Origin of the sequence: Ralstonia sp. 25mfcol4.1, from assembly GCF_900104095.1 — a bacterium.
Classification (GTDB): Bacteria; Pseudomonadota; Gammaproteobacteria; order Burkholderiales; family Burkholderiaceae; genus Cupriavidus.
The window spans coordinates 451,184-541,355 of record NZ_FNJO01000003.1 but is presented as its reverse complement, the minus strand read 5'-3'; the positions used below and the strand labels follow the sequence as shown (position 1 = coordinate 541,355).

84 protein-coding genes (1 of these 84 only partly in view) are annotated in these 90,172 nt (G+C 66.6%); 47 read left to right on the top strand and 37 right to left on the bottom strand.

Annotation, left to right across the window (positions count from 1 at the left end; all coding sequences use genetic code 11):
- Positions 1–980, bottom strand: a 980-nt coding sequence (locus BLQ58_RS08590) for a 3-hydroxyacyl-CoA dehydrogenase (protein WP_139186081.1), incomplete at its 3' end; no start/stop codon positions are given.
- Between the two features lie 176 nt (positions 981–1,156).
- On the opposite strand from BLQ58_RS08590, the gene BLQ58_RS08585 reads away from it, so the two are divergent.
- Entirely contained in the window at positions 1,157–1,798 is a 642-nt protein-coding gene (locus BLQ58_RS08585) for a glutathione S-transferase (RefSeq protein WP_092596419.1), read from the top strand.
- A 116-nt stretch (positions 1,799–1,914) separates the two neighbouring features.
- On the opposite strand, the gene BLQ58_RS08580 is transcribed toward BLQ58_RS08585, so the two are convergent.
- The gene (locus tag BLQ58_RS08580) at positions 1,915–3,093 is read right to left on the bottom strand and encodes a pyridoxal phosphate-dependent aminotransferase (protein WP_092596416.1); all 1,179 of its coding nucleotides are present in this window, start codon (positions 3,091–3,093) and stop codon (positions 1,915–1,917) included.
- A gap of 48 nt (positions 3,094–3,141) precedes the next feature.
- Entirely contained in the window at positions 3,142–3,681 is a 540-nt protein-coding gene (locus BLQ58_RS08575) for a putative toxin-antitoxin system toxin component, PIN family (protein WP_092596414.1), read from the bottom strand.
- Between the two features lie 40 nt (positions 3,682–3,721).
- Between BLQ58_RS08575 and yaaA the strand changes: the two genes are divergently transcribed.
- Both yaaA and BLQ58_RS08565 read left to right on the top strand, forming a co-directional pair.
- Positions 3,722–4,507 carry a peroxide stress protein YaaA gene (gene yaaA, locus BLQ58_RS08570; protein WP_092596523.1) on the top strand — a complete coding sequence of 262 codons (786 nt, stop codon included), beginning with the start codon at positions 3,722–3,724 and terminating at the stop codon, positions 4,505–4,507.
- 132 nt (positions 4,508–4,639) lie between these two features.
- On the top strand, positions 4,640–5,797 hold the full coding sequence (locus BLQ58_RS08565; protein ID WP_049815928.1) for a M14 family metallopeptidase: 1,158 nt from the start codon (positions 4,640–4,642) through the stop codon (positions 5,795–5,797).
- A 69-nt stretch (positions 5,798–5,866) separates the two neighbouring features.
- On the opposite strand, the gene BLQ58_RS08560 is transcribed toward BLQ58_RS08565, so the two are convergent.
- The 3 genes from BLQ58_RS08560 to BLQ58_RS08550 form a co-directional block, all read right to left on the bottom strand.
- A complete protein-coding gene (locus BLQ58_RS08560; RefSeq protein ID WP_029051362.1) occupies positions 5,867–6,601 on the bottom strand; it encodes a BspC domain-containing protein in 735 nt (244 codons plus the stop codon).
- A gap of 294 nt (positions 6,602–6,895) precedes the next feature.
- Positions 6,896–7,768 carry an N-formylglutamate amidohydrolase gene (locus BLQ58_RS08555; protein WP_029051363.1) on the bottom strand — a complete coding sequence of 291 codons (873 nt, stop codon included), beginning with the start codon at positions 7,766–7,768 and terminating at the stop codon, positions 6,896–6,898.
- Between the two features lie 18 nt (positions 7,769–7,786).
- Entirely contained in the window at positions 7,787–8,773 is a 987-nt protein-coding gene (locus BLQ58_RS08550; RefSeq protein ID WP_029051364.1) for a Bug family tripartite tricarboxylate transporter substrate binding protein, read from the bottom strand.
- Positions 8,774–8,986: 213 nt separating this feature from the next.
- On the opposite strand from BLQ58_RS08550, the gene BLQ58_RS08545 reads away from it, so the two are divergent.
- Positions 8,987–9,889, top strand: coding sequence for a LysR family transcriptional regulator (locus BLQ58_RS08545; RefSeq protein ID WP_029051365.1), 903 nt, complete (start codon positions 8,987–8,989; stop codon positions 9,887–9,889).
- Between the two features lie 29 nt (positions 9,890–9,918).
- On the opposite strand, the gene BLQ58_RS08540 is transcribed toward BLQ58_RS08545, so the two are convergent.
- The 3 genes from BLQ58_RS08540 to BLQ58_RS08530 are packed head-to-tail and all read right to left on the bottom strand — an operon-like array spanning position 9,919 to position 12,599.
- Positions 9,919–11,094 (bottom strand): vWA domain-containing protein, encoded by a 1,176-nt coding sequence (locus tag BLQ58_RS08540; protein WP_029051366.1) that lies wholly within the window; start codon positions 11,092–11,094, stop codon positions 9,919–9,921.
- A gap of 13 nt (positions 11,095–11,107) precedes the next feature.
- Positions 11,108–11,701 (bottom strand): GNAT family N-acetyltransferase, encoded by a 594-nt coding sequence (locus tag BLQ58_RS08535; protein ID WP_029051367.1) that lies wholly within the window; start codon positions 11,699–11,701, stop codon positions 11,108–11,110.
- Between the two features lie 19 nt (positions 11,702–11,720).
- Positions 11,721–12,599, bottom strand: coding sequence for an AAA family ATPase (locus BLQ58_RS08530; RefSeq protein ID WP_029051368.1), 879 nt, complete (start codon positions 12,597–12,599; stop codon positions 11,721–11,723).
- A 505-nt stretch (positions 12,600–13,104) separates the two neighbouring features.
- On the opposite strand from BLQ58_RS08530, the gene BLQ58_RS08525 reads away from it, so the two are divergent.
- Positions 13,105–13,449, top strand: a complete 345-nt coding sequence (locus BLQ58_RS08525; protein ID WP_029051369.1) for a c-type cytochrome — start codon at positions 13,105–13,107, stop codon at positions 13,447–13,449.
- Between the two features lie 13 nt (positions 13,450–13,462).
- Entirely contained in the window at positions 13,463–13,861 is a 399-nt protein-coding gene (locus tag BLQ58_RS08520) for a c-type cytochrome (protein ID WP_029051370.1), read from the top strand.
- 124 nt (positions 13,862–13,985) lie between these two features.
- On the opposite strand, the gene aroG is transcribed toward BLQ58_RS08520, so the two are convergent.
- Positions 13,986–15,068: a 3-deoxy-7-phosphoheptulonate synthase AroG gene (aroG, locus tag BLQ58_RS08515; protein ID WP_092596411.1), complete on the bottom strand. Its 1,083-nt coding sequence runs from the start codon at positions 15,066–15,068 to the stop codon at positions 13,986–13,988.
- 469 nt (positions 15,069–15,537) lie between these two features.
- Between aroG and BLQ58_RS08510 the strand changes: the two genes are divergently transcribed.
- Positions 15,538–16,593, top strand: coding sequence for a class I SAM-dependent methyltransferase (locus BLQ58_RS08510; RefSeq protein WP_029051372.1), 1,056 nt, complete (start codon positions 15,538–15,540; stop codon positions 16,591–16,593).
- Positions 16,594–16,656: 63 nt separating this feature from the next.
- Here the strand turns inward: BLQ58_RS08510 and tldD are convergent, their stop codons facing one another.
- From tldD to BLQ58_RS08495, 3 genes are all read right to left on the bottom strand, one after another.
- The gene (tldD, locus tag BLQ58_RS08505) at positions 16,657–18,117 is read right to left on the bottom strand and encodes a metalloprotease TldD (RefSeq protein WP_092596409.1); all 1,461 of its coding nucleotides are present in this window, start codon (positions 18,115–18,117) and stop codon (positions 16,657–16,659) included.
- 69 nt (positions 18,118–18,186) lie between these two features.
- Positions 18,187–19,011 carry a carbon-nitrogen hydrolase family protein gene (locus tag BLQ58_RS08500; protein WP_029051467.1) on the bottom strand — a complete coding sequence of 275 codons (825 nt, stop codon included), beginning with the start codon at positions 19,009–19,011 and terminating at the stop codon, positions 18,187–18,189.
- 69 nt (positions 19,012–19,080) lie between these two features.
- Positions 19,081–23,394, bottom strand: coding sequence for a YhdP family protein (locus tag BLQ58_RS08495; protein ID WP_092596406.1), 4,314 nt, complete (start codon positions 23,392–23,394; stop codon positions 19,081–19,083).
- A gap of 99 nt (positions 23,395–23,493) precedes the next feature.
- Between BLQ58_RS08495 and glnE the strand changes: the two genes are divergently transcribed.
- Together glnE and rrtA are read left to right on the top strand one after the other, a co-directional pair.
- Entirely contained in the window at positions 23,494–26,496 is a 3,003-nt protein-coding gene (gene glnE / locus BLQ58_RS08490; protein ID WP_029051469.1) for a bifunctional [glutamate--ammonia ligase]-adenylyl-L-tyrosine phosphorylase/[glutamate--ammonia-ligase] adenylyltransferase, read from the top strand.
- Between the two features lie 85 nt (positions 26,497–26,581).
- Entirely contained in the window at positions 26,582–27,166 is a 585-nt protein-coding gene (gene rrtA / locus BLQ58_RS08485) for a rhombosortase (RefSeq protein WP_092596520.1), read from the top strand.
- Between the two features lie 28 nt (positions 27,167–27,194).
- Here rrtA and mprA read toward each other — a convergent pair whose 3' ends face one another.
- The 4 genes from mprA to BLQ58_RS08465 all read right to left on the bottom strand — a co-directional run bounded on the left by mprA (position 27,195) and on the right by BLQ58_RS08465 (position 32,279).
- A complete protein-coding gene (mprA, locus tag BLQ58_RS08480; RefSeq protein WP_254775843.1) occupies positions 27,195–28,943 on the bottom strand; it encodes an MprA protease, GlyGly-CTERM protein-sorting domain-containing form in 1,749 nt (582 codons plus the stop codon).
- A 98-nt stretch (positions 28,944–29,041) separates the two neighbouring features.
- Positions 29,042–29,524 (bottom strand): hypothetical protein, encoded by a 483-nt coding sequence (locus BLQ58_RS08475; protein ID WP_254775842.1) that lies wholly within the window; start codon positions 29,522–29,524, stop codon positions 29,042–29,044.
- A gap of 56 nt (positions 29,525–29,580) precedes the next feature.
- On the bottom strand, positions 29,581–31,317 hold the full coding sequence (gene recN, locus BLQ58_RS08470; protein ID WP_092596403.1) for a DNA repair protein RecN: 1,737 nt from the start codon (positions 31,315–31,317) through the stop codon (positions 29,581–29,583).
- A gap of 44 nt (positions 31,318–31,361) precedes the next feature.
- Positions 31,362–32,279, bottom strand: a complete 918-nt coding sequence (locus BLQ58_RS08465; protein WP_029051745.1) for an NAD kinase — start codon at positions 32,277–32,279, stop codon at positions 31,362–31,364.
- Positions 32,280–32,433: 154 nt separating this feature from the next.
- Between BLQ58_RS08465 and hrcA the strand changes: the two genes are divergently transcribed.
- Both hrcA and hemH read left to right on the top strand, forming a co-directional pair.
- The gene (hrcA, locus tag BLQ58_RS08460) at positions 32,434–33,486 is read left to right on the top strand and encodes a heat-inducible transcriptional repressor HrcA (protein WP_092596511.1); all 1,053 of its coding nucleotides are present in this window, start codon (positions 32,434–32,436) and stop codon (positions 33,484–33,486) included.
- Between the two features lie 110 nt (positions 33,487–33,596).
- Positions 33,597–34,712 (top strand): ferrochelatase, encoded by a 1,116-nt coding sequence (gene hemH / locus BLQ58_RS08455; protein ID WP_092596400.1) that lies wholly within the window; start codon positions 33,597–33,599, stop codon positions 34,710–34,712.
- Between the two features lie 310 nt (positions 34,713–35,022).
- On the opposite strand, the gene BLQ58_RS28735 is transcribed toward hemH, so the two are convergent.
- On the bottom strand, positions 35,023–35,214 hold the full coding sequence (locus tag BLQ58_RS28735) for a hypothetical protein (RefSeq protein ID WP_139186080.1): 192 nt from the start codon (positions 35,212–35,214) through the stop codon (positions 35,023–35,025).
- A gap of 252 nt (positions 35,215–35,466) precedes the next feature.
- On the opposite strand from BLQ58_RS28735, the gene grpE reads away from it, so the two are divergent.
- The gene (grpE, locus tag BLQ58_RS08445; RefSeq protein WP_092596397.1) at positions 35,467–36,024 is read left to right on the top strand and encodes a nucleotide exchange factor GrpE; all 558 of its coding nucleotides are present in this window, start codon (positions 35,467–35,469) and stop codon (positions 36,022–36,024) included.
- Between the two features lie 80 nt (positions 36,025–36,104).
- A complete protein-coding gene (locus tag BLQ58_RS08440) occupies positions 36,105–36,521 on the top strand; it encodes a thioredoxin family protein (RefSeq protein ID WP_092596395.1) in 417 nt (138 codons plus the stop codon).
- Positions 36,522–36,550: 29 nt separating this feature from the next.
- On the opposite strand, the gene BLQ58_RS08435 is transcribed toward BLQ58_RS08440, so the two are convergent.
- Together BLQ58_RS08435 and BLQ58_RS08430 are read right to left on the bottom strand one after the other, a co-directional pair.
- Positions 36,551–37,855, bottom strand: a complete 1,305-nt coding sequence (locus BLQ58_RS08435) for a phospholipase A (RefSeq protein ID WP_092596392.1) — start codon at positions 37,853–37,855, stop codon at positions 36,551–36,553.
- A 129-nt stretch (positions 37,856–37,984) separates the two neighbouring features.
- A complete protein-coding gene (locus tag BLQ58_RS08430) occupies positions 37,985–38,416 on the bottom strand; it encodes a DUF1841 family protein (RefSeq protein WP_092596389.1) in 432 nt (143 codons plus the stop codon).
- Positions 38,417–38,507: 91 nt separating this feature from the next.
- On the opposite strand from BLQ58_RS08430, the gene BLQ58_RS08425 reads away from it, so the two are divergent.
- A complete protein-coding gene (locus BLQ58_RS08425; RefSeq protein ID WP_092596386.1) occupies positions 38,508–39,446 on the top strand; it encodes a DMT family transporter in 939 nt (312 codons plus the stop codon).
- Between the two features lie 87 nt (positions 39,447–39,533).
- Entirely contained in the window at positions 39,534–40,121 is a 588-nt protein-coding gene (locus tag BLQ58_RS08420) for a malonic semialdehyde reductase (protein ID WP_092596383.1), read from the top strand.
- 91 nt (positions 40,122–40,212) lie between these two features.
- Here the strand turns inward: BLQ58_RS08420 and BLQ58_RS08415 are convergent, their stop codons facing one another.
- The 3 genes from BLQ58_RS08415 to BLQ58_RS08405 are packed head-to-tail and all read right to left on the bottom strand — an operon-like array spanning position 40,213 to position 43,446.
- Complete coding sequence (locus BLQ58_RS08415) at positions 40,213–40,938, bottom strand: Coq4 family protein (RefSeq protein ID WP_092596380.1); 726 nt, start codon at positions 40,936–40,938, stop codon at positions 40,213–40,215.
- Between the two features lie 28 nt (positions 40,939–40,966).
- Positions 40,967–41,935 (bottom strand): alpha/beta fold hydrolase, encoded by a 969-nt coding sequence (locus BLQ58_RS08410; protein WP_092596377.1) that lies wholly within the window; start codon positions 41,933–41,935, stop codon positions 40,967–40,969.
- Positions 41,932–43,446, bottom strand: a complete 1,515-nt coding sequence (locus tag BLQ58_RS08405) for a flavin-containing monooxygenase (RefSeq protein ID WP_092596374.1) — start codon at positions 43,444–43,446, stop codon at positions 41,932–41,934. Before BLQ58_RS08405 ends, BLQ58_RS08410 begins: the two co-directional genes overlap by 4 nt.
- A gap of 75 nt (positions 43,447–43,521) precedes the next feature.
- Between BLQ58_RS08405 and BLQ58_RS08400 the strand changes: the two genes are divergently transcribed.
- Complete coding sequence (locus BLQ58_RS08400; RefSeq protein ID WP_092596371.1) at positions 43,522–44,151, top strand: TetR/AcrR family transcriptional regulator; 630 nt, start codon at positions 43,522–43,524, stop codon at positions 44,149–44,151.
- Here the strand turns inward: BLQ58_RS08400 and nth are convergent.
- Both nth and rsxB read right to left on the bottom strand, forming a co-directional pair.
- Positions 44,148–44,792, bottom strand: a complete 645-nt coding sequence (gene nth / locus BLQ58_RS08395) for an endonuclease III (RefSeq protein WP_092596368.1) — start codon at positions 44,790–44,792, stop codon at positions 44,148–44,150. The genes BLQ58_RS08400 and nth overlap by 4 nt on opposite strands.
- A complete protein-coding gene (gene rsxB / locus BLQ58_RS08390) occupies positions 44,789–45,649 on the bottom strand; it encodes an electron transport complex subunit RsxB (protein ID WP_092596365.1) in 861 nt (286 codons plus the stop codon). Before rsxB ends, nth begins: the two co-directional genes overlap by 4 nt.
- A gap of 190 nt (positions 45,650–45,839) precedes the next feature.
- Here rsxB and BLQ58_RS08385 point away from each other — a divergent pair, with 190 nt between their 5' ends.
- A complete protein-coding gene (locus BLQ58_RS08385; protein ID WP_092596362.1) occupies positions 45,840–46,475 on the top strand; it encodes a TetR/AcrR family transcriptional regulator in 636 nt (211 codons plus the stop codon).
- Positions 46,476–46,577: 102 nt separating this feature from the next.
- Here BLQ58_RS08385 and BLQ58_RS08380 read toward each other — a convergent pair whose 3' ends face one another.
- Both BLQ58_RS08380 and BLQ58_RS08375 read right to left on the bottom strand, forming a co-directional pair.
- Positions 46,578–47,816 carry a polyhydroxyalkanoate depolymerase gene (locus BLQ58_RS08380; RefSeq protein WP_092596359.1) on the bottom strand — a complete coding sequence of 413 codons (1,239 nt, stop codon included), beginning with the start codon at positions 47,814–47,816 and terminating at the stop codon, positions 46,578–46,580.
- 232 nt (positions 47,817–48,048) lie between these two features.
- Positions 48,049–49,245: an amino acid aminotransferase gene (locus tag BLQ58_RS08375; protein ID WP_092596356.1), complete on the bottom strand. Its 1,197-nt coding sequence runs from the start codon at positions 49,243–49,245 to the stop codon at positions 48,049–48,051.
- A 230-nt stretch (positions 49,246–49,475) separates the two neighbouring features.
- Between BLQ58_RS08375 and uvrB the strand changes: the two genes are divergently transcribed.
- The 12 genes from uvrB (at position 49,476) to iscX (ending at position 58,752) form a co-directional block, all read left to right on the top strand.
- A complete protein-coding gene (uvrB, locus tag BLQ58_RS08370; protein WP_092596353.1) occupies positions 49,476–51,569 on the top strand; it encodes an excinuclease ABC subunit UvrB in 2,094 nt (697 codons plus the stop codon).
- 107 nt (positions 51,570–51,676) lie between these two features.
- The gene (locus BLQ58_RS08365) at positions 51,677–51,898 is read left to right on the top strand and encodes a hypothetical protein (protein WP_092596350.1); all 222 of its coding nucleotides are present in this window, start codon (positions 51,677–51,679) and stop codon (positions 51,896–51,898) included.
- Between the two features lie 56 nt (positions 51,899–51,954).
- The gene (locus BLQ58_RS08360; protein ID WP_092596347.1) at positions 51,955–52,194 is read left to right on the top strand and encodes a hypothetical protein; all 240 of its coding nucleotides are present in this window, start codon (positions 51,955–51,957) and stop codon (positions 52,192–52,194) included.
- A 94-nt stretch (positions 52,195–52,288) separates the two neighbouring features.
- A complete protein-coding gene (locus BLQ58_RS08355) occupies positions 52,289–52,747 on the top strand; it encodes a low molecular weight protein-tyrosine-phosphatase (protein WP_092596344.1) in 459 nt (152 codons plus the stop codon).
- 198 nt (positions 52,748–52,945) lie between these two features.
- On the top strand, positions 52,946–53,500 hold the full coding sequence (gene iscR, locus BLQ58_RS08350; protein WP_092596341.1) for a Fe-S cluster assembly transcriptional regulator IscR: 555 nt from the start codon (positions 52,946–52,948) through the stop codon (positions 53,498–53,500).
- A 74-nt stretch (positions 53,501–53,574) separates the two neighbouring features.
- Positions 53,575–54,795 carry an IscS subfamily cysteine desulfurase gene (locus BLQ58_RS08345; RefSeq protein WP_092596338.1) on the top strand — a complete coding sequence of 407 codons (1,221 nt, stop codon included), beginning with the start codon at positions 53,575–53,577 and terminating at the stop codon, positions 54,793–54,795.
- 55 nt (positions 54,796–54,850) lie between these two features.
- Positions 54,851–55,252 (top strand): Fe-S cluster assembly scaffold IscU, encoded by a 402-nt coding sequence (gene iscU, locus BLQ58_RS08340; protein WP_066738828.1) that lies wholly within the window; start codon positions 54,851–54,853, stop codon positions 55,250–55,252.
- A gap of 81 nt (positions 55,253–55,333) precedes the next feature.
- Positions 55,334–55,654 carry an iron-sulfur cluster assembly protein IscA gene (gene iscA / locus BLQ58_RS08335; protein WP_066738950.1) on the top strand — a complete coding sequence of 107 codons (321 nt, stop codon included), beginning with the start codon at positions 55,334–55,336 and terminating at the stop codon, positions 55,652–55,654.
- 104 nt (positions 55,655–55,758) lie between these two features.
- A complete protein-coding gene (gene hscB, locus BLQ58_RS08330; protein ID WP_092596335.1) occupies positions 55,759–56,277 on the top strand; it encodes a Fe-S protein assembly co-chaperone HscB in 519 nt (172 codons plus the stop codon).
- Positions 56,278–56,286: 9 nt separating this feature from the next.
- Entirely contained in the window at positions 56,287–58,152 is a 1,866-nt protein-coding gene (gene hscA / locus BLQ58_RS08325; RefSeq protein WP_092596332.1) for a Fe-S protein assembly chaperone HscA, read from the top strand.
- 44 nt (positions 58,153–58,196) lie between these two features.
- Positions 58,197–58,535, top strand: coding sequence for an ISC system 2Fe-2S type ferredoxin (fdx, locus tag BLQ58_RS08320; protein WP_092596329.1), 339 nt, complete (start codon positions 58,197–58,199; stop codon positions 58,533–58,535).
- Positions 58,536–58,557: 22 nt separating this feature from the next.
- Complete coding sequence (iscX, locus tag BLQ58_RS08315) at positions 58,558–58,752, top strand: Fe-S cluster assembly protein IscX (protein ID WP_066738820.1); 195 nt, start codon at positions 58,558–58,560, stop codon at positions 58,750–58,752.
- 108 nt (positions 58,753–58,860) lie between these two features.
- On the opposite strand, the gene BLQ58_RS08310 is transcribed toward iscX, so the two are convergent.
- From BLQ58_RS08310 to prfB, 4 genes are all read right to left on the bottom strand, one after another.
- The gene (locus tag BLQ58_RS08310; RefSeq protein ID WP_092596326.1) at positions 58,861–59,583 is read right to left on the bottom strand and encodes a glycine zipper 2TM domain-containing protein; all 723 of its coding nucleotides are present in this window, start codon (positions 59,581–59,583) and stop codon (positions 58,861–58,863) included.
- A gap of 247 nt (positions 59,584–59,830) precedes the next feature.
- Positions 59,831–61,375 carry a lysine--tRNA ligase gene (gene lysS, locus BLQ58_RS08305; RefSeq protein ID WP_092596324.1) on the bottom strand — a complete coding sequence of 515 codons (1,545 nt, stop codon included), beginning with the start codon at positions 61,373–61,375 and terminating at the stop codon, positions 59,831–59,833.
- Between the two features lie 50 nt (positions 61,376–61,425).
- Positions 61,426–62,196, bottom strand: a complete 771-nt coding sequence (locus BLQ58_RS08300) for an SDR family oxidoreductase (RefSeq protein WP_092596322.1) — start codon at positions 62,194–62,196, stop codon at positions 61,426–61,428.
- 121 nt (positions 62,197–62,317) lie between these two features.
- Positions 62,318–63,422, bottom strand: a protein-coding gene (gene prfB, locus BLQ58_RS08295) for a peptide chain release factor 2 (protein ID WP_139186079.1) whose coding sequence is annotated in 2 segments (ribosomal slippage) — positions 62,318–63,340 and positions 63,342–63,422 — 1,104 coding nt in all. Because the reading frame shifts where the segments join, the coding sequence is not laid out codon by codon here.
- Between the two features lie 234 nt (positions 63,423–63,656).
- On the opposite strand from prfB, the gene BLQ58_RS08290 reads away from it, so the two are divergent.
- Complete coding sequence (locus tag BLQ58_RS08290) at positions 63,657–64,400, top strand: peptidoglycan DD-metalloendopeptidase family protein (RefSeq protein ID WP_092596320.1); 744 nt, start codon at positions 63,657–63,659, stop codon at positions 64,398–64,400.
- Between the two features lie 55 nt (positions 64,401–64,455).
- On the opposite strand, the gene recJ is transcribed toward BLQ58_RS08290, so the two are convergent.
- The gene (gene recJ / locus BLQ58_RS08285; protein WP_092596318.1) at positions 64,456–66,156 is read right to left on the bottom strand and encodes a single-stranded-DNA-specific exonuclease RecJ; all 1,701 of its coding nucleotides are present in this window, start codon (positions 66,154–66,156) and stop codon (positions 64,456–64,458) included.
- Positions 66,157–66,184: 28 nt separating this feature from the next.
- A complete protein-coding gene (locus BLQ58_RS08280; protein ID WP_092596316.1) occupies positions 66,185–67,306 on the bottom strand; it encodes a hypothetical protein in 1,122 nt (373 codons plus the stop codon).
- A gap of 102 nt (positions 67,307–67,408) precedes the next feature.
- Between BLQ58_RS08280 and BLQ58_RS08275 the strand changes: the two genes are divergently transcribed.
- The 4 genes from BLQ58_RS08275 to BLQ58_RS08260 all read left to right on the top strand — a co-directional run bounded on the left by BLQ58_RS08275 (position 67,409) and on the right by BLQ58_RS08260 (position 72,929).
- Positions 67,409–68,659 (top strand): lipoprotein-releasing ABC transporter permease subunit, encoded by a 1,251-nt coding sequence (locus BLQ58_RS08275; RefSeq protein ID WP_092596313.1) that lies wholly within the window; start codon positions 67,409–67,411, stop codon positions 68,657–68,659.
- Positions 68,652–69,395 carry a lipoprotein-releasing ABC transporter ATP-binding protein LolD gene (gene lolD / locus BLQ58_RS08270; protein WP_254775841.1) on the top strand — a complete coding sequence of 248 codons (744 nt, stop codon included), beginning with the start codon at positions 68,652–68,654 and terminating at the stop codon, positions 69,393–69,395. Before BLQ58_RS08275 ends, lolD begins: the two co-directional genes overlap by 8 nt.
- 13 nt (positions 69,396–69,408) lie before the next feature.
- On the top strand, positions 69,409–70,236 hold the full coding sequence (locus BLQ58_RS08265) for a TatD family hydrolase (RefSeq protein WP_092596310.1): 828 nt from the start codon (positions 69,409–69,411) through the stop codon (positions 70,234–70,236).
- Between the two features lie 146 nt (positions 70,237–70,382).
- Positions 70,383–72,929 carry a DNA internalization-related competence protein ComEC/Rec2 gene (locus BLQ58_RS08260; protein ID WP_092596307.1) on the top strand — a complete coding sequence of 849 codons (2,547 nt, stop codon included), beginning with the start codon at positions 70,383–70,385 and terminating at the stop codon, positions 72,927–72,929.
- Positions 72,930–72,935: 6 nt separating this feature from the next.
- Here the strand turns inward: BLQ58_RS08260 and BLQ58_RS08255 are convergent, their stop codons facing one another.
- Positions 72,936–73,973 (bottom strand): MurR/RpiR family transcriptional regulator, encoded by a 1,038-nt coding sequence (locus BLQ58_RS08255; protein ID WP_092596304.1) that lies wholly within the window; start codon positions 73,971–73,973, stop codon positions 72,936–72,938.
- Between the two features lie 305 nt (positions 73,974–74,278).
- On the opposite strand from BLQ58_RS08255, the gene edd reads away from it, so the two are divergent.
- The 12 genes from edd to ftsB all read left to right on the top strand — a co-directional run bounded on the left by edd (position 74,279) and on the right by ftsB (position 87,354).
- Positions 74,279–76,195, top strand: coding sequence for a phosphogluconate dehydratase (gene edd / locus BLQ58_RS08250; RefSeq protein WP_092596300.1), 1,917 nt, complete (start codon positions 74,279–74,281; stop codon positions 76,193–76,195).
- Positions 76,196–76,359: 164 nt separating this feature from the next.
- Entirely contained in the window at positions 76,360–76,884 is a 525-nt protein-coding gene (locus BLQ58_RS08245; protein ID WP_092596296.1) for a gluconokinase, read from the top strand.
- A gap of 241 nt (positions 76,885–77,125) precedes the next feature.
- Positions 77,126–78,601, top strand: coding sequence for a circularly permuted type 2 ATP-grasp protein (locus tag BLQ58_RS08240; RefSeq protein ID WP_092596291.1), 1,476 nt, complete (start codon positions 77,126–77,128; stop codon positions 78,599–78,601).
- Positions 78,602–78,634: 33 nt separating this feature from the next.
- Positions 78,635–79,588, top strand: a complete 954-nt coding sequence (locus BLQ58_RS08235; protein ID WP_092596290.1) for an alpha-E domain-containing protein — start codon at positions 78,635–78,637, stop codon at positions 79,586–79,588.
- Positions 79,589–79,670: 82 nt separating this feature from the next.
- Positions 79,671–80,483, top strand: coding sequence for a transglutaminase family protein (locus BLQ58_RS08230; RefSeq protein WP_217635968.1), 813 nt, complete (start codon positions 79,671–79,673; stop codon positions 80,481–80,483).
- A gap of 102 nt (positions 80,484–80,585) precedes the next feature.
- Positions 80,586–81,389: a proteasome-type protease gene (locus BLQ58_RS08225; protein ID WP_092596288.1), complete on the top strand. Its 804-nt coding sequence runs from the start codon at positions 80,586–80,588 to the stop codon at positions 81,387–81,389.
- A 99-nt stretch (positions 81,390–81,488) separates the two neighbouring features.
- Positions 81,489–82,310, top strand: a complete 822-nt coding sequence (locus BLQ58_RS08220; RefSeq protein ID WP_092596284.1) for an alpha/beta fold hydrolase — start codon at positions 81,489–81,491, stop codon at positions 82,308–82,310.
- A gap of 137 nt (positions 82,311–82,447) precedes the next feature.
- Positions 82,448–84,100 carry a CTP synthase gene (locus BLQ58_RS08215; protein ID WP_092596280.1) on the top strand — a complete coding sequence of 551 codons (1,653 nt, stop codon included), beginning with the start codon at positions 82,448–82,450 and terminating at the stop codon, positions 84,098–84,100.
- Between the two features lie 23 nt (positions 84,101–84,123).
- The gene (gene kdsA / locus BLQ58_RS08210; protein WP_066738786.1) at positions 84,124–84,993 is read left to right on the top strand and encodes a 3-deoxy-8-phosphooctulonate synthase; all 870 of its coding nucleotides are present in this window, start codon (positions 84,124–84,126) and stop codon (positions 84,991–84,993) included.
- 134 nt (positions 84,994–85,127) lie between these two features.
- On the top strand, positions 85,128–85,418 hold the full coding sequence (locus tag BLQ58_RS08205) for a DUF1330 domain-containing protein (protein WP_092596273.1): 291 nt from the start codon (positions 85,128–85,130) through the stop codon (positions 85,416–85,418).
- 63 nt (positions 85,419–85,481) lie between these two features.
- On the top strand, positions 85,482–86,771 hold the full coding sequence (eno, locus tag BLQ58_RS08200) for a phosphopyruvate hydratase (RefSeq protein WP_092596270.1): 1,290 nt from the start codon (positions 85,482–85,484) through the stop codon (positions 86,769–86,771).
- A gap of 241 nt (positions 86,772–87,012) precedes the next feature.
- Positions 87,013–87,354 carry a cell division protein FtsB gene (gene ftsB, locus BLQ58_RS08195; RefSeq protein WP_092596267.1) on the top strand — a complete coding sequence of 114 codons (342 nt, stop codon included), beginning with the start codon at positions 87,013–87,015 and terminating at the stop codon, positions 87,352–87,354.
- 71 nt (positions 87,355–87,425) lie between these two features.
- On the opposite strand, the gene BLQ58_RS08190 is transcribed toward ftsB, so the two are convergent.
- The 3 genes from BLQ58_RS08190 to BLQ58_RS08180 form a co-directional block, all read right to left on the bottom strand.
- Entirely contained in the window at positions 87,426–87,836 is a 411-nt protein-coding gene (locus BLQ58_RS08190) for a hypothetical protein (RefSeq protein WP_092596250.1), read from the bottom strand.
- A gap of 153 nt (positions 87,837–87,989) precedes the next feature.
- Positions 87,990–88,994, bottom strand: coding sequence for an Hsp33 family molecular chaperone HslO (locus BLQ58_RS08185; RefSeq protein ID WP_092596249.1), 1,005 nt, complete (start codon positions 88,992–88,994; stop codon positions 87,990–87,992).
- Between the two features lie 44 nt (positions 88,995–89,038).
- Entirely contained in the window at positions 89,039–89,563 is a 525-nt protein-coding gene (locus BLQ58_RS08180) for a gamma carbonic anhydrase family protein (RefSeq protein ID WP_066738778.1), read from the bottom strand.
- A 129-nt stretch (positions 89,564–89,692) separates the two neighbouring features.
- On the opposite strand from BLQ58_RS08180, the gene BLQ58_RS08175 reads away from it, so the two are divergent.
- Positions 89,693–90,172: the 5' portion of a ferritin-like domain-containing protein gene (locus BLQ58_RS08175; protein WP_092596248.1), read on the top strand. It continues 405 nt past the right edge of the window; 480 of the gene's 885 nt are visible here — the first part of the coding sequence; it begins with the start codon at positions 89,693–89,695; its stop codon lies beyond the right edge, outside the window.

Sequence of the window (90,172 nt, the reverse complement as noted above, 5' to 3'; positions counted from 1 at the left end):
AGTGCGGTCATCAGCTTCACGGTCATGGCATGGCCGCGTTCGTTGGCGCGGCTTACCCACACGCTGGCCGGGCGCGCATCGGGCACCGGCCTTGCGGCGGGCAACTGCTTCTGGCCTTCCGGGTACGCATAGAAGCCGGCGCCGGTCTTGCGGCCCAGCAGGCCGCCTACCGAGCGCAGTGCCGTGATCGGCGACGGGCGATAGCGCGGCTCCTGGTAGAACTGGTTGTAGATCGACTCCATCACCGGATGCGACACGTCGAGCCCGGTCAGGTCCATCAGCTCGAACGGGCCCATGCGGAAACCAGCCTGCTCGCGCATGATGTTGTCGATGTCGACGAACTCGGCCACGCCTTCCTGCGCGGCCTTCAGGCCCTCGATGTTCATGCCGCGGCCGGCATGGTTCACGATGAAGCCCGGCATGTCCTTGCAGCGCACCGGCGTATGGCCCATGCGGCGCGACAGCTCCATCAGGCGGTCGCCCACGGCGGGATCGCCCGACAGGCCATCGATCACTTCCACGACCTTCATCAGCGGCACCGGGTTGAAGAAGTGGTAGCCGACCACACGGCCCGGCTTCTTCGCGCCCACGGCGATGGCCGTGATCGACAGCGACGAGGTGTTCGACGCGATCACCGCATCGTCACGCAGGATGGCTTCGAGCTTGGCCACCAGCTCGCGCTTGACGTCCAGGCGTTCGACGATGGCTTCCACCACCATGTCGCAGCCGGCCAGGTCTTCCAGCGCGCTGGCGGCCTTCACGCGGGCCAGCGCGGCGTCGCTGTCGGCGGCGCTGATCTTGCCCTTGTCGGCCAGCTTGGCAAAGGTATCCTGCAGGTACTGGCGCGCGGCGGCCACGGCCTGGGCGTTGGTATCGAACAGGTGTACGGTCAGGCCTGCCTGCGCGGCGATCTGGGCGATGCCGCGGCCCATGGCGCCAGTGCCAACGATGCCGAGCGTCTGGATAGTGGAATTGCTCATTGTTGGTCCAAAAAAGTTGTGGCTAAATTAGCACGATCGTACGTTTTCTGCACCTTTCGCGACAGAGGCGCCGCGCATGCGGCGTGCGCTGATCGGCCATGTCTGGCAGGGCAGACGGCGACGGTGCGGCCCCGGGTCGACACCGGCGATTCCATCCCAATTCGGAGAGAGACGACATGCTGAAGCTCTGCGGTTTTGCCGCCAGCAACTACTACAACAAGGTCAAGCTGGCGCTGCTGGAAAAGAACCTGCCGTTCGAGGAAGTGCTGGCCTGGATCGGTGAGACCGACCTGGCGGCATCGCCGCTGGGCAAGGTCCCCTACATCATCACCGATGCCGGCCCGCTGTGCGAGTCCGAAACCATCGTCGAGTACCTGGAAGCCAGCTACATCCAGGCGCCGCTGCTGCCGCAGGACCCGTTCCAGGCCGGCAAGGTGCGCGAAATCATCACGTTCCTGGAGCTTTACCTGGAACTCACCGCCCGCGAGCTGTACGCGGAAGCGTTCTTCGGCGGCAAGGTCAGCGACCGCGTCAAGGAACGCCAGCGCAACCTGCTGGACAAGTACATCCCGGCGTTCGGCCGTCTGGCGAAGTTCTCGCCATATATCGCCGGCGACACGTTCACGCTGGCCGACTGCGCCGCCGTGTGCCATCTGCCGCTGATCTCGTCCTGCACGAAGATCATCTACGGCGAAGACCTGCTCGCGGGCTTGCCGGTCAAGGATTATCTGAAGGCAATGGCGGAGCGGCCAAGCGTGCAGAGGGTCAACGCCGAGCGCAAGGCCAACACCGAGCTGATGCTGAGCCGGAACAAGTAAGGCGGACAGGGCTTTAGCGCACCACGCGCCAAATTAAGCAAAAAGCCCCGCGGCGGGAAGCCAGCGGGGCTTTTCTTCATGGCGGGGATGCGCGGCGCTTATAGCCGGTCGGCAGGTTATAGCCTGGCCAGCCGCTCCAGCGCCAGCTTGAGCGTTTCTTCCTTCTTGGCGAAGCAGAAGCGCACCACGCCCGATTCGCGCGGCTCGGAATAGAACGCCGATACCGGAATGGCCGCAACGCCAATTTCCCGCGTCAGCCACATCGAGAAATCGGCCTCGCTCATATCGGAAATGGCCGAATAGTCGACGCACTGGAAGTACGTGCCATCCGACGGCAGCAGCCTGAAGCGCGTATTGGCCAGCCCGGCGCGGAAGTAGTCGCGCTTGGCCTGGTAGAAGCCGGCGAGGTCCAGGTACGGCGCCGGGTCGGCCATGTAGTCGGCCAGGCCGTGTTGCACCGGCGTGTTCACGGTGAACACGTTGAACTGGTGCACCTTGCGGAATTCGTTCATCAGCGCGGCCGGCGCGGCCACGTAGCCCACCTTCCAGCCCGTGACGTGGTAGGTCTTGCCGAAGCTGGATACCACGAAGCTGCGGCGAGCCAGTTCCGGGTGGCGCGACACCGATGCGTGCTGCTGGCCGTCGTAGACCATGTGCTCGTAGACCTCGTCGGACAGCAGCAGGATGTCGGTGCCGGCCAGCAGGTCGGCCAGTTGCTGCATGTCTTCTGCGCGCCAGATCGTGCCGGTGGGGTTGTGCGGCGTGTTGATCATGATCATGCGCGTCTTCGGCGTGATCGCGGCAGCCAGCTTGTCGAACGGAATGCGGAACAGCGGGGCTTCCAGCCGCACGGGCACGGCCCTCCCGCCGGCCAGTTCGATCGACGGCAGGTAGCTGTCGTAGCACGGCTCCAGCACGATGACTTCGTCGCCGGGGTGCACCGCGCACAGGATGGCTGTCAACAGGCCCTGCGTGGCGCCGGCCGTGATCGTGATCTCGGTGTTCCAGTCGTACTGATGGCCGTACAGGCGGGCGATCTTGCCGGCGATGGCCTGGCGCAGCTTCGGCACGCCGGCCATCGGCGGGTACTGGTTGTGGCCCGCCCGCATGGCGCCCGTCACGGCGTCGACGATGCGCGGGTCGCAATCGAAGTCCGGAAAGCCCTGGCCCAGGTTCACGGCGTTCTTTTCGGCGGCCAGCGCCGACATGACGGTGAAGATCGTGGTCCCCACGTTGGGCAGGCGCGACAGCGGCGGATTCAGCGGATTCAGCGGGGCGAGGGTCGATTCGGACATGACTGGACGGAAACGGAATAGGACCGGGCAAGAAACCAGAGCGACATTCTAGCGGGGATCGCCGGCCGGGGCGGGCTCGACGGCTTCGACGGCTTCGGCGGCGGCCCGCTCAGCCAGCCAGCCCGTGAAGGCCAGCGGCGTCAGCACGTCCACGCCGCTGGTGCGGCGCAGGCGGCTCCTGAGCTTGAGTACGGCCTTGTCCTTGGACACCAGCAGCACGGCCCGCGCAAAGTGCGCCAGCTCGATGAACTTCTGGTCGTCGGTGTCGCGGCACTTGGGCAGGCGGATGGCGCCGGCATCGGCCGGTTCGGGCGCCGCGGACAGCGTGGTCAGGCGGTCCACCTCGGCGAGTGCGGCGTCGATATCGACCGCGAACCGGGCAAATTGCGGATAGGCCAGCACCCGCCGCAGTTCCTCGCGGCAGTCGGCCCGGATGACGGGCGCGATGGCACCCGACGCCAGCGCGGCGCGGATCGGCTCGACGTGCGGATCGCGGAAGACCAGCAGGTCGACCCAGACGTTGGAATCGAGTACGACTCGGGGGGCGGAGGTGCCGGGCAGGGCGCCGGCGGTGATCTCTGTGGGCATTCGCTACAATCTCAGCTTTGTTTCTGCCCGCGATTTTGCCATGCTCATCGTCCTGTCTCCCGCCAAGTCCCTGGACTACGAGACGCCGCCGCGCGTCAAGACCCATACGATGCCGCGTTTTATCGACCGTTCCGCCGAGCTGATCGAGCGCCTGCGCATGCTGGCACCTCAGGACGTGGCGTCGTTGATGGATATCTCCGACAAGCTGGCAGTGCTGAACGTGACCCGCTATGGGGACTGGTCGCCCGAGTTCACGGCCGCCAACAGCAAGCAGGCCGTGCTGGCCTTCAATGGCGACGTCTACGACGGCCTGGACGCCAAATCGCTGTCCACGGACGACCTGGCGTTCGCCCAGAAGCACATTCGCATCCTGTCAGGCCTCTACGGCGTGCTGCGCCCGATGGACTGGATGCAGCCGTACCGCCTGGAAATGGGCACCCGCCTGGATAACGCCGCCGGCCGCGACCTGTACGCGTTCTGGGGCGACGATGTCACGAAGCTGCTCAACAAGGACATGGCGGACCTCAGGCACGAGGGCGCGCCCACGCTGGTGAACCTGGCGTCCGAGGAGTATTTCAAGGTGGTGCGCCCCAAGGTGCTCGACGCCCGCGTGATCACGCCCGTGTTCGAGGACTGGAAGGGCGGCCGCTACAAGATCATTTCGTTCCACGCCAAGCGCGCGCGCGGTACGATGGCCCGCTACGCGGTCACGCACCGGGTCATCGACCCGGCGCAGCTCAAGCGATTCAAGGAAGACGGCTACGCGTTCGACAAGGCGGCTTCCGACGATATCCGCTGGGTTTTCCGCCGCCGCCTGGAAGACTAGGAAGCCGCTCAAGAATGATTTTGGCGTCGATGCGCGACCTTGCCGTACGACTTGTACTGTCTGCGGTCGCGCGACTGGCCGGAACGCTTCGCTTCATTCTGAAGCAGCTCCCAAGAACAAAGGATAAATTTGATGACCTCGGCACTCCCTACCTCGTCACTCCACATTTCCTCGATGTTCGATTCGGGCGCGATTGAAGTCGAAGCCATCGATCGCGCCGACGACATCCGCCTGCGCATCCGCGCCGATTCCCACGCCGATTTCCGCCAGTGGTTCCACTTCCGCCTGCAGGGCGCGGCGGGGCAGGCGTGTCGGCTGAAGTTCCTGAACGCTGGCGAGTGTACGTATCCCGACGGGTGGCGCGACTACCGCGCCGTGGCGTCGTACGACCGCGCGCACTGGTTCCGGGTGCCCACGCAGTACGACGGCACCACGATGACCGTCGACTTCACGCCCGAGCACGACAGCGTGTGGCTGGCGTACTTCGAGCCGTATTCCGACGAACGCCACCTGTCGCTGCTGGCCACGTGCCAGCGGTCGCCGCTGGCGAAGCTGTCGCACCTGGGCAGCACCGTGGATGGCCGTGACCTGACCTGCGTGACGCTGGGCCAGCCCGGCCCGGGCAAGAAGACGATCTGGATGATCGCGCGCCAGCATCCGGGCGAAAGCATGGCCGAGTGGTTCTGCGAGGGCGTGCTGCAGCGCCTGACCGGCACCGGCGCTTGGCAGGGCGATCCGGTCGCGCGCAAGCTGCTGGACCGCGCCGTGTTCCATATCGTGCCGAACATGAATCCGGACGGTTCGTCGCGCGGCAACCTGCGCACCAACGCGGCCGGTGCGAACCTGAATCGCGAGTGGATGCAGCCGAGCGAGGAAACGAGCCCCGAGGTCTACCACGTGCGCCGCGCGATCGAGCGCACTGGCGTGGACCTCTTCTTCGACATCCACGGCGACGAGGCGCTGCCGTACAACTTCGTGGCCGGCAGCGAGATGCTGCCCGGCTTCACCGAAGCCCAGCGCGAGCAGCAGTCACGCTTTATCGAAGCGTTCAAGCGCGCCACGCCCGACTTCCAGGACGTGCACGGCTACGCCGCCAGCAAGTACAACGCCGACGCGCTGAAGCTGGCCTCGAAGTACATCGGCCACACGTTTGGCTGCCTGGCGCTGACGCTGGAAATGCCGTTCAAGGACAACGCCGACCTGCCCGATCCGGTCGTGGGCTGGAACGGTGCAAAAAGCGCGCTGCTGGGCACGGCGATGCTGCAGGCGATCCTGGAGTACCTGGGCTGAGGCAAAACCGTCTTCCCCATCCCTCTCCCGCAATGGGAGAGGGATGGGGAGATCAACAGGGCAACGGCCTCAGTTCTTCTTTTTCGTCTTGGATGAGGAGGACGTGCTCTTGGCGCTCGACGTCGATTTGGTTGTCGACTTCGACCCGGACGATGTCTTGGCGCTGCTCTTGCCCTTCTTCTTGCTGTGCGACGCCGTGGACACGGCCGGGGCCGCTGCCGGCTCGGTGATCGTGTCGCCGTTGCTGTCGAGCAGTTCGTAGGCCAGCATCATGCCCTCGTTGTAACCGCAGCGCACCTTGACCGGCTGCCACTGGGCCTCGCCCTTGCGCTTGTGCGCCGTGGCGTTGAACGTCACCACCGAACTCACGGGCACGGCCTGTTTGCCGGGCGAGAAGCGGCCTTCCCAGCGTTCCTCGGTGGCCTGGCTGGCCGACAGCGCGCCGGTGGGGATCTTCAATGCGTCGTAGGACGCCGAACGCGGCACCACCCAACTGGCATGTGCGGCGCAGTCCGCCACGTCGGCCGTGGCATTCTCCGACTTCATCAGCTGCTCGCGCATCTGCGCGCGATACTCGGCCAGGCTCACGCGGCCCTTGTCGGGCAGCGTGACCGTGGTGGTCGGCGGGTTCTTGTTGACGACGGGGGGCGGCTTGACGCTGGGCGTGCCGGTCGGGGCGGTCGATGCGGTGGCGGGCATGCCGGCCGGCGTGGCCGGGGCGGCGGCAGCCTGGGCGGTGTCGTCGGTCGGCGCGGTGGCGCAGCCGGCCAGCGCAATCGCGCCTGCCACTGCGGCAGTCAGCATGCGAAGCTGGCTGCCAAACAGTCTGGAAATTCGTTTGATCACGGGATCGTCTTTGCCTGATTCAGCAAGGAGGGTTGGTGAAGGATTGCCATGATAGAGGAAAGCCTGCCGGCGAAGTTCCTAAATCTTGTTACCCTTCGTTCTAACTGCTTACAACTTGCACGCATCCGGCGCTATTACCTGCGCGCGATAGCAGATGTCCCAGTGTTCATGCAACTCAGGCGATCCCCGAGACACGCAAGTTACGTGTCCCGGGGCGCCGGGCACCATTGCAGCGCCCATTCCGGACCATACTCAGAACGTGCTGGCGAATCGCAGCAGGTCGTCCATCAGCGCGTTGAGGTCGCGCTTGAGCTTGTCGAAGCCGGCCGAGTGGGTCAGGCCCACTTCGTCCATATAGAGCTTGCGGTTGACTTCGAGCTGCAGGCTGTGGCGGTTGGCTTGCGGCTGGCCCACCACGCGCACGATCTCCACCCCCTTGTAAGGGTGATTGCGCCACACGTCGTAGCCCATCTCCTTGAGCACCGCCTCCACGCGATCGGTGAAGCGCGTGTCGCACGTGGTGCCGTCGCGGTCGCCGACGACGAAGTCCGGATGCTGCAGGCCCGGATGTTCGGTCGCGAACCTGGCGGCCTCGCTGGGCATCGAGTGACAGTTGATGTGGAACACGCGGCCATGGCGCGCCACGGCCGCGTCCGACAACTTCTGCAGTTGCGCGTAGTACGGCACGTAGTAGTTGTCGATCCGCGCCTGCAGCTCTGCCACGCTCAGCTTGCGGTCGTAGATCGGCTCGCCGGTGTCCAGCACGCGCCAGACCAGGCCCTTGCCCAGGCGCGTCTTGGACGTTTCCTTCTTCAGGCCCGGCCAGGGCGCGTCCAGCAGCGCCTCGTCGATTTCCTCCAGGCCGCGGTTGGCGTCGAGGTAGCTGCGCGGGCATCCCGCGGCCAGCAACGGGATGCCACGTGCCGGGGCATCGGCGTAGAGCTGTTCCACGAACGTGTCTTCCGCCTGCCGCAGCAGCGGCAGGGGCAGGTTGCCGGCGTAGCGGAAGTCCGCCGGGTACGTGGTGCAGCTATGCGGTGAGTCAAGAAAGAGCGGGCCGCTCTCGCCTTCCGGCATCTGCAGGAAGTAAGGGCTTTCCGCGGTCTTTCGTTCTGCGTCGGTCATGCGAACTGCCGGTGAGGTTTAGTCCAGGGAAATCTTGGCGGCGGCTGCCACCTTCTTGTTCTTGGCCACTTCGGTGGCGATCTGCTGCGCGAAGTGCTGCGGCGTGTCGCCCACCGGGGTGGCGCCCAGCTTTTCGAGCTTGGCCTTCACTTCGGGCATGGCCAGCACCTTGATGGCTGCGGCGTTCAGCTTGGCCTGGATGTCGGCCGGCAGCTTGGCCGGGGCGATCAGGCCGAACCAGGCGGCGTCGTTCACTTCGGGCAGGCCCAGTTCGGCGAAGGTCGGCACGTTCGGCAGGGCGGCCACGCGCTTGGGCGCGGCCACGGCCAGCGCACGCAGCTTGCCGCCTTCGATGAACGGCAGCGACGACGGCAGGTTGTCGAACAGGATCTGCACCTGGCCGGCCAGCGCGTCGTTCAGGGCCGGGCCCACGCCCTTGTACGGCACGTGCAGCAGTTCGGTCTTGCTGCTCATCTTGAACAGCTCGCCCATCATGTGCGACACGCTGCCATTGCCGGCCGAGCCATAGGCCAGCTTGTTCGGCTCGGACTTGGCCAGCGCGATGAACGACTTCATGTCGGTGGCCTTCACGCCCGGGTGGATGCTCATCACGTTCGGCACCGACGCCAGGTTCGTGATCGTCGTGAAGTCCTTGGTGGCGTCGTACGACAGGCGCGGGTACACGGCCGGGTTGATGCCGTGCGTCGAAGCGGTGGCAATGCCCAGCGTGTAGCCGTCCGGCGCGGCCTTGGCCAGGTAGCCGGTGCCGATGCTGCCGCCGGCGCCGCCGCGGTTATCCACGACCACGGCCTGGCCCAGTTGCTGGCCCAGCTTGTCGGCGACGATACGCGCGACGATATCGGTGGTGCCGCCGGCCGGGAACGGCACGACGAGCGTAATCGGCTTGGTCGGATACGTGCCCTGGGCAAAGGCGGGCAGGGTCAGGCCGGCAGCAGCAAAGGCAGTGGCGGCGGCCAGGATCTTGAGCAGGGGACGGCGTTGCATCGAAAGGATTCCGGTCAAAAGATAAGGGAAAGGAGAGAGAGGCCGGTCTCTGCGGACCTGATTTGAAACCTCGAGTGCGTGCAAACCAATGCGTGCAAACCAAGGGGCAATGCAAAAATCGTGCGTCCTGATTCTGCGCGCCAATGCAACTTCGTAGCAAACGATTTAAAATCCCTAGCTCATTCCATTTGGTATTGAAGTAAGGGGTGCGGTATGCGGCGCTTGTGTCCGTCGATGACCGAGTTGATGGCCTTCGAGGCGGCGGCTCGCCATAGCAGTTTCACGGTGGCGGCGCGCGAACTGCATGTGACGCAGGGTGCGGTCAGCAAGCAGGTACGGAGCCTGGAGGCGTTCCTGGGCGTGGAGCTGTTCGAGCGGGTGCGCCAGCGGCTATTGCTGACCGCAGCGGGCACGCGCTATCTGGAGCGCATCGGGCCCAGTCTGGGGGAGATCGAAGCCGCCAGCGTGGAACTGATCGCACGCCAGGGGCGCGGCGGCATCCTGCATATCGCCAGCATGCCCACGCTCGGTGCGAAGTGGCTGATTCCGAGGCTGCCGCAGTTCTTCGCCAGGCATCCGGAGGTCACGCTCGAATTCGTGCCCCATGCGCAGGGCTACGACTTTTCCCAGCCCGATCTGGACGCGGCCATCCGCTTTGGCGACGGCGTCTGGCCGGGCAGCCTGGCCGATTACATGACCGGCCGCGAGGTGCTGCCGGTCTGCCGGCCCGGGCTGCTCGTACACGAACCCGATGGCGTGGCCAGGACGCCCGCGGCGCTGCTCAAATATCCACTGCTGCACCATACGACCGTGCCGGAGGCATGGCCCGACTGGCTGTCGGAACTCGGTGTATCGACGAGGCAGGCGTGGAGCGGCGCGCGTTTCGACCAGTTCACGCTGCTGACGCAGGCGGCCATGTCCGGACTGGGGATTGCGCTGATCCCGCGTTGCCTGATCGAGGAGGAACTGGCCACCGGCACGCTGATCGTGGCCCATCCGGCGCGCGTGCTGGCCAGGAAAGGCTACTACCTGTGCTATCCGGAGCAGAAGGCCCACCTGCCGGCCTTGCTGACGTTCCGGAAATGGCTGATGGAAGGCGTTGACGTGGTGGCGTGACCGGCCGGCCGCGCCCCGGCACCGGCCAGTTACTTCGACAGCACCTTCATCGCTTCTTCCAGCCCCGCCAGCGTTACCGGATACATGCGGTTCTTCATGATCTGGTTGATGACCGTGATCGACTGGCGGTACTGCCACAGGCCTTCCGGCTCGGGGTTGAGCCAGACGAAGCGCGGAAACTGCTCGATCATGCGATTGAGCCAGACCGCGCCGGCTTCGGGATTGTTGTACTCGACCGAGCCGCCGGGCTGCAGGATTTCGTAAGGGCTCATCGTCGCGTCGCCGACAAAGATCACCTTGTAGTCCGGCGTGTACTTGTGAATCAGATCCCACGTGGCGATCTTTTCCGCGTGGCGGCGCCGGTTGTTCTTCCACACGTAGTCGTACAGGCAGTTGTGGAAGTAGTAGTACTCCAGGTGCTTGAACTCGGTCTTGGTGGCCGAGAACAGCTCTTCCACGCGCTTGATGTGGTCGTCCATCGAGCCGCCCACATCCATCAGCATCAGCACCTTGACCTTGTTGTGGCGCTCGGGCCGCAGCTTGATGTCGAGCATGCCGGCGTTGGCCGCCGTGGAATGGATGGTGTCGTCGAGGTCCAGCTCGGTATCGGCGCCCTCTCGGGCAAACCGGCGCAGGCGGCGCAGCGCCACCTTGATGTTGCGCGTGCCCAGTTCCACCTGGTCGTCGTAGTCCTTGTAGGCGCGCGATTCCCAGACCTTGATCGCGGTGCGGTTGCCCTTGGACGGCCCGCCGATGCGGATGCCCTCCGGGTTGTAGCCGCCATGGCCAAACGGCGATGTGCCGCCGGTGCCGATCCACTTGTTGCCGCCTTCGTGCTTTTCCTTCTGCTCTTCCAGCAGTTGCTTCAGGCGCTCCATCAGCTTGTCGAGCCCGCCCATGGCCTCGATCCTGGCCTTTTCCTCGGCGGACAGCTCCCGCTCCAGCGTCTTCTGCAGCCAGTCCAGCGGGATGTCGCTCTTCCAGTCCACCAGGCTTTCCACGCCCTTGAAGTAGGCGGCGAAGGTCTGGTCGAACTTGTCGAAGTGCTTCTCGTCCTTGACCAGCGTCATGCGGGACAGGTAGTAGAACTCGTCGATCGACGGCGAAATGACCTGCGCGCGCAGGGCTTCGAGCATGGTCAGGTATTCCTTGACCGATACCGGCAGCTTGGCGTGGCGCAGCGAGAAGAAAAAGTCGATCAGCATGGCTTGACTCCGATCAACGCGGGCGTTCGAGCTGGAATTGCAGATGCGCGCGCACCGTGGGCCATTCGCTGGCGATGATCGAGAAGACCACCGTGTCGCGTAACGATCCATCGGGCATGCGCAGATGGTTGCGCAGCACGCCGTCCTGCTTGGCGCCCAGGCGCGCGATGGCCGCGCGGCTCTGGTGGTTCATCCAGTGCGTGCGGAATTCCACGGCGATGCAGTCGAGCGTCTCGAACGCATGGCGCAGCAGCATCAGCTTGCACTCGGTGTTGAGCGCGGTACGTTGCACGCGCTTGGCGTACCACGTGGAGCCGATTTCGACTCGGCGATTCTTGCCGTCGATATTCATGTACGTGGTCATGCCGGCCACGCGGCCATCGGCATCGAGCACGGTGAACGGCTGCATCGAATCCTGTGCCTGCAGGCCCAGGCGGCGCTCGATCTCGGCGGCCATGCCCTCTGGCGTGGGCACGCTGGTGTACCACAGGCGGAACAGTTCGCCGTCGGCGGCGGCCTCGCGCAGGCCGGGCAGGTGTTCGGCCGCCAGCGGCGCCAGCGTGGCGTGTTGCCCGGTCAGCGTGACCGGCTGGACGAACTTCGTCATCGTCATTCGCCTATTTTGATCAGCGGTTGGCGCGGTTCATGAACACCAGGCGCTCGAACAGGTGCACGTCTTGCTCGTTTTTAAGCAAAGCGCCATGCAACGGCGGAATGGAAGCCTTGCGGTCGGGGTTGCGCAGCGCCTCGGCGGGGATGTCCTCGGCCATCAGCAGCTTGAGCCAGTCGATCAGTTCCGACGTGCTGGGTTTCTTCTTCAGGCCCGGCAGGTTGCGCATTTCGTAGAACGCCTCCAGCGCCGCGGCCACCAGCTCGCGCTTGATGCCGGGGTAGTGGACGTCAACGATCTGCTGCATCGTTTCGGCGTCGGGGAACTTGATGTAGTGGAAGAAGCAGCGGCGCAGGAAGGCGTCGGGCAGTTCCTTTTCGTTGTTCGACGTGATGATGACCAGCGGACGATGGCGGGCCTTGATCAGTTCGCGCGTCTCGTAGACGTAGAACTCCATGCGGTCCAGTTCGCGCAGCAGGTCGTTCGGGAATTCGATGTCGGCCTTGTCGATCTCGTCGATCAGCAGCACCACGGGCTGCTCGGCTTCGAAGGCCTGCCACAGCACGCCCTTGACGATGTAGTTCTTGATGTCGTGGACGCGGTCGTCGCCAAGCTGGGAGTCGCGCAGGCGCGACACCGCATCGTATTCGTACAGGCCCTGCTGGGCCTTGGTGGTCGACTTGATGTGCCACTGCAGCAGCGGCATGCCCAGCGCGGCGGCCACTTCCTCGGCCAGCATGGTCTTGCCGGTGCCGGGCTCGCCCTTGATCAGCAGCGGGCGCTGCAGCGTGCGCGCGGCGTTGACGGCCAGCTTCAGGTCGTCGGTGGCCACATACTGGGCGCTACCTTCGAACTTGACCTGCTGGGACGGATTGGCGTTGGCGGAGGTGGACATGAGGCAACCTGGGTGTATCGCTGCCGGCCTGCCAGGCAGGCCGGTCGAATGACAATGGGAAACAACAACCGGCTGGGCCGAAATCCTGCAACAACGGGCGGCAACAACCCGAAATTCGGCCGGAATGGGCCAGTATAAGAGCAGATCGACATTCGCGTTCAGTGGGGCTCACCCCAAGGCGCGCGCCGTGGACTGGCGCGTGCACGCTGCGGTACAATGCGCCGGTTTGACGCGCCCCCAGTCAATATCCTCCTCACGCCCGGCAGTTCTGTCACCAGAGACATGGCAGATCACCGGGAGGCGGCAACAGCGCGAGATGGTTGCAGAATGGTGTTAGAGCACCGCGGCACATCAGCATATCGCCCCGGCTGCGCCTTTGTCTGACCGGCTTCGCCCGTGGCAGATCTCCGGCAATCCGCTCCCCATCCCCATTCGTAGCACGCCGTCTGGCGCCCCAGCAGGGGCAGGTCACACGCGGTTTAACACTTCCCAATCAGCTACGAAAATGAAAAAGCTCCTCACGATGGTAGTGTTGGGCGCGGCCGCAACGGCAGCGCATGCCCAGGACAAGGGCAATGTCGACACCGCCCGCGACAAAGTGGCCATGTGCATCGGCTGCCATGGCATTCCGGGTTATCGTGCGTCGTTCCCCGAGGTCTATCAGGTGCCCATGCTTGGCGGGCAGAGCGCCAAATACATCGAGAATGCGCTGCACGGCTACAAGAAGGGTGATCGCAAGCATCCGACCATGCGGGGGATTGCCGACAGCCTGTCCGACAAGGACATCGCCGCCGTGGCTGCGTACTACTCGCAGCAGAAGGGCGACACGCAGAACAATCCGCTCAAGTAAAAGGCCCCTGATCATGAAGATGCTGAAAGCTGTTTCGTTCGTGCTGGGTGCCATGGCGCTTGGCGTTACTGCCATGTCGGCCTCGGCGGCCGATATCGCGGCCGGCAAGGCGCTGGTGGAAAAGGGCGGCTGCGTGGCCTGCCACGGCAAGGACCTGAACGCGCCGATCTCGCCCGACTATCCGAAGCTGGCTGGCCAGCATCCGGACTACCTCTATCACGCGCTGGCGTCCTACCAGGTCAGCGGCAACCCGCTGGTGGGCCGCACCAATGCCATCATGGCCGGCCAGGTGAACAGCAACCCCGCCGTGACCGGCAAGGACGGCAAGCCGCGTCCGTTCACGCACGCCGAACTGAAGGACATCGCCGCCTATATCGGTTCGCTGAAGGGCGACCTGGTGCTGAAGAAGTAAGCGCCGGCACGTTGCCGTCGCCCCACCGAAAGCCGCCCTCCGGGGCGGTTTTTTGTTGGGTGCGGTGATCAAAAAACAACGCCGACCCGAGGGTCGGCGTTGTTCCTTATCGCATAACAGCCAATCAGTTGCCGCTGCCCGTGGCCAGGCGGCGCTGCTTCACTGCATTGGACAGCGTTTCCAGGATCGACAGCGAATCGTCCCAGCCGATGCAGGCGTCGGTGACCGACTGGCCATAGGTCAGGTTTTCCACCGGCGTGCCCTGGACGTGGTCCTGGCGGCCGGCCACCAGGTGCGATTCCACCATGACGCCGATGATGCGCTGGTCGCCGCCAGCCACCTGGCGGCCGATGTCCTCGCAGACCGGCAACTGGTTTTCATGCTTCTTGCTGCTGTTGGCGTGCGAGGCATCGATCATCAGGCGCGCGGCCAGGCCGGCCTTCGAGATGGCATCGCAGGCTTCCGCCACGCTGGCGGCGTCGTAGTTCGGCGTCTTGCCGCCGCGCAGGATGATGTGGCAGTCCTCATTGCCGGACGTCGACACGATGGCCGAGTGGCCGCCCTTGGTCACCGACAGGAAATGGTGCGGCTGCGAGGCGGCCTTGATCGCATCGACGGCGATCTTCACGTTGCCGTCGGTGCCGTTCTTGAAGCCGACCGGGCAAGACAGACCCGACGCCAGTTCGCGGTGCACCTGCGATTCCGTGGTGCGGGCACCGATGGCGCCCCAGCTGACCAGGTCGGCAATATATTGCGGGCTGATCATGTCCAGGTACTCGGTGCCCGTCGGCACACCCATTTCGCTGATGTTCAGCAGCACTTCGCGTGCGGTGCGCAGGCCGTCGTTGATCTTGAAGCTGCCGTCCATGTGCGGATCGTTGATCAGCCCCTTCCAGCCCACCGTGGTGCGCGGCTTTTCGAAATAGACGCGCATGACGACCTCCAGCTCGCCCGCGAAGCGGTCGCGCTGCACCTTGAGCAGGTTGGCGTATTCCAGGGCCGCGCGCGTGTCATGGATCGAGCACGGTCCAATGATGACGATCAGGCGGTCATCCATGCCATGCAGGATGCGGTGCATGGCCTGACGGGCGCCGTAGATCACGTCGGACGCCGCCTCGGAGCAGGCGAACTCGCGGATCAGGTGCGCGGGCGGCAGCAGTTCCTTGAGTTCTCGAATACGCAGGTCGTCGGTGTTCTTCAGCATGATGGCTCCGGGTCTTGTGAGGTCGTGGGTCTGGTTGGGGTTCTGCGTGGCGACCGGCGGGCATAAAAAAACCGCCAGGTTCGCTGGCGGTCTTTTTGTATTCGGGGTTGCCTACAGCTGTCCCTCTCTATCCGCCAGCGGTGTGAGATGCCAAAAGAAGTAAAAATAAAACTTGGCGGACATGGCGGAAATCGGATCGGCTGTAGCGAGCTTGTGTCGGTTTTACGCGGATGCGTGAAGTTTATGCTGCGGCGCGAGAGAGCTGGGCATTTTATTGCGCCGCAATCCGGAAAACTGCGGGATGCGGTCGCCGCCCGCGCGACAACGAAGCATCTTTATAGCGCGTTTCCACGGCGCTGGCAAGCGACAGGTGCAACAGATTTAAGCATATGCAGAGTGCCCCTGCTGCCTATATTGGTATTGCGTGCTGCCGCGCGCATCGAAGAAAAGCGAAGCAGGGGAGGTGCCGATCATGTCTGTCGATGAAAAAAAGCTGAACGCCTTCATGGAGCGGTTCGTCCATGATCTTGGCGCCGTGATGCACGCGGCGACGGTGGTGGTGGGCGACGAGCTGGGCCTGTACAAGGCCATGGCGGAAAAGCCGATGACGGCGGCCACGCTGGCCGAAAAAACGCGCACCGACCCGCGCTACCTGCGCGAATGGCTGTCGGCGCAGGCCGCCAGCGGCTACGTCGAATACGATGCGGCCACCGACATGTTCTCGCTGACCGAAGAGCAGGCCTTCGCGCTGGCGCAGGAGGGCAGTCCCGCCTTCATTCCGGGGGCGTTCCAGATTGCCGTGGCGCAATTTCGCGCCATCCCGAAGATGATCGATATTTTCCGCAATGGGCGTGGCCTGGGCTGGCACGAGCACGATCCTGCCCTGTTCCATGGCACTGAGCGGTTCTTCCGGCCCGGCTATGCCGCGCACCTGGTCAGCAAGTGGATTCCGTCGATGGCGGGCATGGAAGCCAGGCTGGCGGCCGGGGCCACCGTGGCCGATGTGGGCTGTGGCCATGGCGCTTCGACGATCATCATGGCGCAGGCCTTCCCGCTGGCCAGGTTTCGCGGTTTCGACTACCACGAGCCGTCGATCCGGCATGCCGCCGACGCCGCGCGCCGCGCCGGCGTGGGCGACCGCGTGACCTTCGAGGTGGCGTCGGCCAAGGACTTCCCGGGTACCGGCTACGACCTGGTGACGGTATTCGACTGCCTGCACGACATGGGCGATCCGGTGGGTGCCGCGCGCCATATCCGGGACGCCCTGAAGCCGGACGGCTGCTGGATGATCGTCGAGCCGTTTGCCAACGACACCCTGCAGGACAACCTGAACCCCGTGGGGCGCGTGTTCTATTCGGCGTCGACGTTCATCTGCACGCCGGGGTCGCGTGCGCAGGAAGGGGCGATGTGCCTGGGCGCCCAGGCGGGCGAGGCGCGCATGCGCGGCGTGGCGGAGCAGGGCGGCTTCCATAGCTTCCGGCGCGCGGCGCAGACGCCATTCAACCTCGTGTACGAGGTCAGGCCCTGATCTCGCCGGAAAAAGAAAACGGCCGCTGATGCGGCCGCTTCGTCAAGGTCGGGCAGTCCAGGCTCAGGCCGTGCCGCCCACCGTCATGTTCTCGATGCGCAGCGTCGGCTGGCCCACGCCGACCGGCACGCTCTGGCCTTCCTTGCCGCAGACGCCCACGCCCGAGTCCAGGCGCATGTCGTTGCCGATCATCGTCACGTCCTTCAGCGATTCGGGGCCGTTGCCGACCAGCGTCGCGCCCTTGACCGGGTACGTGATCTTGCCGTCCTCGATCATGTACGCCTCGCTGGCCGAGAACACGAACTTGCCGTTGGTGATGTCCACCTGGCCGCCGCCGAAGTTCACGGCATACAGGCCCCGCTTCACGCTGGCGATGATCTCCTGCGGGTCGCGGTCGCCGTTCAGCATGTAGGTGTTGGTCATGCGCGGCATGGGCAGCGCGGCGTAGCTTTCGCGGCGGGCGTTGCCGGTGACCGGCATCTTCATCAGGCGCGCGTTGAGCGTGTCCTGGATAAAGCCGGTCAGGATGCCGTCCTCGATCAGCGTGGTGCACTGGGTCGGGTTGCCCTCGTCGTCCAGGTTCAGGGATCCGCGGCGGTTCTCGATCGTGCCGTCATCCACCACGGTCACGCCCTTGGCGGCCACGCGCTCGCCCATCCGGCCGGCGAAGGCCGACGAGCCCTTGCGGTTGAAGTCGCCTTCCAGCCCATGGCCAACGGCTTCGTGCAGCAGCACGCCGGGCCAGCCCGGACCCAGGACGACGGTCATCGCGCCGGCCGGGGCCGGGCGCGCATCCAGGTTGACCAGCGCGGACGCCACGGCCTCGTCCACGTACTTGCGCAGCAGGTCGTCGGTAAAGTAGCCGTACGCGTAGCGGCCGCCACCACCGGACGAGCCAATCTCGCGGCGGCCGTTCTGTTCGGCGATGACCGTGACCGATACGCGCACCAGCGGGCGCACGTCGGCGGCGATCACGCCGTCGCTGCGCGCCACCAGCACCACGTCGTATTCACCGGCCAGGCCGGCCATGACCTGCACCACGCGGGGGTCCTTGGCGCGGGCCAGCTTCTCGATCTTTTCCAGCAGCGCCACCTTTTCGGTGGCCGTCATCGAATCGAGCGGGTCGTTGGGCGCGTAGAGGTTGCGGCCGGTATGCGATGCCATGCTGCCGGCCACCTTGACGCGCCCGCTGCCGGCGCGGCCGATCGTGCGCGTGGCCGCGGCGGCCTGCGACAGCGCCGCCAGGCTGATGTCGTCCGAATACGCAAAGGCGGTCTTGTCGCCCGATACGGCGCGCACGCCCACGCCCTGGTCGATGCTGAAGCTGCCCGACTTGACGATGCCTTCCTCCAGGCTCCACGCCTCGTTGCGGGTGTGCTGGAAGTACAGGTCGGCGTAGTCCACCTTGTGCGTGAAGATGTCGGCCAGCACGCGCTGGAGCGTGGCCTCGTCAAGACCGTACGGTGCCAGCAGCAGCTGTTGCGCGGTGGCCAGGTTGCGAATTCCGAGATCTCCGGCGTTCATGATTGTCCTTGTCTTGAACCCCGTGGCGACCCGGGCCACGGGGAAATGCAAACAGTAATGCCCTGAATCCTACAGTACGCGATGGCGCAGTGCCGGCAGGTTCTGACGCACTTCGGCCAGCCTGGCCGGATCCACCACCCCCGACACCACGCCTTCGCCTTCGGGCAGCACGCCCATCAGCTCGCCCCAGGGGTCCACCAGCATCGAATGGCCCCAGGTGCGGCGGCCGTTTTCATGCTTGCCGCCTTGTGCAGCCGCCAGCACATAGCATTGATTTTCGATGGCGCGGGCCCGCAGCAGGATTTCCCAGTGCGCCTGTCCGGTGGTGTAGGTGAAGGCGGCCGGCATCAGAATCAAGCTGACGCCTTCGCCGCCCTTTGCCAGCCCGCGATACAGCTCCGGAAAGCGCAGGTCGTAGCAGATCGACATCGCCACGCGGCCACAGGGGGCGTCGAACGCCACAGGCGTCTTGCCGGCCAGGATCGTGCGCGATTCGTCGAAATTCTCGTCGCCCCTGGTAAAGCCGAACAGGTGGATCTTGTCATAGCGCGCCACGCGTGCGCCGTGCGGGTCGAAGGCCAGCGACGCGTTGTAGACGCGATTGTCGTCTCCGCACCACATCGGCAACGTGCCGCCGACCAGCCAGATCCGGTGCCGGCGCGCGGCATCGGCCAGGAATCGCTGCACCGGGCCGTCGCCGTCGCGCTCGCGGATGGCCACCTTGTCCGATTCATGCCGGCCCATCATGCAGAAGTACTCGGGCAGCAATACCAGGCCCGCACCGCCGTGGGCGGCTTCGGCAATCAGGGCGTCGGCGCGGGCAAGGTTGTCGTCGAGCGACGTGCCCGTCACGGTCTGGATGGCGGCGACGCGGAACGGATTGGCAGCGGTCATCGTGGCTTCCTCTATCGGATCGGGGCGGGGATGGATCGTGTAGCGGGCAGGGATCGGACGGTCGCGGCTTCAGCGGGTAAAGACGCCCGAACGGTCCTGTACCGGCGCCTGGCGCGACTTATTGTCCTCCACTTTGGTGACCTTGGGGTCGGCCCACGATCCGCTCACGTGGTAGTGCTGCGTGAAGACCTTCGAGAACTCGTCCGCGAACAGCAGCTGGGCCGCCAGCGTGCCGATGCCCAGCACCGGGTTGATGAACGCGGCTGCCACCGAAGTGGTGGTGGCGTTGATGCGCGGCACCACGGCCACCTGCAGGTCCTGCGTTTCATGCAGCAGGTCGGCCGTGCCGGTCATCGAGGCCATCACCTGGCTGCCCTTGAAGCGGAATTCGTCGATCTTGCCTACGCCGTTCTCGATGGTGCCCGATCCGGTGATGTCGTCGAACACCAGCCCCTTGCTGGCCAGCGAGCGGAAGTCGAGCGTGGCAAAGCGCAGCAGGCTCTGCAGGCTCAGCACGCCCAGCAGCCGCGCCGCGCCCGGTTCCACGCTGAGGATCTGGCCGTTTTCCAGGCTCAGGTTCAGCCGCCCCGACAGGCTCGGGTAATCGATCGACATCGGCGACCCGCGCCACGCGATGCGGCCTTCGAGCGACCCCTTGCCGTCGCGCACCGTGTGGGCCAGGCCGAAGCGGTCCAGCACGTCGCCGGCGTTGCGGACGTCGAGCTTGAAGTTGAGCAGCGTGCGGCGGCCCTCGGTGGGCGACACATTGCCCTGCGCCGCCGCCTCGCGCAGGCGGCGCGGCAGGCGCCAGCTGCCGCTGCCGGTCAGCGTGGCGCCCGGCTGCTCGATGCTCAGGCTGTCCAGCGTCCAGACCGGCTGGTTGTCGGTGTGGCTGGTATGGGCCTTGACCTCCAGCTTGCCAAAGTCGCGGCCATGCAGCACGAATCGCTCGACGGACAGGTCCAGCGCCGGCATTTCCTCGACGCTGCGCGTGATGGCCTCGGTCATGTGGCCGTCGTCGGTGGCGTCGGGAATGTCCAGGTGCGACAGCCGCACGGTCAGCGACCCGGCCGGATTGGTGCTGTCGCGCCGCCACTGGCCGTTGCCGGTGATCTGGCGCGATGCCATCTGCAGGTTCCAGCCGCCGCCTTCGCGATTGGCGTCGATCGTCACGTCGTTCAGCTCGCGGCCGAAGGCATCGAGCGATTTGGTCCGCACATTGACGCGCTCGGGCAGGAACGGTGACGAGCGGTCCACGTCGCCGGCCGGCTGGCGGTCGTTCGACGCCGGGTCGAGCACGGCACGCCAGGCGTCCACGTCGAGCCGGTCGGTGTTGATCGCCACGGTCACGCCGCTGGCCGGCAGCGGGGCAGGCTGGCCGACCCCGATGCCGCCCGCGATCACCTCGGTCGTGTCGCCCCGCCGCAGCACGTAGCGCGCGGCGGCATTGTTGGCGAACTGGATCGTCATGTCGTCCAGTCCGGCGCGGGTGGCCGACGGGCGCAGGTCGAAGCGCAGCGGCAGTTCCTGTCCCGCCAGCTTGGCCAGCGGGGGCGGCAGGTCGAGCGCCAGCCCGTTGAGATCCGATGCCAGCTGCATCTGCAGGCGCTTGTCCCGCACGCCCACCACGGCGCTGTACGGCGTGCTGCCCTCGATGCGCTTGCCCAGCGCGGCGGCGCCGGCGCCCAGTACATCGCGCAGACCCTGTGCCGTGGCCGTGCCGGCAATGGCCACGTGGGTGGTGCCGTCCGGCTGGGTGCCGCCGGTAATGCGGGTTTCGCCTCCCAGAAAGCGGCCGCGCACGTGGTTCAGCTGGAAGCCGTGCTCGTCGAAGGCGACCGCGCCGGTGGCGCCGAACAGCGTGGGCAGCTCCGGGAACAGCGTCACGTCGTTGCCAGGGAAGCGGAATTCGCCGTTGACCTTCGACCCTGCGGCGTGGCTCAGCGGCAGGTCCAGCTTCAGTTTCAGTTCGCCGTGGCCCGGCGCGCGCGCGCTGTCGGTCACGTTGGCCGTCCAGCCCCTGACCGGCGTGGTCGCCACATAGCGCAGGAAGCCTTGCACCGGCCCGGTGGCGCCACCGTCGATCGTCAGGTGGCCGTGGTCGCCCAGGTCGTCGATCTTGCCGCCGACATCGCGCAGCACGATCCCCGGAATGCCGCGTACGCCAGCCTGTTTGACCTGGAACGACATCGTGCTGCGCTCGAACAGCAGGTCGCCGGAAATGTCGGTGAAATCGGGCCAGGCCATGCCGCCGCTGGCGCCGGCGCCGGTGGTGGCCCCGACGTTGCTGCCGGCGGTGCCGCCGATGTTCGGGCCCGTTTCGTGCGGGGCGATCTGGTAGCTCACGTTGCGTACCGGCACCTCCACGCGGAAGTCGCCGGCCTTGGCGAACGGCGGGTGGAACGGGAAGTGGTACAGGTCGCCCTTGACCAGGAACTTCACGTCGTAGGCCTCGCCGCCGACCAGCGCGCCTTCCAGGTAGTGGCGCGTGGCCGGCATGGTCGACGGCAGGTAGCGCGGCACACGGTTGGCCAGCGCGCGGTCCAGCTCGCCGGACAGGTCGGCGATGCCGCTATGGCCGTCGCCGCCCGCGCGCCAGCTGCCGCGCACGGTGCCGGCGGTGTCGGTGTTGGCAAAGCGGATGCCTTCCGTGGTCACCACGAGCTTGTTGTCGGTGTCGTGGCGCCAGCGCACTTCGCCGCGCAGTTCGTCGAACGGTATGAGCGGGTCGTCGAATACGCCGGGGAAGCTCAGCGTGGCGCCGGTGCTGTCCACGCGCGCGGTGCCCTGTCGGTCGTCGAAGCTGAAGTTGCCGGACAGGCGGCTGAAGCCGGGCGTGCCGGTGTGGGGTTTGCCGTCCGGGCCCACGGCCGGCACCGCCGGCTGGCTGTTGACCGATACGCTGCGCAGCGTGCCCTGCACCGTGTAGTGCGGCACGCCGGGCCCGCGCGACAGCAGGCCGGCCCGCTCGCGCGACCAGGTGACGTCGAGGTTGTCGATATGGCCGGCCGGCTGCAGCGCGCGCAACTGGCGCAGCATCGCCGTATCGATCGGCATCGACGTGGCCAGCGCGCGCACCGTGTTCAGGTCGAAGGTTGGCGCGCGCAGCGCGAACTTGCGCAAGTGGCCGGCGTTGTCGCGGGCCCAGTCGATGGTGACCTTGCGCATGCCGTCGCGCCACGACGCATCGGTGGCGGAAGGCGGCCCAGCCTGCGGTTCGCCCTGCCAGAGCAGCGTGTCGATGGTCAGCGAGTTGTTGCCCCCGCGGTCGCCCTTGTGCAGCAGCAGCGCCTGCGCGTTGGTCAGCTTGAGCGGCTCGGTGGCGCCCGTCAGCAACAGGTCCACGCCCGTCGCGCGCAGCCGCAGCTGGCTGCGCAGCACATGGCCACCGCGGATGTCCACGGTGCCGTCGGTGCTGAAGACGCCGCTGTTGACGTTGTCGAAGATCGCCAGGTATCGCTGCACCACCGGCAGCTGCAGCTGGTTGAAGGCCCAGCTGGCCTGGCCGGCCCAATGCCGCCAGTTGCCGGCGCCATGCAGGTAGTCGTGCCGCAGGTTGGCCTGGAAGACCAGCGGCTGCGGCGCCAGCGATGCGCTGCGTGCCTCCAGGCGAACCGTGTGCTGCACGCCATGGCGGTCTGACGTGAAGTGGATGTCGGCGACATCGAGCTGCGGCAGCTTCGCCTTTTCGTCGAGCCAGCGCAGGTTGCCGCTCTTCAGATCGATATGGCCCTGCGACAGCAGCCAGTTCAGGAATGGATCGTCCTCGCTGGACGACCGGGTGGCCTCGATCGGCACCCCGGCCACCAGCAGCGCGCCCTTGTCGGTACGGCGGATCAGCACGTCGGTGCGGTCTGCCGTCAGGCTGGCGAACTGCAGGGTCAGTGCCGGCACCGATTGCCAGGACAGCTTGCCTTCGAGCGTGCCGGCCGACAGCAGCATCCGGCGATCGTGGTCCATCGCCTGCACATTGCTGGCGCGGAACGCCGGATGCCAGCCGTCCCAGTAGGTGTCGAGCTGGCCGATGGTGAGATTGGCGGTCAGCGCGGCGGACCCTTGCTGCTCCAGCCACTGGCGTGCGGTATGGGCCTGGGGCCAGAGGACAAAACGGATCAGCAGGACGGCGACGATGGCCAGCGCGGCCAGCACGGCCACGATGCGCACCAGCATGCGCCAGAGCCGGCCCCAGGCGGGGTGCCGTGCCAGCGCGCGCAGGCCTTGCCAGACCAGGCCCGGAGCTTTGCGGACGCGCGCCAGCACGCGCCGGCCACGGCCGGGCTCGGCGGTTTGCGAAGCAGGGGAAGCGGCGACCGCGGCGGTACCGTCACCGCCCGCGCGTGGGGATGCGGAACCGTCGTCCGGGGCGGTGGGGCGGCTGGACATGCGCAGATTATCCGACAATACTAGCCGCTCTCCAAAGTGGTGCGTGCAAGCGCCACCGCGGTCTCTACGGCGCCTGCCCGATAAAGCAAAGTAACTGGAATGACTGTCCCTGATCCGACGAGTTCCGCCGCGGGCACCGCCCCGGCATCGACCGGCCCGCAGCACCCGCTGGATGGCGCCGGAACCACTTCGATCCTGGCATCGCCGGGCGCCGCCGGACCGATCGGCAACATGGCCCAGGGGGCCTTTGCCACGATGACGGCGCAGGGACTGACCCCCGCGGATTGCGAGGGTCACGTATTGTACTCGGCGGCGTACTCCCATTACGCGCGGCGCGTGCTGGCCGCGCGCGCGGGGCTGCCGGGTGTGGTCGCGGAGGCGGCGGTCGGCCCGATCACACGCGACTGGATGGAAGCGCGCCTGAAGGCCCTGCACGCGCCATCGGCAGATGCCGAGGCCGCCGCAGGCCAAGCGCTGCGGCGCCTGCGCGCCGAAGTGATGTGCGTGGTGATCGAGCGGGACCTGCGCGGGCTGGCCACGCTGGCCGAGATCACCGGCGCCATGACCGACCTGGCCGAACTGTCGATCCAGTATGGTCTGCGCGTGCTCGGCGACGACCTCGCGGCCACCTTCGGCCAGCCCACCGGCGACCAGAGCGGCGAGGTGCAGGAACTGGTGGTGGTCGGCATGGGCAAGCTGGGCGGGCGCGAGCTGAACGTGTCGTCCGACATCGACCTGATCTTTCTTTACGACGAGGATGGCGACACGCGGGGCGGGACGCGCAGCCTGTCCAACCACGAATACTTCATCCGGCTGGGGCGGCGGCTGATCACGCTGCTGTCGGAAGTCACCGGCGACGGCTACGTGTTCCGCGTGGACATGCGCCTGCGCCCGAACGGCGACGCCGGGCCGCTGGTCTGCAGCTTCGGCATGCTCGAGGAGTACCTGGTGGTGCAGGGCCGCGAGTGGGAACGCTATGCGTGGATCAAGGGCCGGGTGGTGTCGGCCGTCGATACCCCACATGCCGCGCGCGCCGCCGCGCTGCTCGGCCGCATGACCACGCCGTTCGTGTTCCGCCGCTACCTGGACTACGGCGTGATTGCCGCCATCCGCTCGCTGCACGCCCAGATCCGTTCGGAAGCAGCCAAGCGCAGCGGCGGGCTGGCGGGCCATGGCGTGAACCAGCGATCGTTCAACATCAAGCTGGGCCGCGGCGGCATCCGCGAGATCGAGTTCATGGCCCAGGTGTTCCAGCTGATCCGCGGCGGGCAAGATCCCGCGCTGCGCGTGCGGCCCACCCTTGAAGTGCTGGACGTGGCGGTGGCACGCAATCTTTTGCCGGCCGGCCAGGCCGAGCAACTGGCCGATGCCTACCGCTTCCTGCGCCAGCTGGAACACCGGCTCCAGTACCGCGACGATGCCCAGACGCATCACCTGCCCACGTCGGACGACGAACGCGAGGCCGTGGCGCTGATGATGGGCTGCGCCGGCTGGGACGCGCTGGTCGCGCAGATGAACACGCTGATGGACCCGGTGGCGCAGCAGTTCGAAGCCACCTTTGCCGATCCGTTCGCCGACGGCGAGACGGCGCAGAGCGAGCCGCTGTGGCCGGCGCTGGTGCGCGAGGAAATGGCGTCGCGCGCCACGCAGTCGAACCCGGGCGACGATGACGACGAGACCGACCCGGAGTCGTCGCCGTGCCAGGCGCTGCAGGCGGCGGGCTTCAGCGACTGCACCGGGCTTTACGACCGTCTGCGGGCCATCGGCACGTCGATGCGCTATCGCGCGCTGTCGGAAACCAGCCGGGGCCGCTTCGATCTGCTCGTCAACCGTGCGCTGGATCTGGCAGTCAAGCAGGACGATGCCGACGCCACGATCGCGCGCTTCCTGGACTTCCTGGATGCGATCAGCCGCCGGGCCTCTTACCTGTCGCTGCTGTCCGAATACCCGCAGGCGATGGATCGCGTGGCACAGACGCTGCACGCGTCGCGCTGGGCGGCCACCTACCTGACCCGGCATCCGCAACTGCTCGACGAACTGCTGGACAGCGATGCGCTGGCCGGCGCGCCGGACTGGGCCGGTTTCCGCCAGCGCCTGTCGGAGCGGCTGCAGGCATCCGACGGGCAGGTCGAAACGCAGATGGACATCCTGCGCCGCGAGCACCATGCCGAGACCTTCCGCATCCTGCTGCAGGACCTGCAGGGGCTGCTGACCGTCGAGCAGGTGGCCGACCGCCTGTCCGATCTGGCCGATGCCATGCTGGAGGTCACCATGCAGGTGGTGTGGCGCCAGCTGGCCACCCGCCATTGCGAGTCGCCGCGCTTCGCGGTCATCGCCTACGGCCGGCTGGGCGGCAAGGAACTGGGTTATGCGTCGGACCTGGACCTGATCTTCCTGTACGACGACGACCATGAACGCGCGCCCGACGTCTACGCCGCGTACGCGCGCCGGCTGATCACCTGGCTGACCAGTCATACGGCGGCGGGCATGCTGTTCGACGTGGACACGCGGCTGCGGCCGAACGGGGCGGCGGGGCTGCTGGTGACGAGCTTCGACGCGTTCCGGCGCTACCAGTTGCGCGAGGGCGACAACACCGCGTGGGTCTGGGAGCACCAGGCGCTGACGCGGGCCCGCTTCTGCGCCGGCGACCGCGACATCGGCAACCGGTTCGAGGACCTGCGCGACGAGATCCTGCGCCAGCCGCGCGATGCCGTGGCGCTGCGCGAGGAAATCGTGCAGATGCGCGCCAAGGTGGCCGAGGGCCATCCCAACCCGACCGCGCTGTTCGACCTCAAGCACGATCGCGGCGGCATGGTCGATATCGAGTTCACGGTGCAGTACCTGGTGCTGCTGCACAGCGGCGCGCATCCGGAGCTGACGCGCAACGCGGGCAATATCGCGCTGCTGCGCATGGCCGGCGTGCTGAACCTGATCGACGCCGGGCTGGCGCTGGCCGTGGGCGATGCCTACCGGCTGTTCCGTGCGCGCCAGCACAAGCTGCGGCTCGATGGCCAGGACCAGGCGCGCGTGGCGCCCGACAGCGTGGCCGAGCAGACCGCGCCAGTGCGCGCGCTCTGGCAATCGGTGTTCGGCGAACGCTGAGGCGCGGATGAGCGCCGTGCAGCGGTCGCCGGGCGCGCCGCCGCCATTGCAGCCATCGCCGCCGCAGCCGCCGCAGCCGCCTCGCATGCCCGGATGGCCGGCCATGCTGGCCACCGTGGCCGGCGTGGCGGCCCTGTCCGCGCTGTTCACCTTTGTGCCGTGGTGGCACGCGCACGGGCTCTATGTGCGTGACGCCGTACGCCTGGACGGCCAGTGGTGGCGCGTGCTGACGGCGATGTGGGTGCATCTGGACTGGCGCCACTATCTGTCCGACGTGGCCGCCACGGCCGGCCTGCTGCTGCTCGCCGGCCGCGCCGCCCGTGTCCGCGAGATGCTGCTTGTATTGCTGGTCTGCGGTCTGGCCGTGCAGGTGGCGCTGCTGCGCATGCCGGAGGTTGGCTGGTACGGCGGATTGTCGGGCGCCACGCACGGCCTCGCGCTGTGGGCGGCACTGCGGTTGCTGCAGGCGCCCGGGTGGTCGCGCGTGATTGGCGTGGCGACGTGCGTGATCGTGCTGGGCAAGGTGTGGATCGAGCAGTCATGGCTGGCTGCCATCGTGTTCGATCCATCGTGGGGTTTCGGCGTGGTACGCGGTGCGCACGCGGCCGGCGCGGTGGCCGGCCTGGCGTGCTGGCTGCTGCAGGAATGGTGGGGCCAGCGCCGGCGCTGATTGGCAGGCGCTGGCGTCGCGGTGGTGTCTACCGCAGCGCCCGCCGCCGCGTGCCGAAGCCAACCAGTCCGATCACCAGCAGCACCGCCGCACTCCACGGCGAGAACGCACCGCCGCCGCCACCACCACCGCCGCCGCTATCGGCGGCCGTGCTGGTCGATGTGGAGCCGGTGGACGGCGGATTCGGTGCCGCTGCCAGCGCAGCGTCGGCATCGAGCAGGCCCGCGCCACACTTGCCGGTGTTGGCGCTGCGCGTGCAGTACGTACCCGCCGGATGGGCGCGTGCCGTGTTCTTCAGCACCGCGGTGACCTGGGCGGGCGTCAGCGCCGGGTTGACCGCCAGCATCAGCGCCACCACGCCCGACACCATCGGCGCCGAGAAACTGGTGCCCTGCGAGCTGATGATGTTGTAGGTGGTTGGTCCGGCCGTGCCCGCGTTGGACAGCGTGCGGATGAACGACTGGCCACCCGTGCAACCCGTCGCCACATTGTTGGTGACGATGACCTTGGAGTTGCCGCAGCCGCCTCCGGGCGCGCTGATGGTCACTTGCGGGCCCACGTTGGCAAAGCTGGCGTTTTCGCCATCGTTCGCATGTGCCGTGACGGCGATCACGCCCGTGCAGTCGGCGGGAGCCTCGACGGCGCCGGCCGAATTGCCGGCAGCGGCCACCACGATCACCCCCGCGGCGTTCAGGTCGTTCACGGCCTGCTGCTCGATGCTCGAACAGGTGCCGCCGCCCAGGCTCACGTTGACCACCTTGGCCGGCGTGGGGTTGTTCGGCACGCCGGGCACGGTCAGGCCGCCTGCCCACCGCATGCCATCGACCGTATCGGACAGCAGGGCGCCGCAGCGCCCCGACACACGCACCGGCTGGATGCGCGCATTCCAGTCCACCGCTGCAATACCGCTGCCATTGTTGGTCACCGCGCCCAGCACGCTGGCCACGCGCGTGCCGTGCCAGCTGCTGTCGCTGGCGCCGGAGCCGTCGGGGCAGGTGCTGCCGCTGGGTACGTAGTCGCCCGGGTCGTGCGCGTCGGTGTCGCGTCCGTCGCCATCGACCGATACCGAGGTGGTGCTGATGAAGTCATAACCGGCAACCAGTCGGCCCGCCAGGTCGGGGTGATCGAGATAGCCGGTGTCCACCACGGCGATCACCACATTGGCGCTGCCGCGCGAACGGTCCCAGGCGCGCGACAGGTTGGCCGCGCCGGGCGTCACTACCGGCGATCCCATATAGAGCGACTGGGTCGCGAAATCGGGATCGTTCGGTACGGTGTCGTGCAGTTGCAGCCAGCGGTCGGGCACGGCATCGGCCACGCGCGGGTCCTGGCGCAGCCGCCTGGCCACGGTTTCGGGGTCGTCGCCACGGCTGTCCTTGACCGTCAGCAACTGCATGGCGTTGGCCATCGGCCGCCTGACCGACAGCGCGAGGCCGGTATTGGACTCCACGCGGCGCATGCGCGTGGTGTCCGCGCTGGTGCCGATGGTCTGGCTGCCGTCGCGCCAGCGGACGATGTAGTTGCCGGTGTAGCGTGGCGCCGGTCGTCCGATGCGGGCTGCCGCGGCCGAGGCGGGCGCGGCAGCCGATGCCGACGCAGAAGCCGAGGTGGATGCCGAGGTGGATGCCGACGTGGATGCCGACGTGGATGCCGATGTCGCCGGCATGGCGGCGTCGGCCCGGGCGAAGCCCGGCAGGCCGAGCAGGGCGCTGGCCGCCATCGCCAGCATGACCGGCGCGATCGAAGCTTTGCGGAATTTCAGCGTTGCGTACGACATCTGCACTCCTGTGGAGAACGTTTGATGCGGACTGCTGACAGAACTGCTGATAGATCAGTATGGGTTGCTTTTCGCGCCCGATGCCTTGGGCTTTGGGCTTACGGGTTAGGCATGTCGCGGCTGACCGGCTTGCCGCGATGCGGCCGCAGCATCCGGTCGGGCGTGGCCGATGCCACCCGCGGCGCCGCCTGCAGCGTGGCCACGGCCTGATCCAGCGTGACATCGGCCGATGCCGTGATAGCCGTCACCAGCCACACGCCGCCCGACATCGGCCGCTTGACGACGTAGCGCACCGGACCCTGCACCTCGGCCAGCAGCTTGCCGGCATCCTCCGATGCCGTGACCTCCGGCGGTGCGAACTTGACCAGGATGTCGCCGATGGCACGGTCGTCAGTGATGCTGCCGCGCGGCGGCGCGAACGACTTCGATTCCGAAGCGCAGCCCGACACGGCGGTCAGCGCGGTCAGGCCCAGCGCCACCAGTACGGAGGCACCAAGGTGACGGGCGAACCGGCCGGCGGTCGGTACAACAACCGGGCCAACAGTCGTGCGGCGGGTCGATGGCAGCTTGCCATGGGTCATCGGTTTGAAACTCCTGTCCTTGTTTGCGTGGGTGCCGGTTTGCACGGGCGATGGGCTCAGCCCGCCGCGCGGCGTGGCTTCCTGCCGCCGCCTTCGCGCGGCGCATTGGCCGCCTGTGCCGCGGCGCGGGCACCCTGCGCCAGCATCTCTTCGGCATGTTGCACCGTCGTGGCCGTGACCGTGGCGCCGCCCAGCATGCGCGCGGTCTCGTTGACGCGGCCTTCGGCATCCAGCAGGCGGATGCGCGAACGGGTGACGGCGCCGGCCTTGTCGGTCTTGCTTTCCTTGCTGACCAGCAGATGGGCGCCGGCCTGCGCGGCCACCTGCGGCAGGTGCGTGACGCACAGCACCTGGCGCGAGCGGCCCAGTTCCTGCAGGCGACGGCCCACCACCTCGGCCACGGCGCCGCCGATGCCGGTGTCGACCTCGTCGAAGATCAGCGTCGGGGTGGGCGCGGCCTCGCTGGTGATCACCGAGATCGCCAGGCTGATACGGGCCAGTTCGCCGCCCGATGCCACGCGGGCCAGCGGCCGCGCGGTGACGCCCGCATGGCCGGCGACCAGGAATTCCACCTGTTCGAGCCCGTGGCTCTGGCCTTCTTCGAGCGGGTGCAAGGCCACGGCGAACGTGCCGCCGGCCATCGACAGCCCCTGCATGGCATCGGTGACGGCGGCCGACAGTGCGGCGGCGGCCACCGCGCGGGCCGCCGAAAGGTGCTGCGCCAGGGTCAGGTAGGCGGCGCGGGCGGCGGCTTCGCGCGCCAGCACCTTGTTGATGTCCTGGGCGGCCTGCAGGTCGTCCAGTTGCTGCCTGCGGGCCAGCAGTTCGTCGGGCAACTGCTCCGGCGGCAGCCGGTACTTGCGCGCCGTGGTGTGCAGCGCCTGCATCCGTTCTTCCACGGCCTGCAGCCGCTCGGGGTCGAGTTCGAGCCGGTCCACGTAGCGGGTCAGCGAATGGGCGGCCTCATCGACCTGCACCAGCGCGGGTTCCAGCGCGGCCAGCACGTCGCGCAGGCCTGGATCGACATCGGCAAGCTGCTGCAGCCGGTGCACCACGCCATTGAGTACCGACGCCACGGCGCCATCGGATTCGGACAGCGCGTCGAGCGCCGCGCGGCTGCCGTCGATCAGGCCGGCCGCATGCGACAGGCGGTTGTACTCGGCCTGGATCTCTTCCCACTCGCCGGCTTGCGGCGCCAGCTTGTCGAGCTCGCCCACCTGCCATTCGAGCCGCTCGCGTTCGAGCTGCATCTCGCGCGACTGGTGTTCCACGGCTTCGCGCTGCGCCCGCGCGGCACGCCACGCGCGCCAGGCCTCGGCCACCGCGCCGGCCTGCTCGGTCAGCCCGGCGTGGGCATCGAACAGGTGCCGCTGGGCATCCGGACGCAGCAGTTGCTGGTGCGCGTGCTGGCCGTGGATGTCCACGAGCTGGTCGCCCACCTCGCGCAGCTGGGCCAGCGTGGCGGCGGCGCCGTTGATGAACGCCTTGCCGCGGCCCGAGGCGTCGACGGTACGGCGCAGCAGCACGGTGTCGTCATCGCCGGCCAGTTCGCGCTCGGCCAGCCAGGCGTCCAGCGCGGGATGGGTCAGGAACGTGGCGCTGATGCTGGCGCGCGCCGCCCCTTCACGGACCACGCCGGCATCGGCGCGCTCGCCCAGCACCAGCGCCAGCGCATCGATCAGGATCGACTTGCCGGCGCCGGTTTCGCCGGTAAATACGGTGAATCCGGCCGAAAAGTCGAGGTCGAGCGTGTCGACGATGACGAAATCGCGGATGGACAGGCTGCGCAGCATCGTGAGCGGTAGGTGGCGTCAGGCGGAAACGGGGAAGGGCGGGCTCAGAGCCGGTTGTCTTCGGTCGGATACTCGTGCCAGTGCAGCTTCTTGCGCAGCGTGGCGTAGTAGTTGTAGCCCAGCGGATGCAGCAGGTTGACGGTCTTGGCCGAGCGGCGCACGACGATCCGGTCGCCGGGCAGCAGCGACGCCAGCGACTGCATGTCGAAGTTGACGCTGACATCGCGCGCGCTGGCCACCTCGATCGTGACCTCCGCATCGTGCGGCAGCACGATCGGCCGGTTCGACAAGGCGTGCGGGGCGATCGGCACCAGCACCAGGCCCGACAGCGTGGGATGCAGGATCGGTCCCCCGGCGGCCAGCGCATAGGCGGTGGAGCCGGTGGGGGTGGACACGATCAGGCCGTCCGAACGCTGGTTGTACATGAAATAACCGTCCACGGAGACGGCCAGCTCGACCATGCCCGAGATACCGGAGCGGTTCACCACCACGTCATTGAACGCCAGCGCCGAGAAAATGACGGCATCGTCGCGGATCACGCGCGATTCCAGCAGCATGCGGCATTCGGCCTCGTAGCGGCCGGCCAGCATTTCGGGCAGCGTCCGGGTGACGTCCTCGAGCGGGATGTCGGTCATGAAGCCCAGCCGGCCATGATTGACACCGATCACCGGCACCTCGTGGCCGGCCAGCTGGCGGGCCAGGCCCAGCAGCGTGCCATCGCCCCCGAGCACCACGGCGACGTCGGCCTGGCGGCCGATTTCCTCGGGACTCAGCACCGGATAGCCGGTCAGCCCGGTAGCCATGGCGGTCTCGCGCTCGAAGACCACATCCTGGCCGTTGCGCAGGATGCAGGACGCCAGTTCCTCCAGCGGGCCTTCGATACCGGCGGTCGAATGCCTGCCCACCAGGGCGACAGTCTTGAACGGAGCGCGCAAGGCGCTGGGCTTTGAGGGGGCAGACATGGCGGGATTAGAACATACCGGCATGACCATTGCCAGCTTCGGGCCGGCGCCGCCGGAATGGGTGCCGGCGGCACCCGCAGCCCACGCCGGCCGCCCGACCGCCATGCGCGGCCGGCGCCCGAACGGGCCAGTTTTGATTAAAATCCCCAGCATCATGGATGAACGTTCTAAAACGCTGCTCAAGACCCTGATCGAGCGATACATCGCCGAGGGGCAGCCCGTGGGCTCGCGGACCCTGTCGAAGTACTCGGGTCTGGACCTGTCGCCGGCGACCATCCGCAATGTGATGTCGGACCTCGAGGAAATGGGTTTCATTGCCAGCCCGCATACGTCGGCCGGCCGGATTCCCACGCCGCGCGGCTACCGGCTGTTCGTCGACACGATGCTGACGGCGCGCCCGCTGGAAGACCCGCCCGGCCTGAGCGCCGAACTGGCCGGCCTGAAGGACCAGATCCAGGGCCAGATGGCCAGCCAGCAACTGGGCCCGCAGCGGATGATCACGGCGGCGGCCCATACGCTGTCGAACCTGTCGCGCTTTGCCGGCGTGGTGATGACGCCACGGCGCGCGCAGGCGTTCCGGCAGGTGGAATTCATGCGGCTGTCGGACAAGCGCATCCTGCTGATCATCGTCAGCCCCGAGGGCGACGTGCAGAACCGCATCATCCAGACTGAACTGTCGTACACCCCGGCCCAGCTGATCGAGGCCGCCAACTTCTTCAACACCCACTACGCGGGCATGAGCTTCAATGCCGTGCGCGACCATCTGCGCGGTGAACTGCAGGCGTTGCGGCGCGACATGTCGTCGCTGATGCAGGCCGCCGTGGAGGCCGGCAGCAGCGCGATGGCCGAGGACAATACCGAGCAGGTGGTCATCTCGGGCGAGCGCCGGCTGCTGGAGGTGGAAGACCTGTCGTCGAGCATGGACAAGCTGCGCCGGCTCTTCGACGTGTTCGAGCACAAGACCAGCCTGCTGCAGCTGCTGGACGTATCGAGCCACGCGCAGGGCGTGCAGATCTTCATCGGCGGCGAAAGCCAGCTGGTGCCGCTGGAGGACATGGCCGTCATCACGGCGCCCTATGGGGTCGATGGCCAGATCGTCGGCACGCTGGGCGTGATCGGGCCGACGCGAATGGCCTACGAGCGGGTGATCCCGATCGTCGACATCACGGCCAGGCTGCTGTCGAGCGCGCTGAGCCAGAACTCCTGATGCGACGCCGGTGTCTGCCCTTACGGGCCGGACATTGCCGCCGGCTACCATTGCATTTTCCAGACTGAATCCGCGATTGCCAGCGCCCCGGCATCCGAAACGGAAACCCCATGACGTTTTCGCCTGAACCGGCATACCAGCACGGCCAGCCGCCGCGCACCGCGATCCTGCTGATCAACCTCGGCACGCCCGACGCCCCCACGCCCAAGGCGGTGGGCCGCTATTTGAAGGCGTTCCTGTCCGATCCGCGCGTGGTGGAGATCCCGCGCCTGGCCTGGCTGCCCATCCTGCATGGGCTGATCCTGCCGTTCCGTTCGCGGGCGTCGGCTATGAAATATGAATCGATCTGGCTGCGCGAAGCACATATGACCGGATCGCCGCTGCTGGTCCACACCGAGCGCCAGGCGCATGCGCTGCAGCTGCTGATGCAGAAGCTCGGGCATGACGTGACCGTGGCCTGCGCCATGCGCTATGGCAATCCGTCGATCGGCTCGGTCATGGAGGCGCTGCGCCGGCAGGGCACCGAACAGATCCTGGTGCTGCCCCTTTATCCGCAGTTCTCGGGTACCACCACGGCGACCGCCTTCGACGAACTGTTCCGCGTGCTGGCCGGATGGCGCAACCAGCCCGAGGTAAGGCTGATCAAGCACTTTCACGACCATCCCGCCTACATTGCCGCGCTGGACGCGCAAGTCAGGGCGTACTGGACCCGCCACGGCGTGCCCGACTTCTCACGGGGCGACAAGCTGATCCTGTCGTTCCACGGCCTGCCGCGCCGCCTGCTGGACCTGGGCGACCCCTATCACTGCGAATGCCTGAAGACGGGCCGGCTGCTCGGCGAAGCGCTGGGCCTGCACCCGGGCCAGTACCAGGTGACGTTCCAGTCCCGTTTCGGCAAGGCCGAATGGCTGCAGCCCTATACCGCGCCGACGCTCACCGAACTGGGCCGCGTCGGGACGCAACGCGTGGATGTGTTCTGCCCCGGCTTTCCGGCAGACTGTATCGAGACGCTTGAGGAAATTGCGATGGAAGGGCAGAGCGAGTTCCGGGTGGCAGGCGGGCAGGATTTCCATTTCATTCCATGCATGAATGATTCCGGGCCCTGGATCGCCGGTCTTGCCGACATTGCCCTGCAGCATCTGCAGGGTTGGCCGCTGTCGCTGCCCCACCCGCACGAACTGGAAGCGCGCCGAGGCCGTGCCCAGGCCCGCGGCGCGGCGGCCTGAGTGGCGGGCATGGAGGCGGGAAATCAGTCAGGAAGGATTTGACGATGCAAGTGGATTTAGGGCGTGCCGGCGTCGCGCGGCGCGGCCCCGATCGCCCAGAGCACTTATGAGGAAACGCCGGAAAGCCAGGCCCGGCGCCAGTTAGAGTCCGACCGGCGGCGCATGCAGCCGGAGCCGACCGCGGAACTGCAGGGGCGTCCGACCAAGCGCGACCGGCGCAGGATCGACAATTTCAGAGGGTAGAAAATCGGAAATGTCAGCGATCCGGCCACGGCAAGGCTGCCGCAGCCGGGCCGTGTGAAGGAGGACGTTAGCGGACGTACTGCACGAGGTAATGCTTGAATACGGCCTTCCCGCTGCCATACTCGGTGTCGCGCGGCGCCACCGCTTCGGACAAACAGATAAACGCCGTCATCGCCGACAGAACGGCGACCAGGCAGAACGTCACGACTGGTAGCTTGTGCATGGTGAAGCGTCCCAAAGATGCACCAAATTGATCCACCTTTTTGCTCCCGTTATTTTTGTCATTTTTTCCTGCATTGAATCTTAGTGTTTGCGTTGCAGCAAATCAATGAACACGAGATTGCATCAAACAGGCCTTTGTAACGGCGTATTTCGGGGTCCCTGAACCCGCACACTTGAAAAACTGGAAGGGCGGCGCCATGTGCGGCTAGACTTGCCGATTGGCATCCGATCCACCCCACGGTCCGCAAGTATCGCGGGTCGAGGTTTTGCATTTTTGATACGAATCGACATGGAAGAACAGAATCAGACGCCCGATACGAACACGCAGCAGGCGGCCAACGCCGCCGCAGCGCCGGCGCCCGAGGCTGCGGCCGCCGGTGCCGACGAAGTGGCACGCCTGACCCAGCAGGTGGCCGAGCTGGAAGCCAAGGTCAAGGAAACCTATGACCTGTTCATGCGCGCGACGGCCGAGGGCGAGAACATCCGCCGCCGCTCGCAGGAAGAGATCGCCAAGGCGCACAAGTTCGCCATCGAGAACTTCGCCGACAATCTGGTGCCCGTGATGGACAGCCTGCAGGCTGCGCTGGCCGACAACACCGGCGACCTGGCCAAGATGCGCGAAGGTGTGGAGCTTACGGCACGTCAGCTGTCTGCTGCCTTCGAGCGCGGCAAGATCGTCGAGGTGAATCCGGTGGGAGAGAAGTTCGATCCGCATCGCCACCAGGCCATCTCGATGGTGCCGTCCGAACAGGAACCGAACACCGTGGTCGCGGTGCTGCAACGTGGCTATACGATTGCCGACCGCGTGCTGCGTCCCGCGCTGGTGACCGTCTCGGCGCCGCGCTGAGCCGTTTCGATGTAATCGCCTGAAGCACGCCCGGTGGCCGCAAGGTTGCCGGGCGTTGCTGTTTCCGGAGGTCCGCAACGATGTCCGACACGCAAGACCCTCACCACGCACCCCACCTCGATCACCGCGCCTTCGATGCGCTCGGCATGCAGCCGGTAGGCCCCGACACCATCGATGCCGCCATCGCAGGTGCGGGCGACGACCTGGTCTGCGTTTTCTTCTGGGGCGTGGACTGCTTCAATTGCGAGATGGCCAAGAAGGCCATCCTGGCCGACCCCGACAAGCTGCGCGTGCTGAACCTGCGCTGGCTGCACACCAACGTCTACGCGCACCCCGAACTGGGCCGCCGCTTCGGCCTGCACGGCATTCCCGTGTTCATGTTCTTCCACAAGGGCAAGAAGCTCGGGCGCGCCACCGGCTGGCACGGCTATGGCCAGTTCGCGGCGGCGGTCGGCAATGCGCGCCTCAAGGCCGAAGGCAAGCCGCTGGCCGGCTGACTGTCGCCACCCCCGCCGAATCCGCAAGCTCACCGGGACAGCGCGTACCCGATGCGGAACTGCCACGGCGTCTTCTGGTTGTAATAGAGCAGGCTTTCGCCGTAGCCGTAGAAGAACCCGGCCATCAGGAAGCCGGCCGTACCGGGCAGCAGCCGCGCCAGCGGGTAGGTCAGCTGCGTATCGACGCTGCCATAGCCCTTGCGCGTGCCCTTGCGCAGCGTGGCGGCCAGCTCCCAGGAATCGGGTTTGCCGTAGGCGATATTCAGGTCCATGTAGCCGCGATAGTGGGCGATGTCCTCGTTGTCGCTCTTGCCCACGTAGGCGTAGAGCTTGGGCGCCACACGCCAGTGCCAGTCGGTCTGGTCGCCGAAATACATCGTCGGCTTGACGAACAGCGTGTTGACCCCGCGCGATTCGTCGCCAGAGCGGCCGTTCGATTCGTGCTCGAACCCGGCGGCCACCGACAGCCGGCTCAGCACGCTGTTCTTCACGCCGGTATCCGACAGGTAGTAATACAGGCTGGGGCGGTAGTTGGTGTCCTTGAACGGGCGCGAGTCGCCGGCCAGGTCCCAGAGCGAGAACTGGGTGTAGGCGAAGTAAAGGTTGTCCAGTACCGACTTCGAATTCGGGTCCTTGCCTTCGAAGATCCGGTATTTGAAGCTGATCTGGAACTTGGCGTTGGCGCCGTCGTGCGCGCCGAACATGAGGTACATCGGCTCGTTGAACGACAGGCGCTGGGCATCGCGCAGGTCGGCCGGGGCGGGCGCCGGGGCGTTGTTGTCTGCCGTGACGATGGGCGTGACGGGCGGCTTGCCGTCCGGGGCGGAAGCGGCGGGCGTGGTGGCCACCTGGGGCGCTTGCGACGTCGGCGCCGCCGCCGGGCCCGGCACCGGCGCGCGATTGAGCGTCACCAGTACCGGCGCGGCGTCGATGCCGGTGACGTCCAGGCGCACCTGGCCGCGCAGGTCGGCCGGCCATTCGGCGCGGTAACTGATCGTGCGGGATTCGCCGGGACGCAGGTTCAGCACAGCCGGCCCGCCGCCCACGCGCGTCAGTTCGATGCGGATCGGGGCGGCCAGGTCGCCGGAGGCCGTCACCTGCAGCGAATCGGGCACGGCATAGCGGCGGGTGTCGGCATCGGCACTGACCAGCAGCGTCAGCGTCAGCGGCCGGGTGCCGTCGATCTGGCGCGGCGGCTGCAGCAGCGCCACGGCGCCGTGCGCGGCCATCGGCACCATGACGGCACCCGCAATGACCAGCGCGGATACCAGCGCGGCCACTGGCCGGGCAGCGGCACGCCGCCGGGCGGCGCGCGCGGGGAGGATAGAAGGCATGGGACAACGGCACGCCGCACCGGAAGGCTCAACCGATAGGGTCGGGTGGCGCGGACATGGCAGGAAGTTGCGACCGCAAGAGGTTAGCATGCGGCGCCCGGTGCTCTTGTCGGTGTTTGTCGGACGCGCTCAGCCCGCCGCGCGGCGCTTGATGTCGTCCACGTAGGCCTGCCCGTCGGGCGGCATGCCGTTGCGCTGGGCATTCCAGAGCATCTGGCCCAGTGCTTCCATAATCTCGTGCTGGGCGGCGTGGGGCGAATCGAGCCGGCGGCTCAGGGCCTCGTACGCGGCGCGGATGCCGGGCGGCTGGTCGATCGACACCTGTTCGGAAATCGACAGGTGCATCGCCAGGTGCAGGAACGGGTTGGTCTGGCCGCCCTCGGGCGTATAGTCCCGTGCGACGGCGCCTTCGGCATCGTCGAGCTGGTCGTGGTATTCGGGATGCTGGTCGATCCAGTCGACCGCGATGGCCTCGAGCGGCGTGAGGACATTGCCCGCGACGCGCTTCTGCCAGGCTTCGCAGAAGAAACGGCGGACTTCTTCTCTTGAGGGATTGAACATGATGGCCGCTATTGTAGTGCAGCGGTCCGAATGCTGCCGGGGCATCCCGCCGCGTGCGTAGAATGCGAGCTTTCGGATTCATTTCGCCCCCATGACCGCCTCCGCCACCGGCACCCTGGGCCACGCCCGCGACAAACTCGCTGGCGTGCTGCTGATCGCGCTGTCGGCCAGCGCCTTTGGCGCCATGGCCATCTTCGCGCGCTTCGCCTACGCGGCGGGTGCCGATGTCTATGGCCTGCTGGCCGTGCGCTTCGTGGTGGCGGCCATCGCCATGGCGTTCGTCATGCGCGCGCGCGGCATCGCACTGCCGCCATGGCGGCGCGTGCTGGCACTGGCCGCGATGGGCGGCATCGGCTACGTTGGGCAGTCCTACTGCTTCTTCACTGCGCTGAACCACGCGCAGGCCAGCCTGGTGGCGCTGCTGCTCTATCTCTATCCGCTGTTCGTGACGATCCTGGCGGCGGTCTTCCTGAAGGAACGGCTGACCACGCCGGCCGTGATCGCGCTGGTACTGTGCTCGGTCGGGGCGGGCCTGACCGTGGGCGGCGGCGAGGGCGAGCCGCTCGGCATCGCGCTGGGCGTGGCGGCTGCCGTGATCTATTCGGTCTACATCGTGGTGGGCGCGCGCGTGACGGCGGGCGTCAATGCCATCGCCACTACTACGGTGATCTGTTCGGCGGCGGCGCTGGTCTATGTGACGGTGGGCATCCTGCGCACCGGCGCCGGCGTGCCGCCGCAGTTTCCGTCCACGGGCGGCGGCTGGCTGGCGCTGGTGGCCATCGCACTGGTGTCGACGGTGCTGGCCATCCTGACCTTCTTCGCCGGCCTGCAGAAGCTGGGGGCCTCCAAGGCGTCGATGCTGTCGACGTTGGAGCCAGTAGTCACGGTGGCGCTGGCGGCCGCGCTGCTGGGCGAGCATATCGGCGCCACGCAGGCCGTGGGCGGCGGGCTGATCCTGTTGGGTGTCCTTTGGCTCACCCGCCGGGCCAGCGGCACGCCGCCGCTGGATGCCGCCGACGAACGGAATTGAACGGTTTCATCAATCCGCTTGTGGGATGACGGCCCGCGCTTGGGTACAATCGCGCTTCCTTCCTTCACAAAACCCGGAAAACGCGCAATGAAATCCGTCGATCAGGCTGCCATCGCACAATTGTTCACCGAAGCCCGCACCCATAACGTGTGGCAAGACAAGCATGTGGACGATGCGCTGCTGAAGCAGGTCTACGAAGCGATGAAGTTCGGCCCCACGGCGGCGAACAGCTCGCCGGCCCGCATCGTGTTCGTGAAGTCGGCCGAGCAGAAGGCCCGCCTGGTGGAATGCGTGTCCGCCGGCAACCTGGAAAAGACCCGTTCGGCGCCGGTCACCGCGATCATCGCCTTCGACAACGCGTTCCATGACCAGCTGCCGAAGCTGTTCCCGCACGCCGACGCGCGTTCCTGGTACGCCGGCAATGACGAGAAGATTGCCCGCGATGCCCTGATGAACAGCTCGCTGCAGGGCGGCTACTTCATCCTGGCCGCCCGTGCCCTGGGCCTCGACTGCGGCCCGATGGGCGGCTTCGATGCCGACAAGGTCAACGCCGCGTTCTTCCCCGACGGCAAGTGGTCGGTCAACTTCCTGATCAACCTGGGCTATGGCGAGGCTGACAAGCTGCATCCGCGCCTGCCGCGCCTGTCGTTCGACGAAGCTTGCCGCATCGTCTGATCCGGGCTTCCAGCGAGTTTGCCGCAAACGAAAAGCGACCCACCGGGTCGCTTTTTTGTTGCCGGATGTAGTGGGGTGCCGATGGGCGGGCTCAGGCCGACCACTCCTGCACCGGATTGCACGCCTGGTAGCGCACCGGCTCCGTAATGCCCAGCCGGGCGCGTGCCGCGTCGAACGGTTCGTTCAGCAGTTTTTCGTAGTCCTCGCCCAGCAACCAGCCGGCGCGGCGGCCGTGCCGGTAGCCTTCCAGCACCGCGCGGGCGAAGGCCAGGCTCCGCGTTACGCGCCAGCTTTTCAGCGATGCGGCGATGGCGATAAAGGCCCAGCCCTTGCCGCCCGTTTGCGCGTAGCTGAACGCCACCAGCGCCGCTTCGCCCAGGCTCTCGTCGGCGCGATAGCCGGTCAGCACGTGCCAGATGTCGTGGACGTCGCGGGTCCGCCGGCCGAACCACATGTAGGCGTCCTCGACGATGGGCTCCTGGTTCAGGTTCGATACCTTGGCCAGGCCATCGGCGCTGTAGCCGGTTTTTTCAAGGAAAGCGCGATATGCGGCGCCCACCGTGCCCGGTGCGAAGCGCGCCACGTAGTCCGGATCGGATAGTTTTTCCGCCAGTTCGATGCGCTGATAGGCCATGCGCCGCCCCTCGGGCGTCGATAGCAGACGGCTGTAGTTGCGCGGCATCGACGGGCCGTTCAGCGCGCGCATGATCTTGAACACCTGTTCGGTGTCGTTGCCGTCGGCCAGCAGCTTGCGGATGGCCTGGAACGCGGTGCCCAGGTCGCGCCTGTAGGGGTTGAAACCGGTGGAGGAAGCCATGGCGAGTCCTTTCGGTGAAAGCTGCAGGTCAGGCGGTTGCCGGCTCGCGCAGGCGGGCGGCCGCGTTGCGCACGAAATCGACGCTGGCATCGATGGCGGTGACCGGCAGCATATGCCCGCCGGTCACGAGCGTCAGCCGGGCGGCGGGCACCCGGGCGACAAAGGCTTCGCCATTCTTGCGGTAGTCCAGAATCCGGTCTTCGCGGCCGAACAGGATGCTGACCGGCACGCGCAGGTCGCCATATTGCGCCACCAGCGGCGGCAGGCTGTGTGCGGCACCGATCAGGTCTTCGGACGCGCCCAGGAAATGTCCCGGCCGCAGCGCCAGCAGGCCGCCTCCGCGCACGGGGAAGTCGGCCGGCACGGCATCGGGGCCGAAGACGATATCCATGACCTGCTCGCGATTGCGGATCGACATGGGGATCAGCAGCGTCCAGGCGATCAGCTTGCGCACGGCCGCGCTGGGGATCGTCATGGCCTTGAACACGGGCGAGATTTCCTCGGGCGGATGGGTCAGCGGGGCGATCAACGCCAGCCCGCCCACGCGCTCGGGATGGTAGGTGGCCAGCGCCAGCGCAATGGCGCCGCCGAGCGAATGGCCCACTACCAGCGGTTTTTCCAGCCCGAGCCGGTCGATCAGCGCTGCGAGCGTGTCGGCCTGTGCGCGCAGGTCGGCCGGCGCACCGGGCGCGCGTGTGGACCAGCCGGCGGCGGGCCGATCGACGGCCACCACGCGGAAATCGCGCGCCAGCGGTTCGACCATCCCGTAAGCGAAGTTGGCAAGCTGGCCGGACAGCCCGTGAACCAGCAGCACCGGCTGGCCCTGGCCCTGCTCGATCACGTGCAGGCGGGCGCCGGGTACGTCGACGAAGTGGCCGGTGGGCGGCAGTCCGGCTTCGATCTTGCGCACCGTCTGACGGGTGAACAGGAACAGCAGGACGAGCAGGGCGGCGGCCAGCGCCACCACCACGGCGATCAGCGCAAGAAGGATGTTCAAGATTGGGCCTCGGCAATCGGATCGTTGGTCGGCAGCGTGGCCGCCACGCGGTCGAAGCGCAGCACGCCATCGTCGATGCGGCCATGCCGGATGGTCAGCATGTCCATGAGGTAATTCTGATACACGCGCCACGGTTTGCGTTGCCCCTGCCGGGGCAGCACCGACGCGGCACGCTGCACGTAGCCCGACGAGAAGTCCAGGAACGGCACGGTCGGCACCGTCGGATCGACTTCGGGCATCGCCATGCGGTAGCCGCGCCGGTCCATGAACCGCAGCAGACGGCAGACATATTCGGCGGTGAGATCGGCCTTGAGCGTCCATGACGCATTGGTGTAGCCGAACGCCAGCACCAGGTTTGGCACGTTGCCCAGCATCATGCCCTTGTAGGCCAGCGATTCGGACGGCCGGCGCGGCTGGCCATCGACGGTCAGCGCGATATCGCCAAGCATGTTCAGCTTGAGGCCGGTGGCGACGACCACCACATCGGCCGGCAGCGTCTGGCCGGACTTGAGCACGATGCCATCGGCGGTAAAGCGGTCGATCTGGTCGGTAACCACCGAGGCGCGGCCGTTGCGGATTTCTCGGAACAGGTCGCCATCGGGCACCAGGCAGACGCGCTGGTCCCATGGGTTGTAGCGCGGCGTGAAATGGGTGCCGACATCGAAGCCCGGCGTCAGCTGCGCGGCGGCCATGCCGACGATGCGCTCCTTGACCTTGGCCGGCCGGCGGCGCGCCAACTGGAAGAAGAACATGCCCAGCAGCACGTTTTTCCAGCGCGTGGCGCGGTAGGCCAGGCGCTCGGGCAGCATGCGGCGCAGCTTGTGCGCGATGGGGTCTTCGCCCGGTCGCGTCACGATATAGGTGGGCGAACGCTGCAGCATCGTCACATGGGCGGCGGTCTCGGCCATGGCCGGCACCAGCGTGACGGCCGTGGCACCGCTGCCGATCACCACCACGCGCTTGCCCGCATAGTCGATCGACGGGTCCCAGAACTGCGGATGGACCATCTGTCCGCGGAATTCCTGCTCGCCCGGAAACTCGGGCCGGTGACCTTCGGCGTAGCTGTAGTAGCCGGCGCAGACATAGAGCAGGCGGGCGCGCAGGCGCTGGCGGCTGCCATCGGCGCGGCGTTCGGCCTCGATCGTCCAGCAGGCTTCGTCGCTACGCCAGGCGGCGCCCACGACCTTGTGTCCGAACCGGATGTGGCGGGTAATGCCCGTTTCTTCGGCTGTTTCGCGGATATAGGCCAGGATCGACGGGCCGTCCGCAATGGCCTTGGCACCGCGCCAGGGCTTGAAGCGGTAGCCCAGCGTGTACATGTCGGAATCGGAGCGGATGCCGGGATAGCGGAACAGGTCCCAGGTGCCGCCGATGGCGTCGCGGGCTTCCAGGATGGCGAAACGCTTGTCCGGGCACCGGTGCTGCAGTTGGCGGGCGGCGCCGATGCCGGACAAGCCGGCACCAACGATCAGGACATCCAGAACATCGTCATCGGGACTGTGAGGGCGCATGACGGCTACCGGAGGCGAGTGGGTATTCTGACAACATAGGTTGTCAGAAGCCATCTGACAATAGGGAATGTCATAATGGCCGCCATGACCACCGAGCTATCTCCCGCCCGCCGCTACCGCGGCGCCGAAGCCGAAGAGCGCCGCGCCCAGCGGCGCGGGCAGCTGATTGCCGCCGCCGTGCAGGTCTATGGCGAGCGAGGCTACCAGAATGCCACCGTCAAGGCGGTGTGCGAGGCGGCGGGGCTCACGGAACGGTACTTCTACGAATCGTTCGCCAACAGCGAGGCATTGCTGCTGGCATCGTATGAAACGGTCACGCACCGCCTGCTTCAAACGCTGGCAAGGGCCGGGGAAGAGGCCGGTGGCAGCGGCGAACACCGCGTGCTGGCCATGCTGCGCGCCTATTTCGGAGCGCTGCAGTGCGAGCCGCGCTCGGCGCGCGTGTTTCTGGTGGAGATTCGCGGGGTCAGCAAGCTCGTGGACGAGGCGCTGGCGGTATCGCTATGCGATTTCGGCGCCCTGATGGCCCGGACGCTGCTGCCGCCCGGCGCGAAGGTGGATCCGATGCTGGCCGCCGGCGTGGCGGGCGGCATCGTGCATGTGGCGCTGTACTGGATCCGCAACGGCTACACGCCAGACGTGGACACCGTGGCGCGCACCGCCTTGCAGCTGGCGCTGGTCCTGAAGGGGCCGAACCCGGCCTAGACGTTCGGTGCGGGAGTCTTCGGCCTGAACTCGCAGAGGGGCTCGATGGCGCAATGCCAGCATTCGGGCTTGCGAGCCTTGCAGACGTAGCGGCCATGCAGGATCAGCCAGTGGTGGGCGTCGTGCAGGAACTCGGTCGGCGTTACCTTCAACAGCTTCTGTTCCACGGCATCGGGGTTCTTGCCCGGCGCCAGTCCGGTGCGGTTGGCCACGCGGAAGATATGCGTGTCGACCGCAATCGTCGGCTGGCCGAACGCCACGTTCAGTACCACGTTCGCGGTCTTGCGGCCGACGCCCGGCAAGGCCTCCAGCGCCTCTCGCACGGGCGGCACCTTGCCGCCATGCTGCGCGACGAGGATCCGGCAGGTTTCCATCACGTGTTTGGCCTTGGTCTTGTACAGACCGATGGTCTTGATGTACTCGATCAGGCCAGCCTCGCCCAGGTCCAGGATCTGCTGCGGGGTATGGGCCACCGGAAACAGCTTGCGCGTGGCCTTGTTCACGCCGACGTCGGTGGCCTGGGCGGACAGTAGCACCGCGATCAGCAGCTCGAACGGCGAGCTGTATTCGAGTTCCGTTTCCGGGGTGGGATTGACCTCGCGCAGGGTCTCGAAGATGGCAAGGCGCTTGGCGGGATTCATGAGCGGGAATCGTCGTTATGGTCGTTGTCGCCGGTTGCGGTGCTGCCGTCCGGGCTCTGGCGTTCCTGGCCGGGCTGGTCCGTCAGGCCCCGTTTCGCACGGCGCGCTTCGGCGGCATCGATCTGCGCCTGCACGGCCGGCGACACATTGTCGGTGTTGCGGGGCTGCACGGCGGCCGCCTTCTGGCGCGCGCGTTCGATGGCGGCCTGGATGATCGCCTTCTTGCGCGCCTGCGCGGCCTGTTCCGCCTCGCTGGCTGCGGCTTCGGCCTGCAGTGCTTCCAGCTTGGCCGCGGCCTTGGCGGCCAGGCGGGCGTCGTTTTCCTCGCGCTCGCGCACCAGGCGCACCTTGCGCGACTGATAGCGACCGTACGCGGCATCGGCCTGTTCCTGCGACCAGGCGGCCCAGCCCGTATTCGCGCCGGTGACCGGAATCATCGCAATGCAATCGACGGGGCAGGGGGCCACGCAGAGGTCGCAGCCGGTACACCAGTCGGGCAGCACGGTATGCATCTGCTTGGCGGCGCCGACGATGGCGTCCACCGGGCAGGCCTGGATGCACAGCGTGCAGCCGATACATAGTGATTCGTCGATTCGGGCCACGGCACGGGCCTGCTCGACGCCCCGCGCGGGGTCCAGCGGCTGGGGCGCGACCCCAAGCACGGCCGACAGCCGCACGATGCCCTCGGCGCCGCCCGGCGGGCAGCGGTTGCTTGCCGCCTCGCCCGCGGCCATGGCTTCGGCGTAGGGGCGGCAGCCGTCGAACCCACATTTGGTGCATTGGGTTTGCGGCAGCAGGGCTTCAAGGCGGTCAGCCAGGCTGGCGTCGCCGGCAACGGACGAGGGGGAACGGATCACGACGGAAAACGGAATCAGGGGGACGACTGGAATCTTGCACGCCTCTGTGGACGTGTGTGCGGCAAGGATTATCCCCGATTTCGCCGCGGTGCAGAAAAGGCGATGATTCGCCGTCACCCGAACGGGAAGAGGAGCCCGGACGAGGTGACGGGCTGTGCCATAATCCGCGCAACTGACAGATCAGATATTCATGTCGAACGAGCCAAAAACCAAGCGGGACCCCGAAGGCACGCGCCGCCGCATCATGGCCGCCGCCACCGAGGAGTTTGCCAAGGGCGGGCTGGCGGGCGCACGCGTCGACCAGATCGCACGCCGCGCCGAGACCAACGAGCGCATGCTCTATTACTACTACGGCAGCAAGGAAGGCCTGTTCCTGGCCGTGCTCGAAAAACAGTACGCCGAGTTTCGCGCGGCCGAGGAGCAGCTGCATGTCACCGACGAAGACCCCGAGGCGGCGGTGCGCACGCTGGCCCGCTTCGTCTGGGACTGGTACTACGCCCATCCGGAGTTCATCCGGCTCGTGAACAGCGAGAACCTGCATGAGGCGCGCCATCTGAAAAAATCGGCCCAGCTCCATCAGCTGATCAATCCGGTGGTGGACGTGCTGGCCGACATCATCAGGCGCGGGCAGCAGCAGGGCGTGTTCCGCGACAACATCGACGTGCCGCAGTTCTACCTGACCATTTCGGCGCTGGGCTACTACGTGCTGTCGAACCGGTACACGATCAGCGCCGTCATCGGCCGCGACGTGGCCACCGAGGAAGAGCACGCGCGCTTTGCCGACCTGCATACCGACATGCTGCTGTCGTATCTGACCAATCGCTGAGGCATCGCTCAGCGGTATAGTCGATCGGCCATAAAACTAAAACGCCCGCGAGGTCCTCGCGGGCGTTCTGCCATTCCGGCCCTGGGCGGGGCCAGGCCAGGCTCAGTACTTGCGGATGAAGTCGCGCAGTTCCGGATAGATGTTGTCGCGCCAGCGACGGCCCGAGAAGATCCCGTAGTGGCCGCACTTCGGCGCGGTGATGTGTTGCTTGCGCGTTTTCGGAATGCCGGCGCACAGGTCGTGCGCGGCGGCCGTCTGGCCCGCGCCCGAGATGTCGTCGAGCTCGCCTTCGATCGTCAGCAGCGCCGTGCCCTTGATGTCCTGCGGGCGCACCGGGTCGCCGTCGATTTCCCACGTGCCGTTGGCCAGGCGGAATTCCTGGAACACTTCGCGGATCGTGTCGAGGTAGTACTCGGCGGCCATGTCCAGCACCGCGTTGTATTCGTCGTAGAAGCGCACGTGCGCTTCGGCGTCGTCGGCGTCGCCCTCGATCAGGCTCAGGTAATAGTCATAGTGCGACGACAGATGGCGGTCCGGATTCATCGCCACGAAGCCGGCGTGCTGCAGGAAGCCCGGATAGACCTTGCGGCCATGGCCCGGATAGTTCGCCGGCACCGTGTAGATGACGTTGTTCTCGAACCATTCGAACGACTTGTTGGTGGCCAGGGAGTTGACCGAAGTCGGGCTCTTGCGCGCGTCGATCGGGCCGCCCATCATCGTCATCGTGCGCGGCGTCTGTTCGCCGGCCGACGCCATCAGCGAGATGGCGGCGAGCACCGGGACGGTAGGCTGGCAGACCGAGATCACGTGCAGCTTGTCGGCGCCGATATGTCGGATGAATTCCTGGATGTAGTAGATGTAGTCGGCGAGGTGGAACGCGCCTTCCTCGGCCGGCACCATGCGGGCATCGACCCAGTCGGTCACATAGACCTTGTGGTCCTGCAGCAGCGTGCGCACGGTGTCGCGCAGCAGCGTGGCGTGGTGGCCCGACAGCGGCGCGCAGACCAGCACCACGGGCTCGTCCTTGAGCAGCTTGATGGTCTCGGGGTCGTCGGCATACCGCTTGAAGCGCACCAGCTTGCAGAACGGCTTTTCCAGCACGGTCTGTTCGACGATGGGGATCTCGCGGCCATTCGAGCGTACGCTCTTGATGCCGAACTCCGGCTTCTCGTATTCCTTGCCGAGCCGGTACAACAGCTCGTATCCAGCCGCCATCCGGGGCGCGCCCGGAATCAGCGAGAGGGGGCTGAGGGGATTCGTAAATGTCTTGGCGGTCGCCTGGGCCCACGCTGTCAGCGGGTTCAGCATCGAACGCTGGAATTCATGCAGTTGGTAAAGCATGCCGGTACCTGTCTAGCCTTTCTTGTCGCGAGTGCTTGTCGCGCAACTGATTATGCCCGCAATCGAACGATCGTGCTTTGCAGCATACGCTTCCAAATTACGCCGGCAAGCAGGGAAGACAATAGGACATTGGCGCTAAATCTGGATGACACCGCCTGACAATGACAAAAAAGGCGACCTGAGTGGCCTCCAGGTCGCCTTTTGCCGCTGACGCAGGGTCGGGTGTTGCTTTTTAGTACACCGCGGCGATGGCGTTGACCACGGCGTCGATGTTGCGGCTGTTCAGCGCGGCCACGCAGATGCGACCGGTGCCGACGGCGTAGATGCCATGCTCGTTGCGCAGGCGGTCCACCTGGGCCGAGGTCAGGCCCGAGTACGAGAACATGCCGCGCTGGGCCTTCACGAACGAGAAGTCGCCCGGCACGCCCTTGGCGGCCAGCTTGTCGACCAGCGCGTTACGCATCAGCTTGATGCGGTCGCGCATTTCGGCCAGTTCCTGCTCCCACATGGCGCGCAGTTCCGGGCTGTTCAGCACGGTGGCCACCACGGTGCCGCCGTGGGTCGGCGGATTGGAGTAGTTCGTGCGGATCACGCGCTTGATCTGCGACATCACGCGCTGGGCTTCTTCCTTGCCCGTAGTGACGATCGACAGGGCGCCAACGCGCTCGCCGTACAGCGAGAAGCTCTTCGAGAACGAGCTCGACACGAAGAACGGCAGGCCCGATTCGGCAAACAGACGCACGGCGGCGCCGTCCGGCTCGATGCCTTCGGCAAAGCCCTGGTAGGCCATGTCCAGGAACGGAATCAGGTTGCGTTCCTGGACCAGTTCCACTACCTGTTTCCACTGGGCGTCGTTCAGGTCCACGCCGGTCGGGTTGTGGCAGCACGCGTGCAGCACGACGATCGTGTTGGCCGGATACGACTTCAGCGATTCCACCATGCCGGCGAAGTTCAGGCCGTGCGACGGGGCATCGTAGTACGCATAGTTGACCACCGGGAAGCCGGCGGATTCGAACAGCGCGCGGTGGTTTTCCCAGCTCGGATCGCTGATGGCGACCGATGCGTTCGGGTACAGACGCTTCAGGAAGTCGGCGCCGATCTTCAGGGCGCCCGTGCCGCCAAGTGCCTGAGCCGTCACGACGCGGCCTTCGGTAATGAGCGCCGAATCCTTGCCGAACAGCAGGGTCTGCACGGCCTGGTCGTAGGCTGCGATGCCTTCGATCGGCAGGTAGCCGCGCGGGGTGGCGCTGGTCAGGCGGGCCTTTTCGGCTTCCTGGACGGCGCGCAGCAGCGGAATTTTCCCTTCGTCGGTGAAGTACACGCCAACGCCCAGATTCACTTTGGTGGCGCGGGTATCGGCATTGAATGCTTCATTCAGGCCCAGGATCGGGTCGCGCGGGGCCATCTCGACGGCAGAAAACAAACTCATTTGGGATCTCGTGGTCAGCTGTGTAACAAAACGGAGGGCGTAGAATGCTTCGAACTGCGCTGTGGCTGCGGCGGCACCGGTGACGGGCTCCTGACTGACTTCCTGTCACTACTGACAAAACCTGACAGTATCCGTGCGGCAAACTATGGCCAACCGGGCTTGAACCGATCCGCGCAACCCCCAGATTCTAGCGTATCCCGCCAGTTTTCCTCAGGTTTTTCCCTACGTTTATGACGAATCTCGCTGAAGTCGCCCCGCCCCTGGACGAAGACAAATTCGTCACGTTCCCGGGATCCCCATTCCAGCTGTACCAGCCGTATCCGCCCGCGGGCGACCAGCCCGAAGCGATCCGGCAACTGGTGGAGGGCATTGAGGACGGCCTGTCGTTCCAGACGCTGCTGGGCGTGACCGGCTCGGGCAAGACCTTCACGATGGCCAATGTGATTGCCCGGATGGGCCGGCCGGCCATCGTATTTGCGCCAAACAAGACCCTGGCGGCGCAGCTGTATTCGGAATTTCGCGAATTTTTCCCGCGCAATGCGGTGGAATATTTCGTCAGCTACTACGACTACTACCAGCCTGAGGCCTATGTGCCGCAGCGCGACCTGTTCATCGAAAAGGACTCGTCGATCAACGAGCATATCGAGCAGATGCGGCTGTCGGCCACCAAGAGCCTGCTGGAGCGGCGCGACACGATCATCGTGGCGACGGTGTCGGCGATCTACGGTATCGGCAATCCGAGCGAATACCATCAGATGATCCTGACGCTGCGTACCGGCGACAAGCTGAGCCAGCGCGACGTGATCGCGCGGCTGATCGCCATGCAGTACACGCGCAACGAGACCGACTTCCAGCGCGGCACGTTCCGCGTGCGCGGCGACACGCTCGACATCTTCCCGGCCGAGCATGCCGAGATGGCCGTGCGTGTGGAGCTGTTCGACGACGAGGTGGACTCGCTGCAGTTCTTCGACCCGCTGACGGGCCGCGTCCGTCAGAAGATTCCGCGCTTCACCGTCTACCCGTCGAGCCACTACGTGACGCCGCGCGAGACCGTGCTGCGCGCGATCGAGGACATCAAGGTGGAGCTGCGCGAGCGGCTCGACTTCTTCTACAAGGAAAACCGGCTGGTCGAGGCACAGCGGCTGGAGCAGCGCACGCGCTTCGACCTGGAAATGCTGTCGGAACTGGGGTTCTGCAAGGGTATCGAAAACTATTCGCGCCACCTTTCGGGCGCCAAGCCGGGCGAGCCGCCGCCGACGCTGGTGGACTACCTGCCGCCCGACGCGCTGATGTTCCTGGATGAATCGCACGTGCTGATCGGCCAGTTGAACGGCATGTACAACGGCGACCGGGCGCGCAAGACCACGCTGGTGGAGTACGGCTTCCGGCTGCCGTCGGCGCTGGACAACCGGCCGCTCAAGTTCGAGGAATACGAGCGCAAGATGCGCCAGGCGGTCTTCGTCACCGCCACGCCGGCGAACTACGAGAAGGAGCACGCAGGGCAGGTGGTGGAGCAGGTGGTGCGGCCGACCGGCCTGGTCGACCCGATCATCCACGTGCGGCCCGCCACCACGCAGGTGGACGACCTGCTCAGCGAGATCCACTTGCGGCTGCAGGCCGGCGAGCGTGTGCTGGTGACCACGCTGACCAAGCGCATGGCCGAGCAGCTGACCGAGTTCCTGTCCGAAAACGGCATCAAGGTGCGCTACCTGCATTCGGACATCGATACGGTCGAGCGCGTGGAAATCATCCGCGACCTGCGCCTGGGCACGTTCGACGTGCTGGTCGGGATCAACCTGCTGCGCGAAGGCCTGGATATCCCGGAGGTGTCGCTGGTGGCCATCCTCGATGCCGACAAGGAAGGCTTCCTGCGGGCCGAGCGGTCGCTGATCCAGACCATCGGGCGGGCCGCCCGTAACGTCAATGGCACCGCCATTCTCTACGGCGACCGCATGACCGATTCGATGCGGGTGGCGATCCAGGAGACCGAGCGCCGCCGCGCCAAGCAGATCGCGCACAACGAGGCCCACGGCATTACGCCGCGCGGCGTGGTCAAGCGGATCAAGGACATCATCGATGGCGTCTACGACGCCGACGAGGTCAAGGCCGAGCTGACCGCCGCCGCGGAACGCGCGAAATACGAGGACATGAGCGAGAAGCAGGTGGCCAAGGAAATCAAGCGCCTGGAGAAGCAGATGCTCGATCACGCCAAGAACCTGGAGTTCGAAAAGGCGGCCCAGGTGCGGGACCAACTTGCCAAGCTGCGGGCGCAGGTGTTCGGGGCCGGCGCCGAAGGCGACCATCTGCTGCCGCCGTCAAGCTGAGGGAAGACCTGATCGGCGCCCGATGGGCATGGTGCGCCACGGCATCCTATAGTGATTAGGCAATCCGCCCAGCGCGGGACGCCGGATCACGAACCAGGGAGTGTGCCATGGTGACACAGTTCGAATATGGTGGTTATACGGTCGTTGCCCGTGCCGTTGCGCATGCGGGCGGCGGTTTTGCCGGGGTACTGACCATTTCCGATGCGTTCGGCGAGCCCGGCGGGCCCACGTTTGAAACCGAGACCGGCTCGGCCGATACGCCAGAGGCAGCGCTGGCGCTGGCGGAGGCCGAAGCCATGCGGACAATAGATGCCGGCGAGGTGAGCTGAAACCCGAATCAGCCCCCAGTCACGCCCGAAGAAGGCCGGCACGCCAGGAGACACTGATGTCCTATAGCAGTGAATGGAAAAAGAGGGTTTTCGAAACGCACGAGATCCAGGTGCTGGTGAAACCCCGGTCGCCCATCGAATGGGACTACACGGTTCGCGTGTGCCGCAAAGGCACGAATATTCGCGCGGCCGACACGCTGGTGGAAACCTCGCCGCCGTCAGAGCACTACAAGTCGCCCACCGACGCCGAGGCAGCCGGGTTCGCGCGCGGCAAGCTGCTGGCCGAGCGGCTGTAGCGGCTGTAGCGGCTCTAGCGGCCCTATCGTCGGGGCGGTTTTTAGCGGTGAGCATGGCGGTAAAATCGCGCCGATGAAAAAATAGGCCATTCTGATGTGCTGCATGGGTAACATCTGCCGTTCTCCAACGGCGGAGGGCGTGCTGCGCGCCAAGCTTCAGGCCGCTGGGCTGTCCGACCGGGTCGAACTCGACTCGGCCGGCACGCACGACTACCACGTGGGCCGCGCGCCCGACGCGCGGAGTCAGCGCGCGGCCTTGCAGCGCGGCTATGACCTTTCCGCGCTGCGGGCCAGTCAGGTGGATGTGGCGGACTTCGACCGCTTCGATCTGGTGCTGGCCATGGATCTGGCGAACATGGCCGGGCTGCGCCGGCTGCTTCCGGAGGTCGGCCCCGACAAGCTGCGCCTGCTGATGAGCTTTGCCACGCGTTATCGGGTCGAGGAAGTGCCGGACCCGTACTACGGCGAGGGCGACGGCTTCGAGCGCGTGTTGGACTACATCGAGGATGCCTGCGACGGCGTGATCGAGATGCTGCGGCGCCAACTGGCCTGAGCACGACTATCAGAATCGCCCGATATGCCATGCCGGAAATCAAGCCGGGGTGCTTTGCATGGCAGTTTTCCGAAGCCGCGACCGCAGGATCGTTATGGGGCGTGGAATAGTGCGTTGCGGGATCGGGTACTTGACTGATTTAGTCGGGATATCTTAAACTCGAGCGAAATTCTCAAGTATTCCCTCTCCCCGAGCATCATGAGACTGACCACCAAAGGCCGCTTCGCGGTAACCGCCATGATCGACCTGGCCATGCGCCAGGATCAGGGTCCTGTCACGCTGGCAGGCATCAGTCAGCGCCAGAAGATCTCGCTGTCGTACCTGGAGCAGCTGTTTGGCAAGCTGCGCCGTCACGAGATCGTCGAGAGCGTGCGCGGTCCGGGCGGTGGTTACAGCCTCGCGCGCAAGGCCGAGGACGTCACGGTGGCAGACATCATCATTGCCGTGGACGAGCCGCTCGATGCCACCCAGTGCGGGGGAAAGGGCAATTGTAACGGAGATGACGGATCCGGGCGCTGCATGACCCACGAGCTGTGGGCCACGCTGAACCAGAAGATGGTGGAGTACCTGGACTCCGTATCGCTGAAGAATCTCGTTGACCAGCAACGCGCCCGCCAGCCGGCCGTGCTGCACGACATGCGCGAAGACGCCGCGCAGCAGCCCGTCACCGTGTCGCGCAGCAAGGCCGAGAAGCAGGAAAAGCCGGCACGCGCCCGCGTGGTCAACTCGGTGTTCAGCCTCGCGCAGTCGTAAGCAAGGTTGCAGCACCTGCATTAAACTATCGGTAGGCAGTACGCGATTAGCGATCCCTATAAGGCAGTCATAAGATGAGCACCACCCCACATTTCCCGATCTACATGGATTACTCGGCCACCACGCCGGTGGACCCGCGCGTGGCGGACAAGATGATTCCGTACCTGCGCGAGCAGTTCGGCAATCCGGCGTCGCGCAGCCACGCGTACGGCTGGGATGCCGAGCGCGCCGTGGAAGAGGCGCGCGAGCAGGTGGCGGCGCTGGTGGGTGCCGATCCGCGCGAGATCGTGTGGACGTCGGGCGCGACCGAGTCGGACAACCTCGCCATCAAGGGCGCGGCCAATTTCTACTCGGGCAAGGGCCGCCACATCATCACCGTGAAGACCGAGCACAAGGCCGTGCTGGACACCACGCGTGAACTGGAGCGCCAGGGCTTCGAGGTGACGTACCTCGACGTCAAGGACGATGGCCTGATCGACATGGAAGTGTTCAAGCAGGCGATCCGCCCGGACACGATCGTGGTGTCGGTGATGCTCGTGAACAACGAGATCGGCGTGATCCAGGATGTCGAGCAGATCGGCGAGATCTGCCGCGAGAAGGGCATCATCTTCCACTGCGATGCCGCGCAGGCCACCGGCAAGGTTGCGATCGACCTGTCCACGCTGAAGTGCGACCTGATGTCGTTCTCGGCCCACAAGACCTACGGCCCGAAGGGCATCGGCGCGCTGTACGTGCGCCGCAAGCCGCGTGTGCGCATCGAAGCGCAGATGCACGGCGGCGGCCACGAGCGCGGCATGCGTTCGGGCACGCTGGCCACGCACCAGATCGTCGGCATGGGCGAGGCGTTCCGCCTGGCCCGCGAGGAAATGGCCACCGAGAACGAGCGCATCCGCATGCTGCGTGACCGCCTGTGGAACGGCCTGTCGTCGATGGAAGAGGTGTACCTGAACGGTTCGATGGAACACCGGGTGCCGCACAACCTGAATGTCAGCTTCAACTTCGTCGAAGGCGAATCGCTGATCATGGCCATCAAGGACGTGGCCGTGTCGTCGGGTTCGGCCTGCACGTCGGCGTCGCTGGAGCCGTCGTACGTGCTGCGCGCCCTGGGCCGCAACGACGAGCTGGCGCATAGCTCGATCCGCTTCACGGTTGGCCGTTTTACGACCGAAGCCGAGATCGACTACACCGTCGAGCTGCTCAAGAACAAGATCGGCAAGCTGCGCGACCTGTCGCCGCTGTGGGAGATGTTCAAGGACGGCGTCGACCTGAATTCGATCCAGTGGGCCGCGCACTGATTGCGATCCACGGTAAAAACAAGAACCCCATAAAGATTCGTCAGAGGTAACCAAAATGTCTTACAGCAACCAGGTTCTCGACCACTATGAAAATCCGCGCAACGTCGGTTCGTTCGACAAGAACGACGACGCGGTGGGCACCGGCATGGTCGGCGCCCCGGCCTGCGGCGACGTGATGAAGCTGCAGATCAAGGTGAACGAGGCGGGTGTGATCGAGGACGCCAAGTTCAAGACCTACGGCTGCGGCTCGGCCATCGCGTCGTCGTCGCTGGTGACCGAATGGGTCAAGGGCAAGACCGTGGATCAGGCGCTGGAGATCAAGAACACCCAGATCGCCGAGGAACTGGCGCTGCCGCCGGTGAAGATCCACTGCTCGATCCTCGCGGAAGACGCCATCAAGGCGGCCGTCGAGGATTACAAGAAGAAGCACGGCGGCGCCGAGCAGAAGGCTGCCTGAGCGGCCTGGTCCGCTTCAGACAAGTTGGTATGGCCGCGCGCGGTGCGGTATCGCGCGTGGCGTTTCGACAGCAAGGCAAAGATGATCACGATGACCGAAAAGGCGGCGAAACATGTTTCCCGCTACCTGGAACGCCGCGGCAAGGGCCTGGGCCTGCGCGTGGGCGTGAAGACCACCGGCTGCTCGGGCCTGGCGTACAAGCTGGAGTACGTGGACGAACTGCAGCCGGAAGACCAGGTGTTCGAGACGCGCGGCATCAAGGTGATCGTCGATCCGAAGAGCCTGCCGTACATCGACGGTACCGAACTGGACTTCGCGCGCGAGGGATTGAACGAAGGCTTCAAGTTCAACAACCCGAACGTCAAGGACGAGTGCGGCTGCGGCGAGTCGTTCCGGGTCTGATGGCCCGTGCCGCGCACGGATCGGCAATCGATGCGAGGGCGGCGACACGACAAGGGGCGGCATGACCGCTCCTTTTTGTTGTGAATGTTTTGGAAAGACGCGCTTTGAAAGACGATTTTTTCTCGCTGTTCGGGCTGCCTGCCCAATACGAAGTGGACGAAGCCGCGCTGGACGCGGCTTATCGCACCGTCCAGTCGCAGGCGCACCCTGACCGATTTGCCAATGCCGGCGATGCCGAGCGGCGCGTGGCCATGCAGTGGGCCGCGCACGCCAACGAGGCGTACCGCACGCTGCGCCAGCCGCTCAAGCGCGCCATCTACCTGCTGCATCTGCGCGGCGTGGACATCCAGGCTGAAAGCAATACGGCGATGGCGCCGGCGTTCCTGATGCAGCAGATGGAATGGCGCGAGGCGCTGCAGGACGCGACGCAGGCGCGCGACGTGGACCAGCTCGACCGCCTGCTGCGCGATCTGCGCCAGGAAAAGCGCGAGCGCCACGCGGCACTCGGTGCGCTGCTCGATGCCGGTGACAACGAAGCCGCCGGCGCCGCCGCGCGCCAGCTGATGTTTATCGAGAAGATCGAACACGACGCCAGCGAGGCGATCGATCGGCTCGAAGATTAGAAGATTCTCATGGCACTGCTCCAGATTTCCGAACCCGGCATGTCGCCCGCGCCTCACCAGCGCCGGCTGGCTGTTGGCATCGACCTTGGCACCACCAATTCGCTGGTGGCCGCCGTGCGCAACAGCATTCCCGAAGTCCTGCCCGACGACGATGGCCGCTCCCTGCTGCCGTCTGTGGTGCGCTACCTGCCCAACGGCAACGCGCATATCGGCTTCAAGGCGCAGGACGAGGCCGTGCGCGACCCCAAGAACACGATCGTTTCCGTGAAGCGGTTCATGGGTCGTGGCCTGCGCGACGTGGCAAATATCGAGCACAGCCCGTACGACTTCGTCGATGCGCCGGGCATGGTGCAGCTGAAGACGGCCGCCGGCATCAAGAGCCCGGTGGAAGTGTCGGCAGAGATCCTGGCCACGCTGCGCCAGCGTGCAGAGGATTCGCTGGGCGACGAGCTGGTGGGGGCCGTGATCACGGTGCCCGCGTATTTTGACGACGCGCAACGCCAGGCCACCAAGGACGCCGCGCAACTGGCGGGCCTGGACGTGATGCGGCTGCTCAACGAGCCGACCGCCGCTGCGATTGCCTACGGCCTGGACAATGCCGCCGAAGGCATCTACGCCGTCTACGACCTGGGCGGCGGCACGTTCGATATCTCGGTGCTCAAGCTGACCAAGGGCGTGTTCGAGGTGATGTCCACCGGCGGCGATTCGGCGCTGGGCGGCGACGACTTCGACCAGCGCCTGCTGTGCTGGGTGGTCGAGCAGGCCGGCCTGCAGCCGCTCTCGGCCGAGGATACGCGCCTGCTGATGATGCGCGCGCGTGCTGCAAAGGAAGCCCTGTCCGCGAGCGACAGCACCGTGATCGACGCCGTGCTGACCACCGGCGAGATCGTGCATCTGCCGCTGGACGCGCAAACGTTCATCGCCATCACCGCCAACCTGGTGCAGAAGACCCTGGCGCCGGTGCGCAAGGCGCTGCGCGATGCCGGTGTCACGCCCGAGGATGTCAAGGGCGTGGTGCTGGTGGGCGGTGCGACGCGCATGCCGGCGATCCGCAAGGCCGTGGGCGAGTATTTTGGCCAGCAGCCGCTGACCAACCTGGATCCGGACAAGGTGGTGGCGCTGGGCGCCGCCATGCAGGCCAACCTGCTGGCCGGCAACCATGCGCCGGGCGAGGACTGGCTGCTGCTCGACGTGATCCCGCTGTCGCTGGGCGTCGAGACGATGGGCGGCCTGGTCGAGAAGATCATCCCGCGCAACAGCACGATTCCGGTCGCGCGTGCGCAGGAATTCACCACCTTCAAGGATGGCCAGACCGCCATGGCCATTCACGTACTGCAGGGCGAGCGCGAACTGGCCAGCGATTGCCGGTCGCTGGCGCGTTTCGAGCTGCGCGGCATTCCGCCGATGGTGGCGGGCGCGGCGCGCATTCGCGTGACTTACCAGGTGGATGCGGACGGGCTGCTGTCGGTGTCGGCGCGCGAGACCAATTCGGGCGTGGAAGCGTCGGTGTCGGTCAAGCCGTCGTACGGCCTGGCCGACGACGATATCGCGCGCATGCTGCAGGAAAGCTTCCGCGAGGCCGAGCACGACATGAAGAGCCGCGCGCTGGCCGAGGAACGCGTGGAGGCCGCGCGGCTGGTGGAGGCCACCGGGCGTGCGCTGGAAGTCGACGGCGACCTGCTGTCGGCCGAGGAACGCGCGGCCGTGGATGCGCTGATGGCCCGCGTGACCGAGATCGCGCGCGGCGACGACCACCACGCGATCAAGGCGGCCGTCGAGCAGCTGTCGCATGGTACCGACGAATTTGCCGCCCGCCGCATGGACCGCTCGATCAAGAGCGCGCTGGCCGGAAAGAAGGTGCAGGAGCTGGGCTGAGTCACACGCAGCGCACCTGCCTAGAGAGAGAAAACAGGAATCACATGCCACAGATCATCGTTTTGCCCCACGTCGAATTGTGTCCGGAGGGCGCCGTCTTCGAGGCCGGCACCGGCACCAGCATCTGCGACGCGCTGCTGAACAACGGTATCAACATCGAGCACGCCTGCGAGAAGTCGTGCGCCTGCACCACGTGCCACGTGGTGGTGCGCGAAGGTTTCAATTCGCTGGAAGATGCCGAGGAAAAAGAGGAAGACCTGCTGGACAAGGCGTGGGGGCTGGAGCCCAATTCGCGCCTGTCGTGCCAGGCCATCGTCGCGGACACGGACCTGACCGTCGAAATCCCGAAGTACACGATCAACCACGCCAAGGAAGGCCACTAAGGCCCGCGCGAGGAGTTTCCCCATGAAATGGACAGATACCTACGACATTGCCGCCGCGCTGTACGACAAGTTTCCTGACGTCGACCCGGTAACGGTGCGTTTCACGCAATTGCGCCAGTGGGTGCTGGAACTGGACGGTTTCAGCGACCTGCCGGAACGCTCGGGCGAGAAAATCCTGGAGGCGATCCAGCAGGCGTGGATCGAGGAAGCGGAATAAGTCCGGTTGATCCAAGGCAAATGAAGCAAAAAAGCACGGCTGTCACGCCGTGCTTTTTTGTTTGTGTCGGAATCGGGCTCGCTGGGGCGGGACCGAATCCGAAGGGCGTCAGCCAGTCACGAGAACGCCGCGCTCCAGATGCACGCGCTGGCCCACTTCGACCCCCGGAGGATTCTGGTACGTGAACGTGCGGCGCGAGCCGTCATCCATCTTCACGCTGACGCGGTACGACTTGTTGGTGTTCAGCTTCTTCTCGGCGTAGTTGCCGCCGAAGCCGCCTGCGGCCGCGCCGGCCACGGTACCCAGAATACGGCCATTGCCCGAGCCGATCTGGTTGCCCAGCAGGCCGCCGACAACGGCACCGCCAACCGCGCCCAGGCCGCTGGTGGGCTTTTCGGCTTCCACCACCTGCACGCCTGTCACGTGACCGGCCGTATGGCTAGGCCGGGCGGCCGGCTTTTCCGCGGCCTGGGCTTGCTGCATCGGCTGGGCCGGTGGCGGCGCCATGTTGTTCTGGGCCTGGCGAGCGTCATAGGCGGGTGGCCGCGTGGTCGATCCTGGTGCCGGCTGGCTCGTCAGCGGCGGCGGCTCGTTCATGACGGGCTGGGTGCCGGTTTGATTGCCGCTGTACGAGCCCCCGGATGAGCTGCCATATGAACTGCTGTACGAAGCCTCGGCCGGCGCCTGTGTGGCCTTGGTAATCGGCAGCACGCCCGTTACGGCTGCGACCACCGTGAGGCTGGCCACCACAAGTGCGACGGCCGCCGCGCCCACCAGCGGATTCAGGCGGCGTTGCGACGGCAGGGCGGGAAGGGTTTCCGGACCGGACATTTCTTGTTCTCCAAGTCACCCTGGAAGGGTGGATACCTAGAGTCTGGCCGAATTACGATTCCGTTTCCGTTTGATTTTGTAAGGATGTGTAGCCCGAAATCCGAAGGAAAATCAGTGGGTTACAGCGAGGCGAGGAGGAAGGTGCGCGGGCGTCTGTAACAGCCGGCAAATCGGGAGGTGGTGGTAGCGCCCCACGCCGGACAGGCGTGGGGAACAGGGCGCGGCGCAGGCTGGCTGCGCCGGCCGATCAGTCTTCGCGGCGCAGGTGCGGGAACAGGATCACGTCGCGGATGTTCGGGCTGTCGGTCAGCAGCATGACCAGGCGGTCGATGCCGATGCCGCAGCCGCCGGTCGGGGGCATGCCGTATTCGAGCGCGCGGATGTAGTCGGCGTCGAAGTACATGGCTTCCTCGTCGCCGGCGTCCTTCTGCTCCACCTGCTTGCGGAAGCGGTTGGCCTGGTCTTCCGGATCGTTCAGTTCCGAGAAGCCGTTGGCGATCTCGCGCCCCGTAATGAACAGCTCGAACCGCTCGGTGATGCCCGGCTGCGTGTCCGAGGCGCGCGCCAGCGGCGACACTTCCACCGGGTAGTCGACGATGTAGGTCGGCTCCCACAGTTGCGACTCGGCCGTTTCCTCGAACAGCACCAGTTGCAGCGTGCCTACGCCGGCGTTCAGGAACTGCGGCGCGCTGGTGTTGATCTTGAACTTGCCCTTCAGCTCGGCACGCAGGAATTCGGCGTCGGCCAGTTGCGCATCGGTATATTCGGGGGCGTACTTCTGGATCGCCTGGCAGATCGTCAGGCGATGAAACGGCTTCGACAGGTCCAGCTCGCGGCCCTGGTAGTTCAGCACGGCGCTGCCGCTGGCGTCGATGGCGGCCTGGCGGATCAGGTTCTCGGTGAAGTCCATCAGCCAGCGGTAGTCCGTGTAGGCCGCGTAGAACTCCATCATCGTGAACTCGGGGTTGTGGCGCGGGCTCACCCCTTCGTTACGGAAGTTGCGGTTGATCTCGAACACGCGCTCGAAGCCGCCGACGATCAGGCGCTTCAGGTACAGCTCGGGGGCGATGCGCATGAACATCTGCATGTCCAGCGCGTTGTGGTGCGTGATGAACGGCTTGGCCGCCGCGCCGCCCGGAATCGGATGCAGCATCGGCGTTTCGACTTCCATGAAGCCGGCGTCGGACATATGGCGACGCAGCGACGACATCGCCTTGGTACGGGCGCGGAACGTGTCGCGCGTTTCCGGCGAGACGATCAGGTCCACATATCGCTGGCGGTACTTCATTTCCTGGTCGGCCAGGCCGTGGAACTTGTCCGGCAGCGGGCGCAGGCTCTTCGACAGCAGGCGCAGTTCGCGCACCTGCACCGACAGCTCGCCCTTGTTGGTGCGGAACAGCTCGCCGCGCGCGCTGATGATGTCGCCCAGGTCCCAGTGCTTGAACGCCGCGTAGACGTCCTCGCCCACCTTGTCGCGCGTGATGTAGAACTGGATCTGGCCGCTGCCGTCCTGCACGGTGGCAAAGCTGGCCTTGCCCATCACGCGCTTGAGCATCATGCGGCCGGCGATCGACACTTCCACCGGGCTGGCTTCCAGCGTTGCCTGGTCGGTCTCGCCGTACTGCGCGTGCAGCGCGCCGGCCTGGTGCGTCGGGCGGAAATCGTTCGGGAAGGCCACGCCTTGCTCGCGCAGGGCCTGCAGCTTCTCGCGCCGTTCGGCAATGATCTTGTTCTCGTCTACGGCAGGCGCGTCGGCGGGTGCGGCGGCGGGCGTGCGGGTCGGTTCGGTCATGGTGTCAGCTTCGGTCGTGCAAGGCACGGGGCCCTGCGCGATGGTTCAGTTCAATAGTTGCGGATGTCGTCGAGTTCGGTCTTGCCGAAGTCAGCGCGTTCCAGATAGGCGGCGATGCGTTGTGCGACGTCGTCGGGCGACGCCAGCTGGTCATTCGCCTTCAGGTCGCGGAAACGCTGCACCTGGGCAAAATCGGCGCCGCGGATGGTCTCCTGCATGCCGGTGTCCACCACGCCCGGCGCCAGCGCCACGGCGCGTACCGCGCGATCGTCGGCCAGGCCGGCGTACTCGGCATTGACCGAGCGGATGAACATGTCCAGGCCCGCCTTGCCGGCGCAGTAGGCGCTCCAGCCCGGCACCGGGTTGCGCGCGGCGCCCGACGAGATGGCCAGTACCTTGCGCGGGCAGTCGAAGCGCGCGGTGGCGTCGATGAACGCGCCGGTCATCGTCATCGGCGTGACGAGGTTGGTCTGCAGATGCGGCACCAGCGAGTTTTCGTGCAGTTCGGTGATCGGGCCAATGGGCTCCACCACACCCGCGTTCAGGATCAGCGTCACGCTGGCCGGCGCTTCGTCCACGGCTTCCAGCACGCTGGACAGCCAGCCGGCCGAGGGGCCGGGCTGCGACAGGTCCTGCAGGTGCCAGGCCACCGGCACGCCGCTGGCCGAGGCTTCGCGTTCGAGGCCGGTGTTGCGGCTGCGCGCCACGCCGATGATGCGGTTGCCCGGCTTGAGCAGCGCGCGCACGAGCGATGCGCCCAAGCCGCGCGAGGCGCCGGTGACGATGTAGAGATGGATGGGGCGGGGCGTTCCGGTGGTCATGACGTGGACCTTGTTCGATGAAACGGCGACTTCAGGATGGAGACTCTTGGTATTCGTCGTGCCGCCATGCCGGCACGGGGCAGGCATGGCGGCACGGCTGCGGCATCAGGTCTTGCCGGTGTTACAGGCCCTGTTTCAGGCTGGCCTCGATGAACGGGTCGAGGTCGCCGTCGAGCACCTTCTGCGTGTTGGACATTTCCACGTTGGTGCGCAGGTCCTTGATGCGGCTCTGGTCCAGCACGTACGAGCGGATCTGGTGGCCCCAGCCCACATCGGTCTTGCCGGCTTCGAGCTTGTCGGCCTCGGCCTGGCGCTTGCGCATTTCATGCTCGTACAGGCGCGACTTCAGCATCGACATGGCTTCGGCGCGGTTGCGGTGCTGCGAACGGTCGTTCTGGCACTGCACGACGATGCCGGTCGGGATGTGCGTGATCCGCACGGCCGAATCGGTCTTGTTGATGTGCTGGCCGCCCGCGCCCGATGCGCGATAGGTATCCACGCGCAGGTCGGCCGGGTTGACTTCCACCTCGAACGAATCGTCCACCTCGGGGTAGACGAACACCGACGAGAACGACGTGTGGCGGCCGCCCGACGAATCGAACGGCGACTTGCGCACCAGGCGGTGCACGCCGGTCTCGGTGCGCAGGTAGCCGAACGCGTATTCGCCCTCGATCTTGATCGTGGCGCTCTTGATGCCGGCCACGTCGCCTTCGGATTCTTCCAGCACCTCGGCCTTGAAGCCCTTGCGCTCGCAGTACTTCAGGTACTGGCGCAGCAGCATCGATGCCCAGTCGCAAGCCTCGGTACCGCCGGCGCCGGCCTGGATGTCGATGAAGGCGTTGGCCTGGTCCATCTCGCCCGAGAACATGCGGCGGAATTCCATGTCGGCGACGATCGCCTCGAATCCCTGCACGTCGGCATCGATCGACTCCAGCGTCTCGTCGTCACCTTCCTCGCGCGCGAGTTCGAACAGCTCGTCCGCGCCGGCGAGGTCGGCGGTGAGCTTGCCCAGCGTCTGCACGACGGCTTCGAGCGCCTTCTTTTCCTTGCCCAGGTCCTGGGCACGCTTGGGGTTGTTCCAGACGTCCGGGTCTTCCAGGAGTCCGTTGACTTCGGCTAGACGGTTTTCCTTGACATCGTAGTCAAAGATACCCCCGTAGATCTTCCGTTCGCGAACGGAGATCGGAGATGGCACCGGAGATGGCGTTGAGGCGTTCTGCTTCCATTGATATTCCTGGTAATGCTGCGCGTGCAAAACGTGGAATTATAGCGGATCGGCGCCGCGAAACCCGGCCGGCGTGCGAGTGGGATGGCGGTCCGGGCTGCACGCCCGTTGCGGATTCGGCTGAACTGTTCGCATGGCGAACGGTCTATTGCGTGACTTTCCCCTCTTTTCGCTGCAAGGTTTCGTTCCGACTTCGGCGACAATAGCGGCCACGATCAGGAGTTTCCCCGTACGCATGACAGGAATCCACGCAGTCCATCACGACGTGTCGCGCCCGCAGGGTGCGCGCCGACGCACACTTGGGCGCCTGGCCGCGATCTCGCTGGCCGCCATGCTTGCCGCCTGCGGCACCACGCCCAGCGAGCCCGCGCCCGAGGGCTATTACCGCGTCGAACGCGGCGACACGCTGTACTCGATCGCCCGGCGTCACAACCGCTCGGTGGCCGATCTGGCGCGCTGGAGCAACATTTCAGATTCGAGCCAGATTGAAGTTGGCCAGCTGATTCGCGTCAAGCCGCCGGCAGGCGCCGGCATCTCGGCCGCCAAGGCTACCGACAAGCCCGCCGCGACTTCCGCGCCGCGCGCCGCCGCGCCCGACACCACGCCGTCGAAGCCGCCCGCCAGCGCCATCCGCCTGCAATGGCCGGCCGATGGCCGCGTGACCGGCAGTTTTGCGCCGCCAGCGGAAAAAGGGTTGCGTATCGAGGTGCCGGCTGGCGGCAAGGTGCGCGCCGCGGCGTCCGGCTGGGCGATCCATGTGGGTACGCTGCGCGGTTACGGCCAGTTGGTCATCATCAAGCACAACGACGACTGGCTGACCGTGTACGGCAACCTCGACCGGCCCCTGGTCAAGGAAAACGACCGGATTTCGGCAGGGCAGGAGATCGGCAGCATGAGCCGCGACAACGAGCTGCACTTCGAGGTGCGCGGCAACGGCAAGCCGGTGAATCCGGCGCTCTACCTGCCGCCACGCGGATAACGGCACCGCCCACGGCCCGTCGCCGCGGGGCGGGCCGCGTAGCCGCCGCCCCGGCCTACTGGGCGTGCTCCACCACCAGCTGCACGCGTGTCACGCCATTGAACGTGTTGTTGTCGAGCCGGTAGGCCACCAGTGCGCTGGCGCCGTCCAGTGCGTCGGCGTGGTTGAACCAGATCGCGTCGAAACGCTGGCTGCCGCGTCCCAGTTGCAGCTTGAGGTGCTTGCCCTTCAGCACGGTCTGGCGCAGTACCTCGAATTCGCCCGAGAACGTGGGCGGCGGAAAGCCCTGGCCCCACACCTGGCCTTCGAGCAGGGTCACGAATTCGGGGCTGAAGCAGCCGTCGTCGATATCGCCGTCGGTCTCGATCACCCGGGCCAGTTGCTCTTCGTTGAGCCATTCGCGGCCCACGTCCTCGAATGCCGCCACGAAGGTGTCGAAATCCTTCGCGCGGACGGTCAGGCCGGCCGCCATGGCGTGGCCACCAAATTTCACCAGCAGGCCGGGATGGCGCTTGGACACCAGGTCCAGCGCATCGCGCAGGTGAAAGCCGGGGATCGAACGGCCAGACCCCTTGATGTGCTCCTCGTCGCCCGGCGCGAAGGTGATGGTCGGGCGGTGGAATTTTTCCTTGAGCCGCGACGCGACGATGCCGATCACGCCCTGGTGCCAGGTCTCGTGGAACACGCTCACCGTGTAGCGTGACGCCGGATCGAGCCCGGCCAGCGGCTGTTCCAGGATCTGCAGCGCCTCCTGCTGCATGCCGGCCTCGATATCGCGGCGCTCGCGGTTCATGCCGTCCAGTTCCTGGGCGATTTCCCAGGCGCGGTTGGCGTCGTCGGTCAGCAGGCACTCGATGCCCAGCGACATGTCGGCCAGCCGGCCCGCCGCGTTGAGGCGCGGCCCCAGCCCGAAGCCCAGGTCGAAGGTATTGGCGCGCTGGGCTTCGCGGCCGGCGGCGCGGAACAGGGCGGCCACGCCGGCATGCATCCGGCCCATGCGCATGCGCTTCAGGCCCTGCGCCACCAGGATGCGGTTGTTGGCGTCGAGCTTCACCACGTCGGCCACGGTGCCCAGCGCCACCAGGTCCAGCAGCGTCTGCAGCGGCGGCTGGGTGTCCTTGGTATAGACCCCGCGCTGCCGCAGTTCGGCGCGCAGCGCCAGCAGCACGTAGAACATCACGCCCACGCCCGCCAGGTTCTTGCTCGGGAATTCGCAGCCGGGCTGGTTCGGATTCACGATCACGGCGGCGTCGGGCAGCACGGCGCCCGGCAGGTGGTGGTCGGTCACCACCACGTCGATGCCGCGTGCGTTGGCGGCCGCCACGCCGTCGACGCTCGCGATGCCGTTGTCGACCGTGACGATCACGTCGGGCCGCTGCTGCGCGGCCAGCTCGACGATCTCGGGCGTCAGGCCATAGCCGTACTCGAAACGGTTCGGCACGATATAGTCCACGCGCGCGCCCAGCATGCGCAGCCCGCGCACGCCCACGGCACAGGCCGTCGCGCCGTCGCAGTCGTAGTCGGCCACGATCAGCAGCTTGCGCTGCGCGGCGATGGCGTCAGCCAGGTAGGCGGCGGCGTGGTCAATCCCCTTCATGGCGGAAGGGGGCACCAGTCCGGGCAGTTCGGTGGCCAGCTCGGCCGGGTCCAGCACGCCGCGCGCGGACAGAATGCGCGCCAGCGTGGGATGCAGGCCGGCGGCGGCCAGCACGCTGGCGTGGTCGTCGGAATAGGAGCGGATGGCAATCCGGGTCATGATCTTCGTTCCGTTGGCGTTCGGGCGGCTAGGCGGCCATGGCCAGGTTCGACAACAGTGCGCGCCAGTCGCCGCGCGCACCCAGGCCGCGCCAGAACTTGCGCAGGTCGGCCCGCGTGACCGTGAATTCGGCAAAGTGGTTCTCGCCGCCCAGCACCATCGTGACGGACTGGATCTGGCCGGCGGTCAGCGCATCGAGCACGGGCTGGAACCACTCGGCGTCCAGCGCGTGCATCCGTTCGAGCCACAGGCCCCAGTCGGATGCAATATGGGCTTCGGTGGCGCTGTCCAGCAGGCACATGACGCTGCCTTCCGTGTTCGCCACCTCGGCAAAACGGGCCGGCTGCGGGCCAACCCGGCTGCCGGCGGCCAGCGCCAGGCCGGCCATGAACGGGTCGCCGGTCAGCACCGTGTCGGCCAGCTTGCGGACGGTGCCCGCCTTGCCGCCGCCATGCAGCCAGACCGAATTGACCGGCAGGCGGCCCGTGGCCTCGCGGGCGTCGTTGACCGGATGGCCGTGCCAGGTCATCTGGATCTCGTTCTGCAGCCGGCGCCATTCGCGCGCGCGCGAGCCGGCCTGCATCCAGATATCGATATTGCGGCCGGTGGCGCGCACCGGCGTGGTCGCCGTCAGTTCGCCGAAGAGGCCGTCCGGCACGTACCATCGGGCGGGCAGCGGCGCCTCCAGCCGGATGCCGGTTTCATCGAGCAGTCCGGCGATGGCGGCGCGCAGCGTGTCGGCCTCGTCGGCGCGGATGTCGAGCTGGTCGGGGTGCATCAGCACCAGGTGATCGCGCGCGGCGTGGATATGCACCGGCTGCAGGCAGGCCCAGCCCGCGTCGGCGTCAGGGCTGGCATCGGCCGGCAGGCCCGCGGCCGCGCGGTCGGCCAGGCGCATAAAGGGCGCAGTCGGCACCTGGGCGGTATCCAGGCCGGCGCGGCCGGCCAGCCAGCGTTCCTGCGGCAGGGTGCGCAGGTAGGGGTCGTCGTGCGTTTCGCGGGGTCCCGGGGCGGCGCGCGTCAGCAACTTTCCGAGCGCAGGCAACTCCAACTGGCGCAGCAGCGCGCCGGGGACGACATCGTCCGTGGCGTCGTCGCCGGCGCCGGGCGGGACGGAAAAAGGCACAATCAGGGTCAGGTGCGTCATCATGGTTGCCGAGATTGTAAACTTCCGGCTGGCCGGCGCCAGTCTTCCGTCACCCCGGGGTGGCAAAATTGGCGCCGACGCGTTTCCAGAACAACAGGATTCCTCTTGAACTTTCCTTACGAGTGGCAGATCGGCTGGCGGTACACCCGCGCAAGCAAGCGCGCCAGCCGCAACACGTTCATTTCGTTCATCTCGATGATCTCGATGCTGGGCATCGCGCTGGGCGTGGCCGCCCTGATCGTCGTGCTGTCGGTCATGAACGGTTTCCAGAAGGAGGTGCGCGACCGCATGCTGTCGGTGCTGTCGCACATCGAGGTGATCGGGGCGGGGCCGCTGCAGGACTGGCAGAAGACCGCCGCCGAGGCCGAGCGCAACAAGGAAGTGATCGGCGCCGCGCCCTATGTGGCGGCGCAGGCCATGCTCACGCGCGACGACGCCGTGCGCGGCGTGCTGCTGCGCGGCGTGGATCCGAGCCAGGAACCCAAGGTATCCGACATCGGCAGCCAGTTCCGGTCCGGCAGCATGAACGCGCTGGTGCCGGGCGGCTTCGATATCGCGCTGGGCAGCGAACTGGCCAACGCGCTGGGCGTGCGCGTGGGCGACAAGGTCACGCTGGTGGCGCCGCAGGGCACCATCACGCCGGCGGGCATCCTGCCGCGCCTGAAGCAGTTCACCGTGGTGGGCGTCTTCTCCTCCGGCCACTATGAATTCGACAGCGCGCTGGCGCTGGTCAACATGGAAGATGCCGAACTGCTGTTCCGCCAGAACGGCCCGACCGGCGTGCGGCTCAAGCTGCAGGACATGCAGCGGGCCCCGCAGGTGGCGCAGGCGTTGTCCACCACCATGTCCGGCGACCTGTATCTGCGTGACTGGTCGCGCCAGAACCGCAACTGGTTTGCCGCCGTGCAGACCGAAAAGCGCATGATGTTCATCATCCTGACGCTGATCATCGCCGTGGCGGCCTTCAACCTGGTGTCGACGCTGGTCATGACCGTGACCGACAAGCAGGCCGACATCGCCATCCTGCGCACGATGGGGGCCCAGCCGCGCTCGATCATGAAGATCTTCATCGTGCAGGGCGTGGCCATCGGCTTCATCGGCACGGTGCTCGGTGTGCTGGGCGGCACGCTGATCGCGACCAATATCGACGTGATCGTGCCGTTCATCGAACGCGTGCTGCACGTGCAGTTCCTGCCCAAGGACATCTATTTCATCAGCGAATTGCCTTCGGACCCCCGCGTGAACGACATCGCCACCATTGGCATCATTTCCTTCGTGCTGGCCACGCTGGCCACGCTCTACCCAAGCTGGCGTGCCGCCCGCGTGAATCCGGCGGAGGCGCTGCGCTATGAGTGACACGACGCTGATTCCGGACGTGGCTGCCGTGCCTGCCGCGTCAATCCAGACCGGCGGCTCGCCGGTGCTGGTGGCCGAGGGGCTGACGAAGCGATTCCAGCAGGGCGGGCTCGATGTGGAGGTGCTGCGCGGCGTGGACGTGCGTGTCAATGCCGGCGAGAAGGTGGCCATCGTGGGGGCGTCGGGCTCGGGCAAGTCGACGCTGCTGCACGTGCTGGGCGGGCTCGACAACCCCGACGCCGGCCGCGTGGCGCTGCTGGGCAAGCCGTTCACATCGCTGCGCGAGAAGGAACGCAACATCGTGCGCAACCGCTCGCTGGGCTTTGTCTACCAGTTCCACCACCTGCTGCCCGAGTTCACGGCACTGGATAACGTGGCGATGCCGATGCGCATCCGCGGCCAGACCGAGCGCCAGGCGCGCGAGGCGGCCCAGGCGGTGCTGGAGCGCGTGGGCCTGGGCGGCCGCTCGAAACACCGTCCCGGCGAGCTGTCGGGCGGCGAGCGCCAGCGCGTGGCCATTGCGCGGGCGCTGGTGGGGCAGCCGGCCTGCGTGCTGGCCGACGAGCCCACCGGCAACCTGGACGATCACACCGCCGGTGGCGTCTACGACCTGATGCTCGACCTGTCGCGCACGCTGGGCACGAGCTTCGTGATCGTGACGCACGACATGGACCTGGCCGGCCGTTGCGACCGCGTGTTCAGGCTGCGCGACGGGCACCTGCACCAGGAACGCTGACCCGCGCGGCCTTATGTGGATCGACACCCATTGTCATCTGGACGCCGCCGAGTTCGATGCCGACCGCGCGGGCGTGATCGACGCGGCCCTGGCGGCCGGCATCTCGGGCATCGTGCTGCCGGCCGTGGCGGTGTCGAACTTCGACGCCGTGCGGGCGCTGGCCCGCGAGGGATCGCGCTGCGTCTATGCGCTCGGCATCCATCCGCTGTGCACGCCGGGCGCCGGGCAGGCCGACCTCGACGCGCTGCGCCGACAGGTGGCGGCATCGATCGATGATCCGCGCCTGGTCGCCATCGGCGAGATCGGGCTCGATTTCTTCGTGCCGGGCCTGGACGCGCAGCACCAGACCTGGCTTTACACCGAGCAGCTCAAGATTGCCCGCGAATTCGACCTGCCGGTGCTGCTGCACGTGCGCAAGTCGCAGGATCAGGTCTACGCCGGCCTGCGCCGCGTGGGCGTGCGGCAGGGCATCGCGCATGCCTTCAACGGCAGCCACGAGCAGGCGCGCCGCTATGTCGAGCACGGCATGAAGCTTGGCTTCGGCGGCAACGTGACGTTCTCGCGCGCGAAACAGATCCGGCGCCTGGCCACGGCGTTGCCCATCGAGGCCATCGTGCTCGAAACCGATGCGCCCGATATCGCCCCCGCGTGGCTGTCCGACGATCAGTTCGGCGCGCAGCACAAGGCGCGCAACACGCCCGGCGAGGTGGCTGGCGTGGCGCGTGTCATGGCCGAATTACGAGGCATGCCGGAGCGCGAACTGGCGCACATCATGTGGCGCAATTCTGTTGCCGCGTTGCCCCGCCTGGGTGCGTTCGCGGACGTCATGGCGCCGCGATAGTCTTCGCTTTTTCGCCATTTCTCGGGCCACATCGCCGGATGCGATGCAGATTTAACGTATTGACACACCGGCGCATCATTCGGACACGTTTTTCCCCTCCTTTGCACGGTACAAAGCCCCCTTCGTGACATCGATCCGGGGGCTTCATGCGCTTGCTGTTGCTGGCGTTCGTTTTGGGGTGCTGGCTGCTGCAACAGCAGGGCATGCTGCCGGGCCGCGCCGAATGGCTTGCCGGGTGTGGGCTTGCCTTTGGGCTGGCCGGTGCGATATGGGCATCGGCACGCGTGCGGGGCCGATGGGCGCCGCACGGGCGACTGGCGCTGGGCGCCTCGCTGGCGCTGCTGATCGGCGTGGGCTGGTCCGCGTGGCGCGCGGACGTGCGCATCGAACGCTGGCTGCCATCGGATATGGCGGGCAAGGACCTGGTGGTGGAAGGCATCATTGCCGGGCTGCCCGATGCCGTACCGCACGGCACGCGTTTCCTGTTCCGCGTCGAGAACTGGCCGGATGGCCAAGCGGGGCAGTCGCTGCCGCAGCGCCTGCTGCTCACGTGGCGCGACGAGGCGGCCGGCGACGGCGCCGCGCCCGACGAATTCCCGCCGATGAATGCGCTGTGGCCGGGCCAGCGCCACCGCCTGACCGTACGCCTGCGCCGTCCGCGCGGGCTGGCGAATCCGCACGGCTTCGATTACGCGTACTGGTTGCTGCGGGAAGGCGTGCATGCCACGGGCTACGTGCGTGGCGCCGCCACGCTGGCCTCCGGGGGCCCGGTGCCGTGGCCCGTGCGCATCGCGATGTGGCGCGCCGGCCTGCGCGATCGTCTGCGTGCCGCCTTGCCCCCCGACGCCCGCTACGGCGCCGTGCTGATCGCGCTGGTGATCGGCGATCAGCGCGGCATTGCGCGGGCGGACTGGGACATCTTCCGGCGCACCGGCATTTCGCATCTGGTCAGTATCTCGGGCCTGCATATCACCATGATCGCTGGCGCGACGGGAGCCCTGGCGCGCATGCTGTGGCGGCATTCGTTCGGGCTCGGGCGGCGGCTGCGCCGTCCGTTGCCGCTGGTGTGGCCGGCGCAGCAGGCCGCGCTGGCAGTGACCGTGCTGGCCGCACTCGGTTATGGCCTGATCGCCGGCATGCAGATTCCGGCGTTGCGCACCGTGGCGATGCTGGCCGTGGCGGCCCTGGCGTTGTGGAGCGGCCGGGCGACGCCACTGTCGGTGGTGCTGGCGTGGGCCGCTGGCATGGCGGTGGCGATCGATCCCTGGGCGGTCATGTCGCCGGGGTTCTGGCTGTCCTTCGGTGCCGTGGCGGTGATCTTTCTCCATGCGCGCGACGGGCCGGACGATAGCCGGCCCATGGCGGCAGGCAACGACGCCGGTCGGCGCATGGCCCGGCTGCGGGACGGCGTCGTGAACGCCGCGCGTACGCAGTGGGCCGTGACCATCGGGCTTGTGCCGCTGACGCTGTTGCTGTTTGGTCACGTGTCACTGGTGTCCTGCATGGCCAATGCGGTGGCGATTCCGGTGGTAAGCCTGCTCGTGACGCCGTTGGCGCTGGCCGGGGCCGTGCTGCCGAGCGCGTTCGCCGCGCCGTTGCTGGCCGTGGCGCACACCGCGCTGGCGTGGCTGGTGAGCGGGTTGGGTTGGCTGGCTGCGCCGGCATGGGCTGTCTGGGAGGCCGCGCATCCGGCCTGGTGGCGCACGGCGCTGGCCATCGGCGGTGTCTGGCTGTTGCTGGTGCCGCGACGGCCCCAATGGCCGCAAAGCGTCCAGTCTCGCAAGGGAAGCCCGCAGATCGCGCGGCCGGTTCCACGCTGGGCTGGCGCGGGCCTGATGGTGCCGATGCTGATGACCGGGCGCGCTGCCGTGGCCGAAGGCGAGATGCGCGTGACGGCGCTCGATGTCGGGCAGGGCACGGCGGTGCTGGTGGAAACGCGCCGGCATGCGCTGCTGTATGACGCGGGGCCGGCCTACGTGTCGGGCACCAGTGCCGGAGGGCAGGTCGTCGTGCCGTTCCTGCGCGCGTCGGGGGTGCGCCGGCTGGACACGCTCATGGTCAGCCACGAAGACGCCGACCATGCCGGGGGCGTGCGCGATGTCGTGCAGGCGGTGCCGGTCGGATCACGGCTGACGGCGGCACCGCCCGGGCATCGGCTGATGGCGGGAGCGGAGGGCGCTGACTGGCAGCCGTGCGTGGGCGGCACCGGCTGGCAATGGGACGGGGTACGGTTCGACATCGTGCATCCCACCACGGAGGAGCTGGCCCCCGGCAGGCTCCAGAGCAATGCGCGCAGTTGTGTGTTGCGTGTGGCCACGGCAGGACGCAGCCTGCTGCTGACCGGCGACATCGGTGTGCGCGAGGAGCTGCGGTTGGTCGAGCGCCTGACGCCGGAACAGTTGCGTGCCGACGTCCTGCTGGTGCCCCATCACGGCAGCGGCACGTCATCGCATGTGTCGTTCCTGCGCGCCGTACAGCCGGAACTGGCGATTTTCCAGCTGGGGTTTGCAAACCGCTACCGCCATCCGCGCGATGACGTCTGGCGGCGCTACGAGCGGGCGGGTATCGCCCGCTATCGCACGGACGAGACCGGCGCCGTATCGATCCTGACGTCGGGCGATGCGCTTGAGGTCGTGCCGTATCGGCAGCGATATCGCCGCTACTGGCGCGATGGGCCGCCGGCGCCGCGTTGATGCGAGTCAGTTGGCCCTTGCGGGCGCCTTGGCGGGTTTGGCCGCGGAACCACTGCGAGGCTTGGTGCTGGTTTTCCCGATCGCATTCGCGCTGGGCTTGGCTGCGGCCGGATGCGTCTTGGCCGGCTTTCTGGTCGCGGATCGGACGGCGCCTTCCCCGGCGCCTTCGTCGGCATCGTCAGCCTGATCCGCCAGTGCGGCCGGCTCCGCGCCGGCAATGCGTCGCTCGCGCAGATGGGCCTTGGCGCGCTGCAGGCCGCCCGCCACCGACTCCGCGCGCTCCAGTGCCACACCGGCGGCGAGCACATCGCCCAGCACCAGATGGCAGATGCGCGACGTCATCGGCGTATAGACCTCGCTGTCCTCCTCGACGTCGGAGAACACGCAGACGTCGGCCAGCTTGGCCAGCGGAGACCCACTGTGGGTCAGCGCCAGGACGCCAGCGCCGCTGCCACGGGCGAGCGTGGCGGCGGCCAGCATGTCCCACGTGCGGCCGCTGTTCGACACCAGTACGGCCACGTCGCCCGGCCGCAGCAGCGCGGCGGACATGCTGAACACGTGCGAATCGGAATACGCCGTGGTGGGGATGCCCAGGCGGAAGAACTTGTGCTGGATGTCGAGCGCGACGATGCCCGAATTGCCGCAGCCGTAGAACTCGATGCGCCGCGCGCTGGCCAGCAGGCGGATGGCGTGCTCGATCTGGTCGGCGGACAGTGCGTTGCGCACCGACATCAGCGTGGCGATGGTGCGGTCGAATACCTTGCCGGCGATGTCGGCGGGCCGGTCGTTGGCCTCCACGTCCTGATGCACGAACGGCGTGCCGCCGCCGACGTTCTGGGCGAACTGGAGCTTGAACTCCTTGAAGCCGTCGTAGCCGAGCGCGGCGCAAAAGCGCGCGATGGTCGGCTGCGAGACGCCGGCACGTTCGGCCAGCTCCGGCATGGTCAGCCGGATGACGCTGGCGCCGTGGCGGGCTACATAGTCGGCCAGCCGGCGTTCGGACGGGCGTAGCGTGTCATAGACGGCAAGGATTCTGTCGCGCATGGTGAAGGTCGTGCGGGAAACGGTGCGTGGGAGTCTTGACGGCGGAGCCGGGGTGGCCGCGTCTTTTAATATGTAGAGATTCTACACATTCGACTGTCGGATTCGCAGCCCCCGGCGCCCGGTTTTCATCCTAGGATTTACCCGAATTTGCGCGCGTAACGCCATTTCCAGGCGGTGGCAAGGCTTCCGGCGAGGTGTCGGCCGTGGCTATAATGTAGAAAATCTACAGATCCGGTGGCCTGTGGCGACATGTTCTTACCTGTCGCGCGGTTGTCCCGGATCGCCCCACGAGGATCCATTCCGCCATGACCCAAGCCGCCAAGGGCCACGTCCGCGCCGAAGTTTCGGCCGTCACCGACCGCATCGTCGAACGCAGCCGCGCCAGCCGCGCCGCCTACCTGGCGCGTTGCGAGCGCGCCCAGCAAGACCTGGGGCCGCTGCGCGGCATGTCATGCGCCAACCTGGCCCATGGTTACGCGGCACTGCCCGCCGACGACAAGCTCAAGCTGCGCGTGGAACATGCACCGAACCTGGGTATCGTCACGGCTTACAACGACATGCTGTCGGCCCACCAGCCGTACGAACGCTATCCGGCGGTCATTCGCGAAGCCGCGCGTGCCGTGGGCGCCGTGGCGCAGGTGGCGGGCGGCGTGCCGGCGATGTGCGACGGCATCACGCAGGGCAATGCAGGCATGGAACTGTCGCTGTTCTCGCGCGATGCCATCGCCATGAGCACCGCCGTGGCGCTGTCGCACAATACGTTCGACGCCGCGCTGATGCTGGGCGTCTGCGACAAGATCGTGCCGGGGCTGCTGATGGGCGCGCTGCAGTTCGGCCACCTGCCGGTGGTGTTCGTGCCGGCCGGCCCGATGGCCTCGGGGCTGTCGAACAAGGAAAAGGCGCGCGTGCGCCAGCTCTATGCCACCGGACAGGTCGGGCGCGACGCGCTGCTCGAAGCCGAATGCGCGGCCTACCATGGCGCCGGCACCTGCACGTTCTACGGCACCGCGAACAGCAACCAGTTCCTGATGGAAATCATGGGCCTGCACATGCCCGGCGCGGCGTTCGTGCACCCGGACAGCGGCCTGCGCGATGCGCTGACCACGGCGGCGGCACAGCGGGCGCTGGCGCTGATCGCGCGCGGCCGCGAATACACGCCGCTGGCGCAGATCGTCGACGAGCGGGCGGTGGTCAACGCCATGGTCGGCCTGCTGGCCACGGGCGGTTCGACCAACCACACGATCCACCTGGTGGCCATGGCGCGCGCCGCCGGCATCGTGATCGACTGGAACGACTTCGACCGCCTGTCGGCCGTGACGCCGCTGCTGGCGCGCGTCTATCCGAACGGCTCGGCCGATGTGAACCACTTCCACGCGGCGGGCGGCGTGGCCTACGTGATCGGCCAGCTGCTGGAAGCGGGCCTGCTGCACGAGGACGTGAACACCGTGGTGGGCCGTGGCCTGGCACGCTACACCGAAGAGCCGGTCATGACCGACGGCGCGCTGCGCTGGCGCGACGGCCCGGCCACCAGCGGCGATACCGCCGTGCTGGCACCGGCATCGGCGCCGTTCTCGGCCGAAGGCGGCCTGCGGTTGATGGCCGGCAATTTGGGGCGTGGCGTGATCAAGGTCTCGGCCGTGACCGACGAGCATCGCGTCGTGCAAGCGCCGGCGCGCGTGTTCGATTCGCAGGAGGCGCTGCAGGCGGCGTTCGAAGCCGACGAACTCAATCGCGACGTGGTGGCGGTGGTGCGCTTCCAGGGCCCGAATGCCAACGGCATGCCCGAACTGCACCGGCTGACCCCGGCGCTGGGCGCGCTGCAGGACGCCGGCCACAAGGTCGCGCTGGTCACCGATGGCCGCATGTCGGGCGCGTCGGGCAAGGTGCCGGCCGTGATCCATGTCGGTCCGGAGGCGCTTGTGGGCGGCCCGCTGGCCCGGGTGCGTGACGGCGACGTCATTCGTGTCGACGCCGTGGCCGGTACGCTCGAACTGGTGGGCGATGCCGACGTGCAGGCGGATTTCGCCGCGCGCACGCCGGTGCCGGCGCCGTCGGACGATTTCGCGAATTTCAGCATGGGCCGTGGCCTGTTCGGGCTGTTCCGGCGCCATGCCCGCATTGCCGAGGAGGGCGGCAGCGCGCTCGACCTGTCCGAGGCCGATGCCCCGTCGTCGGCCACGGCCGACGCGGCTGTCAAAACCGCGTCCGCCGTCGCACAATAGGCGGACGTCCGGGCAGGCCGGCCCACCACAGCCAATCCTTTCAGACATTCCGTAATCCCCGCGGCGCTGACGCCCCGGGGCACTGCCTGGCCACGCCGACGCGTGACCGGCGGCTACCGACAAGGGTGGCAATACCACCCGACACCATGTTCGATGGAGCAGACATGATCTATATCCTGATGGGCGTTTCCGGCAGCGGCAAGACCACCGTGGGCCAGCTGCTTGCTGAGCGGCTGCACTGTGGCTTCCATGATGCCGACACCTTTCACAGCGAGGCCAACAAGGCCAAGATGCACGATGGCGTGCCACTGACCGACGAAGACCGCTGGCCCTGGCTGGCCGCCATGCGCGCCGCCATCGACGCCGCGCGCGCCGAGGGCCGCACCCATGTCTTCACCTGCTCGGCGCTGCGCCAGACCTACCGCGACCGCCTGACCCCGCCCGATGGCGGCGTGACCTTCGTATTCATGAAGGGTGATGCCTCGACGATCGGCGGCCGCCTGTCGGCCCGCGCCGACCACTTCTTCAATCCGGCGCTGCTGCAAAGCCAGTTCGATACCCTGGAAGAGCCCCAGGACGCGCTGGTGCTGGATATCCGTCGGGCGCCCGAAGTCCTGGTGGAGGACATCCTGGCCAAATGCCCGCCGGAGTCGGTCTCGTGCGCCGGCCAGGCCAAGACCGCGCACTGACCCTGCACCAAGGCCAGCCACGCGTGGCTGGCAAGCATCTTGCTAAACCGTTTTGCGTACCGGCGCATGTCTTGTGCATGCAACCCCTTGCGGGATTTGCCGGTGCGGATATGCTGGAAGCGTCGACTCGACGAGGCATCGATAAACGGGTGGCCGGCGGTATTGCCGTGCAGCAAGGCCGAAGAGCAGTCAGGCGGCACGGACCGCGGCAGGCGCCCATTTCCACGAAGGAGCGGCCATCATGGCGGCGCGGTTTTTCGACGAGATGCTGGAAGGGCGAGAGGACGGCACGGTGACGGCCGTCGAGGCCGGACAGGTATTGCCGCCAGGGGCGGTCCGGACTCACTACCGAAGTTTTGCGGACTGGCTCGGCCGGCAGTCCGTATCCACGATGGACAACAAGCGCGCGGAGGCGGATCTGATCTTCCGGCGCGTGGGCATTACCTTCGCCGTCTATGGCGACAAGGACGAGTCCAACAGCGGCACTGAGCGGACCATTCCGTTCGACGTGATCCCGCGCGTGTTCCCGGCCAGCGAATGGGCCACGCTGGAGCGCGGCCTGCGCCAGCGGGTGGCGGCGCTGAACCGCTTCATCCACGATATCTACCACGGCCAGGACATCATCCGTGCCGGCGTGATTCCGCCCGACCAGATCTATAACAACGCCCAGTACCGGCCCGAGATGCTCGGCATCGACGTGCCGCGCGACATCTACGCGCACGTAGCCGGCATCGATGTGGTGCGCGCGGGCCAGGGCGAGTTCTACGTGCTGGAAGACAACCTGCGCGTGCCGTCGGGCGTGTCGTACATGCTGGAAAACCGCAAGATGATGATGCGGTTGTTCCCCGACCTGTTCGCCCGCAACCGGGTGGCGCCCGTGGCCCACTATCCCGACCTGCTGCTGGACATGCTGCGCAGCGTGTCGCCGCAGAATATCGCCGACCCTACCGTGGTCGTGCTCACGCCGGGCATGTACAACTCCGCGTATTTCGAGCACGCGTTCCTGGCCCAGCAGATGGGCGTGGAACTGGTGGAGGGCAGCGACCTGTTCGTCGAGGACGATCACCTCTACATGCGCACCACGCAGGGGCCGCAGCGCATCGACGTGATCTACCGCCGCGTGGACGACGACTTCCTCGATCCGCTCGTATTCCGGCCAGATTCGGCGCTGGGCGCGGCGGGACTGCTGTCGGTCTATCGTGCCGGCAACGTGACGATCTCGAATGCCATCGGCACCGGCGTGGCCGACGACAAGTCGATCTATCCGTATGTGCCGGACATGATCCGCTTCTACCTGGGCGAAGAGGCCATCCTGTCGAACGTGCCCACCTACATGTGCCGACGGCCCGATGACCTGCAATACGTGCTCGACCACATGGCCGAGCTGGTCGTGAAGGAAACCCACGGGGCCGGGGGATACGGCATGCTGGTGGGCCCGGCCGCGACGAAGGCCGAGATCGACCAGTTCCGCGAGGTGGTCAAGGCGCGGCCCGAACAGTACATCGCCCAGCCCACGCTGGCGCTGTCCACCTGCCCGACCTATGTGGAATCGGGCATCGCGCCGCGCCATATCGACCTGCGGCCATTCGTGCTGTCGGGCAAGGAAGTGCGCATGGTGCCGGGCGGGCTGACGCGCGTGGCGCTGCGCGAGGGGTCGCTGGTGGTGAATTCCTCGCAGGGCGGGGGCACCAAGGACACCTGGGTGCTGGAACGCTGAAGCCGAACACACTGATCGCCGGGAGACCCCATCATGCTGAGCCGTACCGCCGACCACCTGTTCTGGATGGCCCGCTACACCGAGCGCGCGGAAAACACCGCGCGCATGCTCGACGTCAACTACCAGACCTCGCTGCTGCCGCAGTCGGCCGAAGTGGCCGAGCAGGGCTGGTGGGCGATGCTCGACATCTCCGAGCTGACCCAGGCCTACGACCACAAGTACGGCCTGCTGCACCGTGACGACGTGATCGACTTCATGGTGCGCGACATGACCAACCCGTCGTCGATCATGAGCTGCCTGCGCGCGGCGCGCGAGAACGCGCGGGCGGTGCGTGGGTCGCTGACTACGGAGGTGTGGGAAACCATCAACACCACGTGGCTGGACGTGCAGCGCATGATCACCGAGGGCGAGCTGCGCGATGACCCGTCGCGCTTCTTCGAATGGGTCAAGTTCCGCTCGCACCTGGCGCGCGGTGTGCAGTTCGGCACCATGCTCAAGGACGATGCGTTCCACTTCATGCGGCTTGGCACCTTCCTGGAGCGCGCCGACAATACGGCGCGGATCCTGGACGTCAAGTTCCAGGCGTCGGGCCGCGACGACAGCGATCCGAACCGCGAGCAGAACGACTTCTACCACTGGGCGGCCGTGCTGCGGTCGGTGTCGGGCTTCGAGGTCTACCGCAAGATCTACCGGGCCGTGATCACGCCGCAGCGCGTGGCCGAACTGCTGATCCTGCGGCCGGACATGCCGCGCTCGCTCGTGTCGAGCATGGACGAAGTGGTGGCGATCCTGGCGCTGGTGGCCAACCAGCAATCGTCGGAGACCGAGCGCCAGGCTGGTAAACTCCACGCCGACCTCAAATACGCGCGCATCGACGACATCTTCGCCGTCGGCCTGCACGCCTACCTGACCAGCTTCCTGGAGCGCATCGGCGATCTCGGCAATGGCATCAGCCGGGATTTCCTCGTGCCGCTGCTGGCCGCCTGAACCGTCATGCATGTGCCCGGTGCGTCACGCGCCGGGCCGGGGAAGCACCGGCGGGTGCCGTGCCGGGCGCGCGATACGCATCGTGAAATACAGGATTCACCACAAAACCGTCTATCAATACACCGAACCGGTGCGTCGCAGCGTGCACGAACTGCGCCTCGCCCCGCGCTCGGGGCCCCTGCAATCGGTGCAGGGCTGGCAACTTTCGGCGCCGGGCAACCTGAGCGAGGCGCGCGACGGTTTCGGCAATATCGTCCACAACTTCACCATGGCCGGCCCGGCCCGTACGATCGCCATCACCGCCACCGGCGAGGTGGAGGTGCAGGGCGGACACCATGCTTTCGTCGATCAGCCGGATTCGGGCGAGTCACGGGTGTCGCCGCTATACTTTGTTTCGACTACGCCACTTACGCAGGCGCCGCACGGCCTGCAGGCGTTTGCCGCGCCCTATGTGGCGGCGGGTCACGATGTGCCGGCACTGCTGGCCCTGGCGGGCGGCATTGCCGATCGCGTGCGCTACCAGGCCAATACCACCGATGTCGGAACGTCGGCGGCCCAGGCCTTCCAGCTGGGGAGTGGCGTCTGCCAGGACCAGGCGCAGGTGATGGTGGCCGCGTGCCGTGTGCTGGGCATTCCGGCGCGCTATGTCAGTGGCTACTTCTACGATCCGGCCGCCACGGCGCTGGCCAGCCATGCCTGGGCCGATGTCTGTCTCGATGCCGGCCGGGGCCTCTGGTGCAGTATCGACGTGACGCACCGCTGTGTGACAGATGCCCGCCACGTGCGGCTCGCGGTGGGGCGCGACTACGCCTCGGCCGCACCAATCCGGGGCATTCTGGAAGGCGGCGCGGGCGAAACGCTCGACGTCGATATCGCCATCACGCCCGCTGCCTGACCGGCCCGCGCCGGCATTCAACGGCGTGGCGTTTTGCCGAGCGGCTAGAATGCAAATTTGCCGTCTCACAAGTGACACGGCGCCCCAACAAGACACCTGTTCATGACGTACTGCGTAGCGATGCGGCTGGATGCCGGTCTGGTATTCCTGTCCGATTCCCGAACCAATGCCGGGGTGGATGCCATTTCCACCTCGCGCAAGATGACCGTCTTCGAAGAGCCGGGCGACCGCGTGCTGGTGCTGATGACGGCCGGCAACCTGGCGATCAGCCAGTCGGTGCGGCAGCTGCTGGCCGAGGCGCGCGACGAAAAGCGTTCGCTGTGGACGGCCCGCGACATGTTCGAGGCCGCCACGATCGTCGGCGACGCCGTGCGCGCCGTGCACAAGCGCGACGCCCACGCACTGCGCGAGGCCGGCATCGACTTCAACGTCAGCATGATCTTCGGCGGGCAGATCCGCGGCGAGCGCACGCGGCTGTTCCATATCTATGCGGCGGGCAATTTCGTCGAGGCGTCGCCCGAAAACTGCTACTTCCAGATTGGCGAGGCCAAGTATGGCAAGCCGATCGTCGACCGAGTGGTGTCGCCGTCGCTGCCGCTGGGCGAGGCCGCCAAGTGCGCGCTGATTTCGATGGATTCGACGCTCAAGTCGAATATCTCGGTGGGCCTGCCGCTGGACCTGCTGGTGTACGAGGCCGATTCGCTGCGCGTGACGCGCTTTGTCAACATCGACGAGAAGAACGCGTACTTCCGCATGATCCGCGACACCTGGGGCCAGCGCCTGCGTCAGGTGTTCGGCGAGATCGCCAATCCCGAGTGGGATGCCGCCGAGCCGGCCGAGTTTCCGCTGGCGCGCGACGAGGCCGACCGATGGGGCCAGCCCGTGCGCGCACGCCGGGAACGGTAGAGGGAAACGTCTACCCCATTCGCGCCGGCGCGGGCGTCGAACGGCGGGGCGCCGCAGTACACTCTGCGGCGACTGCCACATTCCCATTGCACTTGTCTCATGCGCGACATCCTGCTGTTCTCCCACGCCAACGGATTTCCCGTATCCACGTACCGCAAGCTGTTCGGGGCACTGGAAGATGCCTTCGAGATCCGCGCCGTCGAGCGCTACGGCCACGATCCAAAGTACCCGGTCACGCGCGAATGGCCCAATCTGGTGGACGAACTGCTACGTGAGATCGAACGCGCCCGTCGCGACGGTGCCGATTCCCGCAAGGTCTGGCTGGTCGGGCATTCGCTGGGCGGTTTCCTGTCGCTGATGGCCGCGCTGCGCGAACCGCAGCGCGTGCGCGGCGTGGTGATGCTCGACTCGCCGATCATCGCCGGCTGGCGGGCGTCGCTGCTGCGCGCGTCGCAGGTCCTGGGTCTGGACGAAAAGCCGGGCCCGGCGGCCGTGACCAAGAACCGCCGCACGCACTGGCCCGATACCGAATCGGTCTGGACCCACTTCCAGGCCAAGCGCAATTTCCGGGTCTGGGACCCGGACGTGCTGCGCGACTACGCCGAGCATGGCACCGAGCCGACGGGCCGGGCCGCGGAACGCCGCCTGCGTTTCGACCGCGACGTGGAATACCGCATCTATCGCACGCTGCCTACCAGCCTGGGCCGGCGCGTGGCCCATGGCGCGCCGGTGCCGGTGGGCTTCATTGCCGGCACGAAATCACGCGAGGTCAGGCAGGTGGGACTGGGCGCCACGCGCAAGCTGGTGGGCGACCGCCTGCGCTTCCTGGAAGGCGGGCATCTCTATCCGATGGAGCGGCCCCTGGAAACCGCCGCCACCGTGCATGAGCTGATCGGGCAGATGCGCGCCAGCGGCCACTGAAGACGGGCGCGGCGCCGAGCGGCGCATGCGCCGCAGCAGCAGGGCGGCGCATCGCGGACACTGCCCTGTCACAAAATCCGGGTCGGCGGCGGACGGGGTCTCATGTATAATCCCGATTTCCCCGGCAAGCTCGGTTTATGACCAAATTCGTCTTCGTCACCGGTGGCGTCGTCTCTTCTCTCGGCAAGGGCATCGCTGCTGCTTCGCTCGCGGCCATTCTCGAGTCGCGCGGCCTCAAAGTCACCCTCCTCAAGCTCGATCCCTACATCAACGTCGACCCCGGCACGATGAGCCCTTTCCAGCATGGCGAGGTGTTCGTGACCGAGGATGGCGCCGAAACTGACCTCGATCTGGGTCACTACGAGCGCTTCGTGTCGGCCAAGATGCGCAAGTCGAACAACTTCACGACTGGCCAGATCTATGAGTCGGTGATCCGCAAGGAGCGCCGCGGCGAGTACCTCGGCAAGACCGTCCAGGTGATTCCGCATATCACCAACGAGATCCAGGCATTCGTGGAGCGCGGCGCGGCCGCCTCGCACGACGGCAAGGCCGACGTCGCCCTGGTGGAAATCGGCGGTACGGTCGGCGATATCGAATCGCTGCCGTTCCTGGAAGCCGCTCGCCAGATGAGCCTGCGCATGGGCCGCAACCACTGCGCATTCGTTCACCTGACGCTGGTGCCGTTCATCGCCAGCGCGGGCGAGCTGAAGACCAAGCCGACCCAGCACTCGGTGCAGAAGCTGCGAGAAATCGGCATTTCGCCGACGGCGCTGCTGTGCCGCGCCGACCGTCCGATTCCGGACGACGAGCGCGCCAAGATCTCGCTGTTCGCCAATATTCCGCAGGATGCCGTGATTTCGGTATGGGATGCCGACAGCATCTACAAGATCCCGCAGATGCTCAACGAGCAGGGCCTTGACCGCCTGATCTGCGAGGAACTGCGACTCGATCCGAAGCCGGCCGACCTGTCGATGTGGCAGAAGCTGGTGAACGCGCAGGAAAACCCGCAGCACGAGATCAAGATCGGCATGGTCGGCAAGTATGTCGACCTGACCGAGTCGTACAAGTCGCTGATCGAAGCCCTGCGCCACGCCGGCATGCATACCGCCACGCGCGTCAACATCGAGTACATCGATTCCGAGGAACTGGAATCGGGTCACCTCGAAGTGCTGCAGCCGCTGGACGCCATCCTGGTGCCGGGCGGTTTCGGCAAGCGCGGTACGGAAGGCAAGATCCGCGCGATCCAGTACGCCCGGGAGAACAAGGTGCCGTACCTGGGCATCTGTCTGGGCATGCAGCTGGCCGTGATCGAGTTCGCGCGCGACGTGGCGGGCATGAAGGACGCCAACTCGACCGAATTCAACCTCGAGACCGAGCACCCGGTGGTGGCGCTGATCACCGAATGGGTCGACCGCGAGGGCAAGGTGGAACAGCGTTCGGCCGAATCCGACCTGGGCGGCACGATGCGCCTCGGCGCGCAACGCGTGCCCATCCAGGCGGGCACCAAGGCCGCGCAGATCTACGGCGCCGAAGTCAACGAGCGTCACCGCCATCGCTACGAAGTCAACAATCACTACGTGCCCCAGCTCGAAAAGGCCGGCATGGTGATTTCGGCCCGTACCCCGACAGAAAACCTGCCGGAAATGATGGAACTGCCCGAGTCGATGCACCCGTGGTTCGTGGGCGTGCAGTTCCACCCGGAATTCACGTCGACCCCGCGTGACGGCCACCCGCTGTTCAAGGCCTACGTGGAAGCCGCGCTGGCCTCGCAGCAGCGCAAGGGCGCCTGACGTCGCGACGAAGGAGACAAGCCATGAAACTGTGTGGATTCGACGTCGGCCTCGACAAGCCGTTCTTCCTGATCGCCGGCCCGTGTGTCATCGAGTCCGAGCAGATGGCGCTGGACACCGCCGGCGAGCTCAAGCAGATCACCGGCGAACTGGGCATCCCGTTCATCTACAAGTCGTCGTTCGACAAGGCCAACCGGTCGTCGGGCAAGTCGTTCCGCGGTCTCGGCATGGAGAAGGGGCTGGAGATCCTGGCCACCGTGAAGCGCGAAATCGGCGTGCCCGTGCTGACGGACATCCACGAGATCGACGAGATCAAGCCCGTCGCCGCCGTGGTTGACGTGCTGCAGACGCCGGCCTTCCTGTGCCGCCAGACCGATTTCATCCGTGCGTGCGCCCAGAGCGGACGCCCGGTGAACATCAAGAAGGGCCAGTTCCTGGCGCCGCACGACATGAAGAATGTGATCGACAAGGCGCGTGACGCGGCCCGTGAGGCCGGTCTGCCCGATGACGTGTTCATGGCCTGCGAGCGTGGTGTTTCCTTCGGCTACAACAATCTGGTGTCGGACATGCGCTCGCTCGCGATCATGCGCGAGACCGGTGCCCCGGTGGTGTTCGACGCGACCCACTCGGTGCAGTTGCCGGGCGGCCAGGGCACCAGCTCGGGCGGCCAGCGCGAGTTCGTGCCGGTGCTGTCGCGTGCCGCGGTGGCCACCGGCGTGGCGGGCCTGTTCATGGAAACCCATCCGGACCCGAGCAAGGCCATGTCCGACGGCCCGAACGCGGTGCCGCTGTCGCGCATGAAGGAACTGCTGGCCGTGCTGAAGGACCTGGATACCCTGGTCAAGCGCGCCGGCTTCCTCGAAGACAATTTCGGCTGGCCCGCCTGCGCGTGATCCAGCCAGCAGTACCCGCCGCCCGCGCCTGTCGCGGGCGGCGTCGCTTCCGGATGCGTCAGATCGGGTGCGTGCGTGAATCGCCCCGGACGCACGGGTATCGAAAGACAATACAAAAGATTCGGAGATAGCGTATGGCCGCCGGCCTTATCATCGCGTACGTCGACGTGACGGATCCCCAGCAGTACGAGCAGTACAAGGTGCTTTCCACGCGGGCCATGCAGGCTCACGGCGCGGAAGTGCTGGTGCGGGGCGGCAAGACGGAGCCGCTCGAGGGGCAATGGGCGCCGACGCGCGTGGTGGTGCTGAAATTCCCCAGCTACGAGGCCGCCAAGGCCTTCTACGCGAGCGAGGAATACCTGGCAGCCCGCCAATCCCGCGAGCATGCGGCAAAGATGAACATGATCGTCGTGGAAGGCGTCTGAGACTTCCACCCGTCATCTGGCACGTAGAAGATTCACGAAGATTCAACAGTCCTGAGAGGAAATATGAGTGCAATCGTAGATATCATCGGTCGCGAGGTGCTGGACTCGCGCGGCAATCCCACGGTCGAGTGCGACGTGCTGCTGGAATCCGGCGTGATGGGCCGTGCCGCCGTGCCGTCGGGCGCATCGACCGGCTCGCGCGAAGCCATCGAACTGCGTGACGGCGACAAGTCGCGCTACCTGGGCAAGGGCGTGCTGAAGGCTGTCGAGCACATCAACACCGAGATCTCCGAAGCCATCATGGGCCTGGACGCTTCCGAGCAGGCGTTCCTGGACCGCACGCTGATCGAACTGGACGGCACCGAGAACAAGGGCCGCCTGGGCGCCAACGCCATGCTGGCCGTGTCGATGGCCGTGGCCAAGGCCGCTGCCGAAGAGGCTGGCCTGCCGCTGTACCGCTACTTCGGCGGTTCGGGCGCGATGCAGATGCCGGTGCCGATGATGAACATCGTCAACGGTGGCGCGCACGCCAACAACAGCCTGGACATCCAGGAATTCATGATCATGCCCGTGTCGCAGACCAGCTTCCGTGAAGCCCTGCGTTGCGGCGCCGAAGTGTTCCACGCGCTGAAGAAGATCCTGGCCGACAAGGGCATGTCGACGGCCGTGGGTGACGAAGGCGGCTTCGCACCGAACTTCTCGTCGAACGAAGAGTGCCTGAACACCATCGTGCAGGCGGTGGAAAAGGCCGGCTACAAGATGGGTGAAGACGTGCTGCTCGCGCTGGACTGCGCCGCCAGCGAGTTCTACCACGAGGCCGAAGACGTCTACGCGCTGGAGGGCGAAGGCCTGAAGCTGTCGTCGACGCAATTCGCCGACTACCTGGCCAACCTGTGCGACAAGTTCCCGATCGTGTCGATCGAGGACGGCATGGCCGAAGGCGACTGGGAAGGCTGGAAGACGCTGACCGACAAGCTCGGCAAGCGCGTGCAGCTGGTGGGCGACGACCTGTTCGTGACCAACACCAAGATCCTGAAGGAAGGCATCGAGAAGGGCATCGGCAACTCGATCCTGATCAAGATCAACCAGATCGGTACGCTGACCGAGACGTTCGCCGCCATCGAAATGGCCAAGCGCGCCGGCTACACCGCCGTGATCTCGCACCGTTCGGGCGAGACCGAGGACAGCACGATCGCCGACATCGCCGTGGGCACCAACGCTGGCCAGATCAAGACCGGCTCGCTGTCGCGTTCGGACCGTATCGCCAAGTACAACCAGCTGATCCGCATCGAGGAAGATCTGGGCGATATCGCTACGTACCCGGGCAAGAGCGCGTTCTACAACCTGCGCTGATTCCCCGAGCCTGCCGTCGGCGCGTGCCGCCGGCAAGCCAACGACAAACGCCGCTCCCGGGTTCGCCGGGGCGGCGTTTTTTTCGATCCGGTGTGGCGATTGTGCCGATATCCGGTGCCGCACGCACGGTTGTTGCGCTTTGTAGCGTCTTTTGTTTTGCAATCTGCGGCCGCATGATGGATCATTGGTGCCCATCGGAAACCTCCGACCACGCCATTATTCCATTGCGCCTTTTGCCCCGATGCGCCTGATTTCCCTGCTGTTGTTCGTGCTGTTGCTGGCCATTCAGTACCCGCTCTGGCTGGGCAAGGGCGGCTGGCTGCGCGTGTGGGATCTGAATCGCCAGGTGGGCGAGCAGATGGCCCACAACCAGGCGCTGAAACTGCGCAACGCCAAGCTGGAAGGCGAAGTGAAGGACCTGCAGGATGGCACGGGCGCCATCGAAGAGCGCGCCCGCTACGAACTGGGCATGGTCAAGGACGACGAGGTGTTCGTCCAGTTCGTGGCCCCGGCCCCGAAGGTCAGCGCCACGCCGCCACTGCCGCCGCCTGCCAACTCCGTCGCCGGACGCGGCGGTCACTAGGCGTCAGCCAGCACGCATCAAGCATCAGGTCCGGCCGCGCAACGCGGCCGCTATCGTTTGCGCACGCCGCATCACCACCAGCCGCCGTACGGGTAGCCTCCGTAGCCGTACCCCGGGAAGCCGAAGCCTACGCCGGCACCCCAGCCACCGCCGCCGCCACCCCAACCGTTGTAGAACATGTTGACGCTCGTGTTCGGGTAGTACGACGCACGGCTCCATGCGGCGGCCGACTGCTGGTTAGCCATTACCGTGGCCTGTTCCTGAAGGATCTGCTGGTTCAGCGCGCCCAGCTTCTGGCGCTCGGCGTCGCTAAGCGGAGCGGGGGGGATGGCATTGTCCGGCAATCGTGCCGTAGCCGGCACGCCGTCGGGGCTGCGCGGCACCGGCGCCGCGCAGCCGGCAATCAAGCCGGCAAGCGCCAGTACGCTGGCCAGCTGGCAGGCCAGGGCAGGTGTCGATCTGGAACGAATGGTCGCTGTCATATCGGACTCCGTTCGAACGGCTGAAGAACAAGCATGCCATTGGACCCGACCACCCGTGTGTGTGGTTCCGCACGGTAGGCGGACCTGATGGTTTTCCCCGGTTTCCCCCGGTTTTCCGCCCCCGAACTGCGTGACAGGGGGGCGGGTGGCACCTCAATGCTGCTGATTCGCACCCTCGCCGGCGCCTGTGGCCACCGGCGCGGTGAACAGCTGGGCGGCGTCCACGGGGTCGAACGCATAGCGTTGGCCGCAGAAATCGCAGTGAATCTCCACCTCGCCGCGCTCGGCGATGATGCCTTCGATTTCCTCCCGGCCCAGCGTCTGCAGCATGCCCGCCACCTTTTCGCGCGAGCACGAGCACTGGAAGTGCGGTGTCATTGGCTCGAACACACGCAGGCCGGCATTCTGCAGCTCTTCCCAGAACAGGCGGCGCAGCAGGGTTTCCGGCGTTTCGGCCAGTAGTTCGTCTTCCTTCAGCGTGGCGCCCAGCTGGCAGGCGCGATCCCACGTGTCCAGATCCTGGCCCTGTCCTTCGTCGGTCAGCGCGGCGCCGGTCTCGCCGATCTGCGCGCCGGCGGTGCCGCCATACGACGGCAGCTTCTGCAGCAGCATGCCGGCCGCCACCTGGTCGTTCGACGCCAGCCAGAGGCGGGTATCGAGCTGTTCGGACGCCTGCATGTAGTGTTCGAGCACCTCGGTCATGGTCGCCAGCGGGCCATGTTCGTCGGCCAGTGGCACGATGCCCTGGTAGGCCTGCTGGCCCGGCAGCTTGTCCTGCGGGTCCAGCGTGATGGCGAAGCGGCCCTTGCCATGCACGTTCACGAGCTGCTTGAGCGTGGCGTCGTCGGCAATCTCGGCGCCCTCGGCAATCTTGGCCGTGGCGCGCAGCGACAGGTCGGACAGACATTCCACCACCAGCATGCGCACCGGCCCGTCGCCGTGTACCTGCATGACCAGCGCGCCATTGAACTTCAGATTGGCGGACAGCAGCGCCGCGGCCGCGATCATCTCGCCCAGCACGCGCCGCACCGGCTCCGGATAGGCATGGCGGTTCAGCACCTCCTGCCAGGTGGATTGGATGCGGACCAGTTCGCCACGCACGGGAGCGGCATCGAACAGGAATTTCTGAAGCGTATCGGGATTCGAGGAAGCGGTCACGGTTCTGTCTAGCGGTTAAGTCGGCGTATCGGCTGCGCCAGGCGTCAGCCGATGCGCTTGAGTTCAGTCTTGTAAACGGCCTGCCGCTTCGCATACGTCTCGGCGTTGCGATAGAGGTTGGCCACGTCGGCGTCGGTCAGTTCGCGCACCACCTTCGCGGGCGCACCCAGGATCAGCGAACGGTCCGGAAACACCTTGTTCTCGGTGATCACGGCGCCAGCGCCCACCAGGCATTCCTTGCCGATCACGGCGCCATTGAGCACCACGGCCTGGATGCCGATCAGCGAGCCTTCGCCCACGGTGCAGCCGTGCAGCATGGCCTGATGGCCCACGGACACCTTGTCGCCCAGCGTCAGCGGACGGCCCGGATCGGTGTGCAGCACCGAACCTTCCTGGATGTTGGTATCTTCGCCCACCACGATCGGCTCGTTGTCGCCGCGAATCACCACACCCGGCCAGGCGCTGGCACGCGCCTTGAGCGTCACGTTGCCGATGATGGTGGCTTCGGCCGCCACATAGGCGTCTTCGTGGATTTTCGGGGCGGTATCGCCGAGCTGGTAAAGCGCCATGGGGTCTCCTGCTGAATGTGCGTAATTGGGGATGGCCGCGCGGATTAAAAGAGTCCGCCGACGGGGCCGGCTTGGGGACAAGCTCCGGGCGGGGGGCTCTACAATGGCGGCTTCCCGAATTTTACGCCTATGCCAGTGATCGCACCCGCCGACATCGCGCCCACGCCACTTGTCGGGCCCTCGCCCGGGGCCGCCGCCGTGCCGGCCTCCGCGCGCCGCCGCGCGCTGGACGTGCTATGCATGACCGATGCCCGGGCCAAGGCCGCGGCGGCCCGAGCCCTGTATGCCGCGCTGCTGGCCGGTGTGGATACCGTAGTCGATCCCGATGAAACCCTGGTGGCGGCGCCCGGCGCAGTGCCTGGCCGCCCGGCGCGCCCCGAACTGGTGCCGCCGATGCGGGTGGAGCGGCGCCGGTCGATCCACACCACGGCCGGCCGCGCCAACATGATCCACGCGTTGTGCCATATCGAGTTCAACGCGATCAACCTGGCACTCGACGCCGTCTGGCGTTTTTCCGGCATGCCGGCCGATTATTACCAGGACTGGCTGCGTGTGGCCGACGAAGAGGCCTATCACTTCACATTGCTGGCCGATCACCTGCAGACGCTG

Excerpts from the sequence above, each read along its gene's own strand:
- BLQ58_RS08585 (WP_092596419.1), top strand. The coding sequence starts at position 1,157 with ATGCTGAAGCTCTGCGGTTTTGCCGCCAGCAACTACTACAACAAGGTC.
- BLQ58_RS08580 (WP_092596416.1), bottom strand. The coding sequence starts at position 3,093 with ATGTCCGAATCGACCCTCGCCCCGCTGAATCCGCTGAATCCGCCGCTG.
- BLQ58_RS08575 (WP_092596414.1), bottom strand. The coding sequence starts at position 3,681 with ATGCCCACAGAGATCACCGCCGGCGCCCTGCCCGGCACCTCCGCCCCC.
- yaaA (WP_092596523.1), top strand. The coding sequence starts at position 3,722 with ATGCTCATCGTCCTGTCTCCCGCCAAGTCCCTGGACTACGAGACGCCG.
- BLQ58_RS08565 (WP_049815928.1), top strand. The coding sequence starts at position 4,640 with ATGACCTCGGCACTCCCTACCTCGTCACTCCACATTTCCTCGATGTTC.
- BLQ58_RS08560 (WP_029051362.1), bottom strand. The coding sequence starts at position 6,601 with ATGCTGACTGCCGCAGTGGCAGGCGCGATTGCGCTGGCCGGCTGCGCC.
- BLQ58_RS08555 (WP_029051363.1), bottom strand. The coding sequence starts at position 7,768 with ATGACCGACGCAGAACGAAAGACCGCGGAAAGCCCTTACTTCCTGCAG.
- BLQ58_RS08550 (WP_029051364.1), bottom strand. The coding sequence starts at position 8,773 with ATGCAACGCCGTCCCCTGCTCAAGATCCTGGCCGCCGCCACTGCCTTT.
- BLQ58_RS08545 (WP_029051365.1), top strand. The coding sequence starts at position 8,987 with ATGCGGCGCTTGTGTCCGTCGATGACCGAGTTGATGGCCTTCGAGGCG.
- BLQ58_RS08540 (WP_029051366.1), bottom strand. The coding sequence starts at position 11,094 with ATGCTGATCGACTTTTTCTTCTCGCTGCGCCACGCCAAGCTGCCGGTA.
- BLQ58_RS08535 (WP_029051367.1), bottom strand. The coding sequence starts at position 11,701 with ATGACGAAGTTCGTCCAGCCGGTCACGCTGACCGGGCAACACGCCACG.
- BLQ58_RS08530 (WP_029051368.1), bottom strand. The coding sequence starts at position 12,599 with ATGTCCACCTCCGCCAACGCCAATCCGTCCCAGCAGGTCAAGTTCGAA.
- BLQ58_RS08525 (WP_029051369.1), top strand. The coding sequence starts at position 13,105 with ATGAAAAAGCTCCTCACGATGGTAGTGTTGGGCGCGGCCGCAACGGCA.
- BLQ58_RS08520 (WP_029051370.1), top strand. The coding sequence starts at position 13,463 with ATGAAGATGCTGAAAGCTGTTTCGTTCGTGCTGGGTGCCATGGCGCTT.
- BLQ58_RS08510 (WP_029051372.1), top strand. The coding sequence starts at position 15,538 with ATGTCTGTCGATGAAAAAAAGCTGAACGCCTTCATGGAGCGGTTCGTC.
- tldD (WP_092596409.1), bottom strand. The coding sequence starts at position 18,117 with ATGAACGCCGGAGATCTCGGAATTCGCAACCTGGCCACCGCGCAACAG.
- BLQ58_RS08500 (WP_029051467.1), bottom strand. The coding sequence starts at position 19,011 with ATGACCGCTGCCAATCCGTTCCGCGTCGCCGCCATCCAGACCGTGACG.
- BLQ58_RS08495 (WP_092596406.1), bottom strand. The coding sequence starts at position 23,394 with ATGTCCAGCCGCCCCACCGCCCCGGACGACGGTTCCGCATCCCCACGC.
- glnE (WP_029051469.1), top strand. The coding sequence starts at position 23,494 with ATGACTGTCCCTGATCCGACGAGTTCCGCCGCGGGCACCGCCCCGGCA.
- rrtA (WP_092596520.1), top strand. The coding sequence starts at position 26,582 with ATGCCCGGATGGCCGGCCATGCTGGCCACCGTGGCCGGCGTGGCGGCC.
- mprA (WP_254775843.1), bottom strand. The coding sequence starts at position 28,943 with ATGTCGTACGCAACGCTGAAATTCCGCAAAGCTTCGATCGCGCCGGTC.
- BLQ58_RS08475 (WP_254775842.1), bottom strand. The coding sequence starts at position 29,524 with ATGACCCATGGCAAGCTGCCATCGACCCGCCGCACGACTGTTGGCCCG.
- recN (WP_092596403.1), bottom strand. The coding sequence starts at position 31,317 with ATGCTGCGCAGCCTGTCCATCCGCGATTTCGTCATCGTCGACACGCTC.
- BLQ58_RS08465 (WP_029051745.1), bottom strand. The coding sequence starts at position 32,279 with ATGTCTGCCCCCTCAAAGCCCAGCGCCTTGCGCGCTCCGTTCAAGACT.
- hrcA (WP_092596511.1), top strand. The coding sequence starts at position 32,434 with ATGGATGAACGTTCTAAAACGCTGCTCAAGACCCTGATCGAGCGATAC.
- hemH (WP_092596400.1), top strand. The coding sequence starts at position 33,597 with ATGACGTTTTCGCCTGAACCGGCATACCAGCACGGCCAGCCGCCGCGC.
- grpE (WP_092596397.1), top strand. The coding sequence starts at position 35,467 with ATGGAAGAACAGAATCAGACGCCCGATACGAACACGCAGCAGGCGGCC.
- BLQ58_RS08440 (WP_092596395.1), top strand. The coding sequence starts at position 36,105 with ATGTCCGACACGCAAGACCCTCACCACGCACCCCACCTCGATCACCGC.
- BLQ58_RS08435 (WP_092596392.1), bottom strand. The coding sequence starts at position 37,855 with ATGCCTTCTATCCTCCCCGCGCGCGCCGCCCGGCGGCGTGCCGCTGCC.
- BLQ58_RS08430 (WP_092596389.1), bottom strand. The coding sequence starts at position 38,416 with ATGTTCAATCCCTCAAGAGAAGAAGTCCGCCGTTTCTTCTGCGAAGCC.
- BLQ58_RS08425 (WP_092596386.1), top strand. The coding sequence starts at position 38,508 with ATGACCGCCTCCGCCACCGGCACCCTGGGCCACGCCCGCGACAAACTC.
- BLQ58_RS08420 (WP_092596383.1), top strand. The coding sequence starts at position 39,534 with ATGAAATCCGTCGATCAGGCTGCCATCGCACAATTGTTCACCGAAGCC.
- BLQ58_RS08415 (WP_092596380.1), bottom strand. The coding sequence starts at position 40,938 with ATGGCTTCCTCCACCGGTTTCAACCCCTACAGGCGCGACCTGGGCACC.
- BLQ58_RS08405 (WP_092596374.1), bottom strand. The coding sequence starts at position 43,446 with ATGCGCCCTCACAGTCCCGATGACGATGTTCTGGATGTCCTGATCGTT.
- BLQ58_RS08400 (WP_092596371.1), top strand. The coding sequence starts at position 43,522 with ATGGCCGCCATGACCACCGAGCTATCTCCCGCCCGCCGCTACCGCGGC.
- nth (WP_092596368.1), bottom strand. The coding sequence starts at position 44,792 with ATGAATCCCGCCAAGCGCCTTGCCATCTTCGAGACCCTGCGCGAGGTC.
- BLQ58_RS08385 (WP_092596362.1), top strand. The coding sequence starts at position 45,840 with ATGTCGAACGAGCCAAAAACCAAGCGGGACCCCGAAGGCACGCGCCGC.
- BLQ58_RS08380 (WP_092596359.1), bottom strand. The coding sequence starts at position 47,816 with ATGCTTTACCAACTGCATGAATTCCAGCGTTCGATGCTGAACCCGCTG.
- BLQ58_RS08375 (WP_092596356.1), bottom strand. The coding sequence starts at position 49,245 with ATGAGTTTGTTTTCTGCCGTCGAGATGGCCCCGCGCGACCCGATCCTG.
- uvrB (WP_092596353.1), top strand. The coding sequence starts at position 49,476 with ATGACGAATCTCGCTGAAGTCGCCCCGCCCCTGGACGAAGACAAATTC.
- BLQ58_RS08365 (WP_092596350.1), top strand. The coding sequence starts at position 51,677 with ATGGTGACACAGTTCGAATATGGTGGTTATACGGTCGTTGCCCGTGCC.
- BLQ58_RS08360 (WP_092596347.1), top strand. The coding sequence starts at position 51,955 with ATGTCCTATAGCAGTGAATGGAAAAAGAGGGTTTTCGAAACGCACGAG.
- BLQ58_RS08355 (WP_092596344.1), top strand. The coding sequence starts at position 52,289 with ATGTGCTGCATGGGTAACATCTGCCGTTCTCCAACGGCGGAGGGCGTG.
- iscR (WP_092596341.1), top strand. The coding sequence starts at position 52,946 with ATGAGACTGACCACCAAAGGCCGCTTCGCGGTAACCGCCATGATCGAC.
- BLQ58_RS08345 (WP_092596338.1), top strand. The coding sequence starts at position 53,575 with ATGAGCACCACCCCACATTTCCCGATCTACATGGATTACTCGGCCACC.
- iscU (WP_066738828.1), top strand. The coding sequence starts at position 54,851 with ATGTCTTACAGCAACCAGGTTCTCGACCACTATGAAAATCCGCGCAAC.
- iscA (WP_066738950.1), top strand. The coding sequence starts at position 55,334 with ATGATCACGATGACCGAAAAGGCGGCGAAACATGTTTCCCGCTACCTG.
- hscA (WP_092596332.1), top strand. The coding sequence starts at position 56,287 with ATGGCACTGCTCCAGATTTCCGAACCCGGCATGTCGCCCGCGCCTCAC.
- fdx (WP_092596329.1), top strand. The coding sequence starts at position 58,197 with ATGCCACAGATCATCGTTTTGCCCCACGTCGAATTGTGTCCGGAGGGC.
- iscX (WP_066738820.1), top strand. The coding sequence starts at position 58,558 with ATGAAATGGACAGATACCTACGACATTGCCGCCGCGCTGTACGACAAG.
- BLQ58_RS08310 (WP_092596326.1), bottom strand. The coding sequence starts at position 59,583 with ATGTCCGGTCCGGAAACCCTTCCCGCCCTGCCGTCGCAACGCCGCCTG.
- lysS (WP_092596324.1), bottom strand. The coding sequence starts at position 61,375 with ATGACCGAACCGACCCGCACGCCCGCCGCCGCACCCGCCGACGCGCCT.
- BLQ58_RS08300 (WP_092596322.1), bottom strand. The coding sequence starts at position 62,196 with ATGACCACCGGAACGCCCCGCCCCATCCATCTCTACATCGTCACCGGC.
- BLQ58_RS08290 (WP_092596320.1), top strand. The coding sequence starts at position 63,657 with ATGACAGGAATCCACGCAGTCCATCACGACGTGTCGCGCCCGCAGGGT.
- recJ (WP_092596318.1), bottom strand. The coding sequence starts at position 66,156 with ATGACCCGGATTGCCATCCGCTCCTATTCCGACGACCACGCCAGCGTG.
- BLQ58_RS08280 (WP_092596316.1), bottom strand. The coding sequence starts at position 67,306 with ATGATGACGCACCTGACCCTGATTGTGCCTTTTTCCGTCCCGCCCGGC.
- lolD (WP_254775841.1), top strand. The coding sequence starts at position 68,652 with ATGAGTGACACGACGCTGATTCCGGACGTGGCTGCCGTGCCTGCCGCG.
- BLQ58_RS08265 (WP_092596310.1), top strand. The coding sequence starts at position 69,409 with ATGTGGATCGACACCCATTGTCATCTGGACGCCGCCGAGTTCGATGCC.
- BLQ58_RS08260 (WP_092596307.1), top strand. The coding sequence starts at position 70,383 with ATGCGCTTGCTGTTGCTGGCGTTCGTTTTGGGGTGCTGGCTGCTGCAA.
- BLQ58_RS08255 (WP_092596304.1), bottom strand. The coding sequence starts at position 73,973 with ATGCGCGACAGAATCCTTGCCGTCTATGACACGCTACGCCCGTCCGAA.
- edd (WP_092596300.1), top strand. The coding sequence starts at position 74,279 with ATGACCCAAGCCGCCAAGGGCCACGTCCGCGCCGAAGTTTCGGCCGTC.
- BLQ58_RS08245 (WP_092596296.1), top strand. The coding sequence starts at position 76,360 with ATGATCTATATCCTGATGGGCGTTTCCGGCAGCGGCAAGACCACCGTG.
- BLQ58_RS08240 (WP_092596291.1), top strand. The coding sequence starts at position 77,126 with ATGGCGGCGCGGTTTTTCGACGAGATGCTGGAAGGGCGAGAGGACGGC.
- BLQ58_RS08235 (WP_092596290.1), top strand. The coding sequence starts at position 78,635 with ATGCTGAGCCGTACCGCCGACCACCTGTTCTGGATGGCCCGCTACACC.
- BLQ58_RS08225 (WP_092596288.1), top strand. The coding sequence starts at position 80,586 with ATGACGTACTGCGTAGCGATGCGGCTGGATGCCGGTCTGGTATTCCTG.
- BLQ58_RS08220 (WP_092596284.1), top strand. The coding sequence starts at position 81,489 with ATGCGCGACATCCTGCTGTTCTCCCACGCCAACGGATTTCCCGTATCC.
- BLQ58_RS08215 (WP_092596280.1), top strand. The coding sequence starts at position 82,448 with ATGACCAAATTCGTCTTCGTCACCGGTGGCGTCGTCTCTTCTCTCGGC.
- kdsA (WP_066738786.1), top strand. The coding sequence starts at position 84,124 with ATGAAACTGTGTGGATTCGACGTCGGCCTCGACAAGCCGTTCTTCCTG.
- BLQ58_RS08205 (WP_092596273.1), top strand. The coding sequence starts at position 85,128 with ATGGCCGCCGGCCTTATCATCGCGTACGTCGACGTGACGGATCCCCAG.
- eno (WP_092596270.1), top strand. The coding sequence starts at position 85,482 with ATGAGTGCAATCGTAGATATCATCGGTCGCGAGGTGCTGGACTCGCGC.
- ftsB (WP_092596267.1), top strand. The coding sequence starts at position 87,013 with ATGCGCCTGATTTCCCTGCTGTTGTTCGTGCTGTTGCTGGCCATTCAG.
- BLQ58_RS08190 (WP_092596250.1), bottom strand. The coding sequence starts at position 87,836 with ATGACAGCGACCATTCGTTCCAGATCGACACCTGCCCTGGCCTGCCAG.
- BLQ58_RS08180 (WP_066738778.1), bottom strand. The coding sequence starts at position 89,563 with ATGGCGCTTTACCAGCTCGGCGATACCGCCCCGAAAATCCACGAAGAC.